Below are 87,769 nucleotides of genomic sequence, written 5' to 3'. Positions count from 1 at the left end.
TTGGCGGGGGCCGCGCCCTTTGTTTAAACCCCCCCCCCACCTAAACGTTGTTTGCCCCCTCTGCGGTTCCCCCCCCCCCCCTCCCCCCAAACTGGCGGGGCGCCCGGCCCCCCCCCGCCCGCCGGTACTCAACGCTTACTTCAGTTCGACCTTGGCGCCGGCTGCTTCCAGCTGGGCCTTGAACTTGTCCGCGTCGGCCTTGGAAACGGCTTCCTTGACCGGCTTCGGAGCCGCCTCGACCAGGTCCTTGGCTTCCTTGAGGCCAAGACCGGTGATGGCGCGAACTTCCTTGATGACGTTGATCTTCTGAGCGCCTGCCTCGGTCAGGACGACGTCGAATTCCGTCTTTTCCTCGACCGGAGCAGCAGCGGCCGCAGCGCCGCCGGCAGCGGCAACCGCCACCGGAGCAGCGGCGGAAACGCCCCACTTTTCTTCAAGAAGCTTCGACAGCTCGGCCGCCTCGAGGACGGTCAGCTTCGAAAGGTCGTCTACGATCTTTGCCAGATCAGCCATTGCAATGTTCCTTCATAAGGTTCGAACGTGTGTTTGTGATAGCGAGGAACGGCCTCATGCCGCCTCGTCCTTCCGGGCGTAAGCGCCGATGACGCGCGCGACCGAAGCCGCAGGCGCATTGACGATCTGGGCGATCCGGGTTGCCGGCGTGGCGATCATGCCAACCAGCCTGGCGCGCAGCTCATCGAGCGACGGAAGTGTGGCGAGTGCCTTCACACCGTCGGCATTGAGCGAGGTGGTGCCCATTGCGCCGCCGAGAATGACGAGCTTGTCATTTCCCTTGGCGAAATCGGACGCGACCTTCGGCGCCGCAATCGGATCCTCCGAATAGGCGATCAGCGTCTGTCCCTTGAACAGCTCGATGATCGATGCGGAGTCCGTGCCCTGAAGAGCGATTTTGGCGAGACGGTTCTTCGCGACTTTGACGGTGCCACCGGCGGCGCGCATTTTCGACCGAAGGTCGTTCATTTGCGCGACGGTGATACCGGCGTAGTGGGCCACGACGACTGAACCAGCGCTTGAAAACGCACCATTCAGGCCCGTGACGAGTTCGCGTTTTTCCGCTCTGTCCACTGCCTATCTCCAGTTGACCCCTGCCCTCTACGAAGGACAGGCGTCGGGTTGCCTTTTGCCGGCCGGGCCATCCAGTAACGGATCTCCCGAACGACGCTCGAGGATCCTGCCCCCTTTCGCCACACCTGCCGGCAAGCCGGACGGTGCGCAGACAAAAGGCAAACACGGTTCGAACCTTTCATTGGAGCTTCTGGCTCCTTTGTCCGGTCTTCACCCGTCTCATGCAGGCCCACATGAATTAAGGCCCACATCACCTAAGGCTTGGGGGCCGCCTGCAATCTCGGACAGGATGTCCGGAAGCCTTTCGACTTCCGGTACCGGGCCGCCGACAGGTCGGAGGCCCGGAATTCTTTCACGGATCAGCGTTTTAGCGGCCGATCCAATTGTTCGTATCAGGACGCTGCGAGCGTCGAGACGTCGAGCTTGAGGCCCGGGCCCATGGTCGAGGTGACCGACACCTTCTTGACGTAGTTGCCCTTGGCACCAGCCGGCTTTGCCCTGGTCACCGCGTCAGCGAAGGCGCGGACGTTTTCTTCCAGCGCCTTGACGTCGAACGAGACCTTGCCGACGCCGGCGTGAACGATGCCGGCCTTCTCGACGCGGAACTCGACGGCGCCGCCCTTCGATGCCTTGACGGCGGCGGTAACGTCGGTGGTGACCGTGCCGACCTTCGGGTTCGGCATCATGCCGCGCGGACCGAGCACCTTGCCGAGACGGCCGACCAGCGGCATCATGTCCGGCGTGGCGATGCAGCGGTCGAAGTCGATCGTGCCCTTCTGGACGATGTCGACCAGATCCTCGGCTCCGACGATGTCGGCGCCGGCGGCCTTGGCCTCCTCGGCCTTGTCGCCACGCGCGAAGACGGCGACGCGAACGCTGCGGCCGGTGCCGTTCGGCAGGTTGACCACGCCGCGGACCATCTGGTCGGCATGGCGCGGGTCGACGCCGAGGTTCATCGCGACTTCGATCGTCTCGTCGAACTTCACCGAGGAGCGATCCTTGAGCAGCTTCAGCGCCTCACCCAAAGCGTAAGCCTTGTTGGGATCGATGCCTTCGCGGGTCTTCGATACACGCTTTGCAATCTTTGCCATGATCTCAGCCCACCACTTCCAGACCCATCGAGCGGGCGGAGCCCTCGACCATGCGCATGGCCGCCTCGACGTCGTTTGCGTTCAGATCCTTCATCTTCTGCTCGGCGATGGCGCGCACCTTGTCGCGGCCGATCGTGCCGGCCTTGACCTTGCCCGGCTCCTTCGAGCCCGACTTCAGGTTGGCAGCCTTCTTCAGGAAGTAGCTCACCGGCGGCGTCTTCATGACGAAGGTGAACGACTTGTCCTGGTAGTAGGTGATGACGACCGGAACCGGCGAGCCCTTTTCCATTTCCTGGGTCTGCGCGTTGAACGCCTTGCAGAACTCCATGATGTTGATGCCACGCTGACCAAGCGCCGGGCCGATCGGGGGCGACGGCGTGGCCGATCCCGCGGAAACCTGGAGCTTGAGCTGGCCTGCAATTTTCTTAGCCATCTCTCTTCCTGCCTTTTCTCATGCCGGTCTTGCCGGCGGTTGCAGTCTGGTGGTGCGGTCCGCGCGGCCGGCTAGAGCCGCATTCGCCTCCCACCCGTTTTTGGCCGCGCGATCTCCGCGCCGCCTTCCCTGCCGCCGAAACCGGTGCAGGGATTTCGGATCAGCCCTTCTCGACCTGTCCGAATTCCAGATCGACCGGCACGGCGCGCCCGAAGATCGAAACTTCCACCTTGAGCCGCGCCCGCTCCTCGTCCACTTCCTGGACGAAACCGTTGAAGGACGCGAATGGTCCATCCGAAACGCGGATCGCTTCGCCGATCTCGAACGTCACCGACGGCTTCGGCCGCTCGACGCCCTCCTGAACCTGGTTCAGGATACGCTGGGCCTCGGCTTCAGTGATCGGCACCGGCTTGGAGTCGCCCAGGAACCCGGTAACCTTCGGCGTGTTCTTGACGAGCGAGAACACGGCGTCCGTCAGATTGGCCTTCAGCAGCACATAGCCCGGAAAGAACTTGCGCTCGGCATCGACCTTGCGGCCGCGGCGGATCTCGACGACCTTCTCGGTCGGCACCACGATCTGCTCGATGTCGGCGGACAGGCCCTTCTGCTTGGCCTTGTTCTCAATGTCCTCGGCGACCTTCTTTTCAAAGTTCGAGTAGGCGTGGACGATGTACCACCGCGCGGTCATTTCAAGACTTCTCCGTAATCGCCGGACTTACTGTCCGAGGCCGAGGATTTTTTCGACCGCAAAGCCCATGGCCACGTCTGCGGTAAAGAAAAAGATCATCGCGATGACCGCGAACACAAGGACCATCACCGTCGAGATCATCGTTTCGCGCCGCGACGGCCAAGTGACCTTGGCGGTCTCCGCGCGAACCTGCTGGAGAAAGGTGAAGGGATTTGTGGTTTTCGAAGCCATATGCCGCTCTGTCTGCAAGACCCGTTGGCCGGGCCTCCTGGATGATCCCGCTGGCCGGGACGTGCCGCTTGAGCGTGCGTTCGCGCCGAATCAGCGCAATCATTTCGCCCATGCAAATCAGACGCGTAAAGCCGGCTTCCCAGCTCCACGCGTCGCGTGTCTGTCTCGTCTACATAAAACCGATTCTTGATCCACGCAAGTGGCAAGTGTCCGCTTTATGGCCAAACGCCGCCTCGGAACCATCCAGTCGTCCCGTCCCGGCTATGCGGCCCTTATGCCGCAACTTGTGCCATATGGCAAGTCACAAGCCGATTTTCAAAGGCCGCACTGCAAAAGAATCGTTTTTAGGTATCCATTCAAAGAATGGCACGGGCAGCAGGGCTCGAACCTACGACCTGCGGTTTTGGAGACCGCCGCTCTACCAACTGAGCTATGCCCGTATGCGCATGTCGGCGCAGCAGGCGCTTCCTAAAAGCTTCCGCGCGCTCTGTAAAGAGCGACGTGCGCTACCCGGCCTTCATCTTCGAAAGTCCAGGCGTCCTCCCGGCCATTTCCCGTCGATCCGTTGATTGCTGACGATCAAGCCGACCCAGGGACGCACGATTTCCGGGTCGGTCAGATTGATGTATTTTCCCACCAGCCCTTTCGCACCCTGGCGCCGGGCATCGATGAGCCCCTTGCGCACGCCATTATGCCAATCGAACAGCAGGTAAACTCTCTCTCCCGCCGTCTTCACCTCGCCCCGGCCGGACTTCCATTTATCCTTGGTATCGCCCGGGATCGTGGGATCAGCACCGCCGTTCCATCGGCTGGACCAGCTGCCTTCGATGGTGTCGTTGCGGTCGCGGTCGCTTTCGGTGCCCCAGGCCTCGGCATTTTCATCGCTTGGAGTTCCCTCCAGTTTCACGCCGGCGGCGAACGCCGACACCTCCTCGTCGTCGGGAGTGGGGACGTCCATGAAGCCAAACGGATTTCGGATTCCGCGGTTGCTGTCAAAGACGCCGTCTGAATTTTTCTTGCCTTCCGATCTCATCGCAAAGCCTCCGGTTTTCAATGTGGCCCCGCCATTCGACGGCGACTTTAGACCGTTAGCCTGGAGGACCGAGACCTCCATAGCCACCCGTTTTCCTGGCCGGCAGGCTTTCGACCGATTCGCGCGCGGTCAGGTTCCCGAAGGCGGCTTGTAGGGGCCACCCGGCACCCCCCAGCCCCAGGCCGGCATTGGTTCCGTCTCGGGGTCGCAGGTCGGGCCCTTGTTGGAGTTCATCTTGGCCAGCCGCGATCCCCATTCGACATAGGCCATGAAAGCCGAGCGGAATTCGGGATCGTCAGGCAGGCCGACCTCGTCGGCGGCGTCGGCGAGAAGGTTGATCCAGCGCCGGCGCTGCTCCTCGGTCAGATGCTTGCCGAGATGATGCATCACCATCTCGCGATGGCCGCCATGCTTTTCGCTGTACGTTTTGGGTCCACCGAAAACTTCGCCGATGAAGGCCGCGACGTGAGCGGGATGATCCGGCGACATGTGCTTGAACACCGGCCCGACGATGGGGTCCCGAGAGACGTTGTCGTAGAAGGTTTGGGTCAGGCGGTTCAGCGCTTCGGAGCCGCCGGCCCATTCGAACAATGTCGGGACATCCTGGCTCATTCGCGATCCCTCCCATGCTGGACTTCAACCGCGCTGGACGATAGCGGAAACACCGAGCGCCGCTCAACCTGCCTCGATGGGCAGTGCAAGGTTGCGCTAAAGCTTCGCCGGCGTCTCTGCCTCGGCGCTGGCGGACGGCAGAACGCGGCAGTTGTCGGGCTTCGGCGACGGCTTGCAGATGGTGGCGCCCGTCAGCGCGTCCACCGATTGCGGCCCCGTCGTCAGTCCAACCTTCAGCATTAGGTCGGGTTCGAGCTGGCGCTCGACCGAGCGCTGCTCGAGCGCGGCGAATAGACCGGGACCAATCGCCATGTCCTCGAGATAGGGCTTAATTATCTGCTGCTGTCCCATCAGGTACATGCCGAGCCGCGCTTGCGGACCGACAAACCGTCTGACGCCGCCGGCAAGCATGAGCGCGCACGCCGAATCGCATACCGCTCCCGAATCGACGGTCAGGCCGGCATAGGCGCCCTCTTTAGCCAAGCAACTCCACTCTCCCGGGTCGCAGCCAACAAAATCGGTGCGGGCGACGGCGATGTCGAGCTTCTTTTCGTGGATAAGTCGCCCCACCGCCAGAGCACTGAACAGGTCGCCTCCTTGTGAGCTGACCACCACCGGCAGCCGTCGGTTGCCAAGCATGGCGAGCAACTGGCGCAGCTTCTGCGGGGTCTGAGGCGCAATCGCGCCTTCGGCCGAGATCCATTCCGGGCAGTTTGGATTGCACAGCGGGTTGCTGCCGCGGACCAGGACGAAGCGCATGTCTGCGACCTCCTTCGGCCGCGGGGTTTCGAGCCCTGCGGGTGCAGGCTCGGCTTTCGCCACCACTTCGCCGGCCGGCTTCGTGATATTCGCCGGCGCCGGCACCTCCCTGCAACTCGCCGGCAACGGATCGGACGTGCATAGGATTGGCGCGGTCAGCAGGTCGACGGCATCCCGGCTGGTGACGAGATTCATTTGCAGCATGTCGTAGGGAGTCAATTGCTGGATACCGCTGGCCGGTGTGCTTTTCATGGTCTCGAGCACACCCAGGCCGACGCCCATCTCCTTCAGATAGGCCGCCAGCTTCCGCTCCAGCGGCTTGTTCATCTCATAGGTCTTGTAGCTGCCGGCGTTCTTCCGGCTGACGACCTTGGTGCTGAGAATCTTCTTCTTGCCCTTCACCATGCGGTAGGTGGTGCGGTACAGCAATTTCGTCCGGATATAGGTCGTGGTGATCTGATGGACGCCGAGAAAGGCCCACTCCCCGACCACGCGCCGGATGCCGCCGGAAAACATCAACGGACAGGCGGAATTGCAGATGGCGCCATCGGCATAAGCATTGCCAAAATAACGGGCGCTCTTGCCGTCGTTTTCCTTGCAGTTCTTCACATCTGGCAGACAGCCGACGAAGCGGGTTTTGCCGACGGCGATATCGAGCTTGTTCTTGCGGATCAGGCGACCAAGTGTCAGCGCCGCTTCGACATTGCCGCCGGGGGAATCGACGACGATCGGCAGCTTTCGGCCGCCAAGCGCTTTCAGCGCGCGTTTGAACAGGGCCGGCGTGCCGGCTTCTATCGAGCCTTCCGCCGATATCCATTCCGGACAGGTCGGCTCGCAGCCCGGCGCGCTGCTGCGCACGACGACGAACCGCATCGTCGGGCCGAAATCCGGCGCGGATTTTTCCGGCGTGGATTTCTTTGCATCCGCTGCGAAGGCAGCGTGGCCCATGGCAAGCAACGACACCAGGCAGATCAGCCCTAGCGACCACCATGCCTGACTATGCAAACGGCGCCATGGAACCATTCGGGCAGCCCCCCTCGATGCAACCTATACTAGTTATGGCAGAGGCGCTTGCAACAGGATTTGAAGCAATGCGGTTAATCCATTGCCAGAATATCAGAATCAAAAGGGCGGCCCGAAGACCGCCCCTTTGCATCCGATCTCAACCGGCAGCGCCGGCGACTACTCTTTGATGGTGACGACGATGCCGGCACCGACGGTGCGGCCGCCTTCACGGATGGCGAAGCGCAGCTTCTCTTCCATGGCGATCGGCACGATCAGCTCGACATCGACGGTGATGTTGTCGCCCGGCATCACCATCTCGGTGCCTTCCGGCAGCGACACGATGCCGGTCACGTCCGTCGTGCGGAAATAGAACTGCGGACGGTAGTTGGTGAAGAACGGCGTGTGGCGGCCGCCCTCGTCCTTGGTCAGGATGTAGGCTTCGGCAACGAATTTCTTGTGCGGCTTGACGGTGCCGGGCTTGGCCAGGACCTGGCCGCGCTCGACGCCTTCACGGTCGACACCGCGCAACAGCGCGCCGATGTTGTCGCCGGCCTGGCCCTGGTCGAGCAGCTTGCGGAACATCTCGACGCCCGTGCAGGTCGTCTTGGTGGTCGGACGGATGCCGACGATCTCCAGCTCCTCGCCGACCTTGACGACGCCGCGCTCGACGCGGCCGGTCACAACCGTGCCGCGGCCCGAGATCGAGAACACGTCCTCGATCGGCATCAGGAACGGCTTGTCGAGCGGACGCACCGGCGTCGGGATGTAGGCATCGACCGCAGCCATCAGTTCGCGGATGGCGTCCTCGCCGATCTTCTTGTCGCTATCTTCAAGTGCGGCAAGCGCCGAACCCTTGACGATCGGAATGTCGTCGCCGGGGAACTCGTTCTTGGTCAAAAGCTCACGCACCTCGAGCTCGACCAGCTCGAGCAGCTCGGCGTCGTCGACCTGGTCGACCTTGTTCAAGAACACCACGATCGAGGGCACGCCGACCTGGCGGGCGAGCAGGATGTGCTCGCGCGTCTGCGGCATCGGGCCGTCGGCGGCCGACACCACCAGGATCGCACCGTCCATCTGCGCAGCACCGGTGATCATGTTCTTCACATAGTCGGCGTGGCCGGGGCAGTCGACATGGGCATAGTGGCGGTTGGCGGTCTCGTATTCGACGTGCGCCGTCGAAATGGTGATGCCGCGCGCCTTCTCTTCCGGCGCCGCATCGATCTGGTCGTAGCGCTTGTATTCGCCAAAATACTTGGTGATCGCCGCCGTCAGCGACGTCTTGCCATGGTCGACGTGACCGATCGTGCCAATGTTCACATGAGGCTTAGTGCGCTCGAATTTACCTTTTGCCATAGTCTCTTTCCTTGGACGGCCTGGGGACGGCCTGGACCTTCAGTTCAGTCGAATGCGGGGCGATTAGCGACTAAGGCCGAAAAACACAAGTGCCTTGTCGCCGAGCGCGCTCGCCCGGCCCGAACGCGTGATCCGGTTTCGGAGAATGTGGCGCGGATATAGGAACGAACAAGGGCAAATGGAATGATTGCGGCTGCGGCTGACGGCTTTGACGGATTTACAGCCGGATCTGGCCCATTGCCGCCCTGGCGCCGGTCTGATTTCGTGGGCCGATGCATTTCATCCCGACTGCCATACGAGGCCCGCTGTTCATGGTCGTTTCGACCGGGTCCTACATCGTCAACGACACGATGATGAAGCTAGCAACCGCGGGACTGCCGCCCTATGAGGTGCTGTTCCTGCGCGGCGCTGCGGCAACATTGTGGGGCATTCCGCTGCTGTTCATGCTGGGCTATGGCAAGCAGATCCCGCTGATCCTCGACGCCAAGGTTTTGCGCAGGAACATGCTCGAACTGGGTGCGATCCTTTGCTACGTGGTGGCGCTCGCCAACATGCAGATCGCCGATTCGACCGCGCTCGGACAGATCACGCCCTTGCTGATGCTGGTCGGCTCATCGATGCTGTTTGGCGAACGGATCGGCGGGGTACGCCTGGCGCTGATCGGGCTCGGCTTTGTCGGCGCGGTGATGGTGGCACAACCGACAATGCAGGGGATTTCGGTCTACGCCCTGCTGGCGCTAGGCAATGCCGCCCTGTCCGCGGCGCGCGATCTGGCCGGACGCAAGGTCGCCGCCGACGTGCCGGGAATGGTCGTAGCTATTTCCGCGGTGATTGTCGTGCTCGCGGGCGCCGGCGTTGCGCATCTGGTTTCCGAGCAGTGGGTGGTGCCTGAAATCCGTCACCTGCTGCTGATGGGCGGCGCCGGACTGTTCCTGATCTTCGGCCACTTCTTCATCTTCATGGCCTATCGCGTCGGGCCGACCAGCGTGGTAGCGCCGTTCTACTATTGCTTTACCGTCTGGGCGGTGATTTCAGGCCTGGTGGTATTCCGGCAGCTCCCGAATGCGCTGGCCGTCTGCGGCATCCTGCTGGTGGTGGCCAGCGGGTTGACCATCGTCTCGCTCGACGAGCGCAAGCGCCGGTTGACCGTCGTCGCTTGAAACTGAAATCGGCCTGCATAATGGGAGGAGCGCGTGGCAAGCCCGGATGACAACCAGAATTCACGCAACCGCAGGCTTATCGGAAAGTGCCTGTGCGGCGCCGTTCAGTACACGGTGGCGGACGCGTTCGTCTACGCCGCGAACTGCCACTGCTCGAACTGCCGGCGCACCACCGGCTCGGCGTTCAAGCCATTCGCCGGCATCGAGCGCGACAGGCTGAGCCTGACCAAGGGCGAGGACAATCTCACGATCTTCGGCGATGAAACCGGCCATGACGCGCACTGCAAGACCTGCGGCTCGTTGCTCTATTCGGTGGTCCGCGACGGTGCCTTCGTGCATGTCGCTATGGGAACCCTGGTCGACGAGCCGACCATCCGCCCGACGCAGCACATCTTCGTCGGCTCCAAGGCGAAGTGGTTCACGATCACCGACGATCTGCCGCAATACAGAGAACACGCGGTCGCCGGAGATGCCGGCGAATAGCTGACCGTTAGAAAACGCTCAACCAAATTATCGTTTCGTTTTCGCGTCCGCCGCCAAGGAAACTATACTGTGCTCCGTCACTGAACTTATGTCGCGGGGATTTCTGTGGCATTGCCGCCCGACTGGTTGCCCAATGTTGCGATGAGGCGCGTCATTTGCCACTGGACGGCCGGCTCGCATTCGGCCGGCGATACCGACAGGGATGCGTATCACATACTGGTCGAGGGGAATGGCCGCCTGGTCAGGGGCCGGCCTTCGATCGCGCTCAATTCAGGCCGGGTAAAACCGGGATATGCCGCGCACACGCTCAACTGCAACGGCGGCTCGATCGGGGTTTCGCTCTGCTGCATGGCCGGGGCGGAGGAAAGGCCGTTCGATGCCGGCCGCTATCCGATGACCAGGGCGCAGTGGGGCGCGATGGCCGCCGTCGTCGCCGAACTCTGCAAATACTACCGCATCAAGGTCACGCCCAAAACGGTGCTGTCGCATGCCGAAGTCGAGAGCAATCTCGGCATCGAGCAGCGCGGAAAATGGGATTTCACCCGGCTGCCCTTCGATCCGACGATCAGCGGCGCAAGCGCCTGTGGCGAGCGGCTGCGCGGCGACGTGACGGTGGCAATGGGCGCGATGCCAAATCTGCCGGTGAGGAACGGGCGGGAGCCCCCATGGCAGCGACTGCTCGAGGAATTATGGCCGATCATGGTGAAAGGGCTGGAAGCCGGCCTCAACACGCTGATCCGCGAAATCCTCAAAAGGATCAGATAGGCGGTCGGCATTCACCCGAATGCCGACGCAACTGCCGGACGGCTTCTAGAGTGCCCTCTTGCCGCTGAACTGATGATAGGCCCACAGGACAACCACGGCACCGACCACGGCTACGATCAGGCTATAGATGTTGAGCCCGGTAACGCCCGACGCGCCAAAGGCGCTGAAGATGAGCCGCCGACGATGGCGCCGACAATCCCGAGCACGATGTCGAGCACCAGGCCTTGCCCGCTTTTATTGACGATCTTGCTGCCTATGAAGCCGGCGATGACGCCGAGAATAATCCAGCTTAATATTGACATTTTTCCTCTCCGTTCCCCGCACCCGATTACTTCCACATTATTAAGCAAAGCTCAAGCCAACTTGAAAATCATGATTACGGAAAGCTCAAACCGGCTTGAAATTCGCCATGGATGCGTCATTGTTGGAGACGGACGGGCAATTTGACATGGAGATCCACAATGGGACTGTTTGACAATGCCGTTCCCGGCGGCAACGTCGCCAAGCCGCTGATGATCGCGCTCGGCGCACTTTTGGTGGGAAAAATGCTGAGCGGTGGAAGTTCCGCCCAGCCGGAGGCGGCGCAGAGCCCTGCCCCCGTCCCGCCTGATACAACCGCATCCGCCGACGGCGGACTGCTCGGCGGTCTGGGCGGACTGCTCGACAAACTGAAGGACGCCGGCCACGGCAACGTTGCCAATTCGTGGGTCGGCACCGGTCAGAACCAGCCGATCAACCCCAGCGATCTGGGCAGTGCCCTCGGCCCGCAGATCATTCAGGAGATCGCGCAAAGGACGGGTCTGAACCAACAGGACCTGCTCAAGCAACTGTCGGCGGCCTTGCCAGGGCTTGTCGACCAGCTGACGCCGAACGGGCAAGTGCCGCAGCAGAACCAACTCGCGTCCATATTCAGCAAATTCGCGAGCTGACGCCTGTCGCCCCACACCGCCTGCGGTTCGGGACAACGATAATACAGATTAAGATGCGCGTCCGTCCGGACGCGCAACGAATACTTTGAACTATCGGCAAAGCGCTTCGCTTGGGGCTGCCTGCTTCGGCATCGTGCGCGAGGTGCGCCGCGGCTTGGGGGAAATCTGGAGCGGGTAGCGGGAATCGAACCCGCATATTCAGCTTGGAAGGCTGCTGCTCTACCACTGAGCTATACCCGCGCCTTTCAGTCAAGCATCGGATCCGCTCCGACGCTCGCTCTGCGTTTCAGGGCTTCCGGGCCGGCAGTGGTGGAGAGGGTTGGATTTGAACCAACGTAGGCATAGCCAACGGATTTACAGTCCGTCCCCTTTAACCACTCGGGCACCTCTCCAGTCTGCCGCCGGAGCCATGCAACGAGGCATCGACGCGTCGCGGCTGCCTGAGCAGCCCTTCCGCGAAGCGCCTTATGGCGGCAGCGCCCAAAACTGTCAACCGCAACAGTCCGGCAAAAAGCGCTGAATTTCGCACCTCGCCCGACAAGCAGCTTATGCAGCTGTATCCATGGCCGGACGACACGGCTATAGAAGCCGGCCATGAGCAACGACAACAAATCCAAGACCCCTAAAGACACCCACTACGCCAAGCTGCGCCGCGCGCATCGCGACGAGAAGAGCGGTGGCGCGCCTGCATTCAGGCCGCGCCAGCCGGTGCCGCCCGGCGAGAACCCGGCGGATGGGCTGGTGCGGCTCTACGGGCTGCACACGGTGCGGGCCGCACTCGACAATCCGCGCCGCAAAATCAGGAAGATGCTGGTGACGCGCAACGCTGCCGAGCGGCTGGCAATCGCCGACCTTGGCGCTTTGCCCTTCAAGGCGGAGTTGGTCGAACCCAGGGACATCGACAAGATCACCGGCTCGGATGCCGTGCACCAGGGCGTGCTGATCGAGGCCGAGCCGCTGAAACCGAAACGCCTCGATGCGCTCGGCGACACCAGGCTGGTGCTGGTGCTCGACCAGATCACCGATCCGCACAACGTCGGCGCGATCCTGCGCTCGGCAGTGGCCTTCGGCGCCGGCGCACTGATCACCACGGCGCGCCACAGCCCGCAGGAATCCGGCGTGCTGGCGAAGTCGGCCTCCGGCGCGCTCGAGCATATTGATCAGATCGAGGTGAAGAACCTCGCCGACGCGCTGGGGCAGCTGCACGAGGCCGGATTCCAGACGATCGGCCTGGATTCGGACGGGCCGGCGGAGCTCGAAACGAGCTTTGCCGGAGAAAAGATCGCGTTGGTACTTGGCGCCGAGGGCAAAGGCCTGCGCCAGAAAACGCGCGAAACGGTGACGACGCTCGCCCGCCTCGACATGCCGGGCGCCATCCGCTCGCTCAACGTGTCGAATGCCGCCGCGGTGGCGCTTTATGCGGCGGGGAAATTTTTGAAAGGGTGAATGGTGAATGGTGAATGGTGAATGGTGAATGGTGAGACTGTCCGTAAGTCGTGACCAATTCACTACCAACTACTCACCTATCTGCAACTGACTACCTATTCACCATTCACTATCCACTATTCACCCACTTCACATCCCGCCATCCGCTCCAGCGCCCGAACCAGCGCCGAATGATCTTCCTTAGCACCGCCGTTGGCCGCGCAGGAGTTGAACAATTGCTGCGTCGTTGAAGTGTTGGGCAGGGCGACGCCGAGCGCTTTCGCGCCTTCAAGGGCGAGATTCAGGTCCTTCTGGTGGAGTTCGATGCGGAAGCCGGGCGCGAAGCTGCGCTTGATCATGCGCTCGCCATGCACTTCCAGGATGCGCGAGTTTGCGAGCCCGCCCAGCAGCGCCTGCCTGACCTTGGCCGGGTCGGCGCCGGCTTTCGATGCAAAAACCAGCGCTTCGGCGACGGCCTCGATGGTCAGCGCGACGACGATCTGATTGGCGACCTTGGTGATCTGGCCGACGCCGTTGGGTCCGACCAAAGTGATGTTCTTGCCAAGCTTCTCGAAGATGGGCCTGGCGCGTTCGAAGGCTGTTTCCTCGCCGCCGACCATGATGGTCAGCGACGCCGCTTTGGCGCCGACCTCGCCGCCCGACACCGGCGCATCGAGATAGTCGCAGCCGAGATCGTTGATCTTTTTTGCGAAGGCCCTGGTCTCGATCGGCGAGATCGAGCTCATGTCGATGACCAGCTTGCCTTTAGTGAGGCCGGACGCGACGCCATTCTCAGCGAACAGCACGTCGGCGACCTGCGGCGTATCCGGAACCATGGTGATGACGATGTCGGCGGCACGCGCGACGGCATCATGGCCGGTGACGACCTTCAGGCCCTTGGCGACGAGGTCGGCCGGCGGTTTCGAGCGGTGGTCGCTGGCGACGACCTGATAATCGGCGTCTAGCAGATGCCCCGCCATCGGCGCGCCCATGATGCCGAGACCGATGAAGCCGATTGTGTCCATGTTTTTCTCCGTTTCTTGTTAAGGGGGCTTTCCTGCGGGCCCCCCTCTGGCCTGCCCTCTTTGCCAAAACTTGGCATCTCCCCCACGAGTGGGGAGATCGGCAGTTGCCGCGCCGGCCCTTAAACTTTCCCGACCTCGAAAATTGGCGAAAGCGGCGGTGACATCCAATCTCCCTCCTTGTGGGGGAGATGCCAAGTTTTGGCAAAGAGGGCAGGCCAGAGGGGGCGCGAAGGAACGTGACGTGCGACACGTAGCGTCTATGCCGCCGCACTCCCCTGCCCGGCCGCGTCCCGAAACCACCCGAGCCCGGTTTCCGTTCCGCCCTTGGGCTTGTACTCCGCACCGACCCAGCCGGAATAGCCGATGCGGTCGATGTGGTTGTACAGGAAGGGAAAATTGATCTCGCCCGTCCCCGGCTCATGACGGCCGGGATTATCCGCAAGCTGGATATGCGCGATGCGGTTGAGGTTTGCCTCGATGGTACGGGCGAGATCCCCCTCCATGATCTGCATGTGATAGATATCGTATTGCAGGAACAGGTTCTTCGAGCCGACGCGGTCGATCAGGGCCAGAGCCTGGTCCGAGTGATTCAGGAAAAAACCCGGAATGTCCCGGGTGTTGATCGGCTCGATCAGCAGCCTGATGCCGGCCTGCTCCAGCTTTTCGGCCGCGAAAGCCAGATTTTCGGCGAAGACGTCTTCCAGCACGGAGCGATCGACGCCTTGCGGCGCGATGCCGGCGAGGCAGTTGACCTGCTCGCAGCCGAGCGCATGGGCATAGGTGACGACCTTGGCAATGCCCTGCCGGAACTCCGGGATGCGGTCCGGCAGGACCGCGATTCCGCGCTCGCCCTTGGCCCAGTCGCCGGCAGGCAGGTTGAACAGGACCTGCGTCAGCCCGTTCTTCTTCAACCTAGTCGCGACGATATCCGGCGCATGGTCATAGGGGCCGATATACTCGACGCCCTTGAAGCCCGCGCGGGCGGCGGCATCGAAGCGGTCGAGGAAGTCATGCTCGCCAAAGAGCATCGAAAGATTGGCTGAGAACCGTGGCATGGCAGTAGTTCCTCATATGCGGCTTAATCGAGCATGACGATCGCCGTGGGGGCATCTTCATGGCGTTCGGCAAGCTCCTCGAATTCGGTGATCTTGTCGATTTCGGTACCCATCGAAACGTTGGTGACGCGCTCGAGGATGAATTCGAGCACCACCGGAACCTGATGCTCGTCCATCAGGCGCTTTGCCTCTTCGAAGGCACCGGCGAATTCCTCCGGCCGGCGCACCCTGACGGCCTTGCAGCCCATCGCCTCGGCAACGGCGACGTGGTCGACGCCGTAGCCCGCCTCTGGATCGCCCTGTCGATTGACGTTCTCGAAGGCCAGGCTGACTTCGAAATCCATCGAAAAGCCGCGCTGCGCCTGGCGAATCAGCCCGAGATAGGCGTTGTTCACGACGACATGGATGTAGGGCAATTTGTGCTGTGCGCCGGCCGCCAGTTCCTCGATCATGAACTGGAAATCATAGTCGCCGGACAATGCCACAATTGTGCGGTCCGGATCGGCGGCGCGAACACCGAGGGCTGCCGGCAATGTCCAGCCGAGCGGGCCGGCCTGGCCGCAATTGATCCAGTTGCGTGGCTTGTAGACGTGCAGGAATTGCGCCCCGGCGATCTGGGACAGGCCGATCGTGGTGACATAGGTGGTGTCGCGGCCGAACGCCTTGTTCATCTCCTCGTAGACGCGCTGCGGCTTCAGCGGCACCTGGTCGAAATGCGTCTTGCGTTTCATCGTCTTCTTGCGCTGCCGGCATTCGCCGGCCCAGCCCGACCAGTCGCGCAATTTCCCGGCCGTCCTCCATTCGGTGGCGACGTCGAGCAGCATTTTCAGCGCCGCACCGGCGTCCGAGACGACGCCGAGGTCCGGCGCGAAGACGCGGCCGATCTGCGTCGGCTCGATGTCAACGTGGATGAATTTCTTGCCCTTGGTATAGACGTCGACCGAACCGGTGTGGCGGTTGGCCCAGCGGTTGCCGATGCCGAAAACGAAGTCGGCTTCGAGCATCGTGGCATTGCCATAGCGGTGCGAGGTCTGCAGCCCGCACATGCCGGCCATCAGGCGGTGGTCGTCGGGGATCGCGCCCCAGCCCATCAGCGTCGGAATGACAGGCACGCCGGCGACCTCGGCGAACTCGATCAGCAGATCGGACGCATCGGCGTTGATGATGCCGCCGCCGGCGACGATGACAGGCTTTTCCGCCGCATTCAGCATCGTCAACGCCTTCTCGGCCTGGGCGCGCGACATTGCCGGCTTGAACGGCACCAGCGGCTCGTAGGCTTCGATGTCGAACTCGATCTCGGTCAGTTGCACATCGACAGGCAAATCGATCAGTACCGGCCCCGGCCGCGACGAGCGCATCAGATGGAACGCTTTCTGCAGCGCCATCGGCACCAGATAGGGTTCCATGACGGTGACCGCCCATTTGGCGACGGGTGCGGCGATCGCCGCAATGTCGACGGCCTGAAAATCCTCCTTGTTGAGACGCGCGCGCGGCGCCTGTCCGGTGATGCAGAGGATGGGAATTGAATCGGCAGCGGCCGAATAGAGGCCGGTGATCATGTCGGTGCCGGCGGGACCGGAGGTGCCGATGCACAGACCGATATTGCCCGATCTGGCGCGGGTAAACCCTTCGGCCATATGCGAAGCCGCCTCGACGTGCCGCGCAAGGATGTGGCGGATACTGCCCCTCGCCTTCAGCGCCGAATAGAGCGGGTTGATCGCAGCACCCGGCACGCCGAAGGCACAGGAGATGCCTTCCTTTTCGAGAACGAGAACCGCTGCGTCGACTGCGCGCATCCTGGCCATGTCAGCCTCCACCGAATTGTTGATAGCCGATGATGCCAGCGCACCAATGTTTTTTCAATTTTTTCAGAATATTTTTTCATTTCTAGAAAACGGCTCTTGTGAGTTGAATTTATTTGACTTTCTGTTTTCCACCAATTCGCTTCGCAAATCGGTGAAAAACTTTTTCATTGCTTATTGGGCGAACAGAGCGAAGAATGGATCCATGGAAACCACCGAAAAACGCCAGCGCGGCCGGCCGCGCGCCTTCAACGGACCGGCCGAGGCCGCCTCGGTCCAGTCGCTGGACCGGGCGCTGCGGATCCTGGCAATCGTCGCCGATGGCAGTGGCCTGTCGCTGAGCGAGATCGCCGCCAGTTCCGGTCTGCCGGCATCCACCGCCTACCGCATGCTGACGACGCTGGAAAACCACGGCATGGTCGAGTTCGACGGCCCTGACCAACTGTGGTCGATCGGCGTCGAGACCTATCGCATGGGGGCGGCGTTCCTGCGCCGCCGCAAGCTGGTCGACCGCGCCCGTATCGTCATGCAGGAATTGATGGAGAAGACCGGCGAGACCGCCAATCTCGGCGTCGCCGAGGACGATTGCGTCGTCTTCGTCAGTCAGGTCGAGACGCACCAGGCGATCCGCGCCTTTTTCCGGCCGGGCACGCGCAGCTCTTTCCATGCATCGGGCATCGGCAAGGCGGTGCTGGCGTATCTCGAGCCGGAGCGCGTCGCCACCATCCTGCGCCGGGCCGGGCTGGAGCGCTTCACCGAAAACACGCTGTCCGATATCTCGGCTCTCGCCCGCGACCTGGTGACGATCAAGCTGCGCGGCTGGTCGGTTGACGACGAGGAGCGGCATCCGGGCATGCGCTGCGTTGCCGCCGCCATCTTCAATGAATTCGGCGAGCCGATCGGCGGCGTTTCGGTCTCCGGGCCGACAGTACGGGTCACGCCGGAACGGCTGGCCGAGATCGGGCCGCTGGTGCACGATGCGGCGGCGGAGGTGACGAGGATGATCGGCGGACTGCCGACCCCTCCCGGCCTTGGCAGCGAGCCGAGCGCATAGCAGCGCTGACCAGCGCGGAATGGTGCGACATCTGCCAGGATGGCCAGAGCTAGGCCCCGGGCACCGCGCTCTTGGTCGATAGGTCGTAGAAATCAAGCAGCATCGCCAGCCCAACTCCGCAGGCGGTGAAGATGAGGCCGGCAATGAAGATACGATTGGCGCGTTCATAAACGCGCCGTTGTAGAGACGTTATGTCGAGCAGCAACCGCAGCGCTCGTATCTGCAGGGCAATGCCGATCAAAATCGGCACGACGGCGGCCAGGTGATAGATTTCCCATGGTATCGGGTTGGCGGCCCAATGCGTGATGAAGCCCAGCGAGAACGCCAGCAGGATGCCGACTGTGGTGATTGTGCCGTTGCGGAAAACCGTCTCGATCGGCTCTTCGTTCGGATCGTGCTCGCCCAAGCGCCCTCTCCCTGTTTCGGTATCGGTGCAGATTAGGCTGTTGGGAAATCGCTGTATACTGCCGGGTTCCTGGTGAAATCAGAGACAAAATGATAGCTCAATTGCTTGGAGACTGAAGCTGGCGCTGCCCCTCATTGCCCTGCCGGGCATTTCTCCCCGTATAGTGACGGGGAGAAAGAAGCTGACCGCGACCTTGGCGCCCTCTTGCAGCGCTGGAGACTGGCGAAATCATCGCCGAGAGCGTCCCTTCTCCCCGTCACTATACGGGGAGAAGATGCTGGCAGGCAGATGAGGGGCAGCGCCGACACTGATAGTCAGTCGATTTCGACAAGAAGCCTATCGCCGAACAACAGAAAAAGGGCCAGTGGGGCGCCCTTCTTCCGGTTGCATGAAACGGTCACCTCCTCTCAAAATTGGCAGTAGTGGCTCTCAAAGCCGGCAGCGATGACGATAACCGTCGTAGCCGACATAGGTGTCCGAGTACGGGTCCTAGCTCTGGTAGCGATTGAGGCAGCGCCGGACGTGCCACGAGCCGCCGTCTTCCTCGATATAGACGGTGCGCGGCTGGGCCAGCGCGCTGCCGAGCAGGAAGCCGCCGACACCTGCGGCAATGCCGATGCCGAGGTGCTTGTGCTTGTGATGGGCGGCCGACGGCTGAACGGTGCCGACCAGCATGGCGGCGGCGACAGTGGTGGCGACGAGGCCGGCAACGATGGTGCGCTTGAACATGACGATCTCCTTGTTGTGGGAGGCGATCCAACCGCCTCTTGACCATCAGTCGTCGCAACAAGGAAAAAGGTTCGAAGGTCTTTTTGGATTTTTTCTCGGCGGGAGAAATCGCGCGGTCTGATGCGCGAACACGAACGGTCGCGCCGTCGACAGTTCACCGAAACAGTCGGCAGGCCTCATCCCATGCCGGTGATATGCCGCAGCCAGAAGGCGAGCGCGATGAAACCGATGATGGTGGTGACGCCGGTCCAGTCGATATTGGCGCGCTTCAGGTCCTTGATGAGCTTCACCAGGAGAACCCAGGCCACGACGACGAGCGGGAGAATGATGACAAACCTGATCATGCGACTGCCTCGCTGATGCGATTGCATCTTCGATCAATATAGGAAGCGAATTGGCCGTTTTCAGGACGCCCTGGCGGCAGAACCGGCGCGTTCGCGGCAGCCGAAAACGGAGTTTTGTCTTTACTGGCGCGGCAGATATGGTAACCGGAGCGCCGTGCCCTTGTAGCTCAGCTGGTAGAGCAGCGGTTTTGTAAACCGAAGGTCGGCGGTTCGATTCCGTCCGGGGGCACCAGTACGGGCTTCTTGAGACCTCCGGGGCGCTTGATATCTGCTCATCCCCGATATCCACAGGCCGGGGCCGTCAGGATCGGTAGCACATCAGCTTCAACGCATATATTCCCTAGCGGAAACCATAGTTCCCTAGCGGAAAACCTAGGAGTCTTCGTTGGAGCAGAAACGCACGACCGCCCCCTTCATAAACGGCATATTTGGCGGATTTATCGTCTTCGCCTTCGCGTTCGGTTTCCGTTTCCTGCTAAGTCCCGATCCCGATCCAACATCAAGAGCAACGACAAGCCTTTCAGTACTGGCCTTCGCCATTTGTTTCGGCGCAGCCTTCCTCCGCGAGCACCGGCGCCAGATTGCCGCCGCCAGAGAATATATAAGCCGCCCAAGATCGTATTAGGGGCGTACGTGTCGGGACCGTCCTCGTCGGGTCACCAGAAACTTCCGTGAAATTGCTGGCAAAATCTGTCGCCAGACAACGAGTTAGCATCTCATATCTAGAGACGCTGAGCCCGGGCGTGACTTCGCGGTTGCAGAGCCGTCATTTCGGCCCTCTCTCCCGGCCTCGGCCATCTCGTACCATTCGATTAAATTGCTCCTGTGTATATTAGCACTCGCTCAATTAAGCGCGCCGACAATGTCGGTGCGGCGGGCCAAAAACCAAAGGGTGTTGTCATGCGAAGTGATTTCGCCGCGGCGCGCGAGCTTTTGGAGTGCGCACAAAACCGCCTCTGCGGCGCGGATGAAACGAGCCGACGCGTCAACGAGGCCCTCGACGCGCTGATTGAAGAAATAGCCATCGCGGAATTCCGCAAGGCGCCACTGACGGTCGTGCCGTTTCCGCGTGCGCGGCCGCCTAAGCATGTTCGGTAGAGCGCTGATCGCCCGCGTTGACGAAGAGCCGGCAACTGGTGTTTCCGCAATCGCCCGTTGGAGCGTCGTTGAACGACCAAGCCTTTGACGATAGAGTTGCCGAGCAGTGGTGCTCTGAAACTCCGGAGCCGATCCATGTCACGCTGTGGAGATGTCTACGAGAACAAGGTGACCGGCGAATATGCGGTCATCCTGCGTGGCACCGAAGACCGCGGCCAGGGACCTGGCATCGCTCATCTGACCGCCCGGCCGGGAGCCGCAGTGGTGGGCGAGCACTTCCACCCGAACCTGACGGAACGGTTTACCATCCTCCGTGGCCGTCTCGACGCTTGCATCGCCGGGAAAAGTTTGTCCCTGGGGCCTGGCCAATCCGCCATGGTCGAAGCAGGCGTCGCACATGATTGGTGGAACAGCAGCAAAACCGAAGAAGCGCATGTCCTGGTCGAAGTCGACCGGGCGCCAGGTGCGGACAATGTCGACCCGAACCGTTTCGAGCTGCTGATCGGCATGCTCTTCGGCCTGGCCAATGCCGGCAAGGTGGACAGAAAAGGTAGACCTTCGCCGTTTCAGGCAGCAGTCATCGCCAGAGAATTTGCCGACGTGATCGTCTTCACGCACCCGCCACCTGCGATTCAGCGAGTGGCGCTGGGGATCCTGGCGCCACTCGGCCATCTGCTCGGCTATCGCGCGATCGACCCGGACTACTGCAAGCCGCACGGGCATGTCACGCCGGCTCCTGAAATCCTCGCTCGAGCAGGCCTAGTAGCCGGATGATCCGGGTCCATATTGGGCGCCCGGCATTTTTGTCGGCAGCCACACATAGGACTCGCGGCAAGCTCTATGAAGCATTCGCGACCTGACCGGATATGGCGACCCGGTCGAACGTGTTTCTCACCCTGACCGACTTGTAGACGTAGGCGACCCAGATGCCGGTCAGGACAAAAGAAACTGCGGGCATTACCAGCGCATCCCATTCAAGCACCAAGCTCACGGGAGCGCTCATAACCGCTGAGATCCATACCGCGTCCAGAATAAACACGATTGGTATTGCAAACCACTGATACAGGAATAGCTGCTTGAAGCGGTAACTCCGCAGCAGCATCGCAAAGAGCACAACCACCTGGAACACCACAAACGCCAGCAAGAGGGCAATCTCTCCGTAGACCGCCAAGGTGCCATTCGGGAGCGTCATGAGCTGTCGGTAGCCTTCACTCGATGAGCCCAATGAGACGAGCGTGCGTAGCGGGGAGAAAGCCTGAAGAATCGCCAGCAGCATAAGCCAGCCTCCGAAACCTACGAGAGCCGAAGTATCCTGTAATGGCTTTGCGGCTGACCGAACGGCAAAGAAAACAGGCACGCCGATCAGCAGCAGCACTATAGCCCAATGCCAGATGGAAATCTGCATCCAATCCCTCCCTTGATACCCTTTTAGGTTGTATCAGATTTCATCCTCAACTCAAGAGGCAACATCGAAAGGAAGCGCTGCTTGCAAGACCCGTCAACACTATATTTCCGGCATGATACTATTTCCGGCAGGATGCTGCCATGTCGCGAACTCTGATCGTCGTTGGTCTCAGCATAGTTGCCTTAGGCCTGCTGTGGCCTTGGTTGGCCCGGACCGGCCTTGGCAGGTTGCCCGGCGATATCGTGATCGATCGTGAGAACTTCAGGCTTTATGTCCCTATCACCACGGGAATACTGGTCAGCATCGTGCTCTCGGCCATTCTATGGCTGATCAACCGTTAGGCGATGCTCCGGCTGCGGCGATTTGTGTTGCAGGCCCTACTCGCCCTTGATCTTCTTACACTCCGATCGCCGCCACCAATATCCTGTTCTGCCTGCGTATCGCCGTGCGCAGTTCGGCAATCCTCGCCTCCTCGCGCTTCACGAATTCGATGAACATCATGTTCATGTTGTTGAAGATGAGTTCGCCGAGTGCCGGCCCGTCGATGTCGCGACGCACCAGGCCGAGCGCCTGCAGGCGGACGATCAGCGCGCGGATCTGCTCGGTCAGGGCGCGGTCCAGCCCCGTATAGGCCTGGCCGAACGGGCTGTCGGGCAGTTGCGTCGAGATCGCCATCGCCTGCCGCCACATCTCCTTGCTGAGATAATGCAGCGAGTGCTCGATATAGATGCCGAGCAGCGTATCGAGAGCGTCGCCGACATTGGCCGGTGGGTTGGCGACGACGCCGCGCCCGGCATTCAGCACCTCGTTGACCTCCATCGAGACGATGGCGCCGAGGATGTCGCCCTTGTTCTGGTAGTAATTGTAGATGGTACCGACCGAGACTTCGGCCTGCGCCGCGATGGTCTCGATCTTGGCGCCTTCATAACCGGCATCGCGGAAAAGCGCCGCCGCCGCCTCGATGATGCGGCGGTGCCGATCCGCCTTCTGCCTTGCCCGCAATCCGCTCATAACGGCTGTTTGCCACAAAAACAGAATTGACTCAATTTTAGAATTGGTTCAATTTTTCCTACAAGCCAAAAAGGCAAGGGAGAACACTCGATGTCCGTCAATCCAAAGACCCCCAATCCAACCGTCAGGAATCCGCTTTCCGTTCTGAAGAGCCATCTCCAAGGCGCGTGTGCCGCGGCAGCACTGCTGCTGGCGGCGGGCAGCCTCGCTCAGGCGCAGGATCTCAACGCGCTGATCTGGTGCGATCACGCCGATCCGGCGCTGCTGCAGCCGTTCGAGGAAGCGAACGGCGTCAAGGTCAATGTCAAGGAGTTTGAAGGCACGGGCGCCGGCCTGGCCATCGTCGAACAATCGCAGCCCGGCGACTGGGACGTGATGGTGATCGACAGCATCGACATACCGCGCGGCGTCGAAAAAGGCCTGTTCGAGCCGCTGCCGGAAGACAAGCTGCCGCTGGCCGATCTGTTTCCGCAGGTGAAGATGGACAGCTCCACCGTCGTTGACGGCAAGCGTTACGGCATCACCGAAAAGTTCGGCTACAACACGATCGGCTACAACAAGACTAAGGTCGACCCGGCCGACATGCAGACGATGGCGGCGCTGACCGGCGACAAATACAAGGGCAAGATCGCCATCTACGATTATTACCTGCCGGTCATCGGCATGGCCGCACTGGCGATCGGCAAAAAGACCGCCGAGCTGACCGAAGCCGACCTTCCCGCCATCAAGGAAGAGTTGCTCAAAATGAAGGCCAACGCCAAGCTGGTAGGCGAAGTGACCGCCAGCCAGACGGCGCTGGCGACCGGCGAGGTCGACATTCTGGTCGGCGGCGGCGAATGGGTGACGGCGGGGCTGGCCAAGGAAAACCCTGCCCTGGACTTCTCTATCCCGAAAGAAGGCGCCGTGCTGTGGTCGCAGTCGCTGGCAATGTTCAAGGATTCCAAGAACAAGGAGCTGGCGCTTAAATTCATCCAGTACATTATGAGCCCCGAAGGCCAGGCGCGGCTCGCCACCTCGTCCTGCTATTGGGGCATGCCGGCCAACAGCAAGGCGGCGTTGAGCGACGAGCAGAAGAAGATCCTGCGCTTTGACGAGCAGCCGGAATTCCTCGCCCGCGCCCAGTCCTATCCTGCGCCGAACGCCGACCTCGACAAGAAGATGCAGGACGTCTGGACCGAAATGCTGCAGGCGCAATGACCGGATGCCGGTCGTGAACGCCGTCAACAGTGGGCGTGCCCTGCCCTGGGCGCTGGTCACGCCGGCGCTCGGCTGGACGCTGCTGTTCTTCGTGCTGCCCTTCGTCGCCATGGCGGTATCCAGCCTGACGGCACATGAAGGCGGCGGCTTCACGCTGTCCAACTACAGCCAGTTCTTTGCCAATCCGTCCTACTGGCAGGCGATGGTGAACTCGCTGCAGGTCACAGCGATCGTCACCGTGATCTCCGTGCTGCTCGCCTATCCTTTTGCCTGGATCCTGGCCGAGCAGGTGCCGGAGCGCTGGCAGCGGCTGGCGCTGATGCTGGCAGTGCTGCCGTTCTGGACCTCCTATGTCGTGCGCTCCTATTCGTGGCTGCTGGTGCTGGCGCAGAACGGCGTCGTCAACCATGCGTTGACCGGCTCCGGCCTGTTCAGCGAACCGCTGCAGCTCGCCAATACGCGGCTGGCCACCGTCATCGGCTTCGTGCATTTCTTCGTCATGCTGTTGACGCTGACGATCTTCGCCAATCTGAAGCAGCTCAGCCCCAGCTATCGCAAGGCCGCCGCCGACCTCGGCGCCGGGCCGGTTCGGACTTTCCTGCATGTCGTTCTGCCGCTGACGCTCCCCGGTATCATGGTCGGCGCCTTCCTCACCTTCGTGCTGTGCATCGGCGACTACATCACGCCGCAGATCCTCGGCGGCAACAACGAGCTTTTGATGCCGCAGCTCGTCATGATGCAGATCGGCCGGCGCGGCGACTTTCCGCTCGCTTCGGCGTTGTCGATCATCCTGATGGCGGTGGTCACCATTGCCTATCTCGCCTGCTCCCGCTGGTTGAAGATCGAGCGGGCCTGACCATGCGCGCGCTCATCCGCCTCGTCTCCGGCCTTTACGCCATCGCAATCTACGGCTTCATCTTTCTACCGGTCATCGTTCTGGTGCTGTTTTCGCTGCAGGCAACGTCGTTTCCGATCCCGCCCTTCACCGGACCGTCGCTGCGCTGGTACGAGGCAGTGCTCGCCGACACGCGGCTGACTTCGGCTCTGGTCAATTCGCTGCTGGTGGCGGTCGTCTCCTCGGCTGCCGCCGTCACGTTGGGCTTTCTCTCCGCCTGGGGTTTTGCGCGCTTCGCTTTGCCGGGCTCGGGCCTGATGCGCGGGCTGATCACCTTGCCCTTGACCGTCAGCTATCTCATCATCGGCATGGGGCTGCTGGTGCTGTTCAACTGGGCCGGCGTGCCGAAGTCGCTCACTGCCGCCGGCATCGGCCACGTCGTGATCAACCTGCCGCTCTGCTTTGCCATCGTCTACAGCCAGATGGGCGACCACCAGATCAACATCGAGCGCGCCGCGCGCGACCTCGGCGCGCCCGAATGGAAGGTGCTGCTGCTGATCACCGTGCCTGTCATGGCGCCGGCGATCTTCGCCGGTTTCTTCCTGTCGATGACCTTCTCCTGGGACGAATTCGTCATCTCGTTCCTGTTGACGCGCTTCGATACGACGCTGCCGGTCGAGATCTGGAACCTGCTGCGCTCCGGCCTCAATCCCAAGACCAACGCCGTCGGCTCGCTGGTCTTCGCCGTCTCCATCGTGCTGGTGGTATTGTTCGAGCTGATGCTGTTGCGGAGGAAGCCGGCATGACCGCGCCACTGGTCGATATAAGCTCCGTCTCGCATCGCTTCGGTCAGCACACCGTGCTGAAGAACGTCTCGCTGACGATCGAGCCGGGCAGCTACACGATCCTGCTCGGGCCGTCCGGCTCCGGCAAGACGACGCTTCTGTCCATCCTCGGCGGCTTCGTCACGCCGAGCGAGGGCAAGGTGCTGATCCGCGGCGAGGACTGCACGGCCGTGCCACCGGCGAAGCGGCCGACGACGACCGTGTTCCAGGATTATGCGCTGTTCCCGCATATGAGCGTCGGCAGCAATGTCGGCTTCGGGCTGCGCATGCGGGGTGTCGATGCCGCAACCCGGGCAGCAAGGGCGCGCGAGGCGCTGGCGCTGGTTGGCCTCGCCACCGCCTTCGACAAGAAGCCGCACCAGCTTTCCGGCGGTCAGCGGCAGCGCGTGGCACTGGCGCGCGCCCTGGTGGTCGAGCCGGCGGTGCTGTTGCTCGACGAGCCGCTCGGCGCGCTCGACCTGAAATTGCGCCGGCAGATGCAGGACGAATTGAAGGCGATCCAGAAACGCGTCGGCACAGCCTTCATCCACGTCACCCACGACCAGGAAGAGGCGATGGCGCTGGCCGATCATTGCGTGGTGATGAATGACGGGCGCATCGAGGACGAAGGACCGCCCGAGCGCGTCTATGCCCGGCCAGCGACGCGCTTTTCCGCGACTTTCATGGGCGAAAGCACACTGTTATCGGGAACGGTGACCGAGGCGAAGAGCGGCAAAATCGCCGTCACCACGAAGCTTGGGTCGCTCTCGCTGCCCGGCACATTGCCGGCCGGCTCGACCGTTGCGCTGGCCATTCGGCCTGAGCATGTTGTTCTTGGCGCTGCAGGCGGTGCTGTGGCGCTTGGCATGGTCAAGGTCAGCGACGTCGTCTTCCAGGGCAGCTTCAAGCGTGTGCTGGGGACCTCCACGACCGACCCGGCGCTGCACTTCATCGCCAAGGTCGCGGCAGCATCGGCCGTCCAGGCGGGCGATGTTGTGGCGGTATCGTGCGATGCTGGCGACATCATCCTGCTTGCGGACCAAACATGAGCACGCTTCCAATCATCGACGCTCCTAACTGGTACGAAACTATCCGCATGGGCGATGGCGTGACGCTGATCCACGAGCCGTGGATCAAGCCGTTCTTCCGCTGCAACATCTGGCATGTGCGCGGCCGCGACCGCGATCTTCTGTTCGATACCGGCCTCGGCCATTTCAGCCTGCGCCGCCACGTGCCGCTGGTCACGGAGCGCAAGCTCACCTGCGTGGCCAGTCACACCCATTTCGATCATATCGGCTGCCATCACGAATTCCCCGACCGCTGCGTGCACCCGGCCGAGGCCGAAATCCTCGCCGATCCACGCAACGAATGGACGGTTGCCGACCGCTATGCCACCGACGAGATGTTCGACGGCATGCCGCAAGGCTGGGACACGAAGCGCTACCGGATCCTGCCCGCACCAGCCGGCCGGTTGCTCGAGCAAGGCGACATCGTCGATCTCGGCGACCGTGCCTTCGAGGTCATCCACACGCCCGGCCATTCACCCGGCGGCATTGCGCTCCACGAAAACAGGACGGGCATCCTGTTTTCCGGCGACATCATCTATGACGGCCCGCTGATCGACGACGTCTATCACTCCGAGATCGACGATTATGTCGAAACGCTGCTGCGCATGCGCGATCTCGATGTCTCGGTCGTGCACGGCGGCCATTTCCCGAGTTTCGGCAAAGTTCGCTATCGCCAGCTTGTCGACGAGTATCTCGCGCAAAAGCGCCAGGCCGGCTGCCATCTGTTGCAAGCCCGATAAGCACTGGCGCTGTGGCGTCAAAGCGCCCTTTGCGGACAGGGTGTCCCCGCCGCGTCGCCGCAGCGTGAGGCCGTGGGCTCGGGTCTAAAGCTCTTTTCCTCCGACTGGCGCACCAGTTCCGCAAAAGCCAGGGCAAAACTTGCCAGCATCAGGAAGACAATAATCAAGCGTGCCAGCGGCAATAGATCGGCCTCGACTGGTTAGCCCCCACGCCGCCCGTCCGCTGCCGGCTAACATGATCGATCCGGCTTTACGAGAGTTTAAGGCGGGCCTTAACCATCACATCATTTTGTCCTCCGACATGATGCGCGAGTGCGGCTTGTTTGGTCGCCATCTCCAGGCACCTCCCTCCCTTTGCAGAAATGCCCACCCATGCTAACCCGGCGCTGGCGCGGCCCAGCAACCGGTCGCCGCCAATCGGTCGCCAGACGGTCGTCGCCAATCGGTTGTCGTTGAGAGCCATGAGCAAAACCGCCAGCCGTTTCGCCTTCGTCTCATCCGGTACAGCCGACGCCAATGCAGCGCTGGAAAGCCTTTCTGCGCGTTACGGCCAGGCATCCGTCGAAGAAGCCGGGATCGTCGTGGCGCTCGGCGGCGACGGCTTTCTGCTGCAGACCCTGCGTGAGACGATGAGCACGGGAAAGAAGGTCTACGGCATGAACCGTGGCACCATCGGTTTTCTGATGAACGAATACCGCGCCAGCGGCTTGACCGGGCGCATCGCGGCGGCCGTCGCCGAAACGATCCGTCCGCTGGAGATGCAGGCGGTGACGGCCGAAGGCGAGACGATTTCGGCGCTCGCGATCAACGAGGTCGCGCTTTGGCGCCAGTCGTACCAGACGGCCAAGATCCGCATCACCGTGGATGGGCAAGAGCGGCTGGAGGAATTGCACTGCGACGGCGTGATGATTGCGACGCCGGCCGGCTCGACCGCGTATAATCTGTCGGCGCACGGGCCGATCCTGCCGCTCGACGCTCCGCTGCTGGCGCTGACTCCGGTCAGCCCGTTTCGTCCGCGCCGCAGGCGCGGCGCGCTGCTCTCCAACAAGGCGATCGTGCGTTTCGACATTCTGGAGCCGGAAAAGCGGCCGGTGAATGCCGCCGCCGACCACACCGAGGTCAAGGCGGTGACGACGGTCACGGTGAGGGAATCGCCGACGGCAACGGCGACGCTGCTGTTCGATCCCAACCATTCGTGGAATGAGCGCATTCTCGCCGAACAGTTCAGGTATTGAACAGACCGTGCAAATAAAAACCCGGCACGAGGCCGGGTTCCTATTTGACAACACAAGTGTTGCGGCGGCCGATCGTTGCGATCAGAACTTGTAATTCAAGCCGATGACTCCGGTGTGTATGCGGACCTTTGCTTCGACATTCAGGCCGGTGTCGACTGTATAATCGCTCTTGCCCAGATCGAAATATTTGTATTCGCCCTTGAGCGACCAGTGATCGGTAAAGGCATATTCCAGGCCCGCGCCCAGGGTCCAGCCTGCTCTGGTTTTCGAGGTGCCGTTGGTCCCGATCGGACCGCTTGTGCTAATCTCAACCCTGCCGAAGCCGAGACCGCCGGTACCGTAGATCAGCAGCCTATCCATCGCATAGCCAATTCGGCCACGCAACGATCCGAGCATCTTTACATCGGAATCGCAAGAGAAGGTGGGGTTCGGACAGTCCGTGCCGCCATCGATATGGGCGGCCGAGATGTCCGCCTCGACGCCATAGACTATATTTCCGCTCTGGAAATTGTAACCGGCCTGGACGCCGCCCAGGGCGCCGCTGCCATCATGATCAGCCGTCCCGCCACCAGTATATTCCCAGTCTACTTTGCTGCTGCCACCGCCGACATGTGCGCCTAGATAGAGGCCCGTCCAGTTATACGTTGATGCGACCGGCAACTCCACGACATCGGCCGCGATCGCCGGAGTCAAGGCCGCTGCCAGAAACGCAGCGGAGAGAAAAGCTTTCTTCATAATGTGGCCCCCTTAGCCAAGAAAATGGATGAATCGTTTGTGGCTAGTTTTCTGAGTTATTTCAAATCTCAAATGATACTTTGGCGTGTGGTCAGAATGAATGCACCCTGGCGTTGCTGATCTGCAACACCTGCGCTGATGCGAGAATGTCGCCTTGCTGAACAGCGGGCCATCGACGAGCGGTAACCATCGCGATTAAGCTTACGGCTTCACAATCGCACCAATGCCGCCCGTTTGTGTTGACAAATCGTGGGCTTGCGCCTACCTGCAATACCAATCTTGCAGGCGCGCGGCGCTTGCCGCGACTGCATATGTTGCGCCCCCGAACCAGCCAAAGACAGCCAAACTTGTCCTCAGACACCCAGATCGCTCAAGAAGCGTTGACCTTCGCAGACCTCGGCCTGTCGCCGAAGGTCCTTTCCGCAGTTACCGATGCCGGCTACACCGAGCCGACGCCGATTCAGGCTGGTGCTATCCCGCACGCCTTGCTCGGCAAGGACGTGCTGGGCATTGCCCAGACCGGCACCGGCAAGACGGCGTCCTTCGTCCTGCCGATGCTCACCCGGCTGGAAAAGGGCCGCGCCCGCGCGCGCATGCCGCGCACGCTGATCCTCGAGCCGACGCGCGAGCTCGCCGCGCAGGTCGAGGAAAACTTCGTCAAATACGGCAAGAACCACAAGCTCAACATCGCACTGCTGATCGGCGGCGTGTCCTTCGACGAGCAGGACAAGAAGCTCGAGCGCGGCGCCGATGTGCTGATCGCGACCCCCGGCCGCCTGCTCGACCATCGCGAGCGCGGCAAGCTCCTGCTCAACGGCGTCGAGATCCTCGTCATCGACGAGGCCGATCGCATGCTCGACATGGGCTTCATCCCCGACATCGAGCGTATCTGCGAGATGATTCCGTTCACGAGGCAGACGCTGTTCTTCTCGGCGACGATGCCGCCGGAAATCACCAAGCTCACCGAGAAATTCCTGCACGCACCGGTGCGCGTCGAAGTGTCGAAGGCAGCATCGGCCGCCACCAACATCATCCAGCGGCTGGTGAAATCCGGCCCGAAACCCTGGGACAAGCGCGAGACGCTGCGCAATCTGATGAAAGCCGAGGATGCCGAGCTGAAGAACGCCATCATCTTCTGCAACCGCAAGATCGAGGTATCGGAGCTGTTCCGCTCGCTGCTGAAATATGACTTCGACGCCGGCGCCCTGCACGGCGACATGGACCAGCGCGCGCGCATGCAGATGCTGGCCAATTTCCGTGACGGCAAGCTGCGCTACCTCGTTGCTTCGGATGTCGCGGCGCGTGGCCTCGACATTCCCGATGTCAGCCATGTCTTCAATTACGACGTGCCGATCCACGCGGAGGATTACGTCCACCGCATCGGCCGTACCGGCCGCGCCGGGCGCTCGGGCAAATCCTTCACCATCGCGACCAAGTCGGACACCAAATACATCGACGCCATCGAGCGGCTGATCGGCACGAAGATCGAGTGGCATGACGGCGATTTGTCGACGGTCGTTGCCAGCGAAGGCGGCGAGGATGAGGCCCCGCGCCGTGGCCGCGGTGCGCCACGCCGTGCCGGCCGCAAGGACGACGCCAAGGACAGGGGCGAGCGCAAACCGCGTGAACGCCACGCCAAGCGCAGCGAAGAAGCAGCGCCAGAAGCAGTTAGCGAGGAACAGCCGGTCGTGGCCGAAGCCACCGTCGCCGACATCGACGAGCGGCGTACCCGCAAAGAGGCGATCCGCTCGGAAAACAGCGAGCGCCAGGCTTCACCTGAACGCAAGGCTTCGCCCGATCGCAACGAACGGCGCGCGCCGGAACGGGGCGACACCAGGCCGCAGCGCGAGCGCCCTGCCCGCCAGCGCCAGGAAGACAATGACGCGACCGTCGGCTTCGGCGACGACATGCCGGCCTTCATGCGGATCGTCGCCAAGGTCTGATGCTGCAGCGCTCGCGCGTCCCGCCGACGCGCGAAGCACCGAAACCTGCATAAGACAGCCTCGCTTCGCGCTGAGATGGGGTTAGTCCGGCAGGCCCGCCTTGCGAAGGCCTTCGATATATCTGCTGCGATCGTCCGGTCGATAAAACGGCGGCAGCACGTCGGCGAGATTCGAAAGCCGCAGCGAGGGATCGAACTCGCAAAGCCGGGCCATCATTTGCTGCGCTTCCGTTAGGCGCCCCGCAAGGGCATGACCCGCCGCCACTACACGCATCGCGCTCACGTAGTTCGGCTGGTGCCGCAGCGACTTTCCCGCCCAAGCGACGGCGTCACCGTAGTGGCCTGCACAAAAATGAGCGAGCCCGGTGTTGAACTGCCAAGCGAACAGGCGTGGATCCAATGGGCTTAGGCGCATGGCAAGCGCGGCGTGCTCGATGGCCTTGCCTGGCTCGCCCAAGCAAGCCCTCACCCAGCTGCTGACGCCCAAAGCAGCGGCCAAGTTCGGGTTGAGAGCGAGCGCGCGATCGATGCAAGCCGCACTATCATCAAGGTCGCCGCCTACGTAGCCGAGGACGTATCCACCGTAGGAAAGCGCAATTGCATCGTCCCTTCCGAGTTCGACCGCTCTCCTGGCCAGTCGAGTAGCTTCGGCAATCTCTTCTGCACGGTCGACCATCCAGCCGTTGCTTTTTCGGGTAGCGTAGCACCGCGCCGCCCGCGCATGAGCTATCGCGAACTCCGGGTCACGGTCGATCGCCTTCATGAAGAGGCGCAAGGCGTCGTCAATGGCCGATCTACGAGTGATCGTTCGGTCAAAGGCCGCCAGCCCGCGGAGATAGTAGTCATAAGCATCGAGGCTTTCTGTCGGTTTGCGTTTGGCACGCTCGATCTCAGCCTCCTCCATTTTCGGTGTGATTGCGCCGACGATGCTCGAGGCGACCTGGTCCTGCAGATTGAAAACTTCGGCGAGCGTTCCATCAAAACGGTCGGCCCAGAGATAGGCCCCCGTCGAGGTGTCGATGAGCTGCCCGGCGATGCGCAGGCGGTCGCCCGCCCGGCGAACACTTCCCTCGACCACATAGCGCACGCCCAGCTCACGCCCGACCTGCTTTATGTCTACGGACCGTCCCCTGTAGGTGAAGCTCGAATTCCGTGCGACCACGAACAGGTGACGAAAGTGAGCCAAGGCGGTGACAATGTCTTCCACCATGCCGTCGGCGAAATATTCCTGCTCCACATCACCGCTTAGATTCTGAAACGGCAGCACCGCAATCGACGGCTGGTCGTCGCGCCTCGTCGGGACTGCCAGAACCTGCACCAGTGATACGGCGCCAGAACTTGGCTCCGGCCGCTGACGTTCAGGTCGTTCGCGGGACTGCAGGGAAGCTGCAAGTGAGCTTGTCTGCTCCTCTGGGTCCGCATTCAGATGTTTTTTTAAAGCTGCCCGACACAGCTCGAACTGGCGCAAAGCGGCGTTTTCGTGGCCCCGATGAGCGTGGATGCGGATCAGCGCCCGATGGGCTGCCTCCGCCGTCGAATCCGAGGCGAGCAATCTCTCCGCGAGCCCTTCGCAGGCCGTCTCTTCCGCTGAGCCGGGTGCGGGCAGCGCAAGGCTCAGCCGATCGACCAATTGCAGCGCTTTGCGCTGATACTTGCTCAGATACGGTCCAAACCACTCGTCCAGTTCGTCAGGAATCGTTTGCCCGGCAAGCAGATCACCGCGATAGAGATCCGCAGCGAAGGCGAGATCGGTGGTCCGGCCCTCCTCCAGCTTCCGGTCGAAGATCGAGATGTCCGCCTCATCCGGTCCGGCAATCAGCGCAACTGTTTCCTGATCTCCATCGATGTAGACGGTGGCATCCGAGCTGGCGGGGAACGTGCGCCTGATGTCGACCAGCGCTTGCCGCAGACTATTGCGGGCTTGCCCATTGCTTCGCCCCGGCCAAAAGGCTTCGGAAAGCTGCTCGCGACGATGGCCGCGGCGGCCTGCGAGAACCAGAGCAGCAAAAAGAAGCGAAGTCTTGCGTGTGGCGAACCGGACAGGCCGATGCTCCGGGGAAGTAACCTCCAGGCCACCAAGCAACCGGATGCGCACAAATCGTCTCCAGACTTTGACCGCAGCGACAGAATAGCATCTCGGTAGATTGATTTAACACCGATTTAACGGCGGATCGTCGGACTTCTCCCAGTTGTTCACGCAGAGCCGAACAGCCCGAAAACACCTGCGTGGCACGCTCCCACCCGCAAACTCGAAACGGGAGACTAAGAAATGGCTCACACGGGAACTCGCGTCGGCAGCAGCGTTTCCAAACGCCGCTTGCTTGGGTCTGGCCTGAAAAGCGCAGCAATGATGATCACTGCCTTCACAGGGTGGCGGCGGACCGTCGCGAGACGCAGGGCACTGGCAGATTTGACGACCGATCAGCTGAAGGACATCGGTCATTCGGAGGTCCATCAACCCGCACTCGACGCCGCCAAGGCAGTTCTGATCACGAACTTGATGTCGATGAGGTAAGATCGGCGCTCAAAATGGTTTTGCGCCCTAAAGATTCTTGAGTTCCAGGCGGGATGCCAGCAGGTCCAGAAAAGCACGGACTTTGGCCGAGGATAATCTGCCTTCCGGCCACACGGCGTGTATCGGCACCGGCACTGGCTCGAATTCGGTCAGAACCAGTTCCAGGCGGCCGTCGTCCACCAGGTGTTTTATCTGCCAAAGCGGCGAGTAGCCCAGACCCAATCCGTGAACCGCGGCTGCATAGATGGATATCATCAAATTCGACCGGAAAGTGCCCGCGACCTTCACCGACCGGGGCTTGCCTTCAATCTGAAACATCCATTCGCCTGGGCGGCCGTCGACGGTTCGTACGATGCATTCATGCTCACGCAATTCGAGCGGATGGGCCGGTCGGCCGTGTTGCTGGAAGTAGGCAGGTGCGCCGAACACCACGCGTCGCAGCGCGCCCAGGCGCTTCGCACGTAAATTGGAATCCGGCAAATTGCCGATCCGGACCGCCAAATCGAGACCCTCGGCATCAAGATCGACAAATTCATCGGAAAGCTGGAGGTCAACCTCGACGCGGGGATATGTCCGCATATAGTCGGCGATGACCGGCATCAGGAAATCCGGGCCGAACAGAACCGGGGCACTCACGCGCAGGATGCCCGACGGCTCCGACCGTCGGTTGGCCGCCTGAAGCCTGGCTTCGTTAATTTCCTCGATGGCGGGCTTGATGCGCTGGAAAAAGGCCGCTCCGGCTTCGCTCGGCGTCGAGCGGCGTGTCGTCCTGTGCAGAAGCTCGACCCCGATTGACTCCTCCAATGTCGCCAGGGACCGGCTGACCGACTGCAATGAGCGGTTCAGCCGGCGTGCGGCAGCCGTCAGGCTGCCATGCTCGACAATGGCAATGAAGGCTTCGAAATCATCTATCCGGCTCATCGCTCATCGCTCATTCTTCCGATAATCGGGAGAAACTATCGCAAACTCGCTCAATTGTAACGCAGTTCGCTAGATTTTATGTTCCTGCACAGGCCGAAAGGCACACTCGAGGGAAGGAGATCATCATGCGAACACCCAGTCCAACCGTCCTGGTCGTAGGCGCCGCAGGCCGCGTTGCCGGTTTGGTGGTGCCTGAACTCGTCCGCCGCAATGCCAGGGTTCGAGCGCTTGTTCGTGACACCGCGAGTGCCGAAAAAGCCCGGAAAGCCGGCGCATCCGAGATCGCGATCGGAGATCTCCGCAACCATCGGAGCCTTGAGCAGGCCGTGAAAGGTGTCGACGGTGTCTTCCACATCGGACCGGCCTTTGCTCCCGACGAAGCCGCCATGGGGGTTGCCATGGTTGAGGCGGCGGCGCGAGCAGGCGTTCGAAAGTTCGTCTTTTCGTCGGTGATTCAGCCGACCAATACGAGGCTGGAAAACCATGCAAGCAAGGTACCCGTCGAAGCTGCCCTCTATTCGACGAACATGGAGTACACCATTCTGCACCCGGCCAATTTCATGCAAAATATCGCGGCGGCCTGGCCGTCCGTCGTCGAGCACGGCGTTTTCGCCGAGCCGTTTCCAAGGACGGCGAAGCTCGCCCGCGTCGACTATCGCGATGTGGCTGAAGTGGCGGCAATCGCACTGACCGAAGCGCGTTTGTCCTATGCGACCCTCGAGCTGTGCGCCGACGGTATGCACAGCCGCGAAGAGGTCGTCGCCATGATGAGCGAAGCGCTTGGCCGGCCGGTGTCGGCGGGCGAGCCGACATTTCAGGACTGGGCGGCGAAGGCCCGCCTTCCCTATACCGACCGGCAGTTGCAGATGCTGGCCAAAGTACACAGCCACTACGCCAAATACGGCCTCGGCGGGAACATTCTGACGTTGCGTGCCGTGCTTGGCCGCGAGCCGCGTTCGCTGCGAAGCTTCATTCAGGAATTGGCGCTGCAGACGGCATATGCCGCCTGATCGTCCTCACAATAACGCCTACGCATATTTTTTTATTAGGAGATTTCGATGCAAGCATCACCGGACCGAGCCTTCAAGTTGAGAAAGCTGCCGCCCTCCTACGGCGCGGTGGTGATGCCGTTGGTTCTTTCGATTCTGATGTCCTCGATTGTCTCGGCGGTTTCGACGGCAATCGGCGCAGGCTGGACGAACGGGTTTATAGCGGCCTGGAGCTATGCATGGGGCGCTTCATGGCTTGTCGCGTTTCCCAGTCTGCTGATTGTGCTTCCGATCGTGCGCCGGATCGTTGCCGCGATTGTCGATCAGCCGGCCCGGTCCTGACATCACGAACGAAGGGCGCCGACGGTCGGTGGCCCGGCATAACCATTGGAGCGGCCCCTTGCGGGGCCGCTCTCGGTTCATGTGCTTGCCTCAGGTGAGCGGCGACAGCTGGATCTCGACGCGGCGGTTCTGAGCCCGGCCGGCAGCCGTCGCATTGGAGGCGATCGGACGCGTCTTGCCGAAGCCGGTGACGGCGAAGCGGCGGGAATCGACGCCCTGCCCGGACAGATAGTTGGCGACCGCCAGGGCGCGGCGCTGCGACAGGTCGAAATTGTGCTCGTCGCCGCCGGTCGCGTCGGTGTGGCCGAACACGTCGACCGTGGTCTGGCGGAACTTTTTCAGCACAAGGGCCACTGAATTCAGCACCGGATAGAAACCGGCCTTCACCGCGTCCTGGTCGACGTTGAAGGTGATGTCGGACGGCATATTGAGGATGATCTGGTCGCCGGTGCGGGTGACGCTGACGCCGGTGCCCTGAAGCTGTCGGCGCAGTTCGGCCTCGTTCTGGTCCATGGTGGCACCGATGGCACCGCCGGCAAGCGCGCCGATGCCCGCGCCGATCAGCGCGTTGCGGCGGTCGTTACCGCCGGCAAGCATGCCGAGCCCGGCACCCGCCAAAGCACCGAGACCGGCGCCGGCAGCGGTGTTGGAAACCTTCTGTTCCCCGGTGTAGGGATCGGTGGTGCATGCGCTCACGAGCACAGCCGTCGCCACGACGGCGAGCACAATCTTTTTCATATGGTGGTCCCTCTCCATTCCACGGCCGCGCAACGGCGCACCGCATCAGCCCTTCCAGCGACTTGTACCATGAAATGCGGCGAAAAACGGACCAGCAAAAGCCGTTGCCGCGGCTTTCCCCGGCTCAATTCCACACGCCTGCAGCGGCTCGCGCGACCACCGCAATTCGACCGGCTACCAGAGATTCTTGCCGTCGATGACCACCACTTCGATCTTGTCGAGATCGAAATCGTCGAACAGCCGCGAGTTCACGCTGATTTTCGGATTGTCGAAATTCGGCTCGCCTGTCGACCAGTCCGGCGTCTCGGTGAAGGTGCCACAGCCGCAGGTGGCGCAAAAACCGTGTTTTATGGTTTTCGATCCCCACTGGTAGAACGAAACATTCTCCGGCGGGCTGGTGAGTCTGAATTGCGATGGGGTGTAATAGGCCCACAACGAACCGCGTTTCGAACAGAAGGAACAGGTGCATCGCGTCACTGTCTGCGGCGCTTGCGAAACCTCGAACGTCGTCGCCTTGCAGTGGCAGCTTGCCTTGATGGTCATGAATTGGTCCCTCACAATGCCGCCGCCCCGTACGGCAAAGGCAGCATAAAGAAACGCTCCTGACAACTGCCGGTCAGCAGGCTTGTGAGCCTGCGATGCACAGATCGAAGGCATCGATCCAAAACCGCTGCACACGCTCGGGTCAGCCCGTGGGCAAGCTTTTGGGCGTCATGCGCTAGTAGGACGATGGGGGCACGAACAGGCAGATGGTCTTTCCGTCATTGGCACCGGCAACGGAGCACCAATGATATTCGCCGTCGGGCGAATTCTTGATCCGCTTGTCGCTATAGGCCACGACTTCCCCGGTTCCTTTGATGACATAGCCCTCGGGACGTTCGCTGATCGATGTCTGAGAGACCTCGCGGCAATCATAGCCCGAGCAGCAGGAGAACGGATAGCTCCAGCCTTGCGGCATTGCCGCGGTCGGCTTGGCATCATGCGCCAGAGCAGGCGCCGCAAATGGAATGGCGGCAGCAATCAAAACCACTGCCGCGACAAGTGAATTCAGGAGTCGGCGCGCCGTGCGGGCGACTGGGGCCGGTCTGGTTGTGAGAGCAGGCATGAGCGCAGTTCCTATCAACGGTTGTCAAGCATTTCGCTTGCCCGTTCCCGGAACGTGTCTTCCCAGTGGCCGGATCGTCAGGTCGCAGATACGCCGCGTCCGGCCATAAATGCTTTTTTCCTCCCCAGCGCATGAATGCTGGGCTGATTCCTTGGTTGGCGCAAGGAATTGCTGTCGCAACCGAACGCCGACCTCTGCAGCCGGAACCAACCTGCCGTCCTGATTGACGAAACCTGGTCAACCCCGGCAGCGGGATCGCCAATAACGGGATTTGGCTCGCGCTGGTTCCAGGCTTGGCACCGGCAGGCCCGAGGCATCCGCGTCAAAAGCCGAAATCGATTTTGAAAAACTCTACGAAAAACAAAGTTGTAGAACGACAGGTAGGTGCAAATTGAGAGCTCGTCACTCTCGCACGATGGCCGTAACTCTCGCGTGATGAACCCACATGCAGCCGGATTGGTGCCGGCGGCCTCAGTCGATATCGGCCACCGTTTCACCGGCGCCACCCTCGATCCGCTGCGACAGCGAGGCCTCCATGAAATCGTCGAGGTCGCCGTCGAGCACGCTCGACGGGCTGGTGCTCTCGACACCGGTGCGCAGATCTTTCACCAACTGATAGGGCTGCAGCACGTAGGACCGTATCTGGTGGCCCCAGCCGATATCGCTCTTCGACGCTTCCGTGGCGTTCGCCACGGCTTCGCGCTTCTTCAGCTCTTCCTCGTAAAGCCGCGAGCGCAACATTTCCCACGCCTTGGCCTTGTTCTTGTGCTGGGAGCGCTCGGCCTGGCAGGCGACCGCGATGCCGGTGGCGAGATGGGTGATGCGCACGGCCGAATCGGTGGTGTTGACGTGCTGGCCGCCCGATCCCGAGGAACGATACGTGTCGATACGGACGTCGGATTCGGAAACGTCGATGTCGATCGTATCGTCGATGACGGGATAGACCCAGACGCTGGCGAAGGAGGTGTGGCGGCGCGCATTGCTGTCATACGGCGAAATGCGCACGAGACGATGCACGCCGGATTCCGTCTTCAGCCAGCCGTAGGCGTTGTGGCCCTTGATCAGCAGCGTGGCGGACTTGATGCCGGCCTCTTCGCCGTCATGCACCTCCAGCACCTCGACCTTGAAGCGGCGGCGCTCGGCCCAGCGCGTATACATGCGCAGAAGCATCGAGGCCCAGTCCTGGCTTTCGGTGCCGCCGGCGCCGGCATGAACTTCCAGATAGCTATCGTTGGCGTCCGCCTCGCCCGACAACAGCGTTTCGATCTGGCGCGCCTTGGCCTCGCCGCGCATCGAGCGGATCGCCGCTTCGGCCTCCGCGATTACGCCCTCGTCGCCCTCTTCCTCGCCAAGCTCGATCAGGCCGATATTGTCTTCCAGGGCCTGGGTGAGGCCTTTGACCGCGGCAATACCTTCCTCGAGGCCCTGACGCTCGCGCATCAGCTTTTGCGCTTCCAACGGCTCGTTCCAGAGGCTCGAATCCTCGGCACGCACATTCAGGTACTCAAGCCGCTTTATGGCTTGGTCCCAGTCAAAGATGCCTCCTCAGCAGGGTGATCGCCTGCCTGATCTCGTCGACAATATTTTGCGTTTCCGCGCGCATGGCTGGCTGTTCTGTCCTGTTGCTGGATGGCGGTTTGGTGGCGCGATACATAGGGACGGCACGGTCTCCTGTAAAGCGCCGGCCCCTGTAATGTACCGGCCCCTGTAAAGCGGAATGGACCGGCTCGACCATCATCGTCAAGCCGGCCCGACCCGATGTAGCGATTGTCAGTAGAGCCCGCCGCCGCCGGACTGGATGGCCTGGTTGGCCTGCGGCGACAGCGCCCCGCCGGTGGCGTTGGAGCCGTCCGCACCCATGCCGATCACCCAGTAGCTGTCGGCGGGACCGGTACCCGGTTTGAAGGCTTCGATGATGGTTCCGGCGTCGCCCGCGTTGGCCCGCATGCCGGTCTTGCGATTGATCGCAACCAGCTTCATGCCTTCCGGAACCTTGAAGTCGACATTGGGCGTGCCATCCAGCGCCACGCGCATGAAATCCTTGAAGATTGGCGCGGCAAGGCCGCCGCCGGTCGCGCCCTTGCCAAGACCTTTCGGCTGATCGTAGCCCATATAGAGGCCGACAACGAGGTTCGGCGTATAGCCGATGAACCATGCATCCTTTTCGTCGTTGGTCGTTCCGGTCTTGCCGGCGATGTGACGGCCGAGTTCGTTGATGGTGGCGCCGGTACCGCGTTGCACGACGCCCTCCATCATCGATGTGATCTGGTAGGCGGTCATCGGATCGAGCACCTGCTCGGAGTTGTCGACCAGTTCCGGCTCTGGCTGGTCCTGCCACTCGGCGGCATTGCAGTTCGAGCAGCCGCGTTCGTCCTGCCTAAAGACGGTCTTGCCGTAGCGATCCTGGATACGGTCGATCAGCGATGGCTTGATCGACTTGCCGCCATTGGCCATGATCGAATAGGCCGACACCATGCGCATCACCGTCGTCTCGCCGGATCCCAGCGCCATCGGCAGATACGGCGCCAGGTGGTCGTAGACGCCGAAACGCTCGGCATATTCCACGACCAGCTTCATGCCCATGTCGTTGGCAAGCCGCACCGTCATCAGGTTGCGTGATTTTTCGATGCCGGAACGCAAGGTCGCTGGGCCGGCCACCGTTCCGTCGTAGTTCTTGGGCGTCCAGGTCGTGTTGCCGCTCTGGATGGTGATCGGCCCGTCCATGATCACGGAGGCGGGGGTATAGCCATTGTCGAGGGCGGCCGAATAGACGATCGGCTTGAACGACGATCCCGGCTGGCGCATGGCCTGCGTCGCCCGGTTGAACTCCGACTGCGCGTAGGAGAAACCGCCGACCATGGCCAGGACGCGTCCGGTATGCGGGTCCATGGCGATCAGGCCGCCTTCCACTTCGGGAACCTGGCGCAAGCTGTAGCTGTTGTCCGAGCCGTCGTTCTTCTGCACGAAAATCACGTCGCCCGGCTTCAGCACGTCGGCGGGCGACTTCGCCTTGACGGTCCTGCCGTCTACCACGTGGCGCATGGCGAAGCTCATGTCTTCCTTGCTGACGGTGCCTTCGACGCGGTCCTTGACGATTTCGCCGGAGATCTGGCGCGTCGGCTGCAGGCCGATGGACAGGCCGGTGGCCGAGCTGTCGAGCACGACGGCGAGCGACCATTCCGGCACGTCCTCCAACCGCTTGACGTTGCCCAGCGGCACGCCCCAGTCGCCGGAAATGTCGATGCTCGTGACCGGCCCGCGGTAGCCGCGCAGCGTGTCGAACTTCATAAGTCCGTTCTGCATGGCCTTGCGGGCAATCAGCTGCATCTTCGGATCGAGCGTCGTGCGGACGGAAAGGCCGCCCTCGTAGAGCGCATTCTCGCCATAGCGCGCGATGATCTGGCGACGCACTTCCTCGGTGAAATACTCCCCGGCGAAGAGATAGTTGCCGGTGCGGCGCGGCGTGACGCCGAGCGGCTCGGCCTTGGCCTTCTCGCCTTCCTCATGCGTGACGTAACCGTTCTCGACCATCTGGTCGATCACCCAGTTGCGGCGCTCCAAGGCGCGATCGGCATGCTTGAAGGGATGGTAGTTGTTCGGCCCCTTCGGCAGAGAGGCGAGATAGGCGGCTTCGGCCACGGTGAGCTCGTTCACCGATTTGTCGAAATAGGTTAGCGCAGCACCGGCGACGCCATAGGCGCCGAAGCCGAAGAAAATCTCGTTGAGATAGAGCTCGAGAATGCGATCCTTCGAGTAGGCCTGCTCGATGCGGAAGGCGAGGATCATCTCCTTGATCTTGCGCTCGTAGGTCTGGTCTGAAGACAACAGGAAGTTCTTCGCCACCTGCTGGGTGATGGTCGAGGCGCCGACCTGGCGCTTTCCCGAGCCAACATTCTGCAGGTTGACGACAATGGCCCGGCCAAGGCCGGTTACGTCGATGCCGGGGTGATTGTAAAAGTTCTTGTCCTCGGCCGACAGGAAGGCCGCCTTGACACGATCCGGGATCGCCTGAATCGGCAGATAAAGCCGCCGCTCACGCGCATATTCGGCCATCAGCGCGCCATCCGACGCGTGGATGCGGGTCGTCACCGGCGGCTCGTATTTGGCCAGCACCTCGTAATCGGGCAGGTCCTTCGACAAATGGCCGATATAGATCGCCACGCCCGCCGCGACCAAAAGGGCTAGCGTCGTGCCGATGCCGAAGAAATAGCCAATGAGACGAATCATACCCGCTCCAGTCCTTGGTTCGGGAATTTCCTAAACGAAGCCGCCCTTCACGCAAGCTTTCGGGACGATCCCAAACCGTAATCGCAAAATCCATGTCGCGACCATGTGGGCAAAATACGGCAGCGCGGGATTTCGGTTTCGAATGCCGGAAATAAAAGCACAGGGTGTTGTCGCCGCGCAACGCTGCTTCAGGTTGTGGGCGCCGGCGGACATTTCAGCCTCCGGCCCCCGTTCCGCTCTTGGCCGAAGCAAACAGGGCAACGGCGTTGGTTATGCTCTGGGTCGCCTTGTTGCGCCAATCGGCGCTGAGCAATTGCGCTTCGTCCTTGGCGTTCGACAGATAGCCGAGTTCGACCAGCACGGATGGAACGTCCGGCGCTTTCAGCACCTTGAAGCCGGCAGAACGCTGCGGGTTGTTGATCAGACCGACGCTGGTGGAAAGCTGTCCGACGAGAGTATGGGCGAAGCTCATCGAAAAATTATGCGTCTCGCGGCGGATCAGGTCGATCAGGATGTCGGTCACTTCCTTGCTGTCGTCCTTGATCTCCATGCCGGCGAACTGGTCGGAAAGATTTTCACGGTCGGCAAGCGCCTGCGCCTCGGGATCGGAAGCCTTGTCGGACACGGTGTAGACGGTTGCGCCGCGAATGCCCTTGAGGCTGATCGTGTCGGCATGGATCGAGATGAGCAGGTCGGCCTCATGCTGGCGGGCAATGCGCACGCGGTCGTCGAGCCGCAGGAACACGTCGGTCTCACGTGTCAGGAACACGTCGTATTTGCCGCCGGCGGCGAGCTTGTCGCGCAGTTCCATGGCGAAGGCGAGCGTCACGTTCTTCTCGACCGTACCGTTCAGGCCCTCGGCGCCGCCGTCGATGCCGCCATGGCCGGGATCGATGACGACGGTGAAACGATGGCCCGGATTGGAGACCGGGCCGGTACCGACCCTGCCGGCCTTGTCGGCGGAGACCGTCGAACCGGTGGTCAGCGCCTGATTGGCGAGCGCTGCGTCGAATTCCCGCTGCGATGCCGCCGACATGTCGATGGCGATGCGGTAGCCGTTGCCGTCATCGTTCTTGAGCACATCGAGATTGTCGACGGCGAACGGTCCCTTGCCGGTGAGAATCAGCCGCGATTTCCCCTCGCCGAGCTCGCCGTAACGCACCGTGCGGACAAGGCCGCGCGGCTTCACATCCTTGGCATTGAGGGCAAATCTGGTGGCCGGGAGATCGATGACCAGACGATTGGGGCCGCGCAGCAGGAACCATTTGATGTCGGGTTCGCGGTCGAAATTGATGACGATGCGCATCTTGGTCGCATCGCCGGCCATCTTGTAGCTTATGGCACCAAGCGGTGCGTCGGCAGCACGCGAAAGCGGCGAAAAGACCAGGCAAGCCAGGATCAGCGGCAGCAGGCAGGCGGTGCGGAAGAACCAGCCTCCATGATGACGGCTCTTGTCTGCGAAGCCTGCCAGTCCCATCTTTCTACCAATCGCTCCCGTTGGCGTCATGCCCGATCGCTTGTCGAAGAGCCCTATTGCTTGTCAAAGTGCCGGCAGGCCGCGAACTCGATTAACGATTGGTATCCAGAGAAGGTTAACCAAGCCTTTTCATGGAAGGCTTGGGACCGGGGCTTCCGCTGCGGAACGGCTTTTTGCCGGCATCGGGAATCGGGGTTGCCTTCCAACCCGCCAAATCATAAAAGCGATGGTGGATCACTGCAATCCTGGAACCGTCCTCCTCCGCAGCTTCCTGCTACAGGTCAGACGCAAGACGGCTCCTTTCGCTTCAGGCGAAGAAGGCATCGGTGATCGCGACGATTTTCGCAGGCGTGCTCCCGTGGCGGGGGAATCGCCTGCGTGAGCAAAACGGCCGGGATTGTCCCGTGCCGGCTCTGTATGAGCAAACAAGCTGGTCCGGTTTTTCCCGGGCTTTGGTTCAAAAGGTTCTGCTGGTGACGATGGCTTCAAGCGCAATCATGGAAAGGTCCGCAACAAACCGCGCCACTACGGCTGCGGGCGGCACCGCCATGGCGCTCAGGCAGCGGCCGGCGGACGTTCAATTGTCCGGCACCCATGTTCCAGGTCCACGGCAGCGGGCAGTGTCCTGCAAGCTGCGGCCGACGGCTGCCGGGAGGAAACGAAATAATGCCCAACAAAATGCTGATAGACGCCTCCCACCCGGAGGAAACACGCGTTGTCGTCGTTCGCGGTAACCGTATTGAAGAATTCGACTTTGAATCCCAGGACAAGAAGCAGCTCAAAGGAAATATCTATCTCGCCCGCGTAACGCGCGTCGAACCTTCCCTCCAGGCAGCCTTTGTCGAATACGGCGGCAACCGTCACGGTTTCCTCGCCTTCAGTGAAATACACCCCGACTACTACCAGATTCCGGTCGCCGACCGTCAGGCGCTGCTGCGTGCGGAAGCACAGGAAGCCCAGGACGAAGAGGACGAGGAAGCCGCCGAAGGCGAGGACCGCCAGAGCCGCGACCGTGGCAAGCGCGGACGCCGGCGCGGCGGCAAGAGCCGCGACCGCGGCGAGCACAGGCGCGAGGCAGGCGCGGCCGACGGTGAGAATGGCGAGAACGGCGAAGGTGCCGTCGCAGAAAAGCTGGATGCCGTTGCCGACAACACCACGTCCGACACTGCCGGACAGAGCGAGGATGCCGCCGGGCAGAGTGAAGAAGTCGCCGATAGCGGCGAGACCGAGCCTTCCGAAGGCGGATCGAGTTCCATCGCTGCCAGCGTCGATGCCGACGTAATCTCCGAAGCCGTCCCACAAGTCGAGACAAGCGGGGCCGAGACAAGCGGCGAAGCGACGTCCGAAGACAATGATCGCGGCATGCTGGAGGAGGTGCAATCCTCGCATCCGGACGATCACGAGATCGAATCGGTCGGCGCTGAAGACGCGCTCGAAGAAGTACGCAACCGCCGCAAGCCGGTGCGCCGCCAGTACAAGATCCAGGAAGTGATCAAGCGCCGGCAGATCCTGCTGGTGCAGGTCGTCAAGGAAGAGCGCGGCAACAAGGGCGCGGCGCTGACCACCTACCTTTCACTGGCCGGCCGCTATTCGGTGCTGATGCCGAACACGGCACGCGGCGGCGGTATTTCGCGCAAGATCACCAATGCGCAGGACCGCAAGCGGCTGAAGGAAGTGGTCGCCGATCTCGAAGTGCCGCAAGGCATGGGTGTCATCCTGCGTACGGCAGGCGAAAGCCGCACCAAGGCAGAGATCAAGCGCGACTACGAATATTTGATGCGGCTTTGGGAAAACGTCCGCAATCTGACGCTGCAATCGACGGCCCCTGCCCTGGTTTACGAGGAAGGCAGCCTGATCAAGCGCTCGGTGCGCGACCTCTACAACAAGGATATCGACGAGATCCTGGTTTCCGGCGAAGAAGGCTACCGCGAGGCCAAGGACTTCATGCGCATGCTGATGCCGAGCCACGCCAAGGTGGTTCAGCCGTTCCGCGACACGACGCCGATCTTTGTGCGCAACGGCATCGAAGCGCAGCTCGACCGCATGCTGCAGCCGCAGGTGACGCTGAAGAGCGGCGGCTACATCATCATCAACCAGACGGAAGCGCTGGTCGCCATCGACGTCAATTCGGGCCGTTCCACCAAGGAGCACTCGATCGAGGACACCGCACTTCACACCAATCTGGAAGCCGCCGAGGAAGTCGCCCGGCAATTGAGGCTGCGCGATCTCGCCGGCCTCATCGTCATCGACTTCATCGATATGGAGGAGAACCGCAACAACCGCTCCGTCGAGAAGCGGCTGAAGGATCACCTCAAGAACGATCGTGCCCGCATCCAGGTCGGCCGCATCTCGCATTTCGGCCTGATGGAGATGTCGCGCCAGCGCATCCGTGCCAGCGTGCTGGAATCGACCATGAAGCCTTGCCCGCATTGCGGCGGCACAGGCCATGTGCGCTCCGATTCGTCGGTCGCGCTGATGGTGGTGCGGGCAATCGAGGAATTCCTGCTCAAGGATTCGCGCAGCCACATCACGGTGCGGACGCCGGCGGCGACCGCGCTCTATGTGCTCAATCACAAGCGCGGCACGCTGGTGGAATTCGAGCACCGCTTCGGCGTTACCATCACCATCGAAGCCGATGACGCGGTCGGTGCACAACACTATGCCATCTTCCGCGGCGCGCTGGCCGAAAAGCCGGAAGGTTTTGTCGAGGCGCGCACGTTCCCGGCCTATGTCGAGCCGGAAGAACCCGAGGACGAGATCGTCATCGAAGAGGAAGACGAGGCACCGGTGCAGGCCGAGCAGCCACGCCCTGCCCAGCAGCCGCAGCAGCCAAGGTCCGGCGAGGACGGCGAAGGCCGCGATCGCAAGCGCCGCAAGCGCCGCAGACGGCGCGGCGGCAAGGATCGTGAACACGGGGATCGCGAGCACGCGGACCGCGAACATGGCGCTGCTGTGGAAGGTGCTTCCGTTTCGGCGCCGACGGACGACGCCTTCGTAGCCGCGGGCGACCAAGGCGCCGAAGCGGAACATGAAGCGCCGGCAGGTGTTGTGGCCGAAACGGCGGAAGCGGCGGACGACGGTCACGGCAAGAAGCGCCGGCGCGGCAAGCGCGGCGGCAAGCGCAATCGCCGTGAGGAGGGCGAGGACGGCTTGGAAGCTGCCCCCGGCGAGCCAGCCGCCATGACGGAAGGTGCCGTGTCGGAAGCAGAGCCCGTAACCGGCGAGCCGGAAGGTGCGCCGCCGGCCGAAGAGCTTGCGGTGCTCGCTCCGGCGAACGACGACATGCCGAGCGCCGAAAAGCCGAAGAAGCCGCGCCGTACCGCCAAGCCGAAGAAAGTTGCGGCGGAAGCAGTTGCCGAGATTGCGGGCGCCGAGACATCGGCTGCCGAGGCCGCCTCCGTGGCTTCCGGCGAGACCGCTGCGCCGGCTTCGCAGGAGGCTGAAGTGGCGGCTGCCGAGGAAACGCCGAAGGTCCGGCCGTCGCGGCGCAAGCCGGTACCGGTGGATGCTCCGGTCGTGCCGGTCGTCTCCTCGATCGTCCCGGACGAGGCAAAGACCGACGAGGCAAAGACCGAGGAAGCAAAGGCCGAGGACAAGCCGAAGCGTGCCGGCTGGTGGCAACGGAAGGGCTTTTTCTAAGCCTTTCCGTGCATTAGCCAGACTTTCTGATTAAAAAAAAATCCCGCGCTGCCGATCGGCTGCGCGGGTTTTTTTGCCCCAATTCGGGCGACAGGCATCAGAGCGGCATGCATTCAAATTGAATGGGGCATTCCGCTCTAACTGTTTGTTTTGCCGCATTTGTGCGGACGCCAAATGATTCCATTTGGCTGCAAAATGCTTATGGCGCGAAGATCGACCAGTTCATCGTCTTCGCCAGTTTTTCCAACGCGATCGAGCCCAGCCTGGAATTGCCGTTGGCATTAAGGCCAGGCGACCAGACGGCAAGCGAGGCGACGCCCGGCACGATCCCCAATATGCCGCCGCCAACGCCGCTCTTGCCGGGAATGCCGACGCGGAAAGCGAAGTCGCCGGAGCCGTCATAGTGGCCGCAGGTCAGCATCATCGCGCCGATGCGGCGGGCGCGCTCTGCCGAGACGACGGAATGCCCGGTTGCCTGGTTCTTGCCGCCATTGGCAAGGAAGCGGCCAGCCAGGGCCAGTTGCCGGCGGCTCATGGCGATAGCGCAATGGTGGAAGTAAACGCCCAGCGCCAGTTCCGGCGCATGGTGGAGATTGCCGAACGCTTTCATGTAATTGGCAAGCGCGAAATTGCGAAAGCCGGTGGCGCGTTCGGACGCCGCGACCTCGCGGTCGATGATGATGGTGTCGTCATCGGCCAGGAACTGGATGAAGCGCAGGATCTCGCCGATCGCCTCGCGCGGCTGATGGCCGGCAAGCAGGATGTCCGAGACCACGATGGCGCCGGCATTGATGAATGGATTGCGCGGAATGCCGTTCTCGTGCTCGAGCTGGACGATCGAGTTAAACGGATTGCCCGAAGGTTCGCGCCCAACCCGCTGCCACAGCGCGTCGCCGACATTGCCGAGCGCCAGCGTCAGCGTGAACACCTTTGAGATGCTCTGGATCGAAAATGCCTCGTCGGCATCGCCTGCGGTCAGCATGCGGCCGTCATTGGTCACCGCGGCAATGCCGAATTTTTTCGGATCGATCTTGCCGAGCTGGGGGATATAGCTGGCGACGTCGCCGCGATCGGTACGCTCCGCCATTTCGGCAGCGACCTCGCGCAACGCATGTTCGAGTTGGGGCGCCTGATCAAACTCCAGCATCGTCGCCCCCGCTACTTCAGCCAGCGTTCGATACGCGCCATCGCCTCGACCATGTCGTCGTGGCTGCCGGCGTAGGAAAAGCGCATCGTGCGATGGCCTTGCAGCGGGTCGAAATCGCGGCCCGGCGTCGCCGCCACATGCGCCTCGGCAAGCATCCGGCGTGCAAACGCCATGCTGTCATTGGTGTGCCTGGTGACGTCGCAGAAGGCGTAGAACGCGCCGTCCATGGGCGCGGCCAAAGCAAAGCCGAGCTCCGGCAGGCGTTGCATCAGGAGCTCCCGGTTCCAGGCATAGCGCGCCTTCACCGCTTCCAGCTCTGGCGTCGCCTTGAATGCCTCGATCGCGGCAATCTGGGACAGTTCGGGCGGCGAGATGTAGAGGCTCTGGGCGATGCGCTCGACCGGCCGCACCAGTTCCTGCGGCAGCACCATCCAGCCGATGCGCCAGCCGGTCATGCAATAATATTTCGAGAAGGAATTGATCACCGTCACATCCGCGCCGAAAGCAAGCGCCGTCGTGTCGGGCGCCGCATAGGCCAGCCGGTGATAGATTTCGTCCGAGATGACGGCGATGCCGAGCTCTTGCGCCGTCTCGACCAGCGCCTCGAGATCGCCGGCGGGAATGACCGCGCCGGTCGGGTTGGCCGGGCTGGCGAACAGCACGCCCTTCAGCGGTTTTTCGCGATGCGCGGCTTGCAGGTGCTCGGCATGCAGATAGGCGGCGCCGTCCAACTCGATCTCGGCGATGTCGATGCCGAGCGCGGCCATGATGTTGCGATAGGCAGGATAGCCGGGCGCAGCGATGGCGATGCGGTCGCCTGGATCGAACATTGCCAGGAAAGCGAGGTTGAAGGCAGCCGACGATCCGGTGGTGACGGCTATCCGCTCGGGCGAAACATCAAGCCCGTAGTGCTCGCCATAATGCGCCGCGATCGCCTTGCGCAGGCCGGCGAGGCCTAGCGCGTCGGTATAGCCGATGCGGCCTGCTTTCAAGGCATTGGCCGCCGCTTCGCGAACCCCGGCCGGCGCCGGATCGGAAGGCTGGCCGACGGCCATGGAAACGACCGGCAGGCCCTTGGCTTTCAGCCGATTCGCCTCGGCCAGGATGTCCATGGCATGGAACGGTTCGACCGCGCCGCGGCGCGAAAGCGAAACAACCATTTTTCAATCCACCACATTTGTCCACACGTGCCGGCCATGCTGGCCGCGCCGCACAAATGCCCGATTGGTGTGGGGATCACAAGTTCGGTAAGTTTAGGCTGCCGACTTTTCATCCTTCGCCCACTCGTCTACCAGTGGACCTGCCATGTTGAGCCGACCCAAATCGACGATCGCCAGGACAGCGCGCGCCCTCGCGACGCTTTCGCTTGCCGCGGTGGTCGCCATGGCCGGCTCGGTCAATGCCTTTGCGCAGAATGTGCCGGTTGTGCGCGATGCCGAGATCGAGGCGCTGGTGCGCGATTACGCGCGGCCGATCTTCAAGGCGGCGGGCTTGTCGGGCGACGCCATCAACATCGTGCTGGTCAACGACCAGAGCTTCAACGCCTTTGTTGCCGGCCGCCGCCTGTTCATCAACACCGGCGCGCTGATGACGGCCGAAACGCCCAACGAGATCATTGGCGTCATTGCCCACGAGGCCGGCCATATCGCCGGCGGACACCAGCAGAAATTGCGAGAACAGCTCGAGCGCGCCAAGACGATGGCGATCCTGGCGACGCTGCTTGGCGCCGGCGCCATGGTGGCCGGCGCCACCAGCAACAGCCGCGGTCTCGCCGGCGCCGGCATGGGCGTGGTGGCCGGCGGCGGCGAGATGGCGCAACGCAGTATCCTCGCTTATCAGCGCACCGAAGAGATGACCGCCGACCGTTCGGCGATCACCTATCTCAATGCAACCGGCCAGTCCGGCATGGGCATGCTGAAGACGTTTGGCCGCTTCCAGAACGCATTGTCGCTCTCGGGCGCGCAAGTCGATCCCTACAGGATCAGCCATCCGATGCCGCAGGAGCGTATCGCCAATCTCGAAGTGCTGGTGAAGCAGAGCCCTTACGTCGACAAGGTGGACCCGCCGGCACTGCAGCAGCGCCACGACATGATGCGCATAAAGATCGCCGCCTACATGCAGGGCCAGGCGGCGGCGTCGCGATTGATGCGCAAGAACCCCGGCAGCGTCGCCTCACGCTATGGCGACGCGCAGATGACCTATCTGTTCGGCAATCTGGCGTCGGCGCTCACCAAGACCAACGCGTTGATCAAGGAACAGCCGAAAAATCCCTATTTCCAGGAATTACGCGGCGACATCCTGATGAAGGCGAACCGGCCGAAGGATGCGGCGGACGCCTATGCCAAGTCGGTCAGCCTCGATCCGGCGCGATCGGGGCTGCTGCCGGTCTCTTACGGCCAGGCGCTGATGGCGATCGGCACGCAGGATTCGCTGAAGAAGGCGGTGGCGCAGATCAACACCGGCCTCGGACGGGATCGCGAAAACGCCGCCGGATACCGCTATCTGGCACAGGCTTACGGGGAACTCGGCAACATCCCGGCCGCCGAGCTTGCAACCGCCGAAGGGCATTTCTATTCCGGCGACTACAAGAATGCGAAAATCTTCGCCATGCGGGCGCAGCAGAGCATGAAGCGGGGCGAGCCGGGCTGGCTTCGCGCGCAGGACATTATAAACTACGCACCATCAGGTAAGAAGAAGTGAACCTTTCGGACGCAGGCTGCGACACAGCCAAACCGGGCGGACCCGAACACAGGCAAGAGGATCGAGGATCATGACCAAGGCAATTCTGCTGGGCACTACCGGAGTGGCAGCGGCTCTCGCCATGCTGGCGTTCGGCTTCGTCGCCGGCAATCCGCAGACGGCGAAGGCCGGCACGGCACAGCTTGCCCAGACGACGTCCTCAGGTACCAAGCTCGACCGTGCCGAAGTCGAAGGCATCGTCCGCGACTATCTGCTGAAGAACCCGGAAGTGCTTCTGGAGGCCCAGCAGGCACTCGAGGCCAAGCAGAAGGAAGAACAGCGCGTCGCCAGTCTCGGCGTCATCAAAGACGCCAAGGACCAGATCTTCAATTCCTCATTCGACGGTGTTGTCGGCAATCCGAACGGCAAGGTCACCATCGTCGAATTCTATGATTATAATTGCGGCTACTGCAAACGCGCCATCGACGACATGCGCGCGCTGACCAAGGCCGATCCGGACCTGCGCTTCGTACTCAAGGAGTTCCCGATCCTCGGCCCGGATTCGCAGAAGGCGAGCGTCGTCTCGATGGCCTTCCATCTGATGAAGCCGGAGAAATACGGCGAATTCCACAATGCGCTGCTCGGCGGCCAGGGGCGCGCCACCGAGGCGGCGGCGATCAAGGTGGCGCTGTCGCTCGGCGCCGACGAGGCGGCGCTGCGCGAAAAGATGAAGGACCCGAGCATCACCGAGGCCTTCTCCAAGACCTATGACCTCGCCACCAAGCTCGCCATTACCGGAACGCCGTCCTATGTCGTCGGCAACGAGGTGGTGTTCGGCGCGCTTGGCCAGGAAGTGCTGGCCGAAAAGATCGAGGCGGCGAAGGCCGCGCTCTGATCGGCATTCGGGTTTCGATTAGGCTGCGGGTTTCCGGCACGGGCCGTTTTCCGGCTGTTGTGGACGGCGAAAGAACGCACTTGCGCTCTTTTCGCCAGCGTCTATGCCCATTATAGAGGGTCCGGCGCGCCGGCTTAGCCGCGCCGGGAAAGGTCGGCATTTTTTGAAAACGGTTTTCGTCCTGAACGGCCCCAATCTCAACGCGCTCGGCAAGCGCGAGCCGGGCATCTATGGCGGCAAGACGCTTGCCGCGATCGCCGACGACTGCAAGCAGGCAGGTGCCGCACTTGGGCTGGAGATCGATTTCCGCCAGTCGAACCATGAGGGCGACCTCGTCGACTGGATCCAGGAGGCCGCCGACAAGGCCGCCGCGATCGTCATCAATCCGGGCGCCTACGGCCATACCTCGATCGCCATTCACGATGCCATCCGCGCCGTCGCGCCGCTGCCGGTCGCTGAGGTGCATCTCTCCAACATCCACGCGCGGGAACCATTCCGCCACGTCTCCATGGTCGCGCCGGTCGCCGTCGGCATGATCTGCGGGTTCGGGCCGCTCGGCTACACGCTGGCGCTGCAGGCGCTGGCTGCACGCCTATGACCGGCCAACAAACAGAAGGCTCGAAAATGTCGATAAAGAAGAACGGTGTTGACCAGCAGCTGATCCGCGATCTGGCGGGCATACTGAACGACACCAACCTGACCGAGATCGAGGTCGAGCTGGGCGATCTGAAGGTGCGCGTCTCGCGGCAGGCGCCGGCCGTCCATGCCGTCGCCGCAGCTCAGCCGGCCTATGCCCCGGCAGCCGCGCAGCCCGCGGCAGCGGCCGCCCCGGCGACGCCCGACTTGTCAAAGAACGCCGTCGCCTCGCCAATGGTCGGCACCGCCTATCTGGCACCGTCGCCCGACGCCAGGCCGTTCATCGAAATCGGCCAGAAGGTCAAGGAAGGCCAGACGCTGCTGATCATCGAAGCAATGAAGACGATGAACCAGATCCCCTCGCCGCGCGCCGGCACGGTGACGGCGATCCTGTTTGAAGATGCGCAGCCGGTCGAATATGGCATGCCGCTCGTCGTGATCGAGTAGAGCCGGGAACAGGCGAAAGATGTTCCAGAAAATCCTCATCGCCAATCGCGGCGAAATCGCCCTCAGGGTGCTGCGCGCCTGCAAGGAGCTCGGCATCCAGACGGTGGTGGTGCATTCGACCGCCGACGCCGACGCCATGCACGTGCGTCTCGCCGACGAGAGCGTCTGCATCGGCCCGCCGCCGTCGCGCGACAGCTATCTCAACATCCACCAGATCGTCGCCGCCTGCGAGATCACCGGCGCCGACGCGGTGCATCCCGGCTACGGTTTCCTGTCGGAGAACGCCAAGTTCGCCGACATCCTCGCCGCGCACAACATCACCTTCATCGGCCCGACCGGCGACCATATCCGCATCATGGGTGACAAGATCGAGGCCAAGCGTACCGCAAAACGCCTCGGCATTCCCGTGGTGCCCGGCTCCGACGGCGCGGTCACCGAGGACAAGGAAGCCAAGCGCATTGCCGCCGTGATCGGCTACCCCGTAATCATCAAGGCGTCGGCCGGCGGCGGCGGGCGCGGCATGAAAGTGGCGCGTAGCGAGGCCGATCTCGAGGTGGCGCTGCAGACGGCACGCTCGGAGGCGGGTGCGGCCTTCGGCGACGACGCAGTCTATATCGAGAAATATCTGCAGAAGCCGCGCCATATCGAAGTGCAGGTGTTCGGCGACGGCGCCGGGCGCGGCGTGCATTTCGGCGAGCGCGACTGCTCGCTGCAGCGTCGCCACCAGAAGGTCTGGGAAGAAGCGCCCTCGCCGGCGCTCAATGCCGAGGAGCGCGCGCATATTGGCGGCGTCTGCGCCAGGGCGATCGCCGATCTCGGCTATTCCGGCGCCGGCACCATCGAATTCCTCTATGAGGACGGCGAGTTCTATTTCATCGAGATGAACACGCGCCTGCAGGTCGAACATCCGGTGACCGAGGCGATTACCGGCATCGACCTCGTGCACGAGCAGATCCGCGTCGCCTCGGGCGGCGGACTTTCGGTGCGCCAGGAGGACATCCGCTTCCACGGCCATGCCATCGAATGCCGCATCAATGCCGAGGATCCGCGCACCTTCACCCCCTCGCCGGGCACCATCACCCATTTCCACACGCCGGGCGGCCTCGGCATCCGTGTCGATTCCGGCGTCTATTCCGGCTATAAGATCCCGCCCTACTACGACAGCCTGATCGGCAAGCTGATCGTGCATGGCCGCAACCGCGTCGAATGCATGATGCGGCTGCGGCGCGCGCTCGACGAATTCGTCGTCGACGGCATCAAGACGACGCTGCCACTGTTTCGCGACCTCGTTGGCAACGCCGACATCGCTAATGGCGACTACGATATCCACTGGCTGGAAAAATACCTGGCCGAAGGCGAGTGACACAGGGGCGAAGCGATGACCCGTCCCTACGCACCCGGTTATCGCATCCCGACCGACCTTTTGCTCAAAGCCTATGCCTCCGGCGTCTTCCCGATGGCCGAAAATGCCAATGACCCCGAAGTGTTCTGGGTGCGGCCGGAGACGCGCGGCATCATTCCGCTCGACGGGTTCCACATACCGAAAAGCCTGAGAAAGACCATCCGCAAGGACCTGTTCGAGTTCCGCATCGATTTCGATTTCGAGGCGACGATCGATGCCTGCGCAGAAAGGCGCGAGGAACGGCGGTCGACCTGGATCAACGCACCGATCCGCGAAGCCTATATCGAGCTGCATCGGATGGGCCATTGCCATTCGGTCGAGGCCTGGCACAACGACCGATTGGTCGGGGGGCTCTACGGCGTATCGCTCGGCCGCGTGTTCTTCGGCGAGAGCATGTTCGCCAGGGAGACCGACGCGTCAAAGGCCTGCCTGGTTCACCTCGTCGAACGCCTGAAGGCGCGTGGCTTTGCACTGCTCGATACGCAGTTCACCACCGAGCATCTCAAACGCTTCGGTGCAATCGACGTGCCGCGCGGCAAGTACGAGAAGATGCTGGCCGAGGCGCTGAAGGGCGAGGCCGTGTTTTTTCCATAACCTGGAATGGTTCATCGTTTCACAGAAACGCAATTCCGGACGGAAAGCCGTTCACATTTCCTGGAATGCTCTTGCGGCCGGTCAGCCTTTTGCTGCCGTCACCAGCGGCGTCTGTGCGTGGAACATCATCTTCCAGCCATTGACGCGGTGGACATAGCCGGTGCTGACCAGCGCCGCATAGGCTTCGCCATCTTGCCGCGTCGCACGCGCCTCGTAGGTCAGCATGACGATGTCGCTGCCCGGCTCGATGATGCCCTTGAGGTCGATGTCGAGATCGCGCCAGCGGTTCGGGTCCGTGGCAGTTGCGGCCAGTTCGGTATTGCTCATCACCCGCGCCATCTGCGGGAAGGCCACCAGGCAGTCGGTATCGGCATTGGCCTTGAAATAGTCGGCACCGCCGCTCCAGAATCCCCTTTCGATGTCGAGAAGTTCGTTCTTGTTGGCCATCATCATGGCAACCTCCTCCGTAGAGAGGCACCAACGCTCGGGCAACGCGGCGGTTCCGCAGGGCGCGGTATCCGCCGCGCACTGACAGATTCTAGTTGGTTTTGGGGGCGGCGGGTGCCGGCACGTCGGACTTCTGCTTGCAGCCCTTCAGCCAGATATCATAGACGGCATGCTCGACGGCGTTGATCCCGGGGCTTTCGGCAAACATCCAGCCGGTGAAGATACGGCGTATCTTCCGGTCGAGCGTAATCTCGTCGACCTCGACGAACGAATCCGTCTTCGGCTCTTCGTTTTCGGGCCGCGAATAGCAGATGCGCGGCGTCACCTGCAAAGCGCCGAACTGCACCGTCTCGTCGATATAAACATCGAAGGTGATGATACGGCCGGTGATCTTGTCGATGCCGGCGAATTCAGCGACGGGATTGGTGATGCGCTCGGACACTGCCGGTGCTGCAGGCGCCACCGACGCGTCCGGCGCAGGCGGCGCCAATTCCTGCGCAGCAGCGAGCGCCACCATAGAAGCGAGAACGACCGCGGTTAATCCGCCCGTCAAAATTCGGCTGAACATGCTCATGCAAGGTCCGGTGGTTTGCGCCCGGGGTGATTCTCTTAACGCCAAGGCTAGTTGCTGCTGTCGGATCAGCAAACAGCTAAACAGCAATTGTGGCGACAAAGGACCGCCCTCGTGGGGACCGCCCCCGTGGGGACCGCGCGCGTGTCGCGGCGATCGATCACGAACCAGGCGTCCAGGCGTCGTAGTCGCCCGTCACCTGCGGACGATGCTGGTTGGTCAGCACCGAGCCTTTCGGGCGATAGGCCGCGGGGCTGCCGGTGAGGTTCGGCACATGCGGCTTTTGCCAGTCGCGTGGCTTGTAGTCTTCGCTTGGCGGCGCAACGTCGACACGATGATGGATCCAGCCATGCCAGCCGGGCGGAATCGCCGAGGCTTCCGAATAGTCGCGGTAGATGACCCAGCGACGGGTGCGGCCTTCCGAATCGACGCCGCCCTCATAATAGACGTTGCCGACCTCGTCCTGCCCGACCTTCTTGCCATGCCGCCAGGTGTGGAAGCGCGTTCCCAATGTCTGGCTGTTCCACCAGGTGAAAAACTGCAGAAGGAAAGTTTTCATGCAAATCCTCGTGGCAAGTCCTTGTGGCAAGTCCTCGCGGCGGCTGCGGCGCCTGTTCCTGCTTATGGCGTCACGGCATTGCGAAGGCAAGGGTCTTGCCGCAACAGGCGAGCAAATGGCTGACGGGAAAGCGATACGTTCATGCTATTTTCGCGGCCGTCCGAAGCAGATGAAATAGGTTGTTGGCAACCTTAGGCAGCGTTATTCTAGCAGTTGAAGCTTCGTTGCCTCAAGGACGGCAAATGAGAGGGGCTCATGTCATCGCTGGCGGGCACGGCCGGTCGCGCATTGCCGCAGGTCGTTGAGGCGATCTACGATTCGATTGCCGACGTCGACCGCTGGCAGGCGACACTCGAGGCCATCTGCAATCTGGCGGAAGGCCAGCTTGCCATGCTCGCCGTCATCGACACGATCAGCAGCTCCGCGCGATTTTCGGTGTCCTGCGGCGATCCCGCAGTTCTTGAGCCGTTGAAGCATGACTACGGCTCGCAAGTGCCGTTCTATGCGGCGGTTCCCAAGATGGAGATCGACGTGCCGTTCACCGTCGATTCGATCTACGCCCTGCAAGGCCCGGATACGCGACAGAGATGGCTCGAAAGCCGCATCGTGCGCGAATGGGTGCAACCCAACCGCCTGGACGATTTCTTCTGGGTGGCGTTGATGAAGCGGCCGACCCGGATCGGCACGTTGATGGTGGTGACCGATAAGGACAGGCGCCAGATTTCCCGCGAGGATCTCGAGCTTGTCAGCCTAACTGGCACCGCATGTGCGGCGCGCGGTGACCATCGGCGACCTGTTCGAAGCCGAGCGGCGCAAGGCCGAAATCTTCCGTTCCATCATCGAAAGCCTCGACCATCCGGTGCTGATCGTGGCCGAAGACATGACCATCATCTTCGCCAACCCGTCAGCCGAAGCGCTGCTCGCCGAAAACATCTCGGTCGCTTGCGTGCGCGGACAGCTTTCCTTCACCTATGCCAACGCCAACGCCGCGATCGGCCGTGCCGTCCAGCTCGGCACGCGCGACGAATTCGCGCTCGGACCTTGCGGCATCAATATTCCCCTGGCCAGGACGGTCGTTCCGGCAGTGGCCCATGTCATGCCGCTGGCGCGGCGTGAAATCTCGGCGCGCATCTCGCAACGCGCCGCCGCAGCGATCTTCATCGCCGCGGCCGGTTCGACACCGACCCCGGCGCTGGACGCCATTGCGGCGCTGTTCGGACTGACCGCGGCAGAAAGGCGAGTCGCCGGTCACGTTGCCGCCGGCCTGACGCGAAAGGAAATTGCCGCGGCCGGCGGCGTCTCGGACGGCACCGTCAAGTCGCAGCTGGCGACGATCTTCGACAAGACCGGTACCGGCGATCAGCGCGAGCTCGAACTGTTGATGCGCGAATTGTCACCGCCGTTGCGCTCCAGTTGATTTTGCTCAGGTTCCCCGGACCGGCAGCGGTCCAAAAGACTCGGCCGGTAAGTTTTTCAAACCTTTGACACCATCGTCCGCAAAATCTGGGAAACGAAACCGGCATCGTTGCAATTCGGCCAAAATCATGGTGCGGTCGTTCGCGGTCCAGAAACGCGGCACTATGCTCGGCTGGAACGAAAATGGTTTCTGGCGCGGATCTCGATCTTTGACACCGACATCTACCGAGCGGCTGCTCCCCTACCTCTTTCTGCTTGGGCTGATCGTAATCGCGGTCGCTTTCCGGCCACTGCTGCCCGTCGACGAAACGCGATATCTCAGCGTCACCTGGGAAATGTATCTGAGCGGACAGATCTTCGTCCCGACGATGAATTTCGCGCCCTATCTGCAGAAGCCGCCACTGCTGTTTTGGCTGATCGACCTTGTCTGGAACATTTTCGGCGCCAGCCGGCCGGCGGCGATGCTGGTCATCTTCGCCGCCTCCTCGCTCGTCATCTGGCTGACGACGGCGTTGGCAAAGACCCTGTTTCCGGGCCGCGACGACATCGCTCGGCGCATCCCCTGGCTGGTTGCCGGAAGCAGCGTGTTCGTCATCTATTCGACGCTGATCCTGTTCGACCTGTTGCTGACGGTCTTTGTGCTCGCCGCGCTGTTGTCGTTGATTGCCTTTGCCCGCAGCGGCAACCGCTGGCAGGCCGTTCTGGCCGGGCTGTTCATCGGCACGGGCGTGCTGACGAAAGGCCCGGTGATGCTGATCCATATCGGCGCGCCCATCGTGTTCTACCCGTTCTGGCGCGACCGGCGGGCGGGACTGACGACACCGAACTTCCTCGCTGGAGTGGGCCTGGCCCTGCTCGCCGCGCTGATTCCGGTGGCGATCTGGCTGGTGCCGGCGACCATCCTGACAAAAGGCAATTTCGTCTACGATCTCGTCTGGAACCAGTCGGCGGGGCGTGTCACCGGCAATTTGCGCAATTCGCATGGCCGGCCGTTCTATTTCTATCTGCTGCTGCTGCCCGTCATGTTCATACCGTGGATCTTCATACCCGAGATGTGGCGGTTGAAGCTGCTCACGCGGATAGGCAGCCTGATCGACGCGAAGTCGCCGGATCTGCGCGCCTTGCGCCTGCTGTCATTCTCGTTCGTTGCCGTGTTTCTGGTGTTCAGCGCGATATCCGGCAAGCAGCCTCATTATGTCGTGCCGATGTTGCCGTTCGTGGTCATCCTGTTCGGCTATTTCATGGCGGAGATCCCGCTCGCCAGGCTGAAGAGCTCGGCCATCGTCATGCTTGTCATTTTCGGCATTGGCCACGCGGTGGCATCGGCAACCGCGTTCAAACGCTATGATCTGACGCCGCTCGCCAACTTCATCGACGAGCGAAAGGATGCGGACTGGGCCGTGGCTTTCGACTATCAGGGCGAAGTCGGCTTCCTGGCCCGGTTGCAAAAGCCGTTCGAAAGCACCGACAAACCGGAAGAATGGCTTGGCTCGCATCCCAGCGGCTATGTCATCGACAAGGTTTCCAAGGATCCCGGCACTGCAGGGCAAATCGCGTTCCGGCTTCGCGTCGAACGCGGCTATCTCGTCGTGCTGAAGGGACAGCATTGACGATCGTCACCAGTATGCGAGTTCGTCCCCCGCGCGGGAGATGAAGGCGTTGCTGCTTCGTGGTTCCATCGCTCGATAGAACCGGGAGGTATTCATGCGCAAGCTCATCTCGACGACGCTTTTTGCCGTATCGCTCGCTGTGGCCGGCCTTGCCGCCGATCCGGCATGGAGCTTCAAATGTCAGTCCGGAACGATTGGGCAAGGCAGTTGCTCCTGCTCCGGGACCGCCGACTGCACCGATATGCGGCATTCGAAAATGTGCAAGGGCGACCTGAACTGCGGTTCGGGCAAATGCTCCTGCACGGCCGCATTGGTAGTCGACCCCGGCCCGAAAACCCCCAAGCCCAAGGTCGTCGCGCCGATGGCGACAACCAAAGGCGTCGTGAAGCAGTAGATATCCAATCCGAAAGGACGGCGGCTCGACGTCGCTGGGCCGGCCCGATGTTTCGCGGTTCGTCCCCCATGCGGGCGATGAACCGCTGTCGAAGAAATGGTGTTGTCTAGCCGGAGGGTGGTTTCCAACCGAAAGAGCGAGGATACCATGTTGAAAACCTGCACGATGCTGTTCTTCTGCCTGATGGCGGCCGCCGCGGCCGCCCAGCCGCCGCCGTCGGGGCCGCCGGTTCCCAGTGCGGCACTTGCCCCATGCAACGCCACACAATCGAACAGGCCCTGCAAAGCCGAACTCGGCGTGTTCCTGATCACCAACACCGTCCGCAACCTGGCGCAAGCCAAGGTCGACGCCACCAACGCACAGCTGGCCGCCCAGGGACGATCGTCACGCGCATCGATCGAATCGCTGAAGCAATGGCGGCCGTCGCGCTTTGCGACGCAGATGCTGAACCAGCCGAACAGCTGGTTTGTCAAAGTTCCTTACATCCTGACCATCAAAGTCTCGATCCCGGTGACCTCCGACCGCCACATCGGCATTCCCATAGACGTCAACGTCTTCTGCAGCGGCTGGCAGACCGATTCCAGCCAGGTCATCATCCGCTCGCAACCCGGCCCGGCGAGCTTCGAGGGCGGCAACATCCTCGAAGACGTTTTCAACGTCGGCAATTACATCGACGCTCAGGTACGCAGCTCGTTTTCGGCACCCCTGCCGGTGACGACGCCGGTTCCAAATTCGAAATGCTCGGCAATAGACGGCTCCGATGCCGGCACGCAGGCCACCGGCGATGATCTCATCTTCTGGACGGTGCCGCGGCGCAACCTGGTGGTGACGGACGCCATAGCCAAGCCGACGGTTGAAGTGACCTTCGACAGCCTCACACGCCTGCCAGCCCGCGACTTCCACAACAGTGTCGTCTATGCGGAATCCGAGGCCATAAACCTCAACGTCTATGCCAATGAGGATGGCCGTCAGAAGGCGCTGACGATGCGCGAAGGCGACGTGGCTGCGCTGAACGTTCCCGCAGTACGGCTGGACGCGCGAAAATACGATTCGCTGGTCGTCATCGGCAATGTCGACCAGCCGCCGAACGACCCCAGAGACAGCGCCTTCGCAGTAGCGGCCAAGACTGCGGGATTCGGTGCCGGTTCCAACATCATGCAGATCCCGAAGTGGTATTCGAGGCCGCCGGACCAGTTCAATCCCAAGCCTACATGGATCAGAGTTCCCGGCTATGAGCTGCACTATACGGTACGCTATCTCAACAGCGGCGGGCTGGCCGTCGATGGTGGAACCAGTACGGTCCGGCCTCCAAAAGTCGCCGTTCCGATAGAGACGCTCATCAAGCCGAAAACGCCCTGACGCGGCCGCTCGCGGATGACGGCGGCGGTTCAGACCGCTACCGCCTTCCCCCGCGCGGCAGATGCGGCAGCACCGGCATCATGGCCTGATCTTGCCGGAACAAACGCGCCGCTGCGCCACGAGCGAGCGGCGCCATCGATGGAGACAAACGATGCAGCACCTTCCCCTCACCATGCCCGCCGTCAGGATCATTGCGGCAATCTCGCTGCTTGCCTTCCCGAACTTCCTGCCGCCGGTCACGAGCCCGGCGAACGCGCTGCCGGTCAGCCAATCCTGCCGGATCACCACCTATTACAAGACTGCGGCAAAGGCGACGGAGGTTGGCGTGCGCTCGACGTGCCAGGGCGTCAAAAAATGGGGCGTCACCTCGAAATATTACGAGGTGGAAAAAATCGAAGCCGCCACGCCCCCGCACACGTCGGGCGGCGGCGGCAGCCTGCCGTGCGAGTTTCTCGCTGCCGGCTGCTCCAACCTGCCTGAGAAACGCAACTGAGCGCCAGGCAAACGAGCTAGCCGATCGCCTTCTCCAAAACCAGCGCCGGCAATCCCGAGGCGCCGCCGCAATCGGCCGTGTTGCCGGCGGGCAAGAACCCCCTCGAGCGGTAGAAGGCGACAGCCGGAGCATTTGCTTCCTCGACCTCGACACGCAGCGTCCGGGCCTCCGGAAAGCTGGCCTCGATCTCGTCCAGCAGCGCCTGGCCGATGCCTTGCCTCTGCCAGGCCGGATGCACGTAAAGCTGGTTCAGCATGACGATCCCGGCATCCGTGGTAGCGGCGGCGAAAGCCATGCCGCCGATGTTTTTGCCGTCGTCGGCGACCAGGAACTCCGAGTTGGGCCGCATCAGCCGTGCTTTGAGCGCGGCGACAGAATGCCATTCATCGGTGATTTCGGTGACCCGCGGCCCGCCGTAGATGGCATCATAGGTGGCATGCCATGTCTCGACCAGCAATGCGCGCACCGCCGCAAGATCTCGCTCGCCAGCGGTGCGGACGAACATCCTACTCGATCCCGAGCCTGGCCTTGACCAGCTCGTTGACCGCCTGCGGGTTGGCCTTGCCGCCGGTCGCCTTCATCACCTGGCCGACGAACCAGCCGGCCATGGTCGGCTTGGCGCGCGCCTGTTCGACCTTGTCCGGGTTGGCCGCGATCACCTCGTCAACCGCCTTTTCGATGGCGCCGGTATCGGTGACCTGCTTCATGCCGCGGCTTTCGACCAGCTGACGCGGATCGCCGCCCTCGTTCCAGACGATCTCGAACAGATCCTTGGCGATCTTGCCGGAGATGGTGCCTTCCTTGATCAGATCGATGACCGCGCCGAGCTGATCGGGCGAAACCGGAGCATTTTCAATACTCTTGCCGGCTCTGTTCAACGCACCCAGCAAATCGTTGATGACCCAGTTGGCGGCAAGCTTGCCATCGCGACCAGCGGCCACCTTCTCGAAATAGTCGGCGACCGCCTTTTCCGATACCAGGATCGAGGCGTCGTAGGTCGACAGGCCGAGCGAGGTGATCAGCCGCGCCTTTTTCGCGTCGGGAAGTTCCGGCAGGTCCTTTGCCAACTCGTCGATATAGGCCTGGTCGAATTCCAGCGGCAGAAGGTCGGGATCGGGGAAATAGCGGTAGTCGTGCGCTTCTTCCTTGGAACGCATCGAGCGCGTTTCGCCCTTGTTGGGGTCGAACAGCCGCGTTTCCTGGTCGATCTTGCCGCCGTCCTCCAGGATGGCGATCTGGCGGCGCGCCTCGTAGTCGATGGCCTGGCCGATGAAACGGATGGAGTTGACGTTCTTGATCTCGCAGCGCGTGCCGAATTCGCCGCCGGGCCGGCGCACCGAGACGTTGACGTCGGCGCGCAGCGAGCCTTCGTCCATATTGCCGTCGCACGTGCCGAGGTAGCGCACGATGGTGCGCAGCTTGGTGACACAGGCCTTGGCTTCATCGGCGGAGCGCATATCCGGCTTGGAGACGATCTCCATCAGCGCCACGCCGGAGCGGTTGAGATCGACATAGGACATCGTCGCATGCTGGTCGTGCATCGACTTGCCGGCGTCCTGCTCCAGGTGCAGGCGCTCGATGCCGACCTCGATGTCCTCGAATTCGCCCTGCCGGTCCGGGCCGACCGAGACGATCACCTTCCCCTCGCCGACGATCGGCTGCTTGAACTGCGAGATCTGGTAGCCCTGCGGCAGGTCGGGATAGAAATAGTTTTTCCTGTCGAAGACCGATTTGTGGTTGATCTCGGCCTTCAGGCCCAGCCCGGTGCGGATCGCCTGCTTGACGCATTCCTCGTTGATGACCGGCAGCATGCCGGGCATCGCCGCGTCGACCAGGCTGACATTGGCGTTGGGCGCGGCGCCGAAAATGGTCGAGGCGCCGGAAAACAGCTTTGCCTGCGAGGTCACCTGCGCGTGGACCTCGAGGCCGATGATGATCTCCCAGTCGCCGGTGGCGCCGGGAACCAGGCGCTTGGCGTCGGGCGTGCGGGTGTCGATAATGCTCATAAGGGCCTGCATACTGAAATTGCGGATATGCCAGAACGCATATTTTGCTGTGCAACTTCGCTAGTGCAAACCGCCAAAAGAGACAAGCGCAAAGCCGCAGGCCGCCGACGCGGCACAGGCCCGCACCTGCCGCGATGAACTGCGATAGCAGCTTGAAAAATCGACCTGCCGGCAACCCGGCCGCCGTCACCTATGCCGTGGCGATATAGGCCCTGATCTCCTCGGCCTCGCGCTCGACATCCTCGATGCGCCGCTTGACCACGTCGCCGATCGACACGATGCCGTCGAGCAGCCCGTTCTTTTCCACCGGCAGATGGCGGAAGCGGCCCTTGGTCATGATCTCCATAACCTCGTTGACGGTGTGGTTCTCATTGCAGATCTTCACCTTGGGCGTCATCGCCGAGCGGACGGCAAGGTCGAGCGCCGCCGCCCCCTCCTTGGCGAGAACCCGCACCACATCGCGCTCGGAAAGAATGCCGACGATCTTGTGATCGCCGTTGGTGATGACCAGCGCGCCGATCCTGTGTTCGGAAAGCATGCGGATGGCTTCGCTGAGCTTTTCGTTCGGCCCGAGCGTCACCACGTCGTGGCCTTTTGCCTCGAGAATTGCCTTAACAGTCATGGCGTCCTCCTCTGCATTTCCTGCCGGCTCCTGCCCTGGCCGGCTTGCCCTGGGATGAGCATGGTGCGCCGCGAACGGTTGCATTTCAAGTGCGGCCGTCTCAGGTCTCCGGCTCGTCCGCCTGCCGGGGCACCTGCTCTCGCCGATCAAAAAACCGCAGGCCGAAAAAGCCGGCAAGAAAGCCGCCAATATGGGCTTCCCAGGCGATCTGGCCGTCAATGCCAGGCGCCAGGCCGAAGAGGCCGGTCGCGAGGTTGATCACCATCCACATGGCGAGAAAGGTGACGACGCCGCGCGAGCGCAGCACCGCCGCCATCGGCAAAGGCTGGCCGGCGAAGGCGGCCTTGCCCGACGATCGGTCGATGCGGAAGCCGTAGCGTGCCGCCGCGCCCATCATGCCGGAAATCGCGCCGGAGGCGCCGACCAGCGGCGCCTCGCCAAGCGGGTGCATGGCCCAGAACAGCGCCACCGCCGCCAGTCCAGTCGCGGCGAAGAACAGGCTGAAGCGCAGCGCGCCGAAGCGGTTGGCCAACGGTGAGCCGAAGGCCGCGAGCCACACCATGTTGATGGCAAGATGGGCAAAGCCGCCATGCAGGAAGGCATAGGTAAAGGGGCTCGAAAACGCGAAGAAATCCAGATCGAAGCGGCCCGAATAGCGGATGGGGACAAAGGCAGCCCGGACAAGCAGTTCGAAATCCTGGTCGTCGGTCAGCCAATAGACCCGGATCAGATGGACCGCGACGCAGATGCCGATCACCGCCAGCACCACGGGCGGCAGGTTGAACACCGGTTCGCGGCGCTCCGGTTCGCGGGCGACAGGCCCGCTCTCGCCCTGCTCGATCTCCGGTGGGCTTTCTGGGTCGCTCATATGGCTTGCACTCAGTCGCTGGATTGGACTTGGCGAGCATGTAGATCACGGCCAACCGAATCACAAACGGCGAATCAGCAGCCCCGAATCAAAAAAGAAGCCGTCCAAGGTTTCCCTTGAACGGCTGGTCGAGCCCCCTTGCTCCCCCTGAACTCTTGACTGAAGTGCTGCCGATCGTCGCAAAACGACCGCGTCTGGAGTGGTTTTGGTGTGCCACAGGCCTGGCCGGCGCGCAACGTAAACCAGTTGTTAACCTTAACCGCCCCGACCCGTGAACAAGTATTAACGATGCTGGCACGCATCCTGCTCGGCAACGCATGTAGGTCTTCGGAGGGCGCCCTTCTGTTCACCGATGGGACATCAGAAGACAGAATGCGCGGAGCAGCATTAGCATGAACCAGACCGGATCGATCACGCTGTTCCATTATTGGAACCGGTTGCGTGACGGACGCCCTGCCCCGAAGCGCTCGGAAGTCGAACCCGCCGACATCAAGTCGCTGCTGGCCGACACGTTCATCCTGGAAAAGGACACGCGCGGCGAAGCGGTGTTCCGGCTCGCCGGCACCAGGCTCTGCGCGGTCTATGGCCGCGAACTCAAGGGGTTTTCATTCCCTTCGCTGTGGCGCGAGAAGGACCAGCGGCTGATCTCGAAGCTGACCGATGGCGTCTTCGACCTGAAATCGGTGGTGCTCATCACCTATGAAGGTTTCAGCCGCAGCGGCCGTTCCAACAGGTTCGAGCTGCTCGCGCTGCCGCTCGACGGCGGTGTCGAGAGCCCGCGCTGCCTCGGCGTGATAAGCGCCGTCGAAAAGCCCTTCTGGCTGGGCGCCGACCCGGTTCTCGACGCCTTGATCGATTCGATCCGCGTCGTCGATCCCGACAAGGAGCCGATGTTCCCGGGGAACCGTCCGGCGATCGAGGTTCCCTCGCTCGCCCCATCGGAATTCGACCCGCCCGAGACGATTTCGGCGCTCGGCCAGGCCCGCCGCATCCGTCACCTGGTCGTCTTCGACGGCGGACGCGAGGAATGATGCCCAAAGCTTAAAGCAACAGCGCCGGGCTTTCCCCTTTGTTAACCTGCTTTGTTGTAGTTTTCCGCTGAAATTCCCCGCATCCATGCGCGGAATGGCGAACGGGGTATGGCAGTGATGAGGTCAGCGGCGGTCGACCATGCGCCGTCCCAAGCTGAAAGGCGTAACTTTCAGCGCGTCCGCGTGAAAATTTACGGACGCTTCATGCTGGAAGACCGCACCGAACATCCCTGCCAGGTGGTCGACATGTCGCCCGGCAACGTCGCGCTGCGCACCGAGCGCGCCGGCCTGGCGGGCGAAAAGGTCATTGCCTATATCGATCACATCGGCCGCATCGAAGGCGTCATCACCCGCACCCTGCAGGATGGCTTTGCGATGACCGTCATCGCGTCGGACCGCAAGAGGGACAAGCTCGCCGCGCAACTGACCTGGCTTGCCAACAAGCACGAGCTCGACCTGCCGGAGGACCGCCGCCATGAACGCGTTGCGCCGCGCAACCCGACGAGCGTGCTGCAGCTTGCCGACGGACGCCAGTACCAGTGCCGCATCATCGACCTGTCGCTGTCGGGCGCGGCGATCGAGATCGACGTCAAGCCGGCCATCGGCGTCCAGGTGACGCTGGGCACCATGCGCGGCCAGATAGTGCGGCATTTCGAAGATGGCGTCGCCATAGAGTTCGCCGTCATCCAGCGGCCGGAAACGCTCGATACCGAATTCAGCTCATCGCGCGGCTGACGCGGAAGCGTTAGCACTATCGGGAAGAGAGGCTGGCGATCCTTCGCGCCCCCTCTGTCCCGCCATCCCAGTTGTTCGAACGGTGCGACGAAGCATGGGAACATGCCCGGCTGGAATCCTTAAACAATTCTATATTCAATTGCGTCAAATTTTATGTTTATTCTATTGGCGTTTTACTTAATGTCTACTTCGCGCTTTTGCGTCAAATAAATCCAGCCGTGTCATTGTCTCCTCAAACGGGGAGACTGAATAATGAACAGGATGAGGGGCAAGCTGTTGCTGGCGGCAATAGCGATGCAGCTTTTCGGTTGGGGGACTGTAAACGCGGCGGAGCCGGCCTTCATGCACACCGGCGGCCGCACCACGCAGCCGGTCGGACACTACGAAATGTGCCAGCAGCTTCCGCAGGAATGCAATCAGAGAACGCCTGGCCGGGCACCCGTCGAGCTGACCCGCAAGCTGTGGGCGACGATCGTCAAGATCAACAATTCGGTCAACAGCAGGGTCGCGCCGCGCACCGACATGGAAATGTGGGGCAAGGAGGAAGTCTGGTCCTTTCCCAATAGCGGCTTCGGCGACTGCGAGGACTATGCGCTGGAAAAGCGCCGCGAGCTGATGAGCATCGGCGTGCCGGCCGGCGATCTGCTGATGACGGTGGTGCGCCAGCGCAATGGCGACGGCCATGCGGTGCTGACCGTGCGCACCAGCCTTGGCGAGTTCATCCTCGACAATCTCCAGCCCAAGGTGCTGTCCTGGACCAATACCGGCTACACCTACCTGAAGCGCCAGTCCGAGCGGAATTCCGGCGCCTGGGTGACGATCAACGACGGCCGCTCCGACGCGGTCGCCAGCGTCCGCTGAGGACGCCAAGGCATGTCGCCCAAAAGCGCGTAGCGGTTTTGGGATAACGACATGCATAAAACAGAGGTTAAGTGCGTCGCATGACTTCGCGCTTTAGGAGAAACCCGGTCGAGTCCCCACCCTCCCCGTCCCCAACGACCGGGTTTAAGGAGCCGGCCCCGTCCCCGGGCCGGCTCCACCATTTTTGGGGAGCGTTTCGGACATCCGGACAGACAGCGGCTATCTTCCACGAAACTCTAGAGCCAAGCAGTTCTCATGATGCCAGTGACATCAGAGACCGCGATCCTAAGCGACACAGTGGGAAGCAGTATCCTTTTTGTGGTTCTCTCCTCGGCCACATTCTACTGCGTTCGTGAACTCGTGTCTGCGTGGAGAACAGGCTCCATTCGGTCAAAAACTGGACTCGTTCTGCGAAGCTCAGATCTTCTGATTTTCCGGCGGCTGGTTCGCGCGATCGCCTTCGCAGTTGCTTTACTTACACTTTGCCTTTTTGCTGTCACCGCCGAACTTATGCGGCATATGTTCGGTATCAGCGAGCTGCGGGTGGGAGCGGCAATCGCTGTCTTAACTCTCTTTTTTCTGGTGGCTTTGGCTGCCAAGTTTAGTCGATGAGAAGCGCCGGTTACAGTTATCTCGGCTTTGCCTCCAACTGCGCTTCGTCATCCAAGCTGTCTCACGATCGTTTGTGGGATACGAGCTGCCGTTTGCCGTCGAAACGCTGTTACTTGCCCCTGATACGGAACGCGTCGACAAAGGCGGAAAACGCCGGAGAGGGATGGCGCCGGCTTGGATAGTACAGGTGGTAACCCTGGAACGTTGGGCACCATTTGGTCAGGACTTCCTGGAGAAGGCCACTCTCAATGTGAGGAAGGACGAGTTCGCGCGGCAGATAGGCCAAGCCCACTCCGTCAAGCGCGGCCTGGATCGCCGGCCCCATGTTGTTAAGCGTCAGTTGTCCCTCGACCCGAGCATTGAACTCGCGCGCTCCTTCCCGCAATTCCCAGGCATAGACCGATCCTGACGTCGGCAGCCGGTAGTTGATGCAGTTATGGTCGGTCAGCTCCTGCGGCGTCTCCGGCGGTGTCCGGTGGGCGAAGTAATGGGGTGAGCCGACCACAGTGTAGGTCACGTCGGCTCCGATGCGCACGGCTACCATATCCCGGGCAATGGACTCGCCCAGACGCACGCCGGCATCGAACTGGCGCTCGACGATGTTGGTGAAGGCGTTGTCGACCACCAACTCGACATTGATATCGGGGAAGTCGCTCAGGAACTTTGGCAGCCGGGCGCGGAAGACAATGTCGACCGAATCATCGGTGCACACCAGGCGAATGTTGCCGGACGGCCTGTCGCGAAGGACGCCGAGAGCGCTGACCTCAGCCGCGATGCCTTCGAAATGCGGTTCGATGCCTTCCTTGAGGCGTTGACCGGCCGCCGTCGGGGCCACGTCGCGCGTGGTGCGAGACAGAAGACGGACGCCAAGCCGCGACTCCAGCGACTTGATGGTGTGGCTAAGGGCCGAAGGAGTGACCCCGAGCTTGGCGGCTGCTCGGGTGAAGCTCCGCGTCCGGGTGATCTCCAGGAACGCGCGCATTTCGGCGAACTCGTCTCGTGGCATTGATGAGCCTCATTCACAACCACATCAAAATTATACCCGCTAGTCGCATTTGGCCAGCCCGACTACTTAGTTCGGGAACGGACAGGAGACTGCCTTATGACCATCGATTTCGTGCTGGACGAGGCCACTGCTGCTGACAGCGGGACGACCCCATGGTCTGCGGTGGTCTGCCTGTCGCTGCTGACCTTCCTTCTGGTCGGTCTGGAGTTCCTCCCGGTGAGCCTGCTCACCCCGATCGCTCAGGATCTGGCCGTCTCCGAGGGTCAGGCAGGCCAGGCAATCGCGGTATCCGGATTCTTCGCCGTGGTTACCAGCCTCTTCGGCAACTCGCTGTTGCGAAACGTCGATCGACGGACGGTGGTTCTGGTCTATACGGCAGTGCTGGCCGCATCGAGCCTGGCGGTGGCGCTTGCTCCCAACTTCCTGGTCTTCCTGGCCGGGCGGGCGCTGGTGGGCATCGCGATCGGCGGTTTCTGGTCACTGTCGACGGCCATTCTGGCCCGCCTGGCCGCGGGACCCGACCTGCCCAAGGCCATTGCCTTGCTCCAGGGTGGCACTGCCTTCGCATTGGTGATCGCCGCGCCCGTCGGCAGCTTCCTCGGATCGCTGATCGGATGGCGGGGAACGTTTTTCGTCACTGTCCCCATCGGCCTTGCGGCGCTCGTGTGGCAGTTGGCCGTTCTCCCGAAGATGCCGCCGATAGAGATCGCCTCGGTGTCGAGCATGTTCGGCCTGCTGCGGAATCGCAGATTCGCCATCGGCATGGGCGCGACCGGGCTCGCTTTCATCGGGCAGAACGCGCTCTCGATCTATCTGCGGCCGTTTCTGGAAAACGTGACGGGCCTTGAGGTCAACACCCTCTCACTGGCTCTATTGGGCGTCGGCCTCGGTGGCGTGGCGGGACTGTCGATTGTCGGCTTCATACTCCGGCGGCACCTCACAGCCGTGCTGATCGGGCTGCCGAGTGCACTCGCGGTCTTCGCTCTACTGCTGATTGCCTTTGGACCGTTTGCACGCGCCACGGCCGGCCTGCTGGTTCTTTGGGGACTGTTCGCTACCCCGATCCCGGTGGCGTGGAACACCTGGATGAGCACGCTCATCCCTGAAGACCTGGAGGCCGGGGGCGGACTCCAGGTCGCCCTGATCCAGTTCGCGATCGCAGGCGGCGCTATTGCAGGAGGCCTGCTGTTCGACGTGGCCGGCTGGTGGAGCGCCTTCCTTCTCGCCGCCGTCCTGCTCACGGGATCGGCCTTGCTCGCCGCCTCGGCCGGCCCCCGCACCTGAACTCTTTCAATTCTTGTCAAGGAGAATCTCATGTCCGAAGGAATCGAGAACAAGGTCGTCGTCATCACCGGTGCCAGCAGTGGCCTCGGTGAAGCGACGGCACGCCATCTTGCCGCACGAGGCGCTTCCGTGGTCCTGGGTGCACGGCGGTCACACCGCATCGACGCCCTTGTCCAGGAACTGACCGCCGCTGGGCACAAAGCCAAGGCCGTTACTACGGACGTCACCGACGCCGGCCAGGTCCAGAACCTGGTGAACACGGCGGTCCGGGAATTCGGCCGCATCGACGTGATGCTCAACAATGCGGGCCTCATGCCGTTGGCCCCGCTCGAACGGCTCAAGGTCGACGAATGGGACCGGATGATCGACGTCAACATCAAGGGCGTCCTTTACGGCATCGCGGCCGCGCTTCCGTACATGAAGGAGCAGCGATCGGGGCACATTATCAATGTCTCGTCCGTATACGGCCATGTGGTCGACCCGGGTGCGGCGGTCTATTGCGCCACCAAGTTCGCGGTGCGTGCGCTATCCGAGGGTCTGCGGAAAGAGGTGAAACCCTACAATATCCGCACCACGGTGATCTCGCCGGGCGCTGTCAGCACAGAGTTGCTCGAGCATATCAGCGAGAAGGATATCCAGCAGGGGACCAGGGACTTCGTGAGCAAGATCGCCGTGGGGCCAGATACGTTTGCCCGAACGGTCGCCTTCGCGATCAACGAGCCCGACGACGTCGATATCAACGAGATCTTGTTCCGGCCGACCGCCCAGCCGGTTTGACTTGGAAGGGGTTATGCTTCGGTATCTCAAGGCCCGGCTTCGCCATTTACGGGTCGGCTAGACCTTCCTCAGCCCCGCCCTGAACCGCCTGCCGTTTGCCACATAATGCGCGGCCGAGGCGCGCAGCCTGGCGACTGCGGCCTCGTCGAGCATCCTGACGACGCGCGCGGGCGAACCGACGATCAGCGAATTGTCGGGAAATTGCTTGCCTTCGGTGACCAGCGCGCCGGCACCGACCAGCGAGTTGTTGCCGATCTTCGCCCCATTCAGCACGATGGCGCCCATGCCGATCAGGCTGTTGTCGCCGATCGTGCATCCGTGCAGCAAGGCACGGTGGCCGATCGTGCAGCCTTGGCCGACGGTCAGTGGAAAGCCGGCGTCGGTGTGCATGATTGTGTGCTCCTGCACGTTTGTGTCGGCGCCGACGACGATCGGCTCGTCGTCGCCGCGGACGACGACGCCGAACCAGAAGCCGGCATTGCGGCCAATCCTGATATTGCCGATCAGCGTGGCATCGGGCGCGATCCAGTTGCTGTCGGCGTCCTCGAAGGCGGGCGCTTTTCCGTCAATCGCGTAGATCGGCATTGCTGTCTCCAGATCGTCTCACACCGACAAGCTGCCAGACCCTAGAAGCGAAGCCGCCCAGGACGCAATGGCGATCACCACCATCCCCAGCGCCAGCGCCCAGATGGTCGCCGTACAGCCGCAGGAGATCAGCCCCAGCACCGAGATGCGACGCTCGCGCCAGGCGTCCAGCGCCTCGTTGGCGAACATCAGCGGCCCGGCGCAAGCCGTCGCGGCGAGTGAGCGCAGCATGTGCTTCGACGATACATAGGGCTGGACGAAGGCAAGCCTGCGGCCGGCGATCAGCTCCATCGCCGATCCGGCCAGGCCGCAAGCCGTCAGCCCAGCCATAAAACTGAATATGATTTGTTCGACCGGGCCCATCTTTACCCTCCGTTTACCATGAAATCGCACAGTCGCCCGCAAAGCTGCGAAGCAAGAGCCGTGCCGCGCCGAGATGTGCCGTTCAGGTACACCCGATGGGACGGCAAACGAGGGTCGCGATGAAGCAGGCAGCCGCCACTGAGGGCCCGCAACTCAGCGTCGTCGATTCGACGCTGATGAGGCGGGTGTTTTATGCATTCGCGACGCTGGCGCTGCTTTCGGTGGCGATCAGCCTCGGCGGCAAATGGTTCGGCCGCTCGATCGCCATGGCCGGGTACACCGACGAAACCACGGTCCACAAGGTCGTCATCGGCAACAACGTCATCGCCGTGCCGGCCAATGTCATCCGCTTTGCCCAGGCCCGGCGCGACGGCATCGCCTCGCGACTCGACCTCTATCTGCGCTATCCCGAGATGGACGGCTACAGCGAGGCTGCCCGCAACGACTTCAACCACACCGGACCCAGCAAGGACATCGTCTTCCTGTCGTTCGAGCCGCAGATGATGTCGCGCGACATGAGCGGCCGCTTCGCGCCGATCTACAGCGCGCTGATCGCCAGGCCGGGTACGCCCGGCCCTGGCGGCACCACGCTTTACGCCTTCAGCGAAAAATCAGGCTATCTCAACGAAGTGCTGGCGGTCGCCGATCGCCCCGGAAAGGATCCGTTCGTCGCACGCTGCCTGAGCGGCCCGAGCTCGGACGAATCGCTGGCGCCCTGCGAGCGCGACATCCTGGTCGGCGACAATCTCAGCCTTACCTACCGCTTCCCCCGGGAATTCCTGGGCGACTGGCAGGGGCTCGACGCGGCGATTTCTGCCGAAGCAGCGCGTGTGCTGAAGACCGGGCGGTAAGCAACGAAACGAGCCGTTCCGTAGCGATCCTTCGCGCCCCTCTCTGTCCTGCCGGACATCTCCCCCACGAGGGCGGAGATCGGCCGTCATCTTGGCTTTCGCCAATCTCCAATGTTGCAGTAAGAGTGCAGCGCCGAGGCTGCCAATCTCCCCCAGGTGGGGGAGATGGCCGGCAGGCCAGAGGGGGGCGCTGTCCCACCGGCGTCCTGCAAGGTTCCGTACCGCCGCAGCACTTGAGGCGTAGCGGCCAGCTAAACTCCCAGCTCAGGCCAGATCGATGTCGAGGATCGCCATCGAGAAATTATAGTCCCCATCGTCCTCGTCCTTGAAGACGATGCCGAGGAACTCGTCGCCGACATAGACCTCGGCCGAATCTTCCTTACGCGGCCGCGCCTTCACTTCGAGTTTAGGGTTCTGGAAGGTGCGCTTGAAATAGGCGTCCAGCTTTCTGATTTCGTCCGGCTTCAACAGTCTTCTCCGATCGTCGCTTGCTAAAGTGCGTCGCGTCTGAAGAGACGATGCGACGCGCTTTAAATCTTGCTTCATGCATGTCGCTATCCCAAAAACCGCTGGGCACTTTGGGCGACATGCATTGGTGAGCGCGCTTCTGGCACGTCGACAATGGCCATGTAAAGGCAAGCCGGCATGGGGGGCAGGAATTCAGCCCCTGCCCGAGCACTCAGATGTCGAAGCTGACGACGTGGTCCATCGTCTGCGATGGCAACAGCTGGTCCATCTGCCGCGAAGGCTGGTCGCAGCCGGTCTCGCCGACGACGCGGGCCGGCACGCCGGCAACCGTCTTGTTGTGCGGTACCGGCGACAGCACCACCGAGCCGGCCGCGATCTTCGAGCAATGGCCGATCTCGATGTTGCCGAGGATCTTGGCGCCGGCGCCGATCAGCACGCCGTAGCGGATCTTGGGATGGCGGTCGCCGCCGGCCTTGCCGGTGCCGCCCAGCGTCACGCCGTGCAGGATCGACACGTCGTCCTCGATCACCGCCGTCTGGCCGACGACGAGGCCGGTGGCGTGGTCGAGGAAGATGCCCTTGCCGATGCGGGCAGCCGGATTGATGTCGGTCTGGAACACCGAGGACGACCGGCTCTGCAAATACAGCGCGAAGTCCTGGCGGCCCTGGTTCCACAGCCAATGCGCCAGCCGGTGCGTCTGGATGGCGTGAAAACCCTTGAAGTAGAGCACCGGCATGAGGAAGCGGTCGCAGGCCGGATCACGGTCGTAATAGGCCTGGATATCGACGCGCACCGTCGTCGACCAGTCCTTGTCGTCGGCCGCCATCGCCTTGAACGTCTGGCGGATGAGGTCGGAGCCGATGTCCTGATGGGCGAGGCGCTCGGCCAGCCGGTGAATGACCGCTTCTTCCAGGTTTTCCTGATTGAGGATGGTCGAATAGAGGAACGCCGCCAGCAGCGGATCGCGGTTGACCGCTTCCATCGCTTCGTCGCGGATCGAACGCCAGATCGGATCTACCGGCTGCACCCTGGTGGGACGGGAAATCGTAACGCTGTTCATCTGATGTCTCCGGCCATCCAATGTCTCGGCCATCCAATGTCTCGGTTGGCGGCTTGCCTATTCTCCGGCCGCACCTATAAGCCAGATCATAGCACGGGTGAACTCAATTTTCCTTAGTGCTTCGTGAAATGGATTTGGTTGGCGGAATTTCAAGCAGCCATGGAAAACGCAACCTTGATGGACGAGACCCTGAAGCGCGAGCTTTCCGCGCTCTATGAGGCCGAAGACCGCCACTACCATGACCTTGGCCACATCGAGGCGACGCTGGCGCTGGCCAATGATTACAAGGCGTTGTTGCATGATCCTGAAGCAGTCGAGGCAGCGATCTGGTTTCACGACGCGATCTACGACAGCCGCGCCAAGGACAATGAGGCGAGGAGTGCCGCACTTGCCGAGGAAAAGCTCGCCGGTCGCGCCGATGCACAACGCCTCGGCCACATCGCGGCGATGATCACTGCCACCGCCGGCCACGAATTGCCGCCCCTTGGCGACCAGCATTCGGTTCGCGACGCGGCGCTGTTCCTCGACATGGACCTGGCGATCCTGGGTGCTGCGCCCGACGTGTTCGACGCCTACGAGCAGGCGGTCCGCCGCGAATATCAGTGGGTCGATGAGCCGATGTGGCGGGCCGGCCGTGCCGCAGTGCTAGAGGGCTTCCTCGCGCGTCCGCATATCTTCCACAGCGAGGAATTCCGCCGGCGCTTCGAAACCCAGGCCCGGCATAACATGGCGCGCTCGCTCAGGGCGTTGGGGCACAGCCCGCGCCGATCGTAGCCCGACGCGTCGGCCACTTGCGTCCGGAAGATTTGCCCGAAATCACGTAAACGCGCCTATGGTCGATGCCATGGCCCACAGCATAAACACCCCGGCGGCAAGCGACGCGCCGTTGACCACGATGCCAGCCAGGCCGAGCAAACGATTGTCGTTTGGACGACCCAGCGCCATCAGCCCGAAGACCGCGCCGGTAAGATGCGCCAATGGCCCGACCAGGAAAAATACCGCCATGAAGAAGCCTGTCACACTGTGCTGGATAAGCACGGACGCGTCGCTCGGCATTGCCATCAACGCGGTGATCGCCATCGCGCCTGCCACCAATGCAGCCAGCGCTAGAACAACGGACCATTCGCCGAACCTGCTTTTCGCAACGACGCCCAGCAAAGCGGCGTCGCTTCTTCCCCATTGTGCCATCGTACCCTCTGCCCCTCGTTCAGCGCGTGGCGGGTTTGAACCGATCCACGCGTCACGCTTAGTTACCCCGGTATCGTTGCAAAACCGCTAAGAACCCCAGCTTCAGGCCCAATGGCCGCTTTTGGGGAGCCATCCGTCAAAACCGATGCTCGGCATAAAACTCCAGCACGCGCTGCTTGAAGGTCTTGTCGCCGACCGCCAGCATGTGGTCGCGACCTTCGATGTGAAACGCCCTGGCGCTCGGCATCAAGGCGGCGAGCTCATCCGGCGAGCCGCCGATGTCGTCCTTGGTGCCGACGGCGATCAGCGTCGGCTGGGCAATGCGGGCAAGATCGGCCTCGCTCAGCAATTCGCGGGAGGTGGCGATGCAGGCAGCGAGCGCCCGGCGATCGCTGCGGGTCTGATCGGCGAAGGCGCGGAACGAGCGGCCGCGCGGATCGCTGGTGCCTGCCGGATCGTCGGCCAGAAGGGCGTCGGCTATCGGATCCCAGTCGCCGACGCCGTCGACCATGCCGATGCCGAGACCGCCGAAGACCAGCGTCGCCACCTTGTCCGGGTCGGAGAGCGCCAGGAAGGCCGATATGCGCGCGCCCATCGAGTAACCCATGACATGAGCGCGTTCGATGCCGAGATGGTTCAAAAGCGCTGCCGCGTCCGACGCCATTTTTGCCGGCGTGTAGTCGGCTTCGTCATAGCTCTTCGACGACGAGCCATGGCCGCGATTGTCGAAGGCGATGGCACGGTAGCCGGCATCGTTCAGCGTCTTGAACCAGCCGGGCGACACCCAGTTGACGTAGTGGCTCGAGGCAAAGCCGTGGATCATCAGCACCGGATCGCCCTGCCCCGATGCCGGCTGGCGGTCAAGGAAAGCAAGGTCGAAACCGTCATGGGAGAAGAACTGCATCGGCCGAAGATCCTGCCCGTTCAGTCGGAATCGACATTCGGCGCATCGCCCTTGTCGGGCGGCGGCATGGCCGGCCCCGGCGCCGTGCCGATGGCCGGATGGCGCAGCAGGTCGCCGTCCTCAATGCCCTTTTTGGCGGCCGTGCCCGCCTTGAGCTCGAGCACGAAGCGCACCGGTTCGTCCGGCGAGATGATCGCCTCCGACTGCGGCTCGCCTTGCCTGATCGCCCGGATCCGGCCGTCCTGGCCGACGAAGATCAGGTCGAGCGGCATCGGCGTGTTCTTCATCCAGAAACTCACATCCTGCGGCGCGCCGAACACGAACAGCATGCCGTGATTGTCGGCCATGTGGCGGCGGAACATCAGGCCGGCTTCGCGCTCGGCGGGCGTGTCGGCGATTTCCACGGAAAAAGAACGCTCGCCGGCCTTCGTCACCGCGACCAGCGGCGCCGGGTCGACGGGAAGGATCATCGCCTTGCCGTCGGCGGAACTCGGTTGCTGAAAATAGAAGAAGGCGCTTGCGGCGACGATGAGGAAAATCCCGGCGCAGAGCGCGCCCGCCGTCAGCCGGTTCCTGTGAGCCATATGAAATCCTCGGCCGGAACTAATGCGAGACCGGCAAGGTACCCATATCGGGGTGAATTTCGGCAGCCATAAGGCCTTTGTCGCCGCGCCCGAAGCGGACCAGCACCACCTGGCCCGGCCGGAGTTCGGTGATGCCGTAGCGGCGCAGCGTCTCCATGTGGACGAAAATGTCCTCGGTGCCCTCGCCCCGGGTCAGAAAGCCGAACCCCTTGGTGCGGTTGAACCATTTTACCAGCGCCCGTTCGAGGCCGCTTTCCGGCGTCACCGCGACATGAGTGCGCTGCTCCTGCATCTCCGCCGGATGCACCGCCGTGGTGACATCCATCGAGAGCACGCGGAAGGCCTGCAGCCCGCGCTCGCCCTGCTTGACCAGGCAGACGACACGGGCGCCTTCCAGGGCGGTCTGAAAACCGTCCTTTCGAAGGCATGTCACATGGAGGAGGATGTCGCCCGAAGTACCATCATCGGGAAGGATGAAACCGTAGCCCTTGGCCACGTCGAACCATTTGATGGCGCCGGCGATTTCGACGAGATCGGCCGTATCGGCGCTCTCATCCCGCTTCAACGCATCGTTACCGGCCCCGTCCCGCCCCATGAAAGAGGCCTTTTCCCCCATAAGAACGCCCCCTTTTTTCAACAAACACCGCAACTGATTCTTGGTATCAGATTAACACCGCGGCTTCCGGTGTGTGCAAGACCTGACGTGCCTTTTTTCACGGTTCCGTACAGGAATAGCGGATTTGCCGTTTGCCGGCGCCGGCAAACGTGGCCAATTGCCCTTTGGCCGGGCCACCCCTATGTTGCGCCGCAACGCAACATAAGGAGGAAATCATGCGCTATCTGCACACCATGGTCCGCGTCGCCGACATCGATGCTTCGCTCGATTTCTACTGCAACAAGCTTGGCCTCAAGGAAGTGCGCCGCCATGAAAACGAGCAAGGCCGCTACACGCTGATCTTCCTCGCCGCCCCCGAAGACGAGCAAAGCGGCATCAGCGAGAAAGCGCCGCTGGTCGAGCTGACCTACAATTGGGACCCGGAAGACTACAAGGGCGGCCGCAATTTCGGCCATCTCGCCTATGAGGTCGACGACATCTACGCCACCTGTCAGCGGCTGATGGACAATGGCGTTACCATCAACCGGCCGCCGCGCGACGGCAACATGGCGTTCGTCAAATCGCCGGACGGCATCTCGATCGAGCTTTTGCAGAAAGGCCCGGCCAAGCCCAAGGCCGAACCGTGGGCCTCGATGCCGAACACCGGCAGCTGGTAACCGATCACGCCATCTTGAACGGACGCAGGCGGGCCCTGGTTCGGTTTTCGCGTCAGCATTCCCAAGGAGAATTCATTCATGCCGGCCAGCCATGTCGACGTCGCCACCGAACATGCCAGCCGCTATCTGCAGCAGCTGTGCAAACATTGGGCGCACAAGTTTCCCGTCGAATTCGACCCGAACGACGGCACCATCGATCTGACGCTCGGCCGCACGGTTCTCGATGCCGACCCGGCTGCGCTGCACATTGCAGTGACGACCGATGAAGCCGGCTCGCTCGAGCGCCTGGAAACGGTCGTCGCCGAGCACATCAAGCGCTTCGCCTTCCGTGAAGAGCTGGCATTCGACTGGAAACGCGCTCCGGCCGCGTAGACGACCTGTCAACCGCCGGCCTGGGCCATGTCCAGCAGCATCAGCACGGTGCGCCAATTGCGCGCCGTGCCCGGCACCTTCAGAACGCGCGGAATGAGATTGGCAAACACCGATTTGCCGAGCCCGTCAGGCGCATGCAGGTAGAGCACGTCGCCCTTGATCTCGAAGCGTTCGGGCCCGGTGCATTTTTCCGCCAGCCGGGCGACCTCCTCGGCGGTCGGCCGGCGCTCCAGCGCATAGGCATGCAGCTTGGTCGGCTCGCCGGCCACTTCCGGATAGGGATTGTCCGCCGCCAGCCGCTCGAGCCAGCCGAGATCGCGCACCATGATGCGTGAATGGAACCCCCATTTCTTCTCGAATTCCGCTTCCAACCGCTTGGTCAGCGTCGCCGCATCGCCATCTGGCGACCGGAACACGGCGTTGCCGCTCTGCACATAGGTGGCGACATCGGAGAAGCCGAGCTGCTCGAAAAATGACCTGAGTTCCGCCATCTTGACGATGCGGTTGCCGCCGACATTGATGCCGGAAAACAGCGCGATAAAAACGTTCGCCGGAGCGTTCGGAAGATCGTTGCTGCTCATATGATGAACCCGGCGAGCGTCTCGTTGTCTGTGATGTCCTGGTAATGGACGCTCTCGGCGTCGAAATTCGCCTTGAGCAGGTCGAAATTGCGGCGGTCCTTGGTTTCGATACCGATCAGCACCGAACCGAAATTGCGCGCCGATTTCTTCAGATATTCGAAGCGGGCGATGTCGTCGTCGGGACCCAGCAATTCGAGGAAATCGCGCAGCGCGCCGGGCCGTTGCGGAAAGCGGATGATGAAGTATTTCTTCAAGCCCTCGAAGCGCAGCGCCCGTTCCTTCACATCCGGCAGCCGCTCGAAATCGAAATTGCCGCCCGACACCACGGCGACGATGGTCTTGCCCCTGATTTCCTTCCTGGAAAAATCCTTGAGCGCATCGATCGCCAGCGCGCCGGCCGGCTCGAGCACGACGCCCTCGACATTGAGCATTTCGATCATGGTTGCGCAGAGCCGGTTTTCCGGGATCAGCCGCACGGTGTCGGCGGCAAACTCCCTGAGGTGGCGCAGCGGCTCGCGGCCGATCTCGGCCACCGCCGCGCCGTCGACGAAATTGTCGACCTTGGCGAGCTTGACCCGCTTTCCGGCGGCGAGGCTCTCGCTCAGGCTCGGGGCGCCGGCCGGCTCGCAAAAGACGAAACGTGTTTCTCGCTGCTGGTCGGCGAAATAATGGGTGACGCCGGCGGCCAGGCCGCCGCCGCCGACCGGCAGCATGACGATATCAGCCATGCGCGCACCGGGCATCTGGCCTGATATCTCGTAGGCGACGGTCGCCTGCCCTTCGATGATGTCCTTATGGTCGAACGGCGGCACCATGTGTGCGCCGGCAGTTTCGGTGAATTCGAGTGCGGCGCGGTAGCAGTCGTCGAAGAAATCGCCGACCAGCCTGATCTCGACGAATTCGCCGCCGAACAGCCGCGTCTTGTCGATCTTCTGCTGCGGCGTGGTCACCGGCATGAAGACGACGCCCCTCTTGCCGAAATGGCGGCAGACGAAGGCAAAGCCCTGCGCATGATTGCCGGCCGAGGCGCAGACGAACAGCTCGGCCTGATTGCCGGCGGCGAGCGTCTTGCGGAAGAAGTTGAAGGCGCCGCGGATCTTGTAGGAGCGCACCGGCGTCAGGTCCTCGCGCTTCAGCAGCACCCGCGCGCCGGTTTTCTTCGACAGATAGTCGTTTTCCTGCAGCGGCGTTTCCGGAAAGATCTCGCGGATCGCCGCAGCGGCAGCAGCGACGCGAGAGGAGAAACTGGTCATGGCACGAGCACCCCACAGGCTACGCGAGTTCGGTCCCGCTATTGCATATCTGGCCTCGTGAAGCCATTGTCCGGCCGCCCCGAAGGGGCATTTCCGGAATCAACGTAAGCATTTGGGGGCGTTTGCTCATGCCTGTCGCATCGGTTGCCCAGAAAACCGTGTCGCTGCCGGAGTTCGGCGAGCCGACGGTGATGCCGCTGGTTACGCGCGCCACCTATGAGGCCCGTATCGCGGCGCTGGTCGCACTTGGCCGGTTCGATGTCTTCGTCGTCTATGGCGACCGCGAACATGCGGCCAATGTCGCCTACCTCTGCGGCTACGATCCGCGCTTCGAGGAGACGCTGCTGGTCATCGTTCCCGGTAAGCCGCCGAAACTGCTGGTCGGCAATGAGGGCTGGGGCTATGCCGAGATCTGCGACGGGCCGTACGAGCGCGTGCTCTACCAGACGTTTTCGCTGCCGGCGCAGCCGCGCGACCGCTTGCAAGCGCTGGCCGACATCCTCGTCGATTGCGGCCTGAAAGCCCGCCAGCGCATCGGCGCCATCGGCTGGAAGCCGTTCGGCCCCGGCGATGCGGGTTTTGGCGAAACGACGCTCGACCTGCCGTCCTTCATCGCCGACACGTTGCGCAGCCTTGCCGGCGATAGGGGCGTGATCGTCAACGCGGCGAACCTTTTGATGAACCCTGCCGACGGCCTGCGCGCGATCAACGAGGCCGACCAGCTGGCCGCGTTCGAATTCGCCGCGACCTATTCCTCGCAAGGCCTGCGCAATGTCCTGCAAGGCATCGAACCCGGCATGACCGAATTGCAGGCGGCGCGGCTGATGGGTATCAACGGCCTGCCGCAATGCTGCCAGCCGATGCTGTCGGCCGGCAGGCGGGCGGCCTATGGCCTGCCGAGCCCGCGGCTCGAAATCATCAAGCGCGGCGACCCGATCACCATGGCCTATGGCATCCAGGGCTCGCTCAATGCCCGCGCCGGTTTTCTGGTCGAGGACGCGGCCGAGCTTCCGAGGGGCATCCAGGACTATGTCGAGAAGCTGGTCGCGCCCTATTTCTGCGCCGTCGTCGACTGGTACGAGACGGTCGGCATCGGCGTTCCCGGCGGCGCGTTGTGGCAAGCGGTGCACGACCGCATCGGCGATCGGTTCTTCGGCGTAGCGCTTAACCCCGGCCATCTCATCCATATCGACGAATGGATGCATTCGCCGGTATTTTCCAGCTCCGACATCAGATTGAAGTCGGGCATGGCCTTGCAGGTCGACATCATCCCGGCGACCGGCACCGATTATTTCACCACAAACATCGAGGACGGCATCGCGCTGGCCGACGAGGCGCTGCGCGAAGAGATCGCCGCGCGCTATCCCGAAGCCTGGCGCCGCATCGAGGCGCGCCGCGCCTTCATGACCGACGTGCTCGGCATAAGGCTGAAGCCGGAAGTGCTGCCGTTTTCCAACATTCCGGCGTTCCTGCCGCCGTTCTGGCTTTCGCGCAACAGTGCGATGGCAGTCGCGAGGCGCTGAGCGCATTTCGGCGCCTGCGACTTACTTCCGCCGCACTTGGCCTGTCCGGGAGGTGCGGCGGAGGTGGATGGGCCTTTGGTCAGGCCGGAGTGGAATTGCTTAAGTGCCCTTGAAGAAGATTTGCATCATTGTCCTTGCCGCGCTGCTCGCCGGCTGCGGCGGCCGCCAAACCGAGGAACTGCTCGGCAGCGCCATGATGGCGGTGCCGGTGACGGAAATCGCCGGCAATCACTCGATCTTCATCGCCACGACGCGCAAGCGCTCCGACGATCCCAACAAGGTCTTCGACGGCGAGCGCTCGGCGACGCTGAACTATGCCCGCGTCAACGTCACCGTCCCCGGCATCCACAAGACAGGCCAGATCGAGCGGCGCTCACGCGGCAAGTCGGACGATCCGGCCAAATACTTCATGGCTTCCGAGGTCGTCGGCTACGACACCCAGCCGAAATTCTCCAGCGCGCTCAGTGCCGACATCGCGGCGCGCGGCGGCCGTGTCATGGTCTTCGTCCACGGCTACAACACCGGCTTCGACGACGCCGTCTACCGCGTCACCCAGATCACCCATGATTCCGGCTATCCGGGCACGCCGGTGCTGTTTTCCTGGGCGTCGGGCGCCAAGACCACCGACTACGTCTACGACAAGGAAAGCGCCAGCGTTGCCCGCGACCAGTTGGAAGTGACGCTGAGAATGCTGGCGCAGACCGGCGCGCGGCGCATCGACATCGTCGCCCATTCGCTGGGGACCTGGGTTACCATGGAGGCGTTGCGCCAGCTCGCCATCACCGGCGACCGTGATCTGGGCGGCAAGCTCGGCGACGTCGTGCTGGCCTCGCCCGACATCGACGTCGACGTGTTCAAGAGCCAGATGCGCCGCTACGGCAAGCCGGACAAGCCGTTCATCCTGCTGCTCTCCGACGACGACCGGGCGCTGCGGCTCTCCGGCCTGATCGCAGGTGCGCGGCCGCGCGTCGGCGACTACAAGAACGCCGCCGACCTCGCCAGCTATGGCGTGTCGGTCGTCGATCTCTCCAGCGTCAAGGGAACCGACCGCTTCAACCACACCAAATTCGCCGATAATCCGGAATTGGTGCAGTTGATCGGCCAGAAGCTGCGCGAGGATGACGGGTTTGCCAGCGACCGCGAAGTGACAGACCGCATCGCCTCGGTCGGACAATAGCTGCATTGCGCGGCAGCGACCGTTGACCATTGCCGCACCATCGGAACAGTTTGAACTGGACCGTGCCGGCCTCTGCCTCTATCGAATAGGCCAAGACGTCTCCGGCTCGACGTCGCCTTTGCGGGAGCCCGCGTGATCGTGCCTTCGAAGATCTTTCTCGTCGTTGCGTTCGCGCTCGCGGTTACCGGCTGCGCCGGCCAGAACACGCACGATCTGCTCAACAAGACGACGATCATCGTGCCTGCTTCGGACATTGCGGCGACGCACAAGATCTTCGTCGCCACAACCCGGCAAAAGGCAATGAAAGAGCCCCGGCAGGTGTTCGACGGCGACCGTTCGCCGACCACCAGCTTTGCCAGCGTCGAGGTGACGGTGCCCAAAATCCACCAGCTCGGCGCCATCGAGCGGGTCAAGGGCTCGGCCAACAGCAATCCGGCGAAGGATTTCACGGCGACCGGCGTCACCTTCTACGAAGGCGCCCCGCAATTCGCCAAGGCGGTCGGCGCCGACATCGCCATGCGCGGCGACCGCGCGCTGGTTTTCGTGCACGGCTTCAACAACGGCTTCGACGACGGCATCTACCGGCTGACGCAGATCGCGCATGACACGAAATACCCAGGAACGCCGGTGCTGTTTTCGTGGGCGTCGAGCGGCAAGACGACCGGCTACATCTACGACAAGGAAAGCGCCAATGCGGCGCGCGACGATCTCGAAGCGACGCTGCGCATGCTCGCCAAGAGCCGCGCCAAGAGCATCGACATCATTGCCCATTCGATGGGGACCTGGGTGACCATGGAAGCATTGCGCCAGCTTGCCATCACCGGCGACCGCGACCTCGGCGGCAAGCTCGGCTACGTCATCCTGGCCTCACCCGACATCGACGTCGACGTGTTCAAGAAGCAGATGATCCGCTACGGCAAGCCCGACAAGCCGTTCGCCGTGCTGCTTTCGGGCGACGACCGGGCGCTCAGGCTGTCGACCCTGATCTCTGGCGACAAGCCACGCGTCGGCGATTATGGCGACGCGGCCGACCTCGCCAGCTATGGCGTCTCGGTGGTCGACCTGACCAAGACCAAGGGCGGCGACCGGCTGAACCACGCCAAATTCGCCGACAACCCGTTCCTGGTGCAGCTGCTCGGCGACCGCCTGCGCGCGCCGGCCGGCCTTGCCTCCGAAGAGACCGCGCCGGCCCAGCTCGACAATCTCGGCCAGGGCCTCGGCAAGGCCGTCGGTTCGGTCGCCGAAATCGTCATCACCACGCCGTTCAAAGTGCTGACCATCGCCACCGGCGGGTGAGCCGACCTCTGCTGCCAATCACGCCGGTGATTGGCAGCTGTCAACAAAAACGCTCTGCAGCGATCCTTCGCACCCCCCTCTGTCCTGCCGGACATCTCCCCCTCTAGTGGGGAGATTGGCCGCCACTTTCGGCTTTCGCCAATCTCCAACTCTGACGAACAACGCGCTGTCGACGAAACTGCCAATCTCCCCCCTTGAGGGGGAGATGTCCGGCAGGACAGAGGGGGGCGCTGTCCCTCCAGGGTTCAGTGATTCTTCAAACGAACAAATCAACCTTCTGAAAAGTCGTCACGTCGATAAGGCCGACGTCGGAAATCCTGAGCTCGGGGATGACGACCAGCGCCAGCAACGAGTGCTGCATGTAGGCGTTGTTGAGCGAGCAGCCCATCTGGCGCATGGCGTCGCTGAGTTGGTCCGCCTTGGCGGCGACGATTTCCGCCCGCTCGTTGGACATCAGCCCGGCGATCGGCATTTCGACCAGCGCCAGCTCCTTGCCCTTGGAGAACAGCACGACGCCGCCGCCGACCTCGCCCAGCCGGTTCACCGCCAATGCCATGTCCTGCTTGTTGGTGCCGACGACGATGATGTGGTGGGCATCATGCGCCACGCTCGAGGCCATGGCGCAGTCGCCGATATAGCCGAAGCCGGAGACGAAGGCGTTGGTGACGCCGCCGGTGCCCTTGTGGCGCTCGACCAGCGCGATCTGGCAGACATCGTTGCGACGGTCCATGGCGACCAGCCCGTCCTCGACGGCAAGATCGACCTCCAGCGCCCGCGTCGGCGCCTGATTCTCGATGACGCCGATGACCCGCACCCGCACCTCGTTGGCGCCCAGGGGTGCGGCGATGTCGAAATCGCCGGCCTTGAGCTTCCTGCCGAGCTTGACGGTGTTCTTCGCCGTCCGCGGATAGTTGTAGGCCGGAATGTCGATTTCGAGCTTGCCGCCCTTGGCCAGCCTGACGCCGCGGCCATAGACCTCGTCGATGGTCATTTCGGCGAGGTCGGAGACGATCAGCAGATCGGCGAGCCGTCCCGGCGCGATCGAGCCGATCTCGCGCTCCAGCCGGAAATGCTGGGCGGTGTTGAGCGTCGCCATCTGGATCGCCGTCACCGGCTTCAAACCCTGGCTGATGGCGTGGCGCACGACCCGGTCCATATGGCCTTCGTGCACCAGCGTGCCGGAATGACTGTCGTCGGTGCACAGGATGAAGTTGCGCGGGTCGAGCCCGCTCTCCGTCACCGCCTTGATCTGCGAGGCCACATCATACCAGGCCGAGCCCAGCCGCAGCATTGCCTTCATGCCCTGGCGGACGCGGGCGATGGCGTCCTCGGCGCGCGTGCCTTCGTGATCGTCCTCGGGGCCGCCGGCGACATAGCCGTGGAACGGCAGGCCGAGATCGCGCGAGGCATAATGCCCGCCGACCGTCTTGCCGGCCCTCACCGTCGCGGCGATCTCGCCCGACATCACCGGATCGTTGGCGGCGACGCCGGGAAAATTCATCACCTCGCCGAGCCCGATGATGTTTTCCCAGCTCATCGCTTCGGCAACGTCGGCGACGGTCAGCTCGGCGCCGGCATGCTCCAGCCCCGGTGCCGAAGGCACGCAGGACGGCATCTGCACGAGTACGTTGACCGGCATGGCGACGGCCTCGTCATGCATCAGCCGCACGCCCGGCAGGCCGAGCACATTGGCGATCTCATGCGGATCGATGAACATTGAGGTGGTGCCGTGCGGGATCACCGCGCGGCAGAATTCCGTCACCGTCACCATGCCGCTCTCGACATGCATATGCGCGTCGCAAAGCCCCGGCACCAGATAGCGGCCGCCGGCATCGACCACCTTGGTGCCCTGGCCGATGGCATGGCCGGCGTTCGGGCCGCAATAGGCAAAGCGGCCGCCGGCAATGGCGATGTCGGTGCCGGCGATGATCTCGCCCGAATGGACGTTGACCCAGCGCCCGTTGCGGATGACGAGATCGGCGGGCTTGCGGCCCATGGCGACATCGACCAGATGCGTCGCCATCTCGGCCCAGGGTTTTGGTTTCGTCGCATTGGCGGTCTTCGGCATCAACAGGCTCCTCTTTGCCCGACTGTGCCAAGCCGCGAGGATTTTGACCAGCGAGGAAGCGAGGGTCGACAGCGAAACTGCCGATCTCCCCCCAAGCGGGACCCAAAGTGGGGGGAGATGTCGCCGAAGGCGACAGACGGGTCGCGCGCCGACCTCTCAAGACCTGGGTTCCTCGCCCACCGCGAAGCGGGGGAGAGGTGGGCGCGCAACCGCCGGCGCGGGGGCCGGTAGTAGTGCGGCCGGGGCCGCGCCCCCGGGGGGGG

Annotated in this window: 94 protein-coding genes, 4 tRNA genes and 2 pseudogenes; 45 read left to right on the top strand and 55 right to left on the bottom strand. The window is 62.4% G+C overall.

The annotated features are described in order from the left end of the window. Positions 1–135: 135 nt before the first annotated feature. The 11 genes from rplL to tuf form a co-directional block, all read right to left on the bottom strand. Positions 136–513, bottom strand: coding sequence for a 50S ribosomal protein L7/L12 (gene rplL, locus NKI97_RS24240; RefSeq protein ID WP_023680442.1), 378 nt, complete (start codon positions 511–513; stop codon positions 136–138). 54 nt (positions 514–567) lie between these two features. Next, positions 568–1,086, bottom strand: a complete 519-nt coding sequence (gene rplJ / locus NKI97_RS24235; protein ID WP_352451054.1) for a 50S ribosomal protein L10 — start codon at positions 1,084–1,086, stop codon at positions 568–570. A gap of 392 nt (positions 1,087–1,478) precedes the next feature. Then, positions 1,479–2,177: a 50S ribosomal protein L1 gene (gene rplA / locus NKI97_RS24230; RefSeq protein WP_023680441.1), complete on the bottom strand. Its 699-nt coding sequence runs from the start codon at positions 2,175–2,177 to the stop codon at positions 1,479–1,481. Positions 2,178–2,181: 4 nt separating this feature from the next. Continuing rightward, on the bottom strand, positions 2,182–2,610 hold the full coding sequence (gene rplK, locus NKI97_RS24225) for a 50S ribosomal protein L11 (protein ID WP_023680440.1): 429 nt from the start codon (positions 2,608–2,610) through the stop codon (positions 2,182–2,184). 160 nt (positions 2,611–2,770) lie between these two features. Next, positions 2,771–3,298, bottom strand: coding sequence for a transcription termination/antitermination protein NusG (nusG, locus tag NKI97_RS24220; RefSeq protein ID WP_006333333.1), 528 nt, complete (start codon positions 3,296–3,298; stop codon positions 2,771–2,773). A 27-nt stretch (positions 3,299–3,325) separates the two neighbouring features. Further along, positions 3,326–3,529, bottom strand: a complete 204-nt coding sequence (secE, locus tag NKI97_RS24215) for a preprotein translocase subunit SecE (protein ID WP_023680439.1) — start codon at positions 3,527–3,529, stop codon at positions 3,326–3,328. Positions 3,530–3,893: 364 nt separating this feature from the next. Then, positions 3,894–3,969: transfer RNA gene (locus NKI97_RS24210), tRNA-Trp, on the bottom strand. A 77-nt stretch (positions 3,970–4,046) separates the two neighbouring features. Continuing rightward, positions 4,047–4,562 carry a hypothetical protein gene (locus NKI97_RS24205; RefSeq protein ID WP_352451055.1) on the bottom strand — a complete coding sequence of 172 codons (516 nt, stop codon included), beginning with the start codon at positions 4,560–4,562 and terminating at the stop codon, positions 4,047–4,049. Positions 4,563–4,691: 129 nt separating this feature from the next. Then, entirely contained in the window at positions 4,692–5,174 is a 483-nt protein-coding gene (locus tag NKI97_RS24200) for a group II truncated hemoglobin (RefSeq protein WP_352451056.1), read from the bottom strand. A gap of 96 nt (positions 5,175–5,270) precedes the next feature. Next, positions 5,271–6,956 (bottom strand): COG3904 family protein, encoded by a 1,686-nt coding sequence (locus NKI97_RS24195; RefSeq protein WP_352836990.1) that lies wholly within the window; start codon positions 6,954–6,956, stop codon positions 5,271–5,273. A 159-nt stretch (positions 6,957–7,115) separates the two neighbouring features. Further along, positions 7,116–8,291, bottom strand: a complete 1,176-nt coding sequence (tuf, locus tag NKI97_RS24190; protein WP_254817137.1) for an elongation factor Tu — start codon at positions 8,289–8,291, stop codon at positions 7,116–7,118. A 272-nt stretch (positions 8,292–8,563) separates the two neighbouring features. Here tuf and NKI97_RS24185 point away from each other — a divergent pair, with 272 nt between their 5' ends. From NKI97_RS24185 to NKI97_RS24175, 3 genes are all read left to right on the top strand, one after another. Then, the gene (locus tag NKI97_RS24185; RefSeq protein ID WP_352748070.1) at positions 8,564–9,451 is read left to right on the top strand and encodes a DMT family transporter; all 888 of its coding nucleotides are present in this window, start codon (positions 8,564–8,566) and stop codon (positions 9,449–9,451) included. 33 nt (positions 9,452–9,484) lie between these two features. Then, positions 9,485–9,934 carry a GFA family protein gene (locus NKI97_RS24180; protein ID WP_352836987.1) on the top strand — a complete coding sequence of 150 codons (450 nt, stop codon included), beginning with the start codon at positions 9,485–9,487 and terminating at the stop codon, positions 9,932–9,934. A 105-nt stretch (positions 9,935–10,039) separates the two neighbouring features. Continuing rightward, complete coding sequence (locus NKI97_RS24175; RefSeq protein WP_352836983.1) at positions 10,040–10,699, top strand: peptidoglycan recognition protein family protein; 660 nt, start codon at positions 10,040–10,042, stop codon at positions 10,697–10,699. 45 nt (positions 10,700–10,744) lie between these two features. Here the strand turns inward: NKI97_RS24175 and NKI97_RS24170 are convergent. Continuing rightward, a pseudogene (locus tag NKI97_RS24170) lies at positions 10,745–11,001 on the bottom strand (GlsB/YeaQ/YmgE family stress response membrane protein). A 159-nt stretch (positions 11,002–11,160) separates the two neighbouring features. On the opposite strand from NKI97_RS24170, the gene NKI97_RS24165 reads away from it, so the two are divergent. Further along, entirely contained in the window at positions 11,161–11,628 is a 468-nt protein-coding gene (locus NKI97_RS24165; RefSeq protein WP_023680430.1) for a YidB family protein, read from the top strand. A 166-nt stretch (positions 11,629–11,794) separates the two neighbouring features. Here the strand turns inward: NKI97_RS24165 and NKI97_RS24160 are convergent. Beyond that, positions 11,795–11,868 (bottom strand) — tRNA-Gly (locus tag NKI97_RS24160). A 67-nt stretch (positions 11,869–11,935) separates the two neighbouring features. Then, a tRNA-Tyr gene (locus tag NKI97_RS24155) sits at positions 11,936–12,020 on the bottom strand. A gap of 202 nt (positions 12,021–12,222) precedes the next feature. Between NKI97_RS24155 and NKI97_RS24150 the strand changes: the two genes are divergently transcribed. Further along, positions 12,223–13,074 carry a TrmH family RNA methyltransferase gene (locus NKI97_RS24150; RefSeq protein ID WP_352836980.1) on the top strand — a complete coding sequence of 284 codons (852 nt, stop codon included), beginning with the start codon at positions 12,223–12,225 and terminating at the stop codon, positions 13,072–13,074. A gap of 116 nt (positions 13,075–13,190) precedes the next feature. On the opposite strand, the gene NKI97_RS24145 is transcribed toward NKI97_RS24150, so the two are convergent. The 3 genes from NKI97_RS24145 to gcl all read right to left on the bottom strand — a co-directional run bounded on the left by NKI97_RS24145 (position 13,191) and on the right by gcl (position 16,938). Next, the gene (locus NKI97_RS24145; protein WP_352836977.1) at positions 13,191–14,078 is read right to left on the bottom strand and encodes a 2-hydroxy-3-oxopropionate reductase; all 888 of its coding nucleotides are present in this window, start codon (positions 14,076–14,078) and stop codon (positions 13,191–13,193) included. Between the two features lie 257 nt (positions 14,079–14,335). Further along, positions 14,336–15,133 carry a hydroxypyruvate isomerase gene (gene hyi / locus NKI97_RS24140; RefSeq protein WP_352836975.1) on the bottom strand — a complete coding sequence of 266 codons (798 nt, stop codon included), beginning with the start codon at positions 15,131–15,133 and terminating at the stop codon, positions 14,336–14,338. A 23-nt stretch (positions 15,134–15,156) separates the two neighbouring features. Beyond that, positions 15,157–16,938 carry a glyoxylate carboligase gene (gene gcl / locus NKI97_RS24135; protein ID WP_352748081.1) on the bottom strand — a complete coding sequence of 594 codons (1,782 nt, stop codon included), beginning with the start codon at positions 16,936–16,938 and terminating at the stop codon, positions 15,157–15,159. A 202-nt stretch (positions 16,939–17,140) separates the two neighbouring features. Between gcl and bhcR the strand changes: the two genes are divergently transcribed. Then, complete coding sequence (bhcR, locus tag NKI97_RS24130) at positions 17,141–17,989, top strand: HTH-type transcriptional regulator BhcR (protein WP_352746792.1); 849 nt, start codon at positions 17,141–17,143, stop codon at positions 17,987–17,989. Positions 17,990–18,038: 49 nt separating this feature from the next. On the opposite strand, the gene NKI97_RS24125 is transcribed toward bhcR, so the two are convergent. The 4 genes and pseudogenes from NKI97_RS24125 to NKI97_RS24110 form a co-directional block, all read right to left on the bottom strand. Beyond that, positions 18,039–18,395 (bottom strand): hypothetical protein, encoded by a 357-nt coding sequence (locus NKI97_RS24125; RefSeq protein ID WP_352451067.1) that lies wholly within the window; start codon positions 18,393–18,395, stop codon positions 18,039–18,041. Positions 18,396–18,824: 429 nt separating this feature from the next. Continuing rightward, positions 18,825–18,884, bottom strand: a pseudogene (locus tag NKI97_RS24120) (BA14K family protein); the annotation flags it as partial. Then, on the bottom strand, positions 18,885–19,124 hold the full coding sequence (locus tag NKI97_RS24115; RefSeq protein ID WP_352836973.1) for a BA14K family protein: 240 nt from the start codon (positions 19,122–19,124) through the stop codon (positions 18,885–18,887). A gap of 176 nt (positions 19,125–19,300) precedes the next feature. Further along, the gene (locus tag NKI97_RS24110; RefSeq protein WP_352492505.1) at positions 19,301–19,468 is read right to left on the bottom strand and encodes a hypothetical protein; all 168 of its coding nucleotides are present in this window, start codon (positions 19,466–19,468) and stop codon (positions 19,301–19,303) included. 156 nt (positions 19,469–19,624) lie between these two features. On the opposite strand from NKI97_RS24110, the gene NKI97_RS24105 reads away from it, so the two are divergent. The 4 genes from NKI97_RS24105 (at position 19,625) to NKI97_RS24090 (ending at position 21,340) form a co-directional block, all read left to right on the top strand. After that, positions 19,625–19,700, top strand: a tRNA-Thr gene (locus NKI97_RS24105). 153 nt (positions 19,701–19,853) lie between these two features. Continuing rightward, complete coding sequence (locus NKI97_RS24100) at positions 19,854–20,093, top strand: hypothetical protein (RefSeq protein WP_156937488.1); 240 nt, start codon at positions 19,854–19,856, stop codon at positions 20,091–20,093. Positions 20,094–20,368: 275 nt separating this feature from the next. Further along, the gene (locus NKI97_RS24095) at positions 20,369–20,566 is read left to right on the top strand and encodes a hypothetical protein (RefSeq protein WP_084641813.1); all 198 of its coding nucleotides are present in this window, start codon (positions 20,369–20,371) and stop codon (positions 20,564–20,566) included. A gap of 135 nt (positions 20,567–20,701) precedes the next feature. Further along, a complete protein-coding gene (locus NKI97_RS24090) occupies positions 20,702–21,340 on the top strand; it encodes a cupin domain-containing protein (RefSeq protein WP_352836970.1) in 639 nt (212 codons plus the stop codon). Positions 21,341–21,404: 64 nt separating this feature from the next. On the opposite strand, the gene NKI97_RS24085 is transcribed toward NKI97_RS24090, so the two are convergent. Next, complete coding sequence (locus tag NKI97_RS24085; RefSeq protein WP_352748090.1) at positions 21,405–21,971, bottom strand: DUF2569 family protein; 567 nt, start codon at positions 21,969–21,971, stop codon at positions 21,405–21,407. A gap of 140 nt (positions 21,972–22,111) precedes the next feature. Here NKI97_RS24085 and NKI97_RS24080 point away from each other — a divergent pair, with 140 nt between their 5' ends. Next, a complete protein-coding gene (locus tag NKI97_RS24080) occupies positions 22,112–22,312 on the top strand; it encodes a DUF2905 domain-containing protein (RefSeq protein WP_352451072.1) in 201 nt (66 codons plus the stop codon). Positions 22,313–22,367: 55 nt separating this feature from the next. Here the strand turns inward: NKI97_RS24080 and NKI97_RS24075 are convergent, their stop codons facing one another. Beyond that, entirely contained in the window at positions 22,368–22,982 is a 615-nt protein-coding gene (locus tag NKI97_RS24075) for a TetR/AcrR family transcriptional regulator (protein WP_352472778.1), read from the bottom strand. 90 nt (positions 22,983–23,072) lie between these two features. Here NKI97_RS24075 and NKI97_RS24070 point away from each other — a divergent pair, with 90 nt between their 5' ends. The 6 genes from NKI97_RS24070 (at position 23,073) to NKI97_RS24045 (ending at position 28,880) form a co-directional block, all read left to right on the top strand. Beyond that, positions 23,073–24,179 (top strand): polyamine ABC transporter substrate-binding protein, encoded by a 1,107-nt coding sequence (locus NKI97_RS24070; RefSeq protein WP_352836966.1) that lies wholly within the window; start codon positions 23,073–23,075, stop codon positions 24,177–24,179. A gap of 4 nt (positions 24,180–24,183) precedes the next feature. Next, positions 24,184–25,035 (top strand): ABC transporter permease, encoded by an 852-nt coding sequence (locus NKI97_RS24065; protein ID WP_352836963.1) that lies wholly within the window; start codon positions 24,184–24,186, stop codon positions 25,033–25,035. Positions 25,036–25,037: 2 nt separating this feature from the next. Next, complete coding sequence (locus NKI97_RS24060; RefSeq protein WP_352501653.1) at positions 25,038–25,820, top strand: ABC transporter permease; 783 nt, start codon at positions 25,038–25,040, stop codon at positions 25,818–25,820. Continuing rightward, on the top strand, positions 25,817–26,887 hold the full coding sequence (locus NKI97_RS24055; protein WP_352836960.1) for an ABC transporter ATP-binding protein: 1,071 nt from the start codon (positions 25,817–25,819) through the stop codon (positions 26,885–26,887). Before NKI97_RS24060 ends, NKI97_RS24055 begins: the two co-directional genes overlap by 4 nt. Then, positions 26,884–27,645, top strand: a complete 762-nt coding sequence (locus NKI97_RS24050) for an MBL fold metallo-hydrolase (protein ID WP_352836957.1) — start codon at positions 26,884–26,886, stop codon at positions 27,643–27,645. Before NKI97_RS24055 ends, NKI97_RS24050 begins: the two co-directional genes overlap by 4 nt. Positions 27,646–28,106: 461 nt before the next feature. Next, positions 28,107–28,880 (top strand): NAD kinase, encoded by a 774-nt coding sequence (locus NKI97_RS24045; protein ID WP_352836954.1) that lies wholly within the window; start codon positions 28,107–28,109, stop codon positions 28,878–28,880. 81 nt (positions 28,881–28,961) lie between these two features. Here the strand turns inward: NKI97_RS24045 and NKI97_RS24040 are convergent, their stop codons facing one another. Continuing rightward, the gene (locus NKI97_RS24040) at positions 28,962–29,615 is read right to left on the bottom strand and encodes an outer membrane protein (RefSeq protein WP_352451078.1); all 654 of its coding nucleotides are present in this window, start codon (positions 29,613–29,615) and stop codon (positions 28,962–28,964) included. A 347-nt stretch (positions 29,616–29,962) separates the two neighbouring features. Here NKI97_RS24040 and NKI97_RS24035 point away from each other — a divergent pair, with 347 nt between their 5' ends. Then, positions 29,963–31,558: a DEAD/DEAH box helicase gene (locus tag NKI97_RS24035; RefSeq protein WP_352451079.1), complete on the top strand. Its 1,596-nt coding sequence runs from the start codon at positions 29,963–29,965 to the stop codon at positions 31,556–31,558. An 81-nt stretch (positions 31,559–31,639) separates the two neighbouring features. Here the strand turns inward: NKI97_RS24035 and NKI97_RS24030 are convergent, their stop codons facing one another. Next, the gene (locus tag NKI97_RS24030; RefSeq protein ID WP_352836951.1) at positions 31,640–33,652 is read right to left on the bottom strand and encodes a BTAD domain-containing putative transcriptional regulator; all 2,013 of its coding nucleotides are present in this window, start codon (positions 33,650–33,652) and stop codon (positions 31,640–31,642) included. Between the two features lie 174 nt (positions 33,653–33,826). Between NKI97_RS24030 and NKI97_RS24025 the strand changes: the two genes are divergently transcribed. Beyond that, positions 33,827–34,072 carry a YjiS-like domain-containing protein gene (locus NKI97_RS24025; protein ID WP_352836948.1) on the top strand — a complete coding sequence of 82 codons (246 nt, stop codon included), beginning with the start codon at positions 33,827–33,829 and terminating at the stop codon, positions 34,070–34,072. A gap of 27 nt (positions 34,073–34,099) precedes the next feature. Here the strand turns inward: NKI97_RS24025 and NKI97_RS24020 are convergent, their stop codons facing one another. Then, positions 34,100–34,993 carry a LysR family transcriptional regulator gene (locus NKI97_RS24020; protein ID WP_352451081.1) on the bottom strand — a complete coding sequence of 298 codons (894 nt, stop codon included), beginning with the start codon at positions 34,991–34,993 and terminating at the stop codon, positions 34,100–34,102. Between the two features lie 125 nt (positions 34,994–35,118). Between NKI97_RS24020 and NKI97_RS24015 the strand changes: the two genes are divergently transcribed. Continuing rightward, the gene (locus NKI97_RS24015) at positions 35,119–36,003 is read left to right on the top strand and encodes an NmrA/HSCARG family protein (RefSeq protein ID WP_352451082.1); all 885 of its coding nucleotides are present in this window, start codon (positions 35,119–35,121) and stop codon (positions 36,001–36,003) included. Positions 36,004–36,051: 48 nt separating this feature from the next. Then, the gene (locus NKI97_RS24010; RefSeq protein WP_023679921.1) at positions 36,052–36,324 is read left to right on the top strand and encodes a DUF2798 domain-containing protein; all 273 of its coding nucleotides are present in this window, start codon (positions 36,052–36,054) and stop codon (positions 36,322–36,324) included. 90 nt (positions 36,325–36,414) lie between these two features. Here the strand turns inward: NKI97_RS24010 and NKI97_RS24005 are convergent, their stop codons facing one another. The 7 genes from NKI97_RS24005 to NKI97_RS23975 form a co-directional block, all read right to left on the bottom strand. Beyond that, a complete protein-coding gene (locus NKI97_RS24005) occupies positions 36,415–37,062 on the bottom strand; it encodes a YiaD family glycine zipper/OmpA-like lipoprotein (protein ID WP_352836945.1) in 648 nt (215 codons plus the stop codon). Between the two features lie 174 nt (positions 37,063–37,236). After that, positions 37,237–37,605: a GFA family protein gene (locus NKI97_RS24000; protein ID WP_352836942.1), complete on the bottom strand. Its 369-nt coding sequence runs from the start codon at positions 37,603–37,605 to the stop codon at positions 37,237–37,239. Between the two features lie 175 nt (positions 37,606–37,780). Then, positions 37,781–38,167 (bottom strand): hypothetical protein, encoded by a 387-nt coding sequence (locus NKI97_RS23995; protein WP_031212810.1) that lies wholly within the window; start codon positions 38,165–38,167, stop codon positions 37,781–37,783. 471 nt (positions 38,168–38,638) lie between these two features. After that, a protein-coding gene (prfB, locus tag NKI97_RS23990; RefSeq protein ID WP_352451084.1) for a peptide chain release factor 2 occupies positions 38,639–39,770 on the bottom strand; the annotation gives its coding sequence in 2 pieces (ribosomal slippage) (positions 38,639–39,703 and positions 39,705–39,770; 1,131 coding nt in all). A gap of 167 nt (positions 39,771–39,937) precedes the next feature. Continuing rightward, positions 39,938–42,394 (bottom strand): penicillin-binding protein 1A, encoded by a 2,457-nt coding sequence (locus NKI97_RS23985; protein ID WP_352836940.1) that lies wholly within the window; start codon positions 42,392–42,394, stop codon positions 39,938–39,940. A gap of 30 nt (positions 42,395–42,424) precedes the next feature. Beyond that, on the bottom strand, positions 42,425–42,607 hold the full coding sequence (locus tag NKI97_RS23980) for a hypothetical protein (RefSeq protein WP_352836938.1): 183 nt from the start codon (positions 42,605–42,607) through the stop codon (positions 42,425–42,427). A gap of 1 nt (position 42,608) precedes the next feature. Then, the gene (locus NKI97_RS23975) at positions 42,609–43,871 is read right to left on the bottom strand and encodes an N-acetylmuramoyl-L-alanine amidase (RefSeq protein WP_352836936.1); all 1,263 of its coding nucleotides are present in this window, start codon (positions 43,869–43,871) and stop codon (positions 42,609–42,611) included. 666 nt (positions 43,872–44,537) lie between these two features. Here NKI97_RS23975 and NKI97_RS23970 point away from each other — a divergent pair. Next, positions 44,538–47,510 carry an Rne/Rng family ribonuclease gene (locus NKI97_RS23970; protein WP_352836933.1) on the top strand — a complete coding sequence of 991 codons (2,973 nt, stop codon included), beginning with the start codon at positions 44,538–44,540 and terminating at the stop codon, positions 47,508–47,510. Positions 47,511–47,709: 199 nt separating this feature from the next. On the opposite strand, the gene NKI97_RS23965 is transcribed toward NKI97_RS23970, so the two are convergent. Together NKI97_RS23965 and NKI97_RS23960 are read right to left on the bottom strand one after the other, a co-directional pair. Further along, on the bottom strand, positions 47,710–48,657 hold the full coding sequence (locus NKI97_RS23965; protein WP_352836930.1) for a glutaminase: 948 nt from the start codon (positions 48,655–48,657) through the stop codon (positions 47,710–47,712). Positions 48,658–48,668: 11 nt separating this feature from the next. Next, the gene (locus NKI97_RS23960) at positions 48,669–49,817 is read right to left on the bottom strand and encodes a pyridoxal phosphate-dependent aminotransferase (protein WP_352836927.1); all 1,149 of its coding nucleotides are present in this window, start codon (positions 49,815–49,817) and stop codon (positions 48,669–48,671) included. A gap of 145 nt (positions 49,818–49,962) precedes the next feature. Here NKI97_RS23960 and NKI97_RS23955 point away from each other — a divergent pair, with 145 nt between their 5' ends. From NKI97_RS23955 to aat, 6 genes are all read left to right on the top strand, one after another. Continuing rightward, entirely contained in the window at positions 49,963–51,357 is a 1,395-nt protein-coding gene (locus tag NKI97_RS23955) for a M48 family metalloprotease (protein ID WP_352748111.1), read from the top strand. 70 nt (positions 51,358–51,427) lie between these two features. After that, positions 51,428–52,231, top strand: coding sequence for a DsbA family protein (locus NKI97_RS23950; protein WP_352451092.1), 804 nt, complete (start codon positions 51,428–51,430; stop codon positions 52,229–52,231). A gap of 163 nt (positions 52,232–52,394) precedes the next feature. Next, positions 52,395–52,829: a type II 3-dehydroquinate dehydratase gene (gene aroQ / locus NKI97_RS23945; RefSeq protein WP_031211260.1), complete on the top strand. Its 435-nt coding sequence runs from the start codon at positions 52,395–52,397 to the stop codon at positions 52,827–52,829. Between the two features lie 26 nt (positions 52,830–52,855). Then, on the top strand, positions 52,856–53,314 hold the full coding sequence (gene accB / locus NKI97_RS23940; RefSeq protein WP_352451093.1) for an acetyl-CoA carboxylase biotin carboxyl carrier protein: 459 nt from the start codon (positions 52,856–52,858) through the stop codon (positions 53,312–53,314). A gap of 19 nt (positions 53,315–53,333) precedes the next feature. Then, positions 53,334–54,677 (top strand): acetyl-CoA carboxylase biotin carboxylase subunit, encoded by a 1,344-nt coding sequence (gene accC, locus NKI97_RS23935; RefSeq protein WP_352451094.1) that lies wholly within the window; start codon positions 53,334–53,336, stop codon positions 54,675–54,677. A 15-nt stretch (positions 54,678–54,692) separates the two neighbouring features. Continuing rightward, positions 54,693–55,310: a leucyl/phenylalanyl-tRNA--protein transferase gene (gene aat, locus NKI97_RS23930; RefSeq protein WP_352570907.1), complete on the top strand. Its 618-nt coding sequence runs from the start codon at positions 54,693–54,695 to the stop codon at positions 55,308–55,310. 81 nt (positions 55,311–55,391) lie between these two features. Here the strand turns inward: aat and NKI97_RS23925 are convergent, their stop codons facing one another. The 4 genes from NKI97_RS23925 to NKI97_RS23910 all read right to left on the bottom strand — a co-directional run bounded on the left by NKI97_RS23925 (position 55,392) and on the right by NKI97_RS23910 (position 57,364). Beyond that, the gene (locus NKI97_RS23925) at positions 55,392–55,760 is read right to left on the bottom strand and encodes a hypothetical protein (RefSeq protein ID WP_352836995.1); all 369 of its coding nucleotides are present in this window, start codon (positions 55,758–55,760) and stop codon (positions 55,392–55,394) included. An 88-nt stretch (positions 55,761–55,848) separates the two neighbouring features. Then, positions 55,849–56,331: a DUF2155 domain-containing protein gene (locus tag NKI97_RS23920; protein WP_352451095.1), complete on the bottom strand. Its 483-nt coding sequence runs from the start codon at positions 56,329–56,331 to the stop codon at positions 55,849–55,851. 157 nt (positions 56,332–56,488) lie between these two features. Continuing rightward, complete coding sequence (locus tag NKI97_RS23915) at positions 56,489–56,887, bottom strand: NADH:ubiquinone oxidoreductase subunit NDUFA12 (RefSeq protein ID WP_023674818.1); 399 nt, start codon at positions 56,885–56,887, stop codon at positions 56,489–56,491. A gap of 258 nt (positions 56,888–57,145) precedes the next feature. Next, complete coding sequence (locus NKI97_RS23910; RefSeq protein WP_352836924.1) at positions 57,146–57,364, bottom strand: hypothetical protein; 219 nt, start codon at positions 57,362–57,364, stop codon at positions 57,146–57,148. Positions 57,365–57,665: 301 nt separating this feature from the next. On the opposite strand from NKI97_RS23910, the gene NKI97_RS23905 reads away from it, so the two are divergent. The 5 genes from NKI97_RS23905 (at position 57,666) to NKI97_RS23885 (ending at position 62,159) form a co-directional block, all read left to right on the top strand. Further along, complete coding sequence (locus NKI97_RS23905; protein WP_352836922.1) at positions 57,666–58,304, top strand: helix-turn-helix transcriptional regulator; 639 nt, start codon at positions 57,666–57,668, stop codon at positions 58,302–58,304. A 208-nt stretch (positions 58,305–58,512) separates the two neighbouring features. Next, positions 58,513–59,913: an ArnT family glycosyltransferase gene (locus NKI97_RS23900; protein ID WP_352836920.1), complete on the top strand. Its 1,401-nt coding sequence runs from the start codon at positions 58,513–58,515 to the stop codon at positions 59,911–59,913. Positions 59,914–60,007: 94 nt separating this feature from the next. Then, on the top strand, positions 60,008–60,307 hold the full coding sequence (locus NKI97_RS23895) for a hypothetical protein (protein WP_352472757.1): 300 nt from the start codon (positions 60,008–60,010) through the stop codon (positions 60,305–60,307). A 147-nt stretch (positions 60,308–60,454) separates the two neighbouring features. Beyond that, positions 60,455–61,666: a hypothetical protein gene (locus NKI97_RS23890; protein WP_352836917.1), complete on the top strand. Its 1,212-nt coding sequence runs from the start codon at positions 60,455–60,457 to the stop codon at positions 61,664–61,666. Positions 61,667–61,817: 151 nt separating this feature from the next. Further along, a complete protein-coding gene (locus tag NKI97_RS23885; RefSeq protein ID WP_352501642.1) occupies positions 61,818–62,159 on the top strand; it encodes a hypothetical protein in 342 nt (113 codons plus the stop codon). A gap of 16 nt (positions 62,160–62,175) precedes the next feature. On the opposite strand, the gene NKI97_RS23880 is transcribed toward NKI97_RS23885, so the two are convergent. From NKI97_RS23880 to NKI97_RS23865, 4 genes are all read right to left on the bottom strand, one after another. Further along, the gene (locus tag NKI97_RS23880; protein ID WP_352836914.1) at positions 62,176–62,664 is read right to left on the bottom strand and encodes a GNAT family N-acetyltransferase; all 489 of its coding nucleotides are present in this window, start codon (positions 62,662–62,664) and stop codon (positions 62,176–62,178) included. A 1-nt stretch (position 62,665) separates the two neighbouring features. Further along, entirely contained in the window at positions 62,666–64,165 is a 1,500-nt protein-coding gene (gene gatB, locus NKI97_RS23875) for an Asp-tRNA(Asn)/Glu-tRNA(Gln) amidotransferase subunit GatB (protein ID WP_352836911.1), read from the bottom strand. Positions 64,166–64,355: 190 nt separating this feature from the next. Next, positions 64,356–64,787, bottom strand: a complete 432-nt coding sequence (locus NKI97_RS23870) for a CBS domain-containing protein (RefSeq protein ID WP_023674810.1) — start codon at positions 64,785–64,787, stop codon at positions 64,356–64,358. Positions 64,788–64,887: 100 nt separating this feature from the next. After that, positions 64,888–65,655, bottom strand: a complete 768-nt coding sequence (locus tag NKI97_RS23865; RefSeq protein WP_352614202.1) for a rhomboid family intramembrane serine protease — start codon at positions 65,653–65,655, stop codon at positions 64,888–64,890. A gap of 392 nt (positions 65,656–66,047) precedes the next feature. On the opposite strand from NKI97_RS23865, the gene NKI97_RS23860 reads away from it, so the two are divergent. From NKI97_RS23860 to NKI97_RS23850, 3 genes are all read left to right on the top strand, one after another. Continuing rightward, positions 66,048–66,686, top strand: a complete 639-nt coding sequence (locus NKI97_RS23860; protein ID WP_023674809.1) for a PAS domain-containing protein — start codon at positions 66,048–66,050, stop codon at positions 66,684–66,686. Between the two features lie 117 nt (positions 66,687–66,803). Next, positions 66,804–67,421: a PilZ domain-containing protein gene (locus tag NKI97_RS23855; RefSeq protein ID WP_352541383.1), complete on the top strand. Its 618-nt coding sequence runs from the start codon at positions 66,804–66,806 to the stop codon at positions 67,419–67,421. Between the two features lie 261 nt (positions 67,422–67,682). Continuing rightward, complete coding sequence (locus NKI97_RS23850; protein WP_352836918.1) at positions 67,683–68,282, top strand: transglutaminase-like cysteine peptidase; 600 nt, start codon at positions 67,683–67,685, stop codon at positions 68,280–68,282. A 721-nt stretch (positions 68,283–69,003) separates the two neighbouring features. On the opposite strand, the gene NKI97_RS23845 is transcribed toward NKI97_RS23850, so the two are convergent. After that, positions 69,004–69,900, bottom strand: a complete 897-nt coding sequence (locus tag NKI97_RS23845) for a LysR family transcriptional regulator (RefSeq protein WP_352541384.1) — start codon at positions 69,898–69,900, stop codon at positions 69,004–69,006. Positions 69,901–69,996: 96 nt separating this feature from the next. Between NKI97_RS23845 and NKI97_RS23840 the strand changes: the two genes are divergently transcribed. Continuing rightward, entirely contained in the window at positions 69,997–71,184 is a 1,188-nt protein-coding gene (locus NKI97_RS23840; protein ID WP_352683360.1) for an MFS transporter, read from the top strand. Positions 71,185–71,214: 30 nt separating this feature from the next. After that, positions 71,215–71,961: an SDR family oxidoreductase gene (locus tag NKI97_RS23835; protein WP_352541386.1), complete on the top strand. Its 747-nt coding sequence runs from the start codon at positions 71,215–71,217 to the stop codon at positions 71,959–71,961. A 57-nt stretch (positions 71,962–72,018) separates the two neighbouring features. Here NKI97_RS23835 and NKI97_RS23830 read toward each other — a convergent pair whose 3' ends face one another. Next, positions 72,019–72,546, bottom strand: coding sequence for a gamma carbonic anhydrase family protein (locus tag NKI97_RS23830; protein ID WP_352772653.1), 528 nt, complete (start codon positions 72,544–72,546; stop codon positions 72,019–72,021). An 18-nt stretch (positions 72,547–72,564) separates the two neighbouring features. Further along, entirely contained in the window at positions 72,565–72,909 is a 345-nt protein-coding gene (locus NKI97_RS23825) for a DUF6949 family protein (protein ID WP_254817711.1), read from the bottom strand. Positions 72,910–73,028: 119 nt separating this feature from the next. Between NKI97_RS23825 and NKI97_RS23820 the strand changes: the two genes are divergently transcribed. Continuing rightward, complete coding sequence (locus NKI97_RS23820; protein ID WP_352451111.1) at positions 73,029–73,760, top strand: hypothetical protein; 732 nt, start codon at positions 73,029–73,031, stop codon at positions 73,758–73,760. 264 nt (positions 73,761–74,024) lie between these two features. Here NKI97_RS23820 and NKI97_RS23815 read toward each other — a convergent pair whose 3' ends face one another. Then, positions 74,025–74,228 (bottom strand): DUF3126 family protein, encoded by a 204-nt coding sequence (locus NKI97_RS23815; protein WP_023674799.1) that lies wholly within the window; start codon positions 74,226–74,228, stop codon positions 74,025–74,027. A gap of 211 nt (positions 74,229–74,439) precedes the next feature. After that, complete coding sequence (gene cysE / locus NKI97_RS23810) at positions 74,440–75,288, bottom strand: serine O-acetyltransferase (protein WP_352836907.1); 849 nt, start codon at positions 75,286–75,288, stop codon at positions 74,440–74,442. Positions 75,289–75,447: 159 nt separating this feature from the next. Between cysE and NKI97_RS23805 the strand changes: the two genes are divergently transcribed. Beyond that, positions 75,448–76,062 carry an HD domain-containing protein gene (locus NKI97_RS23805; RefSeq protein WP_352451112.1) on the top strand — a complete coding sequence of 205 codons (615 nt, stop codon included), beginning with the start codon at positions 75,448–75,450 and terminating at the stop codon, positions 76,060–76,062. Between the two features lie 42 nt (positions 76,063–76,104). On the opposite strand, the gene NKI97_RS23800 is transcribed toward NKI97_RS23805, so the two are convergent. From NKI97_RS23800 to NKI97_RS23785, 4 genes are all read right to left on the bottom strand, one after another. Further along, a complete protein-coding gene (locus tag NKI97_RS23800; protein ID WP_352472741.1) occupies positions 76,105–76,476 on the bottom strand; it encodes a hypothetical protein in 372 nt (123 codons plus the stop codon). Positions 76,477–76,612: 136 nt separating this feature from the next. After that, positions 76,613–77,380: an alpha/beta fold hydrolase gene (locus NKI97_RS23795; RefSeq protein WP_352836904.1), complete on the bottom strand. Its 768-nt coding sequence runs from the start codon at positions 77,378–77,380 to the stop codon at positions 76,613–76,615. Positions 77,381–77,400: 20 nt separating this feature from the next. Further along, positions 77,401–77,964: a DUF192 domain-containing protein gene (locus NKI97_RS23790; protein WP_352451115.1), complete on the bottom strand. Its 564-nt coding sequence runs from the start codon at positions 77,962–77,964 to the stop codon at positions 77,401–77,403. Positions 77,965–77,983: 19 nt separating this feature from the next. Next, entirely contained in the window at positions 77,984–78,580 is a 597-nt protein-coding gene (locus NKI97_RS23785) for a cold-shock protein (protein WP_502893739.1), read from the bottom strand. 215 nt (positions 78,581–78,795) lie between these two features. Here NKI97_RS23785 and gloA point away from each other — a divergent pair, with 215 nt between their 5' ends. Next, entirely contained in the window at positions 78,796–79,236 is a 441-nt protein-coding gene (gloA, locus tag NKI97_RS23780) for a lactoylglutathione lyase (RefSeq protein ID WP_023674793.1), read from the top strand. Positions 79,237–79,314: 78 nt separating this feature from the next. Continuing rightward, positions 79,315–79,608, top strand: coding sequence for a DUF2218 domain-containing protein (locus NKI97_RS23775; protein WP_352836901.1), 294 nt, complete (start codon positions 79,315–79,317; stop codon positions 79,606–79,608). An 8-nt stretch (positions 79,609–79,616) separates the two neighbouring features. On the opposite strand, the gene NKI97_RS23770 is transcribed toward NKI97_RS23775, so the two are convergent. After that, the gene (locus NKI97_RS23770) at positions 79,617–80,189 is read right to left on the bottom strand and encodes a DUF1697 domain-containing protein (RefSeq protein ID WP_352836899.1); all 573 of its coding nucleotides are present in this window, start codon (positions 80,187–80,189) and stop codon (positions 79,617–79,619) included. After that, complete coding sequence (ilvA, locus tag NKI97_RS23765; protein ID WP_352836897.1) at positions 80,186–81,442, bottom strand: threonine ammonia-lyase IlvA; 1,257 nt, start codon at positions 81,440–81,442, stop codon at positions 80,186–80,188. Before ilvA ends, NKI97_RS23770 begins: the two co-directional genes overlap by 4 nt. A 128-nt stretch (positions 81,443–81,570) precedes the next feature. Here ilvA and NKI97_RS23760 point away from each other — a divergent pair, with 128 nt between their 5' ends. The 3 genes from NKI97_RS23760 (at position 81,571) to NKI97_RS23750 (ending at position 85,438) form a co-directional block, all read left to right on the top strand. Next, complete coding sequence (locus NKI97_RS23760; protein ID WP_352836894.1) at positions 81,571–82,965, top strand: hypothetical protein; 1,395 nt, start codon at positions 81,571–81,573, stop codon at positions 82,963–82,965. Positions 82,966–83,068: 103 nt separating this feature from the next. Continuing rightward, a complete protein-coding gene (locus NKI97_RS23755) occupies positions 83,069–84,142 on the top strand; it encodes an alpha/beta hydrolase (RefSeq protein WP_352836891.1) in 1,074 nt (357 codons plus the stop codon). 132 nt (positions 84,143–84,274) lie between these two features. Beyond that, on the top strand, positions 84,275–85,438 hold the full coding sequence (locus tag NKI97_RS23750) for an alpha/beta hydrolase (RefSeq protein WP_352637012.1): 1,164 nt from the start codon (positions 84,275–84,277) through the stop codon (positions 85,436–85,438). A 256-nt stretch (positions 85,439–85,694) separates the two neighbouring features. Here NKI97_RS23750 and ade read toward each other — a convergent pair whose 3' ends face one another. After that, entirely contained in the window at positions 85,695–87,506 is a 1,812-nt protein-coding gene (gene ade, locus NKI97_RS23745) for an adenine deaminase (RefSeq protein WP_352836888.1), read from the bottom strand. Between the last annotated feature and the right edge of the window lie 263 nt (positions 87,507–87,769).

This window comes from Mesorhizobium sp. M0296 (assembly GCF_040321675.1).
Taxonomy (GTDB): domain Bacteria; phylum Pseudomonadota; class Alphaproteobacteria; order Rhizobiales; family Rhizobiaceae; genus Mesorhizobium.
This window is presented reverse-complemented; position numbering and strand designations above follow the sequence as displayed.

Bases quoted from the DNA above. Each gene is read 5' to 3' on its own strand.
- rplL (WP_023680442.1), bottom strand. From the start codon at position 513: ATGGCTGATCTGGCAAAGATCGTAGACGACCTTTCGAAGCTGACCGTC.
- rplA (WP_023680441.1), bottom strand. From the start codon at position 2,177: ATGGCAAAGATTGCAAAGCGTGTATCGAAGACCCGCGAAGGCATCGAT.
- rplK (WP_023680440.1), bottom strand. From the start codon at position 2,610: ATGGCTAAGAAAATTGCAGGCCAGCTCAAGCTCCAGGTTTCCGCGGGA.
- nusG (WP_006333333.1), bottom strand. From the start codon at position 3,298: ATGACCGCGCGGTGGTACATCGTCCACGCCTACTCGAACTTTGAAAAG.
- secE (WP_023680439.1), bottom strand. From the start codon at position 3,529: ATGGCTTCGAAAACCACAAATCCCTTCACCTTTCTCCAGCAGGTTCGC.
- NKI97_RS24205 (WP_352451055.1), bottom strand. From the start codon at position 4,562: ATGAGATCGGAAGGCAAGAAAAATTCAGACGGCGTCTTTGACAGCAAC.
- NKI97_RS24200 (WP_352451056.1), bottom strand. From the start codon at position 5,174: ATGAGCCAGGATGTCCCGACATTGTTCGAATGGGCCGGCGGCTCCGAA.
- NKI97_RS24195 (WP_352836990.1), bottom strand. From the start codon at position 6,956: ATGGTTCCATGGCGCCGTTTGCATAGTCAGGCATGGTGGTCGCTAGGG.
- tuf (WP_254817137.1), bottom strand. From the start codon at position 8,291: ATGGCAAAAGGTAAATTCGAGCGCACTAAGCCTCATGTGAACATTGGC.
- NKI97_RS24185 (WP_352748070.1), top strand. From the start codon at position 8,564: ATGCATTTCATCCCGACTGCCATACGAGGCCCGCTGTTCATGGTCGTT.
- NKI97_RS24165 (WP_023680430.1), top strand. From the start codon at position 11,161: ATGGGACTGTTTGACAATGCCGTTCCCGGCGGCAACGTCGCCAAGCCG.
- NKI97_RS24150 (WP_352836980.1), top strand. From the start codon at position 12,223: ATGAGCAACGACAACAAATCCAAGACCCCTAAAGACACCCACTACGCC.
- NKI97_RS24145 (WP_352836977.1), bottom strand. From the start codon at position 14,078: ATGGACACAATCGGCTTCATCGGTCTCGGCATCATGGGCGCGCCGATG.
- hyi (WP_352836975.1), bottom strand. From the start codon at position 15,133: ATGCCACGGTTCTCAGCCAATCTTTCGATGCTCTTTGGCGAGCATGAC.
- gcl (WP_352748081.1), bottom strand. From the start codon at position 16,938: ATGGCCAGGATGCGCGCAGTCGACGCAGCGGTTCTCGTTCTCGAAAAG.
- bhcR (WP_352746792.1), top strand. From the start codon at position 17,141: ATGGAAACCACCGAAAAACGCCAGCGCGGCCGGCCGCGCGCCTTCAAC.
- NKI97_RS24115 (WP_352836973.1), bottom strand. From the start codon at position 19,124: ATGTTCAAGCGCACCATCGTTGCCGGCCTCGTCGCCACCACTGTCGCC.
- NKI97_RS24110 (WP_352492505.1), bottom strand. From the start codon at position 19,468: ATGATCAGGTTTGTCATCATTCTCCCGCTCGTCGTCGTGGCCTGGGTT.
- NKI97_RS24095 (WP_084641813.1), top strand. From the start codon at position 20,369: ATGCGAAGTGATTTCGCCGCGGCGCGCGAGCTTTTGGAGTGCGCACAA.
- NKI97_RS24090 (WP_352836970.1), top strand. From the start codon at position 20,702: ATGTCACGCTGTGGAGATGTCTACGAGAACAAGGTGACCGGCGAATAT.
- NKI97_RS24085 (WP_352748090.1), bottom strand. From the start codon at position 21,971: ATGCAGATTTCCATCTGGCATTGGGCTATAGTGCTGCTGCTGATCGGC.
- NKI97_RS24080 (WP_352451072.1), top strand. From the start codon at position 22,112: ATGTCGCGAACTCTGATCGTCGTTGGTCTCAGCATAGTTGCCTTAGGC.
- NKI97_RS24075 (WP_352472778.1), bottom strand. From the start codon at position 22,982: ATGAGCGGATTGCGGGCAAGGCAGAAGGCGGATCGGCACCGCCGCATC.
- NKI97_RS24070 (WP_352836966.1), top strand. From the start codon at position 23,073: ATGTCCGTCAATCCAAAGACCCCCAATCCAACCGTCAGGAATCCGCTT.
- NKI97_RS24065 (WP_352836963.1), top strand. From the start codon at position 24,184: ATGCCGGTCGTGAACGCCGTCAACAGTGGGCGTGCCCTGCCCTGGGCG.
- NKI97_RS24060 (WP_352501653.1), top strand. From the start codon at position 25,038: ATGCGCGCGCTCATCCGCCTCGTCTCCGGCCTTTACGCCATCGCAATC.
- NKI97_RS24055 (WP_352836960.1), top strand. From the start codon at position 25,817: ATGACCGCGCCACTGGTCGATATAAGCTCCGTCTCGCATCGCTTCGGT.
- NKI97_RS24050 (WP_352836957.1), top strand. From the start codon at position 26,884: ATGAGCACGCTTCCAATCATCGACGCTCCTAACTGGTACGAAACTATC.
- NKI97_RS24045 (WP_352836954.1), top strand. From the start codon at position 28,107: ATGAGCAAAACCGCCAGCCGTTTCGCCTTCGTCTCATCCGGTACAGCC.
- NKI97_RS24040 (WP_352451078.1), bottom strand. From the start codon at position 29,615: ATGAAGAAAGCTTTTCTCTCCGCTGCGTTTCTGGCAGCGGCCTTGACT.
- NKI97_RS24025 (WP_352836948.1), top strand. From the start codon at position 33,827: ATGGCTCACACGGGAACTCGCGTCGGCAGCAGCGTTTCCAAACGCCGC.
- NKI97_RS24020 (WP_352451081.1), bottom strand. From the start codon at position 34,993: ATGAGCCGGATAGATGATTTCGAAGCCTTCATTGCCATTGTCGAGCAT.
- NKI97_RS24015 (WP_352451082.1), top strand. From the start codon at position 35,119: ATGCGAACACCCAGTCCAACCGTCCTGGTCGTAGGCGCCGCAGGCCGC.
- NKI97_RS24010 (WP_023679921.1), top strand. From the start codon at position 36,052: ATGCAAGCATCACCGGACCGAGCCTTCAAGTTGAGAAAGCTGCCGCCC.
- NKI97_RS24005 (WP_352836945.1), bottom strand. From the start codon at position 37,062: ATGAAAAAGATTGTGCTCGCCGTCGTGGCGACGGCTGTGCTCGTGAGC.
- NKI97_RS24000 (WP_352836942.1), bottom strand. From the start codon at position 37,605: ATGACCATCAAGGCAAGCTGCCACTGCAAGGCGACGACGTTCGAGGTT.
- NKI97_RS23995 (WP_031212810.1), bottom strand. From the start codon at position 38,167: ATGCCTGCTCTCACAACCAGACCGGCCCCAGTCGCCCGCACGGCGCGC.
- NKI97_RS23985 (WP_352836940.1), bottom strand. From the start codon at position 42,394: ATGATTCGTCTCATTGGCTATTTCTTCGGCATCGGCACGACGCTAGCC.
- NKI97_RS23980 (WP_352836938.1), bottom strand. From the start codon at position 42,607: ATGTCCGCCGGCGCCCACAACCTGAAGCAGCGTTGCGCGGCGACAACA.
- NKI97_RS23975 (WP_352836936.1), bottom strand. From the start codon at position 43,871: ATGGGACTGGCAGGCTTCGCAGACAAGAGCCGTCATCATGGAGGCTGG.
- NKI97_RS23970 (WP_352836933.1), top strand. From the start codon at position 44,538: ATGCCCAACAAAATGCTGATAGACGCCTCCCACCCGGAGGAAACACGC.
- NKI97_RS23965 (WP_352836930.1), bottom strand. From the start codon at position 48,657: ATGCTGGAGTTTGATCAGGCGCCCCAACTCGAACATGCGTTGCGCGAG.
- NKI97_RS23960 (WP_352836927.1), bottom strand. From the start codon at position 49,817: ATGGTTGTTTCGCTTTCGCGCCGCGGCGCGGTCGAACCGTTCCATGCC.
- NKI97_RS23955 (WP_352748111.1), top strand. From the start codon at position 49,963: ATGTTGAGCCGACCCAAATCGACGATCGCCAGGACAGCGCGCGCCCTC.
- NKI97_RS23950 (WP_352451092.1), top strand. From the start codon at position 51,428: ATGACCAAGGCAATTCTGCTGGGCACTACCGGAGTGGCAGCGGCTCTC.
- accB (WP_352451093.1), top strand. From the start codon at position 52,856: ATGTCGATAAAGAAGAACGGTGTTGACCAGCAGCTGATCCGCGATCTG.
- accC (WP_352451094.1), top strand. From the start codon at position 53,334: ATGTTCCAGAAAATCCTCATCGCCAATCGCGGCGAAATCGCCCTCAGG.
- aat (WP_352570907.1), top strand. From the start codon at position 54,693: ATGACCCGTCCCTACGCACCCGGTTATCGCATCCCGACCGACCTTTTG.
- NKI97_RS23925 (WP_352836995.1), bottom strand. From the start codon at position 55,760: ATGATGGCCAACAAGAACGAACTTCTCGACATCGAAAGGGGATTCTGG.
- NKI97_RS23920 (WP_352451095.1), bottom strand. From the start codon at position 56,331: ATGAGCATGTTCAGCCGAATTTTGACGGGCGGATTAACCGCGGTCGTT.
- NKI97_RS23915 (WP_023674818.1), bottom strand. From the start codon at position 56,887: ATGAAAACTTTCCTTCTGCAGTTTTTCACCTGGTGGAACAGCCAGACA.
- NKI97_RS23910 (WP_352836924.1), bottom strand. From the start codon at position 57,364: ATGCTTCAACGGCTCAAGAACTGCGGGATCGCCGCAGGACACCGAAAA.
- NKI97_RS23895 (WP_352472757.1), top strand. From the start codon at position 60,008: ATGCGCAAGCTCATCTCGACGACGCTTTTTGCCGTATCGCTCGCTGTG.
- NKI97_RS23890 (WP_352836917.1), top strand. From the start codon at position 60,455: ATGTTGAAAACCTGCACGATGCTGTTCTTCTGCCTGATGGCGGCCGCC.
- NKI97_RS23885 (WP_352501642.1), top strand. From the start codon at position 61,818: ATGCAGCACCTTCCCCTCACCATGCCCGCCGTCAGGATCATTGCGGCA.
- NKI97_RS23880 (WP_352836914.1), bottom strand. From the start codon at position 62,664: ATGTTCGTCCGCACCGCTGGCGAGCGAGATCTTGCGGCGGTGCGCGCA.
- gatB (WP_352836911.1), bottom strand. From the start codon at position 64,165: ATGAGCATTATCGACACCCGCACGCCCGACGCCAAGCGCCTGGTTCCC.
- NKI97_RS23870 (WP_023674810.1), bottom strand. From the start codon at position 64,787: ATGACTGTTAAGGCAATTCTCGAGGCAAAAGGCCACGACGTGGTGACG.
- NKI97_RS23865 (WP_352614202.1), bottom strand. From the start codon at position 65,655: ATGAGCGACCCAGAAAGCCCACCGGAGATCGAGCAGGGCGAGAGCGGG.
- NKI97_RS23860 (WP_023674809.1), top strand. From the start codon at position 66,048: ATGAACCAGACCGGATCGATCACGCTGTTCCATTATTGGAACCGGTTG.
- NKI97_RS23855 (WP_352541383.1), top strand. From the start codon at position 66,804: ATGAGGTCAGCGGCGGTCGACCATGCGCCGTCCCAAGCTGAAAGGCGT.
- NKI97_RS23850 (WP_352836918.1), top strand. From the start codon at position 67,683: ATGAGGGGCAAGCTGTTGCTGGCGGCAATAGCGATGCAGCTTTTCGGT.
- NKI97_RS23845 (WP_352541384.1), bottom strand. From the start codon at position 69,900: ATGCCACGAGACGAGTTCGCCGAAATGCGCGCGTTCCTGGAGATCACC.
- NKI97_RS23840 (WP_352683360.1), top strand. From the start codon at position 69,997: ATGACCATCGATTTCGTGCTGGACGAGGCCACTGCTGCTGACAGCGGG.
- NKI97_RS23835 (WP_352541386.1), top strand. From the start codon at position 71,215: ATGTCCGAAGGAATCGAGAACAAGGTCGTCGTCATCACCGGTGCCAGC.
- NKI97_RS23830 (WP_352772653.1), bottom strand. From the start codon at position 72,546: ATGCCGATCTACGCGATTGACGGAAAAGCGCCCGCCTTCGAGGACGCC.
- NKI97_RS23825 (WP_254817711.1), bottom strand. From the start codon at position 72,909: ATGGGCCCGGTCGAACAAATCATATTCAGTTTTATGGCTGGGCTGACG.
- NKI97_RS23820 (WP_352451111.1), top strand. From the start codon at position 73,029: ATGAAGCAGGCAGCCGCCACTGAGGGCCCGCAACTCAGCGTCGTCGAT.
- cysE (WP_352836907.1), bottom strand. From the start codon at position 75,288: ATGAACAGCGTTACGATTTCCCGTCCCACCAGGGTGCAGCCGGTAGAT.
- NKI97_RS23805 (WP_352451112.1), top strand. From the start codon at position 75,448: ATGGAAAACGCAACCTTGATGGACGAGACCCTGAAGCGCGAGCTTTCC.
- NKI97_RS23800 (WP_352472741.1), bottom strand. From the start codon at position 76,476: ATGGCACAATGGGGAAGAAGCGACGCCGCTTTGCTGGGCGTCGTTGCG.
- NKI97_RS23795 (WP_352836904.1), bottom strand. From the start codon at position 77,380: ATGCAGTTCTTCTCCCATGACGGTTTCGACCTTGCTTTCCTTGACCGC.
- NKI97_RS23790 (WP_352451115.1), bottom strand. From the start codon at position 77,964: ATGGCTCACAGGAACCGGCTGACGGCGGGCGCGCTCTGCGCCGGGATT.
- NKI97_RS23785 (WP_502893739.1), bottom strand. From the start codon at position 78,580: ATGGGGGAAAAGGCCTCTTTCATGGGGCGGGACGGGGCCGGTAACGAT.
- gloA (WP_023674793.1), top strand. From the start codon at position 78,796: ATGCGCTATCTGCACACCATGGTCCGCGTCGCCGACATCGATGCTTCG.
- NKI97_RS23775 (WP_352836901.1), top strand. From the start codon at position 79,315: ATGCCGGCCAGCCATGTCGACGTCGCCACCGAACATGCCAGCCGCTAT.
- NKI97_RS23770 (WP_352836899.1), bottom strand. From the start codon at position 80,189: ATGAGCAGCAACGATCTTCCGAACGCTCCGGCGAACGTTTTTATCGCG.
- ilvA (WP_352836897.1), bottom strand. From the start codon at position 81,442: ATGACCAGTTTCTCCTCTCGCGTCGCTGCTGCCGCTGCGGCGATCCGC.
- NKI97_RS23760 (WP_352836894.1), top strand. From the start codon at position 81,571: ATGCCTGTCGCATCGGTTGCCCAGAAAACCGTGTCGCTGCCGGAGTTC.
- ade (WP_352836888.1), bottom strand. From the start codon at position 87,506: ATGCCGAAGACCGCCAATGCGACGAAACCAAAACCCTGGGCCGAGATG.